The sequence below is a fragment of the Arcobacter sp. CECT 8985 genome (assembly GCF_004116495.1).
Taxonomy (GTDB): domain Bacteria; phylum Campylobacterota; class Campylobacteria; order Campylobacterales; family Arcobacteraceae; genus Malaciobacter.
Map to the genome: position 1 here is coordinate 57,672 of NZ_PDKC01000002.1, position 115,343 is coordinate 173,014.

The following is a 115,343-nucleotide window of genomic DNA, read 5'->3' on the forward strand; positions in this document are numbered from 1 at the left end:
TCCTGATTTTGAAGGAGTTGGGAATCAGTTGAAAAATGATGTTTTATATGAAGGAAGTTGTTATTTACTTTTTGAATTAGCAAATATAATAAATCATTATAAATTTGAATAATTTTTATTTATTTTTTCGTGGAACACTTTTTGCATATTAATATTTAAATTTACTAGGAAAAAACAATGAATAGTATAGAAATAAAATCAAAAGAACAAGGTCAAGGTACAATCAAAGTTGCATTTGCAACTACAGATTTAAGTAACATAGATTCTCATTTTGGTAGTGCAACACAATTTGCAGTTTATGAAATAAGTAAAGTTTCTACTGCAGTGTCTAAGATTATAAAAGTAACTCCAAAAGATACAGATGCAACAGTAAAGGCATTACTTGGTACAGATATTGTCTATTTTACAAATATTGGAGCAACTGCAGCAGCTAAGTTGATAAATAATGGAATATTTACTATTAAATATAAAGAAGTTACTTCTATTGATAGTGAAGTTGATAAATTAAAAGATATGTTAAATACAAACCCACCTCCTTTTATAAAAAGAATAGTTGAAAAAAAGGTTGCATAATGGAACTTAAGGAACTTTTTTTAAGTACATTAATTGGTCAAGTTAGAGCTTTAGATCAATTTGGTACATGGGCTAATAAATCTGATGAAGATTTATTAAATGAAAAGTATGTAAAAACTAAAGAAGAATTGAAAAATATACCAATTATTGCGGATATTGATGAAATGCAAGTTCAAGATATAAGGCTTATTTATCAAGCAATAGCTTTAGCTTTTGAAAAACTTACAAGCGTTATGTGTTCAGTTGTTATGGAGATGAGTCATGAAGGTTTTGGTAGAGTTGTAGTTTTTGCAGATGATATTGTTCTTTGTGAAAAATATTTTAAAGATGCTCATAGATTTTCTTTTAGAACTTTTGAAAAGTTAGAACAAGAGGGTGAAAAGAATCTAATTAAAGCACAAGAAAAATATAAAAAGTATAAAAGTTAAAGGATAAGAAAGATGGCAAATATTGGTATATTTTGTGCAACTGCAGGTGGTACATCTTTGAAAATTGCTGATAAATTAGCAAAAGCTTTTAATGTTGAAGAAGATAATTTGATAAATATGGAAGAAGATTTTGATGATGTTGATCAGTTATTAGATTATGATATTTTATTTATTGGAAGCTCAACTTGGGGTCAAGGTGATGTTCATCATGAATGGGTTGATCCACAACTTGACATTGATTCTGATGAAATAGATTTTTCTGGTAAAAAAGTCGCTTTTTTTGGAGCAGGAGATTGCGTAAAACACGGTGAACATTTTTGTTCAGCTTTAGGAAAACTTTATAAAACTTTTACAAAAGCGGGTGCAGATATTATAGGTTTTGTTGATGCCAGTGATTATAGTTATGAATATTCACTTTCCCAAGTAGGAGATAAATTATGTGGTTTAGCAATAGATGAACATAATGAGAAGGGAAAAACAGAAGAAAGAATAGAAAATTGGATTGAATCATTAAAAAAAGAGATATCCAAATAAAAAGGAGTAGTTATGAAAACAGTTGATGAATTTTATAAATTAACAAATACAGAAGATTACTTTAACTTTTTCAATATTGAGTATGACCAAAAGTTAATTAATGTAAAAAGATTTCATATTATGAAAGAGTACGGAAATCTTATTAAAAAAGGTTTAACTTCAATAAAAGAGGAAAATAAACTATTAGATTTTTTTAAATTCTCATTATTAAGAGTATACATGGATTTTAAAAATGGTTACTCTCCTAGTGCTGCACAAGTTTGGAATATGTTTGAAAATGGAAAATTAAGTGGATGTTCAGCATGTTCATCTGGTTCGACAGGAGGAAATTGTGGTTGCTAATGGATATGAACATAAATCAATTGTTGATGAAAAAACTACTTTATATGATGAAGTTACATCAAATAGATCAGGAAATGATGAAGATAGTGCAAAATTTAGTATAGGACAAAAAGTAAAATTATTAAAAGAGATTGTAAATGATGGAACTTATCCTTATTGTCCAATAGGTACAGTAATGATGCCTGCTGGTGCAATAGGATATATTAGAACAATTGGAGATTTCTTACAAGTAATTAGAGTATATGAAGTACATTTTTTAGAAGTTGAATCTGCATTAGTTGAAATTGTTGGATGTAGAGAACATGAATTAGAAGCAATGGAACCATATGAAGATGAAGTATCTAAAGAAATAGAGTTTTTAAAAAAACATAGAGAAAAATTTAAAAATTAATAAAGGAGAGAAAGAATGGCAAAAGTGATTTTTATGCATTTTGATAAAAAGAGTGATGGAGTATATGATGCAAAAATTGGTGAACCAATTGTTAGGTTAGCAAAAGAGAAACATGTACCAATATCTACTGATACAACAGATTATTCAAAAAGCTTAATTGAAGTAGAAAATTTAGCTGATGAAGAACCAACTAGTTATATGGAAGATGAAGAGTTAGATTTGTTAGTTGAACTTGGAGCTGTTTCTAAAGAAGAAGCATTACAATGTCAGCAATTTACAATTAGTCCAAAAATAAGAATTGCACCTATGATGTTAATCAAAGGTGATGTTTTAGTTAAACCATATAAATTATAACAAATTAAAGGAGAAAAAATGACAACAAGAGTAGAGATAATTAATGATTTTTTAGCAATTAATGTAAAGCCAGGAAGTACAATTCAAGATGTAGTAGAAGCGTCAGGTTCTGCATTACCTTTTGGCTGTAGGGATGGAGAATGTGGTACTTGTATTGTAGAAATTGAACAAGGTATGGAATTTTTATCAGAAATAAATGAAAAAGAAAAAAAAGTAATAAAAGAGGCTTGTGCTGGAACATGTACAGATAAAACTAGACTTTCTTGTCAAATGAAAATAGTTAAGCCAAATGGTGTAGTTAGAATTAAATACTAATTATTATACATTTTTTTACTCAAATTGTTTTTCAATTTGAGTAGAATATAAAATAATAGGTAAGAATATGGCACAAGTATTATCAACATCAATAGCACAAAAACAAACTCTTAGTTTATCTTTGAAGTTATGGTTACCAATGTTACAATCTTCACTTCAAGATTTAGAAAAACATTTAAAAAATATATCTTATGAAAATCCATTTTTAGAAGTTAAAAAACCAAAAGATTTTTATAATGATTTTATTTCTCAAGGAACTAGTTCGGAGTTTATAGAATCTTTGGCAATATATAAAAAATCATTAAATGATAAAATAAGTGAACAAATATGTGAACCACTTTTCCCAACTCCAAATTCACAAAAAGTAGCAACAGAAATTTTATGTGATATTAATGAAGAGGGATATTTTGAAGGAGACATAGAGAATATTGCAATTAATTGTAATGTAACTTCAACTTATGTTGAATCAATTAGACAAAGATTTTCAATGTTAGAACCAAGTGGTGTTGGCTCAATAGATTTATCAGAATCATTTTTATTTCAACTTGATGCTTCTGATAAGAAGATTGATGATGAGTTATATAAATTTATAAAAAAAATTATAAAAAATATAAAAGTTTTAGATAAATATGCAACTCATCATAGATTTGAAGATGCAAAAGAAATTATAAAACATTTTAATAATCCTCCTGCAATTGAGTATATAAATACAAATACTCAAATAATTCCAGATTTTTTCGTTGAAGTAAATGAAGATATAAATATAAAAATAAATAATGCTTATTATCCAGATATTGAAGTAAAAGATCCATTCTCTTCAAAAAAATCTGAAATAAAAGAGAAGATAAAACAAGCAAGGGATTTAGTAAATTTATTAAATCTTAGAAAATCAACTCTTTACAAAATTGTATTATTAATTGTAGAGAAACAAATATCTTTTTTTGTAGGTGGAGAATTAAAACCCTTTTCAATGCAAGAATTAGCAAATGAGTTGGGGTTTGCTGAATCGACTATAAGTAGGGCAGTTGCAAATAAATATATTGAGTGTAATTTAGGAGTTTTTTCTTTAAAACATTTTTTTACAAATGCACTTAATAATAAAGATTTGTCATCTTCTCAAATAAAAAGTTATATAAAAAGTTTAGTTGAGTATGAAAATAGAACTGAGCCATTAACTGATCAACATATTTTAGAAAAAGTATTTGAAAAGTATAACCTTAAAATGGTAAGAAGAACTGTTACTAAATATAGAAAAATTCTAGATATTCCCTCTTCAAAAGAGAGAAAAAAACTTTATAAGGTAGAAAGTTTATAAAATTATTTAAACCCAAATGAATATAAAATTTAATATAAACAAAAAAATTATTATTAAGGTTTATTTTGAACTTATCCATAAAACCCCTCTTTATCCTAATTATGTTTTCAATGTTATTAGCTTCATGTCGTGATGAGAAAGTAGAATTAAAAAAAGTACATATGATATAAAGCAATGTAATAAAAAGATTTTAAATAAATATGAATATGTAACACTAAAGATTATGTATGAAAGAGCTATTTATAAAGATATGACTAAAGGAAAATATTTAGGAAAAAAAGAAGCCTTAGAAATTGTTCCTTTTGGTTCATTTTCTTTATATAGCTTAAAAAATGATGATTTCTTAACTAAGATATATAAAGTATTAGAGATAAAAGGAGAGTTTAAAAATGGTGATGATAACTATAAAAAACTAAAAGATAATTATATTCACCACTCTTCAAAATATGCTGATTTTGTAAATAAAGCTTCTTATGAGAATAAAGACAAAAGTGATTTTTATGGAAAGAGAGTTATTTATACTGCATCAGGAGATATGTTTACAAGAGGATAAAAAGTAAATTTACTTTTTATCTAATTTTTTCAAAAAATCATTTTTATAACTTTGTGCTATAAATTCAGATTCTAAAATTTCATTTATTATTCTTTTATCACTTGGGCTATTTTTTAAGTAAACAGATAAATCATATATACTTAGATTTGAAACTCTTTTTTCTAAAATCATTTTGTCTTCTATGTTAATTGTTCCTTCTTCCAAAACTTTTACATACCAACCAGTTGCATGATTATTTACAATATATCTATTTATGTCTTTATTAAAAATTGCTCCAATTTTCCAGCAAGGATGTCTTGGTTGTGTTACTTGTATTTTTACATTACCAATTTTATAAATATCTCCAACACAAATGTCTTTTTCATCTAAATCTTCTATAATTAAATTGCAACCAATAAAAAGTTTATCAAAAGTTGGGTTTTTTATAATATGTGTATTTGAACCAATATGAATAGCTTTATCTAATCCCCCATGATATCTTTTATCTACTTGAATATCATCTGTAATCCCATCTGAATTAATTTTTGCAGAGTCTAAAAAAATATCTTTTTTATAAGCACTGTCAAAATTTTTTTCATTTTTTGAATAATTTTTTACTTTTCCGATTGCAATACTTTTAATAGTACTTTCCATTTTTCTCACTTTAATATAATATTTTTGAAATATTATAGTTAAATTCTTTGAAAAAGTAATAAATTACAATAAATTTAATAAAAAAATAGTCTGTGGAACATTAAATGCATTTACTGTTTTAGTAAACATAATCAAAGGAGATAGGATGTCAGAATTAAGACAAATAGCATTTTATGGAAAAGGTGGAATTGGTAAATCAACTACTTCTCAAAATACATTAGCAGCAATGTGTCATTATTATGGAAAGAAAATATTAATTGTTGGTTGTGACCCTAAAGCAGATTCAACAAGATTAATCTTACATGAAAAAGCACAATCAACAATTATGCAACTTGCTTCAGAAGCAGGAACTGTTGAAGATTTAGAATTAGATGATGTATGTAAACCAGGTGCAGCTGAATTTAATATTGATAATACAGATATCACAGAAGGATTTATTAATTGTACTGAATCAGGTGGACCAGAACCAGGTGTTGGATGTGCAGGGCGTGGTGTAATTACAGCAATTAATTTCTTAGAAGAAGAGGGTGCATATGATGAAGATTTAGATTTCGTATCATACGATGTTCTTGGGGATGTTGTTTGTGGTGGATTTGCAATGCCAATTAGAGAAGGTAAAGCACAAGAAATTTATATTGTAATGTCTGGTGAAATGATGGCTATGTATGCCGCTAATAATATTTCAAAAGGTATTTTAAAATATGCAAATACTGGTGGAGTAAGACTTGCAGGACTTATTTGTAATGCAAGAATGACAGATAAAGAGTATGACTTAGCTAAAAATTTAGCAACTCAAATTGGTACTCAAATGATTCACTTTGTACCAAGATCTAATCATGTACAAAGAGCAGAACTTAGAAGAATGACAGTTGTTGAATTTGCTCCAAGTTCAGAACAAGCATTAGAGTATAAAGAGTTAGCTAGAAAAATCATTGCAAATGATTTAAAAGTTATTCCAAGACCATTAGAAATGGATGATTTAGAAAATCTACTAATGGAATTTGGATTAGAAGAAGAAGTAGAAGCTGATGCTATTGGTAAAAAAGCAGAAGCATAGAAAATAAAAATAATTATAAAAGAATAAGGAGAAAAAATGTTTATTTGTGGATACCACTTTCCAGCTGATATGGGAAATGATGTAAGTTTTGATAAAGTTATTGAAAAAGTAGAAGATGGAGTTGATGCAAAAGGTAAAACTGTTACATTAACAAGTGAAACAAAAGAAGGAACTATTATTGAAGAATTAGTAGTTCCTGAAGGTACTTTTGCACATACAGCATTTGTTGATTATTTTGAAAGTTCTGAAATTGAAGGTGATACTAAAATGATTTATTACACAAATAAGTATCAAATTTCTGAAATTTCAAAAAGTGTTGATAAAGAAATAACTAAAGATCTTTGTAAAAAACTTGATGATATGAATCTTTACAGAGTAAAAGTAGCATAAAAAAAAAGAGGAAGTAACATGGGAGAAGAAACATTAGAAGCTCAGCAGAAACAAGTAATTGAAGAAGTTTTAAGTGCTTACCCTGCTAAAGCTGCAAAAAACAGAGCTAAACATATTGGGGTTGATAGTCCTGAGGGAGTAAAAGGTTCTTGTGACACAACAAAAAGTAACAAACAGTCAGTTCCTGGAGTAATGAGTGAAAGAGGATGCGCATATGCAGGTTCTAAAGGAGTTGTTTGGGGACCAATTAAAGATATGATTCATATCTCTCATGGTCCTATTGGATGTGGACAATATTCAAGAGGTGGAAGAAGAAATTATTATATAGGTACAACTGGTGTTGATACATTTGTAACTATGAACTTCTCTACTGATTTTAATGAAAAAGATATTGTATTTGGTGGAGATAAGAAATTAAAAAAAGCATTAGAAGAAATTGATGAATTATTTCCGTTAAATAATGGTATCTCAGTTCAATCTGAGTGTCCAATTGGGTTAATTGGTGATGATATTCAATCTGTTGCAAAAATTCACAAAAAAGAGACTGGACATCAAACAGTTGCAGTTTCATGTGAAGGGTTTAGGGGTGTATCTCAATCTCTTGGTCACCATATTGCAAATGATATGATTAGAGATCATGTTATGCCAGATAACTCATATAAAAAAGATTTTGAATCAACTCCATATGATGTATCAATTATTGGAGATTATAATATTGGTGGAGATGCATGGGCAACAAGAATTTTATTGGAAGAAATAGGATTAAGAGTAATTGCTCAATGGTCTGGAGATGCTTCTTATAAAGAGATGGCAATTGCACCAAAATCAAAATTAAATTTACTTCATTGTTATAGATCAATGAATTATATTTCAAGACATATGGAACAAGAGTTTGGTATTCCATGGATGGAATATAACTTTTTTGGACCTTCAAATACTACTGAAAGTTTAAGAAAAATAGCAGCTTTTTTTGATGAAAAAGTTCAAAAGAAAACTGAAGAAGTTATTGCTAAATATACAAAAATGACAGATGAGGTTATTGCTAAATATAAGCCTTTATTAGAAGGTAAAAAAGTAATGCTTTATGTTGGTGGATTAAGACCAAGACATGTTATTGGAGCATATGAAGATTTAGGAATGGAAGTAATAGGAACTGGTTATGAGTTTGCTCATGGGGATGATTATAAAAGAACAAAAGAAGATTTAAAAAGATCTACTTTAATTTATGATGATGTAAATGAGTATGAACTTGGACAATTTGTTAAAAAAATGAGACCAGATTTAGTAGCAGCAGGTGTAAAAGAAAAATATGTATTCCAAAAAATGGGATTACCTTTTAGACAAATGCACTCATGGGATTATAGTGGTCCTTATCATGGATATGATGCATTTGCTGTATTTGCAAAAGATATGGATTTAGCTATGAATTCACCTGTTTGGAATCATACTAAAGCACCATGGGAAAAAGAAGAGATAGGAGCGTAATATGCAAGACGTAGATAATATAGTAAATGGACAAAAACTTTTTTTAAAGCCAGAATATCAAGAAGTTTTAAAAAATAAAAAACAATTTGAAAGTTCTGTTGGATCAACAGATCCCCAAAAAGTACAAGAGATTGGTGAATGGACTAAATCTTGGGAATATAGAGAAAAAAACCTAAATAGAGAAGCAATTACAATTAATCCAGCTAAAGCTTGTCAACCTTTAGGTGCTGTTATGGTAGGACTTGGTTTTGAGAATACAATGCCTTATGTTCATGGTTCTCATGGGTGTGTTGCATATTTTAGAACTTATTTTACTAGACATTTTAAAGAACCAACTCCTTGTGTAAGTGATTCTATGTCTGAATCAGCTGCAGTTTTTGGTGGATTAGCAAATATGAAAGATGGTTTGAGAAACTGTAATGCTTTATACAAACCAGATATGATTGCAGTTTCTACTACTTGTATGGCAGAAGTTATTGGAGATGATTTAAATGCATTTGTATCAGGTGCAAGAGAGTACGCAGAAGGTGAATTAGATAATGTTGAAATCCCTTATGCACATACACCATCTTTTGTTGGTTCACATATTACAGGTTATGATAATATGATGAAAGCAACATTAGAACAATTAAATCCATCAAAAGAACAAAAGGTTCTAGATGAAGAAAGAATAAATATAATTCCTGGATTTGAGCCATATTTAGGTTCTTTAAAAGAGATTAAAAATATTTCTAAAATGTTCAGTGATAAGATTATTATGATTGGTGATCATGAAGAGCAGTGGGATACTGGAGCTGGCGAATATAAATTATATGCTGGTGGAACAAAAATTGAAGATGCAAAAACTGCAATTAATGCAAAAACTACAATCTCTTTACAAAAATATTCTACAGTTTCAACTGCAAAAACTATTAAAAACAAATGGAAACAAGAATATGCAACTTGTAATCCAATTGGTTTAAGTGGTACAGATGCTTTTGTTATGAAATTATCTGAATTAACTAATAAAGAAGTTCCAAATGAATTAAAAAATCAAAGAGCTAAATTAGTTGATGCAATGCAAGATTCATATCCATATATGCATGCTAAAAAGTTTGCTATTTGGGGAGATCCTGACTTCTTATTAGGTATGGTTTCTTTTTTAGTTGAAATGGGATCTATTCCAACACACATAGTTTGTCATAATGCTCCAAGAAAAGGTTGGGAAGATGAGATGAAAGCTATATTGGAAAAATCTGATAGAGCTGAAGAGTGTAATATTTGGCCTGGTAAAGATTTATGGGCATTAAGAAGTTTATTGTTTACTGAGCCAGTTGATTATATGATTGGTAATGTTTATGGAAAAGAGTTATATAGAGATACAAAAATTCCATTAATTAGAATTGGTTTCCCTATATTTGATAGACACCATTTACATAGATATTCAATAAGTGGATATGAAGGTGCACTTAACTTATTAACATGGATTACAAATTCAATTTTAGATCATTTAGATGAAGAAACTAAAAATATTGCTGAAACAGATTACTTCTTTGATTCAGTAAGATAAAACTAGAAGGTAACCTTCTAGTTTTTTAAGGTGATATTATGTTTATTAATCTTGCGATTGCTTTTATTTTAATTATTTATATAGTTTTTATTGTACTTTATACAAATTATGTATATAAAAATAAAAAACTATAAGGAACACTTTTTGCATATGAATATATAACCTTTAGATAAAAAGGATTTTTTTTAAGGAAAAAATATGTCTTATGCAACACCTCAATCAACATATAATTTTGCAAAAAAATTTTCATCTTATAAAGATTTTTATGTTAAACATAATGATTTAGTTTTTTCAAGATTAGGCTTAGGTACTTTTAATAAAGAGCCTTATAAAGAAGAAAATTATGTTTTTCATTATATAGAAGGTGTTAAAGAAGCAATAAAAAATGGAATAAATTTAATAGATACAGCAAGTAATTATAGATATGGACAAAGTGAAAAAGAAATAGCAATAGCATTAAAAGAGTTATTCAATGAAAATAAAGTAACAAGAGAAGAGTTGATTATTTGTTCAAAAGCTGGATTTATTCAACTTGACTATCCTTTCCCAAAAAATCCGTATATGTGGATTGAAGAAAATATTATAAATACTAACTTGGCAAGAAAAGAAGATATTGAATTAGATCAACACTGTATGACACCTGATTTTATAGAGTGGTCATGTAAAAAATCATTAAAAAACTTGCAAATTGATTCAATAGATATTTTCTTTTTACATAATCCAGAAATGCAATTAATGTCACTTGGTTATAAAAATTTATTAAAACAAGTAGAAAAAGTATTTAAAAGATTTGAAAAAATGGCTGATTGTGGACTTATAAAATATTATGGAGTTGCTGTTTGGAATGCTTTTATTAATAGTGAAGATTCAAAAGAGCATATAAATTTAGAAGATTTAGTTAATATTGCAATTAAAGTAGGTGGGGAAAATCATAGATTTAAATATATTCAAACGCCATTTAATTTAGCAAAAACTTCAATATATACTTTGCAATCACAAAAAGTTAAAAATGAAAAATGTACTTTACTACAAGCTGCACATAGATTAAATATTGGTTTAATTTCAAGTTCATCTTTATTACAAATGAATCTTTTTAAACGCTCTTTTAAAGCAGAAATGGGATATTTACTAGATTCACAAATGATTTTAGAAAATGATATTCAACTTGCATTACAATTTGTTCGTTCAACACCTGGAATTATTAGTTCACTATTTGCTTCAAAAGTTCCTGTACATATTAAGAAAAATTTAGAAATAACAAAAATTAAATCAGTACCAAGAAAAAAGTATGATTTAATGTATAAAGTTTAATTATGATTTATGATGTAATTATAGTAGGTGGAGGAATTTCTGGTTTAATGGCAGCTATTGAAGCTAAAACATCTTCAAACAAAGTAGCAATAATTACAAAAGGTAATATTTTTAAATCAAATTCATCAATGGCATGTGGTGGAATAAATGCTGTTTTAGATGAAAAAGATAATCAAAAAATTCAATCTCATATAGAAGATACATATAAATCTTCATTAGGTTTAGCAAATTTACAAAATATTACATATATGTGTAATCGTGCAAGTAAGATTATATCAAAATTAAAACTTTATGGGGTTGATTTTGATAAAGATGAATCAGGTAATATAATGCAAAGACCTTTTGGTGGAGGAAGACATAATAGAACATGTTATGTAAAAGATAAAACTGGAAGTGCAATTACTCAGGTTTTAATAAAACAAGCAAAAAGATTAGGTATCACTTTTTTAGTTAATACTTTTGTTTTAAATCTTTCAACACATAAAAAAAGAGTAAGTGGTGTAATTGCTTTAAGAAGGGTTGATTCAAATGTATTAGTTTATCCTGCTAAATCTGTAGTATTTGCAGGTGGTGGGTATGCAGGAATATTTAGAGGTAATTCCACAAATGCACAAGATTATACTGGAGATCTAACTGCTGTTTGTTTAAGAGCAGGATTAACTTTGAAAGATATGGAATTTATTCAATTTCATCCTACTGGAATTAAAAAGACAAATTATTTGGTAACTGAAGCGGCAAGAGCAGAAGGAGGATATTTAGTCAATGAAAATAATGAAAGATTTGTTAATGAATTAGATACAAGAGATAAAATTGCAAAAGCCATAATACAACAACAAAATAATCATAAAAAAGTATATATTGATTTAAGGCATTTAGGTTTAAACAAAATTCAACAGAAACTTCCATCTTTATATAATGCTGCATTTAATCAAGTTGGTATTGATATAAGTAAAGAGTTACTTCAAATTAAACCTGTTGCTCATTATAGTATGGGTGGAGTTGAAGTTATAAATATGGTAGAAAGCAAAATTGCAGGACTATTTATTTGTGGAGAAATGGCAAACACACAAGTTCATGGGGCAAATAGATTAGGTGGAAATTCATTATTGGAAGCGACAGTTTTTGGTGAATTAGCTGGACAAAAAGCTTTGAGTTATAGTTGTGAAAATAGTTTTGAGATAATTAATTATAACAATGTAATAAAAGATATAGAGATGATAGATTATATTTTTTCTTCTGATAGTTCAAAAAATTTTAATGCAATTAGAGTTTCACTTGGTAATTGTATGTATGAAAATGTTGGAATAATTAGAACTGAAGATAGCTTAATTAAAGCATTTGATTACATAAAATATCTAAGAACACAATCTTATACTTTGCACTGTATAAATAAAGAAAGAAGAAATAATGTTGAGCTTACTTCAATTTTAGAATTAAGAAATGCTCTTGAAATATCAGAAGCAATTATATTAAGTGCTAATTTAAGAAAAGAGAGTAGAGGATCTCATTTTAGAGAAGATTATCCTTCTTTAGATGAATATTATAACAAACATATTTTGGTTAATGAAATAAAGAAAGGTTTTTTTAAACTAGAATTTGAAGAAAATAGTTTTTTATCAAGTATTAGAAGTTTATTGATAAATAAAAATTAAGGAGAGAGTATGGCAAAAGTAATGTTAAGAGAAAAAGATGAAAAAATATACTTTTATATTGCAAAAAAAGATATGGAAGAAATAATAGAGAGTTTAGAATTTAATACACCTGATAATTGGGGTGGAGAGGTTGAATTATCAAATGGTGAAACTTGGTGGATAAAGCCAGGAGTGAAAAAATTACCCAAAGAAGAAGTTTGTAAAAAAATAAAATGAATTAATTATAATGAGTAATTAATAAACAAGAAAGGTGTTGTTTTAATATAAAAATTAATTATAATACAACTATAATATTTGATAATGAAGGACAAGAATATGGCACTTTTTGATAAAACAGCATGTATGAGTTGTCTTACATTAAAGGAATTAACAACTTTATATGATATTGCATCAGTAATATCAAATCATTACGATTTAGAGACTTCATTAGAAAAATCAATGAAGATATTAAAAAACTCTTTACACCTAACAAATTGTTCGGTTCATCTTCTAGAAGAAGACGACATACTAAATGTATTTGCATCTGTTGAACTAAGCGTGATTCAAAAAAAATTATCATGTTACAAGTTAGGTGAAGGAGTTACTGGTTTAGCAGCTGAATCAAAAGAACCTGTAGTAGTTGAAAATATACATAGTGATTCTTTATTTTTAAATAAATCGGGAAAAAGAGATTTAAATAATTTGTCATATGTAGCTGTTCCTTTAATTATAGAAGATGAAACTTTAGGTGTTTTGGGAGCTACTTTAACAAAAACAACTGAAATAGGATTTGATGACTGTGTTAGAATTTTAACTATAGTTTCATCAATTTTTGCGCAATCAATATATTCATATCTTTTAAATAAAAAAGAGAAAGAGAGATTAAAAGAGTTAAAACTCTACTATAAAATGGAATGGGATTCAAAAGTACATAATTTTGGGGATATTATTGGGGACAGCCCTAAAATGAAGCAAGTTTTTAATGCAATTCAAAGAATTGCTCAATCTGATGTGACTGTATTTGTTCGTGGAGAAACAGGTACTGGAAAAGAGCTAGTTGCTGCTGCTATTCATAAAAGAAGTAAAAGAAAAGATGAACCGTTTATCAAATTAAACTGTGCAGCAATAACAGATAGTTTATTGGAAAGTGAACTTTTTGGACATGAAAAGGGTGCTTTTACTGATGCAAAAGAGACAAGAAAAGGTAGATTTGAACTTGCAGATGGGGGAACTTTATTTTTAGATGAAATCGGAGATATTTCAGCTTCTGCACAAGTAAAATTATTAAGAGTTCTACAAGAAAGAGAGTTTGAAAGAGTTGGTGGAAATAAGACTATTAAAGTAAATGTAAGACTTATTGCTGCAACAAATAGGAATCTTGAAGAGATGGTAAAACATGGAGATTTTAGAGAAGATTTATATTATAGATTAAATGTTATTCCAATTGATTTACCTCCACTAAGACAAAGAGGAGATGATATAAAACAATTAGTAGAATTTTTTCTTGAAAAAGCAATTAGAAATCATAAAAAAAGAGTAAGTATAACACCTGAAGCAATGGATATTTTAGCAACTTATCCTTGGCCTGGTAATGTAAGAGAACTTGAAAATACAATTGAACGAATTGTTTTAATGGGAAATGAAACAGGTGTAACAAAACATGATATGCTTTTATTACTTCCTGCATTAAATGATGATAATTTAAAAAAAGAGTATAAAACTATTCAATTAAAAAATAAAACACTTGACGAATTAGAAAAAGAAGCAATTGAAAATGCTTTAATTAATAATAATTTAAATCAAGAATATGCAGCAACTGAGTTAGGGTTGACTTTTGAACAAATTAATAAAAAAATAAAAGAGTATGGAATATTACAATGATTTATAAAAATGAAAAATTTGACTTAATTGATGAGTTTATTGATATTGGTTATATGGCAGAAGATTTTGAAGTAAAAGATATAAATGATAACAGTAAAATTATCAAAAAATCAAATGAAAAAAGAGATATACAAATATTTATTTCTTTTCCTAATTATGAAGATTTTAAAGAGGAAATCACTTTTTTTGATGAATTTATAAATGGTGCAAAAGTTGATATTTATACTTATTTGATTTTTAATAAAAAAATACAATTACCTACTTTTAAAAAATTAATTCCTGTTTTTGATATTGAAGAAGATTTTGCATGTATGTATGGAACTCAAATATTAAATGGTACATTTAAAAATAAATTAACAAAAGCACTTTTTATAATTGGAAAAGATGGTGCAATATACCATATTGATATGCCAAATGATTTAGAAGATAGTTTTAATTTAGAATTAGTAAGAGTTGAATTAAATAAAGTATATCAATCTTATACAGGAGTTGGTTGTCATTAAAATCTAATTAATAAGTAAAGGAACAACTCTTGCATATAAATAAAAAACACAAGATAGGCTGCTTTATGGAAGAATTAATTAGTAAACTTAAAACTGGGCAAGTAATTCCTTTTTTGGGAATGGGTGTTTTCGAAAATACTATTACAAAAGATGGACAAATATTACCACATGATAGTGATTCGATGATTTTAGCTTTAAATAATAATAGAGCAATGAGTCCAAGACTAATGTATGAATACTCAAGAGCTGCAATGAGTTTAGAACAAAGAAAAGGAAGAGATTTTATCACTCAGATGACTAATCATATTTACTCTTCAAAACAGTATGAAATTCCTTTGGTTTATAGTTGGTTAAAAGATATTAAACCTAGATATATAATAGATACTAACTTAGATGACAGCTTACAAAAAATATATTCAGATGTAGATCATTTTTTAATAACTGGTGTTTCAAGAATTACTGCTGATTATGATAGGTTTATTATTTATAAATATGATACAAAATCAAAAAATTATAAAAGAATAAAAAAAGAAGAATTAACTTTAAATTTACCAATTTTATTTAAACCTATGGGGTCAACAAAACCAGATATGAATTTTATTATTTCTGATGCTGATTTTGTTGATTGGTTAACAGAAGCTATGGGTGGTTATGCAATGCCAACTATTTTAAAAGAGTTTAGAAAAGGTAAAGAGTACTTATTTTTAGGCGTTGACTTTTCTAGGGATACATTTAGAATGGTAGCAAATGAGATAACTATTGATTTAGATGGTGGAGTTGTTTTATTAAATAAACAACAGTTAAGTAAAAAAGAGGATAAATTTATTAAATCTCATAATTTAGAAAATATAAATATGAATATTGATGAATTTATAAATAGCTATGAATAGTACATGTGATTTTTGTGGTAAAAATATAAAAGATGTAAAGAAAATCTTTAGTAGTGAAAAAGCACATATTTGTGATGAATGTATAGATATGTGTTTTAATGTATTACAAAAAGAGTCTTTAAAAGAGTATAAACAACAATTTCAAAAGGGTCTAAATGTACCTGTTAGTATAAAAGAGCATTTGGATGATTATGTAATTGGTCAAGATGATGCAAAAAAAGTACTTGCAGTTGCTTTATATAATCATTATAAAAGAATAGATAAACCAACTATAAAAAATATAGAACTAGAAAAATCAAATATAATGTTAGTTGGTCCAACAGGTTCAGGTAAAACTTTACTTGCAAAGTCTTTAGCAAAAATAATGGATGTTCCTTTTGCAATTGCAGATGCAACAGCATTAACTGAAGCTGGATATGTGGGAGAAGATGTAGAGTCAATTTTATCAAGATTATTATCTGCAGCTGATTTTGATTTGGAAAAAGCAAAAAGAGGAATTGTTTATATTGATGAAATAGATAAAATTGCAAACAAAAGTGAAAGTGCAACTAGTGGAAGAGATGTAAGTGGAGAAGGGGTTCAACAAGGATTACTTAAAATACTTGAAGGTGCAGATGTTTATGTTCCTGTAAAAGGTAGTAGAAAAAATTCAAGTGCAGAAACAATTCTTTTTGATACTACACATGTTTTATTTATTTGTGGTGGAGCATTTGTAGGTCTTAGAAAAGAAGATGAAAAACAAAAAGAGACTGTTATGGGGTTTTTAAATGAACGTGGAATTGAGAGTAAGACACAAAAAGAGATTGAATCAAAAGAGTTGATTTCATTTGGATTGATTCCAGAGTTTATAGGTAGAATTCCAGTAGTTGCAGAGTTAAATAAACTTTCAAAAGAAGATCTTATAAGAGTTCTTAAAGAACCTAAAAATGCCATTATAAAACAGTATGAAATTCTTTTTGAACTTGATGGTGTTGAACTTATATTTGAAGATGAAGCACTTGAAGAAATAGCTCAAATTGCAGTAGAAAAAGATGTTGGAGCAAGGGGACTTAGAGGTATAATTGAAAAATATATGTTTCCTTTACAATACTTAATACCTTCTGATGATAAAGTTGAAACTTGTATTATTACAAAAGGTTATATACAAGGTACAAGTGATGTAACATTGGTTAATTCAAAACAAAAAACAAAGACTAAAAAAGAGATAAAATATAAAGATATAGAGAAATAAGGAACACTTTTTGCATCTTGTTTTTATAAATTTCATATGAAGGATTAAATATGGCAGTTAGAATTACTGATGAGTGTATTAGTTGTGAAGCATGTGCAAGTGAATGTCCTGTTGCAGCAATTTTAGAAGAAGGAAATGAAAAAAATCCAAATGAAGATTTTTTCTATGTAAAACCAGAAAGTTGTGTTGAGTGTGTTGATCATGCTGATTCTCCAAGATGTGCTGAAGCTTGTCCAACAGAAGGTGCTATTGTTTGGGATATGCCTTATACTGAAGAGTTTAATGATTATTATGCTTTAAGAAATGAAGAAGGTATATATAAAATTAGAGAACATAAGAAAAAAGGTTTAATGTTGCCAATTGTTAAATCACAAAAATTTAATGAAGCGATTTCTTTAGAGCAAAGGCAAGCAGCTGAATTTGTACAAGATTTTTAAAAGAGGCTATAAAAAGTCTCTTTTAGTGTACTAAAAATACATAAGAACATCAAAAACTTATACATCTATAACACTAATAAATTTATAATAAACAAAAACAAAGGTTTATTATGAAAAAGATATTAGTTTTTCTTATGTCATTAGTTGTGTTCGCAAATGCACACTTTTTAATGATGACTACAACTACAGATAATGTATCAAGTAAAAAACAATCAACAATAGAAATTAAGTCAATGTTTATTCACCCTTTTGAACAAAATGGAATGGAAATGGTAAAACCAGTTGGTATATATGTTAATAGTAAAAAAAATCCACTACCTTTAAAAAGTTTTACTAAATTTAATCATACAGCTTGGGAAACATCATATAAAATAAAAAGACCTGGTGTTTATAAATTTTTTACTATTCCAAAACCATATTTTGAACCAGCTGAAGCTAAGTTTATTTCTCATGTTCCTAAAATAATTGTAAGTGCATATGGATTAGAAGAGGGGTGGGATAAACCTATTGGATTAAAATATGAAATAGTACCTATGACTAAGCCTTTTGGTTTATATGCAGGAAATATTTTTACAGGAAAAGTACTTCACAATGGGAAACCAGTTTCAAATGTAGAAGTTGAAGTTGAATTATATAATGAGTTTAAGTTAAAAGCACCAACTTCAGCACACATAACACAAGTTGTAAAAACAGATGAAAATGGTAACTTTTCTTTTGTAATGAATCATAAAGGTTGGTGGGGATTTGCTGCACTAATAGAAGAAGGAACAAAAATGCATGATGGGAAAAAATATCCAATTGAAAATGGTGCATTGCTTTGGATAAAAGCTTATTAAAAAGAGGATAAAATGCATATTTCAGATGGAGTTTTAAGTGTACAAGTAGCTACAACACTTGGTGTTGTAGCAGTAGGAATGTGTGCATACTCTTTAAAAAAAATGAAAAATAAAGATATCTCATTGTGTGCAGCAATGAGTGCACTTTTTTTTATAGCTTCTTTTATACATATTCCTTTAGGACCTACCCAGATACATCTAGTCTTAGTAGGAGTTATTGGTGCATTTTTAGGTAGTATGAGTTTTTTACCAATTGCAATAGCTTTAATTTTACAAGCAACTCTTTTAGGTTATGGTGGAATAACATCTTTAGGCGCTAATATAGTTGTAATGGCTTTACCTGCATATTTGGTATATATTATTTTAAGAATGAATATTTTAAATAAATTAAATGAAAAGATAAAGTTTTTTATTATAGGATTTTTAGGAGTATTTTTTGCAACAGTATTACTTGCATTAGTTTTATTATTTGCAAAAAGTGAATATGCAATTGCATCATATGCTATAGTTTTGGCATATATTCCTGCAATGGTATTAGAAGGTATAATTACACTATTTTTATTGATGTATATAAAAAAAGCTATGCCTGGTTTATTAAAAGAGTATAAAATATGAGATTATTAATAATATTTTTTTTATTAGCAAGTTCTTTATTTGCACATAAATTAAGTCTTTTTACAGATTATGAAAAAGGAACTTTATTTATAGATGCTTATTTTGCAAATGGTAATGGATGCCAAAATTGTGAAGTTAAAGTTAAGACTTTAGATGGAAAAATCATAAAGCAGCTTAAAACGGACACAAAAGGTGAAGCAAATATTGATATAAATAAGAAAAAATTTGTTGTTATAGTAAATGCTTGGGGCGGACATATTGCAAGACAAGAAGTCTCTTTAGATGATAAGATACCAAATAATGAAAGCAAAACTATAGAACATAGTGTTCAAAAATCTGATTTGGAAAAAGAGAATGAGAAATTAAGAGCAAAAGTAAAATTATTAGAGCAACAATTGCAATATCTAAATTTTGCAAAAATTATTTTTGCTATTTTTATTATTATTGGAATTTTTTATGTTTTAAAAAGAGTTAAAAAGTGATATTTTCCCCTGCCATATCTTTGATTAGTGCATTTTTATTTTCAAGTGTAGTAAGTTTTTCTTCTTATGAAATTTACTACTTATTGCCAATACTTCTTATTTTATTTTATAATAAAAATTATATTTTAAAAATATTAAAAACTTTAGTTTTATTAAATTCATTTATTCTAGCTTTGAGTATAGTTTTATATATAGAAAATCAACCAAATGAAGCTATAAATATATTTATTAGAACTAATATGATTATTTTATTTAATATTTCTATTTTTTATAATTCTAGAGGATATGATATTGTAAGGGGATTTAATCTTTTGAAATTTCCAGATAGTTTTATTTCAACTACTTACTTTACATTAAAAATGATTGATAATTTAACTAATGATTTTAAAAGTATAAAAAATACATTAAGAGCTAGAGGTTTTCAAGCAAAAACTAATCTTTTTACATATTATACTTTTGGAAATATTCTTGGAATGCTTTTTATAAAATCAATAAGAAAATCATATAAGTTAAAAGAGTCTTTTATTCTTAGAGGTTTTAATAAAAAAATATATTTAAATGATGAATTTATAGTAACAAAAAAAGATAAGATTTTAATTTTACTAATTTTATTAGTAATAATTTTAAAGGTAACATTATGAGTTGTTCAATAACACTAAAAAATATCTCTTATAAAAATGAAAATAGACAACTTTTTTCAAATGTAAGTTTAAATGTAGGACATGAAGAAAAAGTTGCAGTTGTTGGAGCAAATGGAGCAGGGAAGAGTACCTTACTTAAAATAATAGCAGGACTTCAATACTCATATAATGGAGAATTAGAGCTCTTTCATAATAAAATATCCTCAAAAAAAGAGTATAAAGAATTTAGAAGTGATGTGGGATATTTACCTCAAGATGTAAATGATTATTTTTTATGCCCAGTTGTTATTGAAGATGTAATGTTCAATCTAAGAGCAAAGGGAATAAAAAAAGAAGAGGCTTATCATAAAGCTGTTTTAATGTTAGAAGAGTTAGGTATATCACATTTAAAAAATAGAGTTATTTATGAACTTAGTGGAGGTGAACAAAAAATTGTTGCACTTGCAGGAATATTAATTACTAAACCAAAAATATTACTTTTAGATGAACCTACAAATGCATTAGATTCAAATGCTGAAGAAAAAATTATTAATATTTTAAACTCTATAAAAAAATCAATGATTATAGTATCCCATCATAAAAGTTTTATTGAAAAATTAGCTCCAAGTGTTTATAAACTAAATGAGAATGGTTTAGAGAAAATTTAAAAAAATTTGACCTTTATTTATTTAAGTTTTATATTTATTCAAATTTATATAATAGAGTTTTAAATAAAGGTTGTCTTATGGAAATAGAAAAAATATTAAAAAGAATAGAAATCTTTGATGAACCCTCAAAGATAGAAATAAGTATAGAAAATCTAACAAAATTACAAGAATCTTATATCTTAAATGTGCCATATGAAAATCTTGATTTTGTTTTTAAAAAAGATTTTTCTGTTAATATTTTGAAAATATATGAAAAAATAGTTTGTAATAACCGTGGTGGAATATGTTATGAATCAAATACTTTATTTATGTATTTGTTGAAAAAATTAGGATTTAATGTACAAATGATATTTGCAAAAGTAGAAGATATTACTTACATTGGTGCAGATTATCCACACTTAGCACTTTTAGTTACTATTAATAGTAAAGAGTACTTAGTTGATGTAGCAAATGGTCAAAATGTTAGAGTTCCTTTATGTTTAAGTGAAGATACTATTGTAAAAAGTGAAAATATTGAATATAAAATAAAAAAATTAAATAGTGCAGAGTTTGCACTTATGTATAATCATAAATATAAAGGTTGGCAAACTAGATATATTTTTACGAAAGATGAAAAAAGTGTTAGTGATTTTTCTTCTGTTTTTGATGATACGAAGAATTATCAGCAATTCTCAAATCATGCACCATTGTTAGTTACTAAAGCCTTAGAAGATGGAAGAGTAACCTTGACTGATGAAACTATGACTTTCAAAAAAAATAAAGAAAAAAGAGTTTGGCAAATTAGTTTAGAAAATAGAGCAGAAGTATTAAGGGATTACTTTAATATTGAAATATAGATAAATTTAATATAATTTATCTAAAAAATAAAGAGAACTAATGCAAGATTTTTCAAATAAATCTATGTTTGAAATATATAATATATTATATAAGCAATTAAAAAAGAAAGAAGAAATAAGTTTTTATGCTTTAAATCCAGATATAAAAGATGGAGTTTATGCAGGAGAAAAACTTATTATTTGTGATCAAGAATTTATTTATAGAAGTTTGTATTCTTTTATAGATTTAGCTTCTCTTCTTGATTGCAAAATGTTAATGCCTGAATATATAGATGATAAACTAATCAAAATAAATTTTAAAAAATTAAATAAAAAACAATCTTTTCATAAAGATAGTAATACAGAAGAAAAATACGGAAGTATGTCTTATTTTTCAAAAATTAATAAAAATGAAGAGCCAGATTTTTTATTAAATTATATAAATTGTTTGACTAATGCTAAAATTGAAAAAAGAAAAAGAGTTTTAAATCTTGGTGTAAATAGTGGTGGGGAATTTGAAGTAATAAAAAATTTAAGTGAAAATTTTTCAAATTTAGAGCTAGTTGGAATAGATTATAGTAAAAGTGCAATAAAGTTAGCTAAAAGTAAATTTTATGAGCATAAGAATGTAAGTTTTTATTCTTGGGATATAAATAGACTTGATGAATTAGATTTAGGTCAATTTGATTTGATTGTATCAATAGGAACTTTACAAAGTACTAATTTGAATTTCAATGAGACTTTTATGAATATTGTTCAAAAATACTTAAAAAAAGACGGAGCAATGATACTTGGCTTTCCAAATTGCAGATGGTATGATGGTTCAATGGTATATGGTGCAGTTGCAAAAAACTATTCATATTCAGAGATGTCTGTTTTATATAAAGACGCAATGTTTTGTAAGAAATATCTTCAACAAAAAAAATTTAGAGTTACTTTAACTGGTAAAAACTATATATTTTTAACTGCAACTTCAATTAGAAAGTAAAACAATAAACATTTGGGTATACTTACAATAAAACATTAAAAAAATAAATCGGAGTAAAATGAAATTTAAAGATTTAGATGAACAAACTAAAGAGTATCTATACACTACACTAAATAACTATGCGAATAGTTTAGGTGGAAAGAACTTTTTTTTACAATTAATTGAAGATATGAAAAAAGAAAAAGAGAATCCACTATTAAATAAATCTTCAGCTTTTCACTATTCAAAAGGTAGAGTATCTTGGAATAAAAAAATATATAAAGATACTTTAGTTTTATTATATGAGACAATGAGATTAGAAGAAAAAGATAGTAACTTTTTTGAGAGTTTAAAACCAAAAACTAAAAAAAATACAATAAATATGATGAAAACATTGAAACCAGTTACAATTGAAATAAAACCAAAAGATGATGAGCAAACAGAAGGTTTCTCTCTTTGTATTATTGATTCAACAGATGAAGAAAATATTAAAATATCATTGCTATTTAAATCAATATTTTTTTATAATATTAATTTTGCAAAAGATGCCTTGTCTTATAAGAAAAGTGTATAAATGGATAATAAAAAAAGATTTGATATTAAGCAAGGTATGAATGTTAATATTGTATTGAAACAAGATCAAAGAAGTGGAAAATTAACAAAAGGTGTTGTAAAAGATATATTAACAAATTCAGCTTTTCATCCACATGGAATAAAAGTAAGATTGCAAGATGGTCAAGTAGGTAGAGTTCAAGAGATTTTATGATGATTTTATATATTGATGGAGATGCTTTTCCTAATTTATTAAAACCAATTATTACAAAAGCGATAAATAGAGTAAAACTTAAAACTTTAGTTGTTGCAAATAAAAAAATAAATGTTGGAAAATCTACTTTTATTGACTATCTTATAGTAGAACAAGGTGCAGATGAAGCTGATGATAAAATAGTTGAATTTTTACAAGAAGATGATTTAGTTATTACAGCTGATATTCCACTTGCAAATAGAGTTATAGAAAAAAATGCTCATGCAATTGATCATAGAGGTGAGTTATATACTGAAGATAATATCAAACAGTATTTAGCTATTAGAAATTTGATGCAAGAGTTAAGAGATAGTGGTGAAGTCACAAAAGGACCAGCACCATTTACACAAAAAGATGCACAGAGTTTTGCAAATCAACTTAACATGTTCTTGCAAAAACATAGTACAAAAATATAGAAAAGGCTTTACAATTATACTAAAAACAAAAACACTAAGAGAACAATTTGAAATCTTTTGTAAAACAAACAAACCAAAAGATATGCAAACAGCAGTGAATTACTTTGCAGTATTCGGTGGACTTGATATAAAAGTTGATACATCAAAACCATTAGGAACACTTATAACAAGGCATATTTTAAGTGATTATAGTAAATTACAGAAAAGTATTGAAGAGTTAACAAAAAATGATGGAATTTATCATAAATTATTAACAGGAATTGCTTTAGGTGATGGTAGAGTATCAACTACATTTAAAAGAGCAGATTTAGAATATGATGATGAATATGGTTCTTTGTTAGATTTAGAAGATTTAAAACTAATTAAACTTCAAGAACCAGTTGTAATTTTAGATGAGCAAAGTAATATTGGAAATAAAAATAATAAGTTTATTTTTACAACTGCTTTTTTAAGATTTTGGTTTGCTTTTGTATCACCTTTGTATAAAGGAATATCAAAGAGTAATTTTGATGAGTTTTTTGAAAAATTTAGTAATTATCAAATGCAATTTATGGATTTGATTTTTGAACAACTATGTCAAGAATATATTAAAGATTTTTATAAAGATGAGATAAAAGTCATAGGTAATTTTTGGAATGAAAGTAGTGAAGAAATTCAAATTGTTGCAAAGACAAAAGATAATAGAGTAATAGCTGCATTATGTAAATATAATAACCAAAAAATAAAAACAAAACAACTTAATAGCTTTATTGATACTTGTAAGTCATTAAATATTGAGCCAGATATAGTTGTATTATTTTCTAAAAATGGATATTCAACTGAGTTAAAAGCACAAAAATCAGAGCAATTAAAACTATTTACTGTTAAGAGTTTAAAAGCATTAATTATATAGTTATTTTATGATAGATTTTATTCCTGTAGATTATATAAATAAAAAAGATAAGGAACTTGTAGCAGAGTTTTTTTCATCTTCTACTAAAAAAAAGTTTATTCTTGGAATCAATAAATATACAAAATGTATTCAAAACTTTGTGCAAATAGATGGAATAATTGACGATTTTACAAGAGTTCAAAGTTCAAGAAAAAAATCAATTTATAAAATTGATGAGGTTCCAAAAGATGCATTAATTTTAAGTGTTTCAACTGGTAGTCCTCTTGAAGTAAAAAATACACTTGATAAAAAAGGTTTTAAAAATATAAATTATCTAAGTTTTTATAAATATAGTAAACTTGATAAAAAACTTTTGGCTAAACCACCTTTTATAACTGATTTTGAAGATGATTTTAAAAATAATAAAGCAGAATATGAAAAAGTTTATAATCTACTTTGCGATGAAAAATCAAAAGAAGTTTTTAAAAAAGTAATAAGCTTTAAAATAAGTTTTGATTTTGATTTTATGACAGGCTTTACAAATAACCATAAAGAACAATACTTTGATAAAGAATTAATACCAAATATTAAAGATATAGTTTTTCTTGATGGTGGTTCATATGTAGGTGATACTATTCCTCAAATTATAAGTAATTTTCCTGATTTTAAAAAAATATATTGTATTGAACCAAATAAGTTACATATAAACATAGCAAAAAAGAACTTTTCTAAATATGAAAATATAGAGTTTATAAATTGTGGTTTGGGAAATAAAAAAATAGAAAATATCGTAAATCAAGAACTACAAAATAACTGTGAACATGATTATCAAGCAATAAATATAAATACCATAGATAATTTAATAAATGAAAAAGTTGATTTTATAAAATTAGATATAGAAGGCGCAGAACAAGATGCCTTAATTGGTGTAACAAATACGATAAAAAAATATCAACCAATTCTTGCAATTTGTATCTATCATAAAGCACAAGATTGGTATAAAATACCTAAGATAATACTAGATATTAATCCAAATTATAAAATTTACTTAAGACATTATATGGAAGGTATTTTTGAAACTGTTATGTATTTTATACCAATTAAAAATTAGTATTTACAAAATCTTTCAATTTCACTTGCAAAATAAACAGGACACTCTATCATGGGATAGTGTCCTGCTTCCATGCACTCTATTATCTCAAAATTATTATAATACTTTTCAAACTGTTTTTTAATGATACTTTTATTAAAAGCAGGTAAATCATGATGACCTACCATTATTTTTATTGGTATCTTAATATCTTTTACTTCATCTATAAAATCAGTTGTAAGATACATATTCATATACCCAGTTCTAGCTTCTAAAGTTGAAGAAGTATATCCCATTTTGATTCGGTAATCTTTCCATGCTTGATTATATCTTTTACTTGCACTTTGTACTACTTGTTCAATTAACTCTTTATTCTCTTTCATTTTATTAATTAGGTTTGTTTGTGCTAAAGGTTTCATTTTTATGCCACTTGCTGAAATTGGTGTGATTAAAATCAATTGTTTTATTCTATTATCAATTAAAGCTACTTTTTGAGCTATTAGTGTAGACATTGAGTGAGCTAAAAGATTTACATCTTTTAGCTTAAGATTCTTTATTAAACTAACGATATCATTTGCAGCTTCATCACAAGTGTAATCACCAGTTAATTCTTTTGAAAGTCCATAACCTCTTAAATCAATAAAAAAATATGTAAATTCATCTTTATTTAAATATGGCATACAAGCTTCATAATTTCTACAATCACCCATAAGTTCATGTAAAATAAAAATTATATTATTTCCATTTCCTATTTTTTTATATTTTAGTTGAATGATTTAGCCTTTTTATCATGTTTTTTTAAAAACATTATACATAAAAATACTCCAATTGATGCCATTGCTGCACCTACTAAAGATGGATAGTTATACTCTAAACCATAAAATAAAGGTAATCCTCCAAAGAATGCTCCTAGAGAATTTGCTACATTAAATGCTGCTTGCAAAAATGCTGCACCTAACATTGCAGAGTGTTTTGCATGGTGAATCATTACCATATTAATTGGTGCTCCAATTGACATAGCAAGTGCACCACATATAAACGTAAGAATTACTGTAACAATTTGTGATGAAGAAAAGAAAAATACTAATATTAGTGAAATTACCATACATATTAATAAAAATATACAAACTTTTATAGGATTCATTTTATCTGCAAGTGAGCCACCCATAATATTACCAACGACCATCCCTGCTCCTGCAATTATCATCAAGTAAGGAACATTTCCTTCATCAAAGTTTGCTACATTAATTAAAAGTGGAGCGATATAACTAAACCATGCAAATAATCCTCCAAAACCAATTGCAACTATTGAAAGAATATGCCATGCTTTTATTGTTTTGAAAAAATCTATTTCTTCTTTAAAAGTAACAGTTCTTAAAACTTTTTGTTTTGGTAAGTTTTTATATAAAAAAATAATGGTTAAACAACCAATAATAGATACAATACCAAAAGCATAACGCCAATGAAGATGATGACCAATATAAGTTACTATTGGAACCATTGCTAAATTTGCAATTGTCAAGCCTGTAAACATAGAAGCAATTGCTTGAGCAGATTTACCCTCTTTAGCTAGTTTTGCAGCAACTACAGTGCCTACACCAAAAAAAGCTCCATGGGGTAAACCACTTAAAAATCTTGCCATCATTAATGTATTATAATCAGGTGCAATTGTTGATAAAAAATTAAAAATTGTGAATAAAAGCATAAAGGCCATTAATACATTTTTAGGTGGAAATTTTGCACTTAATGCAACTAATATGGGAGCACCAACTACCACACCAAATGCATATGCTGATATAAGGTGCCCTGCAACTGGAATACTCACACCTATATCATTTGCAACATCAGGTAATAACCCCATTATTACAAATTCTGTTGTACCAATTCCCAACCCACCAAGGGCTAAAGGAAATAATTGTTTTGTCATAAAAAGTATCTTTATTTTGATTTTGGGAATTTTAGTGTTTTATGGCTTAGTTTTTTATCAAAGTTAAAATCTATAAAAAAGTATACTTATTTGGTATACTTACTACATAATATATAAAGGGGTAGGAAATGAATCTTTCTAGTATAAAATAAAAGCTATTGATTAGTTTATTTATAAGTAATTTTTGTACTTTTGGATCATTGGATATAGGGATGCATCAGGTAATTTTGAATCTGAGTGAAAAAGAGGAATTAGCTTTAACTAAACAAACTGCAAAATTTATCAATGAGTATATTAAATCAAAGATAGATATTGTTAAATCTGTTGCAAGTATGATTGATGAAGAGATAGAAATTGTAAAAGAAGTAGTTACTAAAATCAAAAATGGAAATCTAGATGTTAAAGTAGAGAAATGCTTTTCAACAGAACCATTAAATGAGTTAAAAGATATCTTAAAAAGCAAATGCTAAAAATGTAAATAATAATATCAATATTATTTGTACTTAAAAACTACTCAAAACTTGATTTTGAAAAAATATAGATAATGCCTCTGGGGAAGTTGCAAAAGGGCTAAATGGATTATCTGATATTATATGGAATGTTGCAAGAAAACTACCAATTAGGGTTAACTTTAGAAAACAATGCGAAACAGCTTTTAGAAAATGTTGATAAATTAAATAAATCATCAGCGGATACAGCAGCTTCCTTAGAAGAGACTTCTGCTTCAATTGAAGAGATTACTTCAACTATTGTAGAAAATACTCAAAATATTTCACAAATGGCAGTTTATTCAAATAATTTACTTAAATCAATAAGTTTAGGACAAGCTTTAGCAAAACTTACAGTTGAATCAATGAATGAGCTAAATGAACAAACAAGCTTAATTGCAGAAGCAATTACAGTAATTGATCAAATATCTTTCCAAATAAATATTTTATTATTAAAGAAGCAGTAACAGCAGGAGAGGCTGGAAAAGGCTTTGCTGTAGTTGCAGCTGAAGTAAGAAGTCTAGCATCAAGAAGTGCAGAAGCTGCAAAACAGATAAAAAGTTTAGTAGAAAATGCCACAATCAAAGCAAATACTGGTAAGAAAAATGCAGATGAGATGATAAGCGGATATGAAGAATTAACTGATAATATAAATAAAACTACACAACTAATATCTCGTGTTAAAACTGCTTCAACTGAACAAAAACAAGGAATAGAACAAATCAATGATGCAGTTGCAAGTCTTGATTCACGAACTCAAGAAAATGCAAATGTTGCAAATCATGCTCATGAGATTGCTACAAATACTTTTACTATCGCTGAGAATATAATTGCGAATGTAAATAAAAAGAAATTTAGAAAATCTTAAAATAAGGCTAGTTTTTGGCCTTGTTTTTAATGCAAAAATCTCAAAATAAATATAATAGATAATTATATACACTTACTAAGCCTAAGTTAATTTTAATTTAAGTATAATCACGAACTTTTTTAGAAAACTTACATGTTTCCTAGAATGGTAGTATCGTTTCAACTTATTGTTGAAGACAAGCGAGAAGCATGAGCATTGCTTTAATTGCTCAAACCAATAAAAATAAAGGGAAAGAATGCCTACTATTAATCAGCTTATTAGAAAAGAGCGAAAAAAGGTGATAAAAAAGTCTAAATCACCAGCATTAGACAAATGTCCACAAAGAAGAGGAGTATGTACAAGAGTATATACAACAACTCCAAAAAAACCTAACTCGGCTTTAAGAAAAGTTGCAAAAGTTAGATTAACAACTGGATTTGAAGTAATTTCATATATCGGTGGTGAGGGTCACAACTTACAAGAACACTCTATCGTATTAGTTAGAGGGGGAAGAGTTAAGGATTTACCTGGTGTTAAGTATCACATCGTAAGAGGTGCTTTAGATACAGCTGGTGTTGCAAACAGAACTGTTGCAAGATCTAAATATGGTACTAAAAGACCTAAGAAATAAGTAGAAGGATAAGATTATGAGAAGAAGAAAAGCTCCAGTTAGAGAAATAATGGCTGATCCTATCTACAATAGTAAAGTGATCACAAAATTTATTAATACAATTATGTTAGATGGTAAAAAATCAGTAGCAGAAAAAATCATGTATGGTGCAATTGCAAACTTAGATGCTAGAGGTGAAGAATCTGGTATTGAATTATTTGAAAAAGCAATTGAAAATATTAAACCACTTTTAGAAGTTAAATCTAGAAGAGTTGGTGGAGCTACTTACCAAGTTCCAGTAGAAGTTAGAGCAGTTAGAAGACAAACTTTAGCTTTAAGATGGCTTGTAGACGCAGCTAGAAAAAGAAATGAAAGAACAATGGTAGAAAGATTAGCTAACGAATTATTCGAAGCAGCTAATGAAAGAGGCGCTTCTTTCAAGAAGAAAGAAGATATGCATAGAATGGCAGAAGCTAATAAAGCATTTGCTCATTATAGATGGTAGGAATTATTTATGGCTAGAAAAACACCACTTAATAAAGTTAGAAATATTGGTATTGCAGCGCATATTGACGCAGGTAAAACAACTACTACAGAAAGAATTTTATTCTATACTGGTGTATCTCATAAAATTGGTGAGGTACATGATGGTGCTGCAACTATGGACTGGATGGAACAAGAGCAAGAAAGAGGTATTACAATTACTTCTGCTGCTACAACTTGTTTCTGGCCACATCCAAAAACAAATGACAAATTACAAATAAATATTATTGACACTCCAGGTCACGTTGACTTTACAATTGAAGTTGAAAGATCTATGAGAGTTCTTGATGGTGCTGTAGCTGTATTTTGTTCAGTAGGTGGAGTTCAACCACAATCTGAAACTGTTTGGAGACAAGCAAATAAATATAAAGTACCAAGAATGATATTCGTTAATAAAATGGATAGAACTGGTGCAGATTTTTATAATGTTGAAAACCAAGTTAAAGAAAGATTAAAAGCTAATCCTGTTCCAATTCAATTACCAATTGGTGCAGAAGAAGATTTTAAAGGTGTTGTTGACTTAGTTACAATGAAAGCTATTGTATGGGATGATGATGCTGCAATGGGTTCTCATTATCATGTAGAAGAAATTCCAGCAGATATGATGGATAAAGCAGAAGAGTATAGAGAAAGAATGATCGAAGCTGCTGCTGAGTCTTCAGAAGAGTTAATGGAAAAATACTTTGAAGAAGGTGAATTATCAGAAGAAGAAATCGTTGCTGGATTAAAAGCTGGTTGTTTAGCTATGAATATAACTCCAATGACTTGTGGTACTGCATTTAAAAACAAAGGTGTTCAAACTTTACTTGACGCTGTTGCAATGTATTTACCAGCTCCAACAGAAGTTGCAGATATTAGAGGTGAAACTCAAGATGGTGAATCTGTTATCGTTCCTTCAACTGATGAAGGTGAAGTAGCAGCATTAGCATTTAAAATTATGACTGACCCATTTGTTGGACAATTAACATTTGCTAGAGTTTATAGAGGACAATTAGAGTCTGGTACATATGTAATGAACTCTACTAAAATGAAAAAAGAAAGAGTAGGTAGACTACTTAAAATGCACTCTAACAATAGAGAAGAAGTATCTGAATTATATGCTGGTGAAATCGGTGCAGTTGTTGGTCTTAAATCAACAGTTACAGGTGATACATTAGCTTCTGAAAAAGATCCAGTTATCTTAGAAAGAATGGAATTCCCAGATCCAGTTATCTCTGTTGCAGTTGAGCCAAAAACAAAAGCTGACCAAGAAAAAATGGGTATTGCATTAGGTAAACTTGCTGAAGAAGATCCATCGTTTAGAGTTGCAACTGATGAAGAATCTGGACAAACTATTATTTCAGGAATGGGTGAATTACACCTTGAAATTCTTGTAGATAGAATGAAAAGAGAATTTAAAGTTGAAGCTGAAGTTGGTGCTCCACAAGTTGCTTATAGAGAAACTATTAAAAATGGAATCAAAAATGAGTATAAATATGCTAAACAATCTGGTGGTAAAGGTCAATACGGTCACGTATATTTAGATATTAAACCATTACCAGCTGATAGCGAAGATAACTTTGTATTCAAAAATGATATTAAAGGTGGGGTTGTACCAAAAGAGTATATTCCAGCAGTTCAAAAAGGTTGTGAAGAAGCAATGGCTGGTGGTATTCTTGCTGGTTACCCAATGGTTGATATTGAAGTTACATTATATGATGGTTCTTACCATGACGTTGATTCATCTGAAATGGCGTTTAAATTAGCTGCATCAATGGGATTTAAAGAAGCTTGTAGAAAGGCAGAAGCTCAAGCTGTTATTTTAGAACCAATGATGAAAGTTGAAATCGAAACTCCTGAAGAGTATATGGGAGATGTAATCGGTGATTGTAACAAAAGAAGAGGACAAGTTCAATCTATGGATGATAGAGCTGGTGTTAAACTAGTTACTGCAATGATTCCATTATCTGAAATGTTTGGTTATTCAACTGACTTAAGATCTATGTCTCAAGGTAGAGCAACATACTCTATGCTTTTTGATTCATATGCTGAAGTACCAAAAAATGTTTCTGATGAAATCATCAAAAAAAGAAACGGATAATTAAATAGTTTAATTTAAATTAATTATTTTAATTATTTAAAGGCTCAGTCTTAAAGATTGGGCCTTTTTTTTTGTAAAAATATTACAATTTGTTAATTTAAAGCATTTTTATTATCAAATTGGATAAAATAGTGTAAATTTTAATTACTAAGGTTAAACTTTGCACAAGCCATCTAAAGAAAAAATAGAATCTATATCTAAAGTTGGGATTATACTACGACCATCAACACCAGAAATTAAAGATAAATATTTAAATATTAAAAAGTGTTTTGAAAAACATAATATAGAAGTCTTTATAGAAAAAAGTAGTGCTTCTATGATTGGAGAAAATGGTACTGATTTAGATATTCTTTGTGATAGTGTTGATTTCTTCGCATCATTAGGGGGAGATGGTACTTTAATCTCTGTTGTTAGAAGAACATTTAAATCAAATAAACCTGTACTTGGAATAAACCTAGGTAATTTAGGATTTTTAACTGATATAAAAGTTAGTGATTTAGATGGAGTTTTAACTAATATAGAAAACAATAATTATAGAATTGATAGTAGAATGATTATTAAAGCAAGTACAAACTTAAGAACTTTTTTTGCTTTTAATGATATCGTTATCTCAAGAAAATCACTATCTTCAATGATAAAAATTGATGCAAAAATTGATGGTAAACCATTTAATTCATATTTTGGTGATGGTGTAATTATTTCAACACCAAATGGCTCTACTGCATATAATTTATCTGTTGGAGGTCCATTAGTATATCCTTTGACAGATGTATTTATAGTAACACCAGTAGCTCCTCATAGCCTTACACAAAGACCTTTAGTTTTACCTGCAGATTTTGAAATAGAGTTCACTGTAAGTGATAATCAAGGTGCAGTTGTAATTGTTGATGGGCAAGATATATATGAAGTAGAACATAATCAATCAGTAAAAATTCAAATTGCCTCTAAAAAAGGTAAATTGATACATAGAAAAGAAAGAAATTATTTTGAAGTTTTAAATGAAAAATTACGATGGGGAAATTAATTTACTATGATAAATAGAATTTATATAAAAGATTTTTTATCTTTTGATGAAGTTGATTTAGAGTTTGATAAGGGATTAGTTGTTTTTACTGGGCCTAGTGGTGCAGGTAAATCAATCTTAATGGAGTCTATATTATCTTTATTTGCTATTAAAGAAGCAAAAGCAAAACTTGCAGAAGTTGTACTTAATAGTTCAATTGAAGATGAAGACTTTGATATAAAAAAAGATGATGAAATAGTAATAAAAGAGATAAAAAAAGATAAAACAAGATATCTTTTAAATAATCAAACAATTTCAAAAAAAAGGCTATTAAACTTTTCATCTTTAGTAATTAAACATTTAAGTTTGAAAGATAAAAGTGATTTTGAAAGTGAAAAACTTATTGATTCACTTGATTTATTATGTTCAAAAAATAATAAGTCATTTAATTCATTAAAAGAAAGTTTTGAAAAAGAATTCAAAAATTTATCTTTACTTAAAAAAGAACTAAAAAAATTAAATGATGATGAACAAAAAGTTGAAGAATTAAAAGAATTCGCAAAATTTGAAATAGATAAAATTGAGTCTATTGATCCCAAACTTGAAGAGTATGATGAATTAATAGAAATTAAAAGAAAACTATCAAAAAAAGATAAGATAGAAGATGCTCTTAAAAGTTTAGAGCCAATTTTTGACAATTCACATTTAGTATCTAATGCCTTAGAATTATTAGAAGTAGATAGTTCTTTTTTTGATGATGCAATAAATGAATTAAATAATCATTTTGAAAAGTTCAATGACTCTTTATATGAACTTGAAGAGTTAGATATAGAAAATGTATTAAATAGAATAGAAAAATTATCTTCACTACAAAAAAGATTTGGTTCAATTAAACAAGCATTAGAATATAAAGAAGATAAAAAAAATGAGCTAGAAAAATATGAAAATATCAGTTTTGAAAAAAGTAAATTAGAAAATGATATTAAAACTATGGAAAATATAGTAAATGAATTAGCTCAAAAAATTAGTGATAATAGAAAAAAATCAATAATAACTTTAGAAAAGAGAATAAATCATTATTTAAAATTTCTTTATTTATCAAATGCAAAGATTTTAATACAGAAAAAAGCTTTGGACTTTGCAGGTTTTGATGAAGTAACTTTTGAATTAAATGGAGTTGATTTAGACACTATTAGTAGTGGTGAATTTAATAGATTAAGACTTGCTTTACTTACTTCAATAAGTGAATTTCAAATTGTTGAAAATGGAGTACTATTTTTAGATGAAATTGATGCAAATTTAAGTGGTAAAGAGAGTTCTGCTATTGCAACTGTATTGACTGAATTATCAAAATCATATCAAATTTTTGCAATATCACATCAACCGCAACTTACTTCTACTGCAAATCAACACTTTTTAGTTGATAAAAAAGCTGGAAAGTCTACAGTTAGACTTTTAAATAAAGAACAAAGAGTAAATGAAATATCAAGAATGATAAGTGGTGAGAATATTACAAATGAAGCTTTAGAATTTGCTAAAAATCTTTTAAAATAATTAAATTATGTAAAGCTATTTTATAGCTTTACACTAAACTCTTTTACCATGTTTTCAACTAAAGTTTTCATTTTTAAGTGATCTGCAGGATTTCTTGTATTTTCAAGAAGTGGTCTTAGATTTTTATGGAATTTTTTCAAAAAGTTAAAAATATAATGTGTTTTTCTATATGGGTTATTTACATAAGAACCAGAATCAATTAATTCAACTACAAGTTCATTGTATCCCAAAAATGCTGCATAATTAATTGGTAGTACACCAAATTTATCTGGCTTATTTATTAATTTTTTGTTATATGAATATAAAAGTCTAAATACTTTCACTTTATTTTGCCACATAGCATTATGAACCATATTTCTACCTTTATTATCAACTGCATTTATATCTGCACCTGCATTAATAAGAACTTTTATTGTTTGAATATCATTATCTAAAATTGCTTTATGAAGGGTAATTCCTCCAAAGTCATCTCTAGAGTTTACATCTGCACCTAGACTAATTATATTTCTTAGCATAAGTAAGTAATGTTGTTGGTCAGCTACTCTTCTAAAAGATATATTTTTTGACATATAGTGATAAATAATATTATAGCCGTCTTTATTTTTTTGATTTATATCTGCGCCATATTTAACAAGCATTTTTACTAAGTCAATATTTCCATGCTCAACTGCATCAAAGAAATATGGATTTCCTTCTGAATTTAGCATAGTAAGATTTACTTCACCATTTAATAAAATTTCTTCAAGTACAGATTTATAATTTTCATTTTCATTTATAAACTGTCTTGCTTTCATTTTTAGTTTTTTCTTGTTTCTTAAATGAAGTTCTATTTCGATTAATTTCTCAATTATTGTTTTACCATTTTCATCACTTATATTTGGTCTTGCTCCATAATCAAGTAATAAAGATACTAAATCAATATTTGATTTACCTTTTATTGCAGCAAAAGCTAAAGCAGTCTCATTTTTATCATTTATATAATTGGGATCAACATCATAATCTAATAGTGTTTCAACTACTTTTATATGATTATTTTTTGTTGCTAGCATTAAAGCATTATCACCATTTTTATTACATAAATTATAATCTACATTTTCATCTATAAGCCAAGGTATCATACCTATTAAGTTTTTTACTTTTTCTTTTTCTGTTGGAGGTGTAGAAATGATTTCTTGGATTAATTCCATTAAAACAGTATTACCTTCATAATCTATGTGATTGATATCTGCGCCTTTTTCCAAAGCATATGTAAAAGAATCAATATTTGAAGCACCATTTTTTACTAAATAAAATAGTGGAGTTTTACCTTTATTATCTTCTGTATTTAGATCAATTGATTCTGCTAAAAATTTTATAATATCTGTATTAAGGTATGTATTTGGATAAAAAAGAATCTTTTTATTTAAATCATTCCCTTGAAGTTTAATTACATCTTTTACTAAATCGATATTTTGACTATCAATAGCATCAAAAATAATTGTATGACCATTATCATCAATGTTATCAAGATTTTTAGTAGTAGATTTTAAAAGAACATAAGAATCTTTTTTGTTGTTCTTTAATGCTTCTTGAATAGCTGTTCTACCTTGTGCGTTTACAATATTTGGGTCTGCTTTTAATTGAAGTAAAGTTCTAACTGATTGTGTACAGCCAAGTTTTGCTGCATAAATTAATGGTGTATTTTTATCACTATCTAATGCATTAATATCAACTTTTTTAGATATTAACCATTTAATAGATTCAATCAAATTTGCTTCTGCAACTATATGCAAATAAGATCTATTTTTTTCATCTTTATAATTTATATCAACATCTTTTAGCATAGCATCAGCTTTAGTGTCATTAAATGTTGAACTTTTTAATGCTTCAAGTAAGTCTTCTCTAGTATATTTTTTGAAAAGTCTATTTAACATATATCGTACCTAATTATTAATTGTTTTATAATAGCATATTTATAATTTTCATTGAATTAAAATAAAAAAATAATTTTTGTAAGCATTATAATTTTATTCAATATATTAAAAAATAAATTAATTTTAAATGAAACAAAAATAAACAAAATAAACTTTTTAAAAGAAATGACACTCATAAAGTTGACTTTTTACTATTCTTAAAGATAGAATAATCAATTATATAAAGGAGAATAGGTATGTTGGCTAGATTATCTATAAAAGTTAAACTTTTAATTTTATCATTTTTTACTATTTTTATTATTGCAGTGGTTGTTTCAACTGAATCAATTGTTTCAATAAATAAATTCTCTAATAAGAGTGTAGAAAATTATAAAAATGAAGCATATTCAAAAAAAGAAGCTGAACTAAAAAACTATGTTTCTTTAGCGATTAAAACAGTGAAATCTTATCATGAGAGAACATCAAAAGATAAGATTAAAGATGAAGTGCAAGATTATTTATTAGAACAATCAAATTTTATTTTTTCAATTATTAATGGAGAGTATAATAGATTAAAAAATAAAATGTCAAAAAGTGAGCTAAAAGCACACATAAAAAATCTAGTAAAAGATACAAGATATGGTAAAAATGGTTATTTTTGGATTAATGATACAAATGCAGTTATTGTTATGCATCCTTTAAAACCACAAATAGATGGGAAAGATTTATCTAATTTTCAAGATAAAAATGGAAAAAAGATATTTTCTGTTTTTGCTAAAATTGCAAAACAAAAAGGTGCTGGATATGTAGATTATGTTTGGCCAAAACCTGGCTTTAATAAACCACAAGATAAAGTCTCTTATATTAAGTTATTTAAGCCTTTTAATTGGGTTATTGGTACAGGTGCTTATGTTTCAGATGTAACTGAAAAAATACAAAAAGAAGCACTTACTGCTATTTCAAAAATGAGATATGGTAAAAATGGCTATTTTTTTATTAATGATTCTCATCCAAAGATGATAATGCATCCTTTTAAACCACAGTTAAATGGTAAAGATTTATCAAATATAAAAGATAAAAATAATATGTATTTGTTTAAAGAAATATCAAAAGTTGCAAATAAGAATAGTGAAGGTGGATTAGTTAAGTATTTATGGCCAAAACCTGGAGTTGATAAGCCACAAGAGAAATTTTCATATGTTCAAAAATTTGGTCCATGGGATTGGATTATTGGAACAGGTGCATATGTAAATGATATACAAAATGAAATTATTACTATGCAAAATCATACAGAACAAGAGATAAAGGAGATTATTAGAAATATCTTAATTTATTCATTGATTTCAATAGTGTTAATTTATATACTATATTCTTTTTTGATAAAAAGAACAATAATAAAACCACTTGATAATTTAGATAATGCAATAAATGAATTATCTTCTGATTCAACTAGTAAAACTATTAAAAAAGATTCTGATGATGAAATTGGAAAAGTAGTTGATAGTTTTAATGGGTATATTAATAAATTAAATGAAGATGCAAAACAAGATGAAAAAGTTATTGAAGAGGTTGAAGATGTAATTCAAAAAGTTAATAATGGATTTTATGTTTATAAAGTTCATAGTCAATCATCTAATTCATCAATTTCAAAACTTAGAGAGTCTATCAATTCAATGATTGATAAAACAAATGAGAAGCTAGAAGAGATAAATAATATTCTTGTGGAGTATGGTAATTCCAATTTTGATTATAAATTGGATAACAATAAAAAACATAATGCAAATGGTATTGTGGGATCAATTTCAACAAGTACTGCATTTATAGGAAATACTGTTTCAGAGTTTTTAGCAATGATTACTACTAGTGGAAGAAAGTTAAATTCTGATACTAAGATTTTATCAACAGAAGTTGAGAAATTGGCTAAATCAGCAAATGAGCAAGCTGCTAGCTTAGAAGAAACAGCTGCTGCAGTTGAACAAATTACTTCAATTATAAAATCTAGTACATCAAAAGTAAATGAGATGTCAGTTTTAGCAAATGATTTAAATATATCATCAACAACTGGTAAAAACTTAGCTTCACAAACTACACAAGCAATGGACGATATTGATGCTAAAGTATCTGCTATTAATGAAGCAATAACAGTAATTGATCAAATAGCATTCCAAACAAATATTTTATCTTTAAATGCAGCAGTTGAAGCTGCAACTGCAGGTGAAGCTGGCAAAGGATTTGCTGTAGTTGCGCAAGAAGTAAGAAATCTAGCAAGTAGAAGTGCCCAAGCTGCAAAAGAGATTAAGCAATTAGTTGAAACAGCAGCTTCAAAAGCAAATGAAGGAAAAGTTATATCAAATAATATGATTAGTGGATATACAGAATTAAATGAAAAAATTGATCAAACAATTAAACTTATTGATGATGTCACAACAGGAAGTAAAGAACAAGAAGATGGAATTATTCAAATTAATGATACTATAAATACATTAGATAGAGCTACACAAGTTAATGCAAATTCTGCAAGTCAAATTAGTAATTTATCAAGTGGAGTAACAAAACTTTCAGAAGATTTAAATGCAATTGCACAAAGAGCAAATTTTAATAAAGAAAAAGAAAAACAAATTTGTGATATAGATTTGGTATTTAAAATATCAAAAATAAAAAATGATCATATATCTTTTAAAGATATGAATTTTGCAAAAGTAGGGCAAAAAGATGTTAAATCTTGGAGTGTTACAAAATGTACTGAGTGTGATTTTGGTAAATGGATTGTAAGTGAAGAGTCAAAAGGTAGTATTTTTACAAAAACTGCTAATTGGACTAAAATAAAAGAGTATCACTCTTTAGTTCACAAAAAAGTACAAGAATATATTGATGAAAATGCACAAAAAGCTGAAAATAAACTACTTGCTGCTATTTCAAAAGAAGTTGATGATTGTACAACAAAACTTTTTGAGTGTTTAGACATTGTTAAATTTGAATATTGTACATCAAGTGAAAATTTAAAAAAAGATGATATTTCTAAAGAAAAAACAAAAAATTTAGAAGCTTCTAATAAGAAAATAAATTCTGATACAACTAATATGCAAAAAACAAAGTCTGAAGATAAAACAACTTTTGTTTCAAATTCAAATAATGATGATGAGTGGGAAAGCTTTTAATAGCTTTCTTACTTTTGATAACTTTCTTTTTATTTATATAAAACTTTTAACTTTTTACTAAAATCTTTTTTATAAAAACTTTTGATATAATTGCGAAAAATATATGTGCTAGGTGCACAAGGGATTAATATGATTAAAAAAGATATAGAGTTACTATCACCAGCAGGAAATTTGGAAAAACTTAAAATTGCAATTGCATATGGTGCTGATGCAGTTTATGCTGGAGTTAGTCATTTTAGCTTAAGAATTAGAGCTGGAAAAGAATTCACTTTTGAAACCTTTAAAGAAGGAATTGATTATGCTCATGCAAGAGGTAAAAAAGTATATGCAACTATAAACGGCTTCCCTTTTAATTCTCAAATTGAATTATTAAAAAAACATATTATAAAAATGGCAGAATTAAAACCAGATGCTTTAATAGTTGCTGCTCCTGGTGTTGTAAGACTATGTAGAGAATTAGCTCCGCAAATACCAATTCATTTATCTACTCAAGCTAATGTATTAAATTATCTAGATGCACAAGTTTTTTGGGACATGGGTGTAAAAAGAATTATAGCAGCGCGTGAGATATCTTTAAAAGATGTAAAAGAGATTAAAAAACATCTTCCTGATATGGAAATTGAAATTTTTGTACATGGGTCAATGTGTTTTGCTTATAGTGGAAGATGTTTAGTAAGTGCTGTTCAAATGGGAAGAGTTCCAAATAGAGGAAGTTGTGCAAATGATTGTAGATTTGATTATACACTTTATGCAGCAAATGAAGATCATAGCACATTATTTAGACTAGAAGAAGAGCCAGGTGTTGGTACTTATATTTTTAATTCTAAAGATATGAATTTAGCTTCTCATATGCAAGAAATTCTTGAATCAGGTGCAGTAGATTCAGTAAAAATTGAAGGAAGAACAAAGTCTCCTTATTATGCAGCAGTTACAACTTATGCTTATAGAGAAGCTATTAATGATTATTATGATAATAAATTTGATGCAGATAAATACCAAAAAGAACTTCATACTACAAAAAATAGAGGTTTCACTGATGCTTATTTAGTGCATAAACCATTTGACAAAAATGATACACAAAATCATAAATATGCATTAAGTAAAGGTAGTTATGAAGTAAGTGGACTTGTAACAGAAGATGAAGATCATTTTTATTGTAAATATAAAACATATCCAGGTGATGAAATAGAAATATTTACTCCAATTGGTGTACAAATTCAAGAATGTGATAATGAAATAGGTAAAATTTATAAAAAAGATGATGGTAAATATTATGTTCAGTTTAAAAAGATTTTAACAGATACAAACAAAGAGTTAGAATCAGTTCATAGTGGAAATACAAATAAGATTCAATTGCCATCAAAATTACCTTATTTAACTATGCTACGTGTTAAAAATGAAGAGGAAAGTATAAGTAACTAAAATGGTAATATTTAGAGTTACTGAAAATATAAATATTAAAACTACAGATGGTACTTTGGTTTCTTATGTGAAACTAAAGAATCCATCAAATTTGTTAAATGATACTCTTTATTTAACTACTTATGAAGACTTTAATGACTTAAAATCTGTATTTTCTCAAATTTCAGAAAAGTATCAAGCAAAAGTTATTGTTGAAAAAAGAGTAAGAGAATTAGAGTATTTTCCAAAAGAATTAGGAATTTCAAATGAAAATGAATTTTCAAATATCTCAAATATCAAAAAAAGATTAAAAACAAAAAATAAAGATTATAGTAAAAATTTAGATTATGTATCTTTGCTTTTAAAAAATAAGAATAATTTTGTTGAAGATGAAATAAAAGCTACTTTAAAACAAGATATAAAAATTGCTATACTTGGAAACTTAGGTTTTGATATAGGAGAGATGATTGCTTCATGTACTGCACTTAGAATTTTATATGAAGAGCTTAAAAAGAAGTTTAAGACTGTTAAAATAGAACTTTTTTTAAACTCTTCAGAAAATAAACAATTTTCAAGAGATAAACAAATTTTCTCAAATCAGTATTTTATATCAAATGTTGCAGCTTTATCAATTAGTGTAAAAAAATTATTTAATTATGATTATTTTATAGATACAAGCTTAGTGACAAAACAACCTTACTACAATCAATTAAATTATGTTGATGCGTGGCTTTATAAATTTGGAATAGATTTTAGAAAAATAGCAAAAGAAAGAAAATATAATACATTAGATTTAAGTAAATATAAACCTTCTAAATCAGTTGTTGAAAAATTTGAAGAGTTAAGATTGAAAGGGAAAATCCTTTTATTTCATCCATATTCTGCACATGAAAAAAGGTCTATTCCAAAAGATGTAGCACGAAAAATGCTAAAAGAGTTGTTATTTAAGTTAAAAGATTATGTTATTGTTAGTGCTTTAAGTATAGATGGCGTAGATGATGATGCCTTTGTTGATCTGTCTAGGTTTTCTAAAAATTTCTTAGATTTTGCATATATAATTTCAAACGTAGATAATATTATTACAGTTGATACTTCAACTTATCATATTAGTGATATATTTTTTATTCCAACTATTGTGTTATTTACAACGGAAAATCCTTTAAAAAGAGTATCAAATTATAACTATGTAAAAACAGTTATAATTGATGATAAATCAAAAAATTTATCACTTTTTAAATTTGATGATAATTCCCTTGTTCTCAATAGGTTTGAGAGTTGGCAAAAGTTAAAAATAGGAAAGATTATTAAACTATTAGATTAAATTAGATAAAATAATATACCAAAAAAATTATAAGGAAAATTATGAGCTTTGTTTCTATAATAATGGGAAGTAAGTCAGATTATGAAGTTATGAAAAACTGTGCAGATACATTTGAAAAATTTGATGTAAAATATGAAATGATTGTTTCATCAGCTCACAGAAGTCCAGAAAGAACAAAAAATTATGTTAAGAATGCAGAAGAAAAAGGTGCTGTAGCGTTTATTGCTGCTGCAGGGATGGCTGCTCATTTAGCTGGTGCTTTAGCTGCAACTACAACAAAACCTATTATTGGTGTTCCTATGAAAGGTGGTGCAATGGATGGAATGGATGCTATGCTTTCAACTGTTCAAATGCCATCAGGAATGCCTGTAGCAACAGTTGCATTGGGAAAAGCTGGTGCAGTTAATGCAGCATACTTAGCAATGCAAATTCTTGCAATTTCTGATAAAGAGTTAGCAATTAAATTAAAAGAAGATAGAATCGTTAAGGCTAAAAAAGTTGAAACTGATTCTAATGAAATAGAAGTTATTTTATAATAATATGAAACCTGTCGCATTATTTACAGTACCTAAGTGTAAATGGTGCGATAAGGCTAAAGCTTACTTTAAATCTAAAAATATAAGATATAATCAAATTGACGTATCAAGAAACAAACAAGCATTAAAAGATTGTCAAAAGCATGGATGTAATGGTGCTCCTGTTGTATTAATAGGAAATAGTTGGATCTGTGGTTTTGATAAAGAAAAAATAAATAAAGAATTAGGGATTAAATAGATGATTACATTTTCAAATATGTTATTAAAACTTCAACAATTCTGGGCAGAACAAGGTTGTAATATTGTTCAGCCTTATGATATTCCAGCAGGTGCTGGTACTTTTCACCCAGCCACAATATTAAGAAGTTTAGATTCAACTCCTTGGAGTACAGCATATGTTGCACCGAGCAGAAGACCAACAGATGGTAGATATGGAGAAAATCCAAATAGACTGGGTGCATATTATCAATTTCAAGCATTAATAAAGCCAAGTCCAGAAAATATTCAAGATTTATATTTACAATCTTTGGAGTATTTAGGCTTAGATATATCAAAACATGATATAAGATTTGTAGAAGACAACTGGGAATCTCCAACATTAGGTGCATGGGGTCTTGGTTGGGAAGTATGGTTGGATGGTATGGAAGTTACACAATTTACATATTTTCAACAAGTAGGTGGTCTTGCTTGTGATCCTGTTGCAGTTGAAATTACATATGGAACTGAAAGACTTGCTATGTATTTACAAGGTGTTGATTCTGTATTTGATATTGTATGGAATGAAAATGAACATGGTAAAACAACATATGCGGATGTACATAAAGAAAGTGAATATGAGTTCTCAACTTATAACTTTGAAGTAGCAAATACACAGATGTTATTTAGACATTTTGATGATGCATTTAATGAGTGTAAATCTTGTTTAGATGCGGGGCTTCCTTTACCTGCTTATGATCAATGTATGCTTGCTTCTCATGCATTTAATACACTTGATGCAAGAAAAGCAATTTCTGTAACTGAAAGACAAAATTACATTTTAAAAGTAAGAGAATTAGCACAAGGTTGTGCTGTTTTATATAAACAGCAAGAACAAGATAGATTAAAAAGAGTTGGAAGATAAATTGAAAATAATAGATATTTATAATATTTTAGATGAAATTTCTCCTTTTTATTTACAAGAAAAATGGGATAATAGTGGACTATTAGTTGGAAATAAAAATGATGAGATAGAAAAAATATATGTAAGTATTGATTTGGATGAGGAGTTTTTACATGTAGTGGATGAAAATTCACTGATTATCACTCATCATCCTTTAATCTTTTCACCTCTTAAAAAAGTTAATTTTGATAATTATTGTACAAAGTTATTAAAAATTTTAATTCAGAAAAATATTGCATTGATATCAATGCATACGAATATTGATAAAACGCACTTAAATATGTATGTTGCAAAAGAGATATTAAATCTAGATGTAATTGAAAAAAATGATGTAAATGAGTTCATTATATATGCTAATGTAAATAAGAATTTTGATGAGTTTTTGAAAGATATTACATCTAAATTAGATATTAAATCAACAAATGTTGTAAAATGTAATCAAGAAGTAAAAAAAGTAGGAATAGTAACTGGTGCTGGCATGTCTTTATTAGATGAAGTTCAAGCAGATTGTTATTTGACAGGAGATATCAAATATCATGAAGCAATGGATGCAAAATCTAGAGGAATATCATTAATTGATATAAGACATTATGAAAGTGAAAAGTATTTTAATGCCCTTTTAGTAGGGTTATTAGAAAAAAATTTGAAAAAAAATAAATTAAAAGCTATAATATCAGCTTCGAAAAATCCATTTAAGTTTTGTATACAAGGAGAAACAGTTGAATAAATATTTAGAGGAACTAGTTAAATTATCTAAATTTGATACTAAGATTAGTATGTTTGAACCTCAAATTGAGAACGAAAAAGCAAAATTAGCTACATTTGTAGAGACAGCAGAAGCAATTAAAACATCAATTAATGATATATATGTACAAATTGATGATGTTAAATCTAAAAGAACTAAAAATAATATCCATTTAGCAGAATTAAAAACTAAATTAGATGATATTTCAAAAAAACATAATGAAGTTCAAAATGAGAAAGAGTTAAAAGCTTTACAATTAGAAGAAGAGATTACTAAAGAGCAAATTTCATTTGCAAATGAAGAGATTATTAGACTTGATGAAATAACAGAAGAAAAAGAGTCTCAATTAAAAGAAGCAAAAGAGAAATTAACAGAAGAAGAGGAATCTATTAAAGAGATTCAAACTGCTGTTGATGAAAAAATAGAGCAGATAAATCAAGAAAGAAATTCTGTTTATCAAGAAAGAAGTGAATTATTAGAAAAATTTGATAATAAAATCTTAACTTTCTATGAAAAAATTAAAAGATGGGCGAAAGATACAGCTGTTGTTCCAGTAAAAAAACAAGCTTGTTATGGATGTTTTATGAAAATAAATGACAAAACTTATGCGGAAGTGATTAAATCAGAAGAGATTGTAAACTGTCCACATTGTGGAAGAATCCTTTATAAAGAAGATGAAACTGAAGAGGCTTAATTTGCGCCTCTTTTCATTTTTTTATTATATATTAGCAATTATTGTTTATATAATTGCAATGCCTCTACTTTTAATAAAATTAAAAAATAAAAAATACCAAGTAGCAATTCCTTCAAAATTTTTTTTAAAAAATAATCCAAAGTTTGATAATGAAGATAAAATATGGTTTCATAGTTGTTCAATGGGTGAGACTATTGCAATTAAGCCTTTAATAAAAGAGTTTAGCGATTGTAATATTTCAGTAATAACAAATACTGGGTATGAAGAGGCATGTAAACATAGTAAAAATGTAAGGTATTTACCTTATGAGTTATTTTTACCTTTTTGGATAAATAAACAAAAAGCATTGGTTGTAATGGAAGCAGAACTTTGGTTTATGCTTTTTTATATTGTAAAAAGAAAAGGTGGAAAAACCTTTTTAATTAATGCAAGAATATCTGATAAATCATATAACTCATATAGAAAAATGAGATGGTTTTATAAATATATATTTAAAAATATAGATAAGGTATTTGCTCAAAGTGAAACAGATAAGCAAAGACTTGAATATTTAGGTGCAAAAAATATTGATGTTATTGGAAATATTAAACTTGCACAACTTCCAAAAATAACAAAAAAGTTTGAAAAAACTAAACAGACTTTAATTACAGCTGGAAGTACCCATGAAAAAGAAGAAGAGTTGATTTTAAACTCATATGATAGAAAATTTGGAAAATTAGTAATAGTTCCAAGGCATCCTGAACGATTTGAAAAAGTAAATAACTTGATTAAAAATTATTGTAAAGAAAAAAATTTAAAATATCATAGATTTTCACAAAATGAGAGTTTTGATTCTGATATAATATTAGTTGATAAAATGGGTGAATTAAATAATATATATGCAATATCAGATGTTGTTATTTTAGGAGGTGGTTTTGAAAAAATTGGTGGACATAATCCAGTTGAACCAGCATTCTTTGGATGTAAAATTATAAGTGGTAAAGAGATATTTAATCAAAAATCACTTTTTGAATGTATTGATAACTATTATTTAGTACAAAATGATGAGTTGAGAAACTATTTAGAAAAAATAGATGAGTTAAAAATACCAAAATTAGCAAAAGCAGGCTCAGTTGAGCCAATAATAAAGGAATTAAAAAATGTATGATAAAGCGTACAAACTTTTGGCAAAACAAGAAAATATATCTAATTCAAAAGCAAAAGAGCTTATTGATAGAGGTTTAGTAAGAGCAGGCGGGAAAAAAATTGTAATCGCAAGAGGTGAAATAAAAGAAAATACAAAATTCACTGTGAAAAAACTTGCAAAAATAAATACAATATTTGAAGATGATGATATTTTAGCAATAGACAAACCAGCATATATGACTACAGATGAAATTCAAGATAAGTATAGTGACTTCTTTTTATTAAACAGACTTGATAAAGAAACAAGTGGAGTTATGCTTTTTGCAAAAAACGAAGAGTTTCAAAAAAAAGCAATTAAAGAATTTAAAGAAAATAGAGTTTATAAAGAGTATGTAGCTATAGTTGAAGGTAAAGTTATTGATGAAATTGTTATTGATAAACCAATATTAACAATTAAAAATAAAGGTGTAGCAAAATCAAAAATTGATGTTAAAAAAGGTAAGCCTGCAACTTCGACTATTTATCCAATGTTTGTAGAAGGTAATAAGTCTAAAATTAAAGTTGTAATTGATACAGGTAGAACTCATCAAATTAGAGTTCATCTAAATCATCTAGGTTATCCAATTATCGGTGATTCAATTTATGGTAAAATAAACCCAAATGTAAATAGAGTTTTATTGCACTCAAAAGTTACAAAAATATTTGATTATGAATTTGAATCTCAAGAACCAAGAGAATTTAAAGTGTTTGACTTTAACTAAAATTTAAGTTTTTAAAAAAATACGAATCCCTATAAATAGGGATTCTGAAAAGTAATAAAATTAATTTAAACTTAATTTATACCCTATTTAAACTATCTTAAAGTAAATAAACAGTAAAATCCACAAAATTTAAAATGTTTGGAGATTTATTTTGTTTGATTCAATAACTGGCTCACTAAAAAATTCAATTAATAAAATTAGACATAAAGATGATGCAGCAGCATTAAAAAAAGCAACTACAGAATTAAAAAAGTCTTTTTTAAAAGCTGATATTCACCATAAGACGACAAAAGAGTTAGTTACAGAAGTTGAATTAGAAACAAAAAAAAATGGAATAGGGCAAGATTCATTTATAAATGCTCTTAAAAGCCAACTTACAAAACTTCTTACTACTGAAGGTAATCAAGGTTTTGTATTTTCAAATACTCCTCCAACTACAATATTAATGACAGGACTTCAAGGTTCTGGTAAAACAACAACAACTGGTAAATTAGCAAACTATTTAAAAACTAGAAAGAAAAAAGTTTTAGTTGCTGCTTGTGATTTACAAAGATTAGCAGCCGTTGAGCAACTGAAACAAATTGCAGCTCAAGTTGAAGTTGATATATACTTTGATGATAATGAAACTGATTCTGTTAAAATTGCAAAAGCAGCGCAAGAAAAAGCAACAAAAGAGTTGTATGATGTATTATTAATAGATACAGCAGGTCGATTAGCTATTGATGAGGAATTAATGACTCAACTTGCTAATGTTAGAGATTCAATTAAACCTGATGAAATTTTTTATGTAGCAGATTCATTAACTGGGCATGATGCAACAAAAACAGCAACAACGTTTAAAGAAAGAATTGGAATAGATGGTGTTATTTTATCGAAATATGATGGTGATACAAAAGGTGGTGTTGCACTTTCAATTGCTCATCAAGTTGGTGTTCCTTTAAGATTTATTGGTGTTGGTGAAAAAATGCCAGACTTAGAAGTTTTTATTCCAGATAGAATTGTTTCTAGACTTTTAGGTTTAGGAGATATAGAAGGACTTGCAGAAAAAACTTCAGCAGTAATTGATGAGAAAAAAGCTAAAGAAGTTACTAAAAAGATTAAAAAAGGTGAATTTAATTTTAATGACTTTTTAGATCAACTTGCAATGATGAGTAAATTAGGTTCAATGAAATCTATTATAGGAATGATTCCCGGTCTATCTCAAATGGCAGGCCCAATGAAAGATATGGATTTTGAAAACTCTGATGAAATAAAAAGAATCAAAGCTATGATTGGATCAATGACTCAAAAAGAAAGAGAACAACCAAGTTTAATTAATCCAAGTAGAAAAAGAAGAATTGCTAGTGGTTCTGGATTATCAGAAGTTCAAGTAAATAAAATATTAAAGCAGTTTAAAAATGCTTCAAAAATGGCTAAGAAACTATCTTCAAAAGGTGGTATGAAAGGTCTTCAAAATATGATGTCTCAAATGGGACCTGGTGGAATGCCTAAAATCCCTAGATAAATATTGACTCTTATAGTGTTGAGTTGTAAACTTAAATTTTGAGTTTAGAATTCAATACTATAAATATAAAATAAACAAAGGAAAAATAAATGACAGTAATTAGATTAACAAGAATGGGTAGAAATAAAAAACCATTTTATAGAATTGTTGTAACAGATTCAAGAAAAAGAAGAGATTCAGGATGGATTGAATCAATTGGATATTATAATCCAGTATCTGAACCAAAAGTTTTAAAAATTGATGAAGAAAGATATAACTATTGGTTAAAAGTTGGAGCTAAACCTTCTGAAAAAGTTAAAAAATTAGCTTCTAAATAATTTAGCTATTACTAACATGATAGTAAATTTTATAGAAAATTATGCAAAATTAATCGTTTCTAAGCCAGAAGATGTAAGTGTATTTGAAAAGAAAATTGATGATACTTTTACTGAAATTACAATTAATGCTCATGCAGATGATATTGGTAAATTGATTGGTAAAAATGGTAATATGATTAATGCGCTTAAAGTTATGGCAAATGGTTGTAAAGCAAAAGATGGTGTATCTTACAAGATACAAGTATTATCTAATTAAAATAGCAAAATATGTCTAAAGATAAAATTTACGTAGCAAAGCTAGGGAAAACAGTAGGTCTGCAAGGTGATTTGAAAATCCATACAGATACTGATTTCCCTGATCAGTTTAAAAAAAATGCTACTTTTACTACAAATAGAAATCTACAATTAAAAGTAATATCATATAATGAATCAAGAGGTATAATCAGATTTGAATCTTATGAAGATATAGATCTTGCAAAAAAATTAACTAATCAGCAGTTATTTACAACTGAAGATTTAACGAAACAAAACTGTAATCTTAATGATGATGAATTCTTTTGGTTTGATATAATAGGGTGTGAAGTTATAGAAAATGGTATAGTATTGGGAAAAGTAGAAGATATTCATAGATATCCTATAACTGATTACTTAGAGATTATTACAAATAAAGAACTAGTAGATAATAAAGATTTACCAAAAAATTTTTTAATTCCATATTTAACTGAAACACATATTATTGAAGTTAATATAGAAAATAAAAAAATATATACTAAATCATGTTTTGAAATATTAGAAAACTCATAAAGTTTTCTAATAATTACATCTTTTATTGAACTCTTCTTTTGTTAAATCAACTAGCATTGCTTTATTAAATCCATTTTGTATAAATTTATTTAATAAATCTTTTCTTGCACTTGGCATTTCATAAGGTCCAACATATATTTCTATATTGTTTTTATTATTTCTACATAAAAGAATTTTTTTATCTATTTTTTCAATTTTTTCTAGATACTCTTTTGTTAATTCACCTTTTAATACAGAAACATTAATTAATGGTAAGAATGAGTTTACATTATTATTAAGACTATTTTCTTGAGATGGCAAAGTATTTTGTACAATATTATTGTTTGTATCATTTGTATTGATTTGAGTATTAACTTTAGACTCAACTTTATTTTCTTTTTCTTTACCTTCAACAAGTTTTTTTAATTCATCTTTCTTTTTCTCAACTTCATCTAATAAATCTTTTTTTATTTTTAATAGTTCTTCTTTTTGAGTAATTAATTCATTTTTTCTATCTTCAAGTGCTTTTTTTTGTAGCTGCAATTGTTTTTTTAAATCTTCAATCTCTTTTAGTCTTTTTTCTTCAGCTTGTGCTTTTTTCTTCTCTTCATCTTGTGCTTTTCTTTTTGCTTCTTCTTGCATTCTTTTTGTTTCTAATGTTGGATCATATTTTGTTAAATTGTTAAACTTTTTATTTAGTTCACTTGAATTTATATCTCTTGATTTAAAATCGAATTTTTTTTCTTTAATTGTTTGTTCAATTTTTGGTTTTTCAATTTTAGGTTTTTTCTTATCAAAGAAACCTGTAAAATATAATATCAATCCAATTGTCAGAATAACTAATAGTATAGCAGCAAGGGCAGTTAAAATTTTTTGAAGTTTTGTCTGTTTTTTTTGTGCTTTGTAATCTTTTAAGTCATCTTCATCTGAAGCATATTCACTAATGTCTTTTTCTTCATTTTGTTCAAATGATTCATTATCAAATTCATCTGATTCTTGAGTTGGTTTCAAACTTTCACTTAAAGGCTCTTCTTCTATTCTTATTTCATCATCTAGTGATAATGAATCATTTTTTAAATTATCATTTTCATCAAGTTTTATTTCATCAACAATTTCATTTGAGTTTTCATCAAGATTTAATTTTTCTGCCATTTTTTACTCTTTGTCTTTTAAATTTTGTTTTCTTCTTTCTCTTTGTTTTGCAAGAATTTTTTCTCTATTTTTTTTATAATACTCTTTTCTATATTGTCTTAATTGTTCTTTTTTTTCTTCTCTATACTCTTTATCGTATTCTAATCTTTCATCTTTGTGCTCTAAATAATATTCTCTTTTTTTGTCTTTATACTCTCTCATTTTAGCAATAATTCTATCTTTTCTTGTATCAACATGCTCTTTTTGTTGTTTGATAATTGATTTTATTTTTTCATTGAAGTTTAATTCATTTAACTCTTCTTCATAATCAATTATTTCTCTTTTTTTTATTTGAGTGGAGAGCTTTTTTTCTAATTTACTTTTTAAGTAATACTCTCTTTTTTTCTTTTTATGTCTTAGAAAATTCTTTTTTCTAACTTTTTTTAGTTCCTCTAAATCCATGATTAAATCATATTACCTATTATTTATCTTTTTAATTGATTAACAATATCAAGCATTTGGTCTGTTGTTGAAATTGCTTTTGAGTTAGCTTCATACGCTCTTTGTGCAGTAATTAAGTCAACCATTTCATTTACAAGTTTAACATTAGATAATTCAACTATACCTTGTCTTAAGCTACCAAAATTATCTTCACTTGGATTACCTTCAATTGGAGCACCTGATGCATCTGTCTCTTTAAATAAAGAATCACCTTGTGGTGATAAACCAGCAGGATTTACAAAAGTTGAAAGAGTTATTTGTCCAAGTTCAACTGTTGCATCATTTACATCAGTTGCCGTTACTGTTCCATCTTTTGCGATTGTTACGTCTTTAACGTTATCTGGAATTATTATTTCTGGATCAAGTCTATATCCAGCTGAATTTACAATAGCACCTTCATCATCAAGTTTAAATGCACCATTTCTAGTATATGCAGTTTGTCCATCAGGTAATGTAATTCTAAAAAAACCTTTACCTTCTATTGCCAAATCAAAAGTATCACCAGTCTCTTTTAAATCACCTTGTAAAAAGCTTTTTTGAATTCCTGATATTTTTACACCCATACCTACATCTATTCCAGTAGGATTTCTTGTTGTTTCAGAAGTCTGTCCAGCTGTATAGTTTAATCGTTCATACATTAAGTCTTGAAATTCTGCTCTATCTTTTTTAAATCCCATTGTATTAACATTTGAAATGTTATTTGAAGTTACATCAATTTGATTTTGTTGAGCATTCATACCAGTTGCAGCAGTGTATAACCCTCTAATCATATGAAATCCTTTCTATTCGTCATATTATTAAATTATATTTAAAGATTTTTTAAAGTTAGATAAAATTTTATTAAAATATTAAGTGTAAATTTAAAACAAATTAAATATAATAGTTAATAATTTTTAAAATAAATGTTTTAAAGGCTTGAATAATGAAAATTTTGATAGTTGATGATAGTTCTACAATGAGAAGAATTATCGGTAATGTTGTTATGCAATTAGGTTTTTCCAAAGATGACTTTGATGAAGCAGAAGATGGAGTTAAGGCATGGAAATTGCTTAGCGAAAGTGCATACGATATTATCTTAACTGATTGGAATATGCCAAATATGAATGGTTTAGAATTGGTTAAAAAAGTAAGATCTGAGGGTAATCACAAAAAAATACCTATTATTATGATTACAACAGAAGGTGGTAAATCAGAAGTTATAACAGCTTTAAAAGCAGGTGTTAATAACTATATCGTTAAACCATTTAGTGCAGAAATATTAAAAGAAAAACTTGATGGAGTTTTAAACTAAACTTTAGTGACTTAAATAAAAAGGTTTTAAAATGAGTATGAGTCAAGAAGAAATTGAATCGTTGATGAATGGCTTAGATTTAGATGAAAATGATAAATCAGAAGAAGTGGTAATAGAAGAAGATGACTCTTCAAATGAATCAGTTTCAAATGATGATATTGATAAGTTATTAGCAGAGAACAATGTAGAAGATAGTACGGATGATACTAAAAGCGAAGAGATTCCTACTGAAGAGCTTCATATAGATGAAACTCCTTCTGAAGAAACTAAAATAAAAGAAGAATCTTCTAGTGAAAATAATAGTAATGATTTGGATGATATATTATCAAGTATAGATGATGTTAAAGAAGATGAAGAAAAAGATTCTAAGCCTGTTTCAAGTGATGATATTGATGAGCTTTTAAAAGATATTGATAGTAGTGAAGAAAATAATGATAATTCAAATGAATTAGATAATGAAAATTCAAATGAAGAAGATGATGAAAATTTTGATGATATTTTAGCAGGTATTAGTGGTATAACTGAGAGTGAAGTTAAAAAGCCAGAACCAGAAAATAAAACTGTTAATAATAAAGAAGATTCAGCAGATGATGATGAGGAAGAACTTGTGAGTAAAATAGATAGTGGAATTTTTCCTTTACCTGCTGAACCTGATACAAAAGTTGTTAATCAATTAAGTCAAGTAGCAAATGATTCTGAGGAAAAAGCATCAAAAATATTTGATGTATTAAGTTATGTTTTAGATGACAATAATGATATTCAAAAAACTGTAAAAAATGCAGATGAATTTTTAGCTAAACAAGCTGCACTTTTAGAATCTTTAAATAAAAAATTTCCAAATATCTCTATATTTGATGAACATTTGAAAAAAACAAACGAATTTAAAGGTGAATTAAAAGGTATTAACTCAAAAATTGATGCAGAAAATATGCAAATTTTTGAAGCAATGGAGTTAATGCAGTTCCATGATATAAATAGACAAAAAATAGAAAGAGTAATGGCAGTAATTAGAAAACTTTCAATCTATTTAAATAATCTATTTGAAGATGGAGGTGAACATCAAGAAGTTGTTGTTGCAAAACATATTCATGGTGATAACACAGCAGATGTTTTAGATGATGATGATTTAGAATCACTAATAGCTGAATTTGGTAATTAATAGGAGTTAATATGAATCAAGGTACATATCCTTTAGCAGCAGCAATGGTTAATCAACTAAATAGAGTTGATATGATTTCAAATAACTTAGCAAATGCAAATACAGTTGGTTTTAAACAAGAAGGAATGACTGAAGGTTCTTTTAACAATTATTTATCAAGAGCTGAAAAAGAGGGGTTTACCCCTACAAAAATTAATACAATTACAAATACAGTTCCAAAATTAGATGGAAAATATATAAATCAAGAAGTTGGTCCTATAGTTGAGACTGGAGATAAACTTGATTTTTCTTTAAAACATCCAAACTCATTTTTTAAAGTAATGAATAAAAATGGTCAAGTTGAATATACAAGGGATGGATCTTTTAAAATAATGGATAATTTTTTAGTTGATTCAAGTGGTAATAATGTACTTGATAACAATAATCAACCAATTCTTGCAGAAGATGATTTTATAAATCAGATTTCAGTTTCGAGAATTGATTTTAAAGATTTAGAAAAAGTTGGTTATAACAACTATAAAACAAAACCTAATGCACAAGTTGAGCCACTAGAATTAAATGAAGGTGAAATAGTTCAAGGAACATTAGAAAAGTCAAATATTAACACTGTATCAACTATGGTATCATTAATTGACGCAAATAGAAGATTCCAACAGACTCAAAAAGGTATAACGACTATTGATGAATTAAATTCAAAAGTGATAGATAAAATAGGAAATAATACTCAATGAAACCAAGTAGCATAACTCAAACATTATTTAATCAGTTAAATTTTAGAGGTGATAGACAAAAAGTAATATCAAGTAATATTGCAAATATTAATACTCCTGGCTATAAAACAAAAGATTTAGTTTTTGAAAAACAGCTAGAAGAAGCTGATAAAAGTAGACTAAAATTGTATACAACAAATGAAAAGCACCTTTCGTCTTTTTCTAATGATCTTGATCCAACAAAAAGAGATATTATTAATGTAAAGGGATTAGAAGAGCAAAATGATGGGAATAATGTTAATTTAGATGCCCAAATGAGTGAAATGGCAAAAAATAAAGTTATGTTTGATGCAATTCAAGCATCAATAAGAAAAGATTCTAGTCTATTTAAATCTGTTATAGAAGCTTCGTCAAAAAATTAATTAGGATATATTATATATGGATCAACTTTTTAAGTTTGTAAATAATTTAAATGCTGCACAAAGAGCAGTTATAATAGGAGGTTTTTCTATACTCTTTGTGTTATTAGTAGGATTACTAGTATACTCAAACATAAAAGCTGAAGATAAAAAATTTAATTATACAATTGCCTCAAATCTTACAAAAAATCAAGTTATGTTAGCAAGTAGTGAACTTGAAAGTTCAGGTGTTCCATTTTCTGTAATTGGGACAGGAAATGACTTAACTTTGAAAACTTCAAAAGAATTTATTAATATTGCAAAAATTAAACTTGTTACAAGTGAAGCTTCAACAAGTAAACATGTTGGTTGGGAAATATTTGAAAAATCATCTTTAGGTTCTACAAATTTTGAAAACAAAGTTAAATATTTAAGAGCATTAGAAGGTGAATTGTCCCGTTCTTTAGAGTCTTTATCTGGCATATTAAGAGCAAGTGTAAAGATTGCAATACCTAAAAGAACAATTTTTACAGAAAGAAAAACTGAACCAACAGCATCTGCTGTACTTACATTAAAACCTGGGGTATATTTAACTCAAAAACAAATTGATGGAATTAGAAATTTTATTGCTTCTGCTGTTTCAGATTTGGATAGTGAAAACATTAAATTGATTGATCAAGATGGTTCACTTTTGGAGCATTCAAAAGATGAAGTTGATAATGTAAAGTCAATGACTCAAAATAAGTATAAAAGTAAATTAGAAACAGGTTTTGAAAAAAAAATTGTATCTTTGTTAGAGCCAATTGTAGGGCCTAATAGAGTTGTAGCAAGAGTTACAGTTGATTTAGATTTTATAAAAAAACATGTTCAACAAGAAATTTATGATCCAGAAGGAACAATTAGAAGTCAAGAATCAACAGAAAAAACATCAAACTCTCAAGGTGGAACTGGAGCTGGAGCTGTTGCAGGAGTTGATAGTAACATTGAAGAACCTCAAGGTGGAGGTAATAATCAAAGTATTAGATCAAATAATGAGTCAACAAAAACACTTACAAATTATGAAATATCAAAAAAAGTAATTGATCAAAAAGATAATAACTATTCAATTATTAAAAAAGTTAGTGCAGCAGTTACTTTTGATTCAACAGTATTAAAAGATGTAGAGAATAAAGATGAGTTTATAGCTTCTATTGAAGCTATAGTTCAAGATTCTATTGGATATGATAAAAAAAGAGGTGATCAAGTTAGTGTTAGAAGTTTTAAATTTGTTGGCTTTAACTCTAATACAGCTGGAAATGTAGAAAAAGTTGATGCAAATGGTAATGTTGTTTCTCAACCTGATACTTTTGGTATGGTTAAATCAGCAATAAAAGAATTTAGTGAATATATTCAATATCTAATTGCAGGTATATTATTATTTATTTTCTATAGAAAATTTATTGTTAATCATGAAGTTGTTATTTTAGGAGATAAAAAAGCAACAAAAAAAGATGAAAATGATGATGAAGGTCTTTTAGATGATATGCTTACTGGGTTTGAAGATGAATTTGACATGCAAAGTGCAAAAGGTAGATTAAAAGCAAAAGTTAAAAGCCAAATTATGAATAATTTATCTGGTTTAGATGAAGAGGGTGCTGCAAAATATGAAGTGTTAATTGAGGAATTAGACAAAGAAATTAATACAAATCCTTCTGAAATGGCAACTATGTTAGAATTACTGTTATCTGAAGGTGATTCTAAGTTTACAAAAAAAGAGGGTAAAAGATAATGGAAGAGGTAGAAAGAGAACTGTTAAAAGGAATGTCAATGCTTGAAAAAGTTGCACATTTCTGTGTCCTTATCGGTGAAGATGCTACTGTTAAAATTTTTCAACATCTACCTAAAAATGTTGTTGAAGATATTTCAACAGCAATTACAAGAATAAATTCAATTGATAAAGATGTTTCTTTAGCTATATTGGATGAATTTCACCTATTTACACGATCAAAAGGTTTTATAAGTTCAGGTGGTTTTGATTATGCAAGAGATATATTATATAAATCATTAGGAAAAGGTGAAGCTGATGATGTTTTAGCAAAACTTTCAAGAATGAAACTTGCAGCACAGTCTTTTTCATATTTAGATGCAATTAATCCAAAACAATTATCTGATTTTATTAAGGATGAATCTCCTCAAACAATTGCTGTTATTTTATCTCATATGGAGCCACCAAGAGCAGCAGAAGTTCTTATGTCACTAGAAGAAGATGTTAGAGTAAAAGTAACAATGCAAATGGCTACAATTAAAGATGTTTCCCCTGACGTTGTAAGAACAATTTCAGTTATTTTAGAGAAAAAATTAGAATCGCTATTATCTTCAATTGTGGATGTTGGTGGTGTTAAAGTTGTTGCTGATATGTTAAATAGAGTTGGTCCTAAATCACAAGATATTCTTAAAAATATAAATGGTGTTGATACTTCATTAGCAACTAAGATAAAAGAGAATATGTTTGTATTTGAAGATTTATTAAATTTAGATACAGAATATGTAATGAAAATTTTGCAAAATGTTGATACAGCAGATGTTGCAGTAGCTATGAAAAATGGTACAGATGAAGATTTAGAAAAAGTAACAAGTGCAATGTCTCAAAGAGCAAGTGATAGATTTAAAGAAGAGTATGAAATGTTAAATAAAGTAAAAATTAAAGATATTGAAGCTGCACAAAGAAAAATGCTAGATGTTGCCCAAAAAATGATTGAAGATGGCATAATTGACAGAGATATGGATGAAGAATAATGGCTAGTGGTAATGTATATTCAACTGCGAAAGTAATTAGTTCTGAAGAGGAAGTTCAAGATTATAAATTAGGTACATTCTTACATAAAAAACTAGATACTACTGCTCAAAATGAACAAATGGAGAGTGTTGCAACTTTAAGTGAAAGAGAAATACCTTTAAGTGTAGATCCTTTAGTTGAACAAATGAAAGCAATAGCTGGTCAAATTACATCATTATCTCAAAAAGTTGATGTACTAGAACAAGGTGGAGTTGCTTCAAGAGATATTGATAGACAAGTAGTAGAAGCAATTAAAGATCTTAAACATTATGCAACTTTTTTTGAACAAGCTACTTTTCAAATGGAGACAAAACTATTAAAAACTGCAGTATCAATTGCACAAAAAATTATTGCAATAGAAGTTGGTGAAAATTCAACAAAAATTGCAAAAGAAACAATTAATCACCTTTTATCAAAAATAAAAACAGCTTCAAGAATAAAAATCCATCTTAATCCAAGAGATTATGAAATATTAAAACATGAATTGAATCTAGAATCATTTATTGAATTACAAGAAGATATAAATGTAGCTCCTGGTGGAGTTGTAATTGCAAGTGATTTAGGAAATTTTGATGGAAATATAGAAGCAAAAGTTGCATCTATGTTAGAAACTTTGGATACAGTTATATAATTAAATAAAAAAAATAGACTCATCTTAACTCAATATATAAAACTTTGTGTTATAATATAAGCAAAATCATAAAAAAGTGATGTAATGGTTGAAATTAGTGAAAGAGACTATGATTTATTAGTAGATACTGAAATTGTTGTTGATGTAATTTTAGGGAATGCTAGTATTACAATAAAAGAGTTTTTAGACTTAGCAGAAGGTGATATCTTGTCTTTGGATAAGTTAGCTGGAACTGGCGGAGATATTTATGTAAACTCAAGAATCATAGGAACAGGAGATATTATTGTTATTGATGAAAAACTTGCAGTAAGAGTACAAGATGCAATGGATTCTGATAACGTAGTTAGATATTTCTTTGAAGAAAACTTATTATAAGGATTTAATATGTCAATGGATAGTACAACTACAAAAGGTGGAATGTATACTGGTTCTTATACTAGTAAAACTGGTTTTGATGAAACAAAGTATAATAACATAAAAAAAAGAGATGCAAATGGTTACTCTACATCAGATATAGAAACAAATACTGCAAAAGATGCATATGGCAATTCTTATACAAGTTCAGTGAGTAATGATCAATTAAGTACAAGCGATTTTCTTGCTCTTATGCTTCAAGAGTTAAAACTTCAAGATCCAACAAAACCAATGGACTCTCAAAGTATGATGGATACTCAAATGCAAATGTCTTCTATGCAAACAAATATGACTCTTTCAAATTCAATGCAAGAATTAGTTTCAACTTTTAACCAATCTGCATTGTCAAATGCATCTACACTGATTGGACGAAATATTGAAACTAATCAAGTTGATGAAGATGGAGTAACAAAAGCATATACTGTAACTTCAGTTGAAACGCAAGGAGGAGATTTGGTTCTTAAAGGAAGACAGATTCTTTACCTGCAAGATATTGTGAAAGATGAAGATGGCAATGTTTTACAATATGACAAAGATGGATATATTTATGGTTCAGATGGTGAAAAAACTGGAGAAAAAATAGTACTTGAAAGTAAGGGTAATATTGCTCTTGATGAAAATAATAAACCTATTATTTTAGATGCAGATAATAATACAGTTGAAGATAATCCATATACATATACAGGTCAAAATGCAAAAGTTTATTCAGATGAGATTAGCTCAATTCCAATGGGAAATGTTGCTCAAATATTTTCATAACATAAAGGAAAAATTATGATTAGTGGAATGTGGAATGGAATATCAGGACTTAATGCTTTTCAAAAAGCTTTAGGTGTAGAATCAAATAATATTGCAAATGTTAATACAATTGGGCATAAATCAGATACTATCTCTTTTCAAGATTTGATGTATCAAAAGGGGTATGGGAAAGGTACTAATATTCAAAGTGTTGAGAAAGACTTTACTCAAGGTAATCTTAAATTAACGGGTAATACATTTGATGTTGCAATTAGTGGAAAAGGGATGTTTTTAGTTAAGGATTTAAATACAAATGATATTTATTACACAAGAGCAGGTAATTTTAAAATGGGATCTGACGGTACACTTCAAACTACAGATGGATTAAAAGTTCAAGGTATTCAAAGTCAAGCATCAACTATATTTGCAACTGATCCAGTTGATACAAAATTTACTAGTAATTTTTCTAAGTTTTTAGGAAGTGATACAATAACTACAGGTGATTTAGTGCAAACTATAAATGCAAGAAGTACAAATTTTAATCAAACAGCAACAGATAGTGGAGTATCAGGGCAAGGTTATAAAACTGCAACTTCAAAAATTAGTGATATTCAAGCATTAATAGCAAACTATAAAGCTAGTTTAGGTTTATATAGTTCAAATCCTACTGCTCAACCTGCACAAGCCACTTCCGCTGTATCTCAAGTGCAATTTGGATCTTTACAAAATGAATTAAAAGATGAAAATGATTTATTAAAAATCACTGTAAATAATATTACGATAAAACAAAAATTTGATACAGATGTACAAATAACTATGAATAAGTTTGCAGACAAAATTTCACAAGTTCAAGGTGTTACTGCTAGTGTTAATGATACAGGACTTCTTACTGTTACTTCTTTAATTCCAGGTAAAGAGATGAAACTAACAAATGCAGCAGTTAACAATGATGCTCCTTCAATTACAAAAGTTACAGAAGCATCTCAAGGTGCAGGAATTGGTATTGTGAATAGTGCAAGGGATGCTCTTAAAACTGCAATTGAAAGTGCTGGTGGGAAATTTATAGAAATTACAACAAATTTAGATTTATCAAATCAAGCAGCATTAAATACGACTGATTTGCAACTTAAACTCGATAATCTTAATTTATCTGATAATGGATTAGGTGATTTAGAAATTGAAAATGGAAAAATATTTGTAAAAGATGGCGATAACAAATTTATAATTGGTACTATTTCAACTGCATATTTTGATGATGAATTGAGTCTAAACCCAGAAGGTGATAATTTATATTCGCAAACAAAAAATTCAGGTGAGCCAAAAGATGCAAGTAGATACAACTCTTTGGAAGGAAAAATGTTAGAATTAAGTAATTCTAGTTTAAGTTCTGATTTGACAAATTTACTTGTTTTTCAAAGAGCATTTGAGGCAAATTCAAAATCTGTTACTACTTCTGATGAGTTTTTACGAACTGCAATAGAGTTAAAAAAATAACTCTATTGTCAAATGAAGTGTTTAAATATAAGTACTTTTTTAAGTATTTGTATTTGAACATTTAAAAATTAAATGTTTATGATGTATATTAAAAGGATAAATCATGATTGGAGCACTTTGGACTGGTATTTCAGGGTTATCGTCACAACAAACAGCGTTAGATAATGAGTCTAATAATATAGCCAACGTAAATACAATTGGGTACAAATCATCAAGAATCTCTTTTGCAGATCAAATGTATCAAGATAGAATTGGTAAAGGTTCTAAAATTTTAGATGCAGAAAAATTATATGTACAGGGTAACTTAAAACTTACTGGTGTTAATTATGATATGGCACTTAGTGGAGATGGTTTCTTTACTGTAAAAAATACTACACAAGGTGGTAGTGCAGAATCATTTTATACTAGAGCAGGTAACTTTAGAATGGGTGATAATGGTACATTGCAAGATACAGCAGGAAATGAAGTACAAGGATGGGCTATGAGTCCTCTTACTAATGAAGATGTCATCTCTACAAATCCAAATGCCACAATGTTTACAAATGATTATTCTGAATTATTGGGAACAAGAATAATTAGACATGATACTTATGTTGAGACTATTACAGGTAAATCTACAGATTATCAAGCTACAGTAGTGGCTGATGCATCTGATGTATTTACTGGAACAGGATTAAAAAGTAAAGCAGCAAAATTAAATGATATTGAAGCACTTAAGAAAGATTATATTCAAAAACTTCAAGATTTAAAAAATAATCCAGATGGTCCATCTGCAACATCAATTGCTCAAACAAGTCAAATATCTTTTAAAGGTGACACTATGAAAGGAGAAAATGACCAAATTTCTGTAACAATTGATGGAACTACTGTATCACAATTATTTGTAAGCACAACTGCAGATACTGCTTTTAAAAATGAGCTAGATTCTGATCCTACAGTTGATACAACAACAGGCGGTAGTGGTGCTGGTGGAGTATGGACGCAAGATGATTATAATTTAGCAGCTAGTAAAATAAAAACATATCAAGCATTAGCAGATAAAATTTCATCAACTGTTCCAGGACTTAAAGCATATAATGTTATTGATGATAATGGCCAATTTGAAGATAGTGATGTTTTTGATAAAACTACGACTAATGCAGATATTTTACAAGGAATGATTGAGATAAAATCAATGATTCCTGGAAAAGATTTTGTAATTAATTCAACTCAAGAGAGTAGTAATAGTGTTGTAGTAAGTGGTGAAATAAATGAAACATTAAGTCAAACAAAAGCACAAGCAGGTACTGGAATTGGTGCAGTACAAAGTGTTCAGGATGCACTTTCAAGAGCATTAAGTGGGACACAAAGAAATGTATATACTCCAAGTGATTTAGATTTTGCACAAACACATACTTTAGGCTTTTCTATTTATGATAAAGAGTTAAAGAAAAATATTGAGGTTCCTGATATTGTAGCAGGTACAAGTGCAATTAGTATGCCTAATACTGGTATTGATGATTCTGTAACTGCATTAAATGCAGATACAACTTTTTCAAAATATCTTAAAGCTGAAAATATTAATGGTAATTTGGTTATTTCTACAAAAAGTTCATATTATGATGTAGGATTCAGTACAACTATAACTGAAACAAGTGGACCTAAAACTGGTGAAATTATTGATAAAAATGCAGATTATAGTGGTAGAGAAGGTGCTGGTGCAGAATTTTTACAAATTACAAATACAATTGAGCAAACATCAACGCAAGATTCACTTCAATTAAAATTGGATGCATTAAATTTAAGTGATTCTGCCTTTGGTGAATTTAGTGTAGATAACTCTGGGCTTATTACGATGAAGCAAGGTGGTGTTGATTTTGCAATTGGTCAAGTTTCTATTGCACTTTTTAATAATAACAGAGGATTATTACCATCAGGTGATAATTTACTTGCAAAAACAACTGAATCTGGTGATCCAATATATAATGTTAATAATGAAAAAACTGCAAAAATAGAGTCTAAAACATTAGAATTAAGTACAGCTGATTTAAGTGAAAGTTTAGTTAACTTAATGGTATTTCAAAGAGCATTTGAAGCAAATGCCAAATCAATCACTACTGCTGATGAGTTATTAAATACATTAATTAACTTAAAAAGATAGATAATAAAATAGGATTATTCCTATTTTATTTATGAAAAGGTAAAAATTGGAAAATTTTTTATTATTAGTTTTAGCAGGAGTTTTATTATTGTACTTTTTTTCTAGTATGAATGTTTATAAATCTTTATATAGAAAAGTTAATGAAGAAAAAAACTTGATGGAAGAAGAGTATAAAAAACTTGAAAAAATAATTGAAAGATATGAAAAACAATTAAAAGTAAGTACATTAACACTTAAAAATAATCAAGATACATTACAAGTTGCAAGAAATGATTTGCAAGAAGTAAAACTAGAAAATACTGAACTAAAACATAAAATTGATATTTTGGAAAATAGAGCTGAAGAATTATATGCTCAAGTTAATACAATGGTATAAAATGGAGATTGCATTTTGAAAAAAAAATATTTGTATCTTTTTTTTATACTTTTTTTTTATACTACTTTAAATGCTCAAAAAGAGCAATTGGAATCACAACCAGAAATTATTTTTAATTACGACAAAATAAAAGAAAAGCAAAATAGTTTTTCATTACAGTTTGATTTTAATAAAGCTGTATTAATGATGGAAAAAAAAGAGTATAAAAAAGCAATAGAACTTTTTAAACAAACTGCAACAGCTATTAAAATCCCTTCTTTTTTAAATATTGCAATTGCTTATTATAAATTAGGTGAAATTGAAAATGCAAAACTTTATTTAAATAATATTTATAACTACAAAAAAGCAATATATAAAAATACGTTTTCTTATATGTCTGCATGTTATTATTTGTATCAAATATCAAAGGATACTAGATATTTAGATATTATTATTGATATTGCAAAAAAACACAAAAATCTTACAGAACATTCAAAAAGAATGTTAGCTGATACATTGATTATATTAAAAGATTATAAAACAGCATTGAAAATTTTAAATAGCATGAAATATCCATTGGATTTAAAAAAAGCAATACTACATTTAAAACTAAAACACTATACCGAGGCTGATAAGTTTTTAAAATTAGCAAAAGAAAAAGCGGTTAATGAAGATAGAATAAATAAAATTATTTGGATAATGACTTATAGAGATTTAAAAGCAAATGAGTTAGAAAAACTTCATGATAATATTGATTTATTAAATAAAAGAAAAAATAAGTTTAAAGCAAATATTGAATTACCATTAAAAATATATTTTAATAAAAATAAATATGATGCAAAAGAGTATTTGAATTTTATCACAAACTTTTCAACAAAAAGAAAAATAGATTATATTTTTTATTTTGCACCATTTATTTTTTCTGATAATCAAGAGATAATTTATGATATGTCAAAAGGATTTATTTTTAAATCAAAGCAGAATATTAAAAGCCTTGAAAGAATGGTAGAATATAATGCAAAATTTATTGATATTATAAAAAAAGATCCAATAATTAGAGTTGATAGACTTAAAAAATTAATAACAAATGATACAAAATCATATGTTTATTATAATTTAGCTCTGTCATATGCACAAATTTATGATTTTAATAATGCATATAGATATTTTAGAAAAGCATATAAATTAAATCCTGGTAATAAATTATACTCTATTATGACAATACTTAGTGCAAAAAGAGTTAATAGAAAAATTCCAGATATTGAGTATATTAAATCAAATCTTCAATCTCCTAATGGTCTTTATAAATATTTTGGATTTAGTTTGTATAAACTATTTTTAGATAATAAATTAAAAGTTAGACAAAAACCTTCTTATTATAAAGAGACTATTTTTTATAAAGCTATTAAACATTTAAACAACAAAATTGAAGGTGAAGATACAATAAATGATGAACTTTTTGTAGATCATATTAAAGATCCTTTTGTTTATTTGATGTATTTAGTTAAAAGACAAAAAAGTGAGAATAATTTTGAATATTTTTCTAGATTACAAAATAGTGTACCTTTATATTTAAATGATAACTTTTTAGAAGGACCATTAATTGTAACAGAGTACTATTTTGATATATTAAGAGCAATTGGATTATTTAAAAAAGCAAATCTTACTATTCCAAAAAACAATACACCTTCATATTTAAGAACAAAAGCAGTTGTTCAATTATATAAAGGTGATTCAAATAAAAGTTTAGAAATATTAAATAAACTTCAAAATAAGTATAAATTGGAAGACAAATATACAATGTATTTACAAGTTGCTGCATTGCTTGATCAAAAAAAGTATAATGAAGCATCTGTTCAATTATCTTTGATAAAAGCTTTATTAAATGACGATGATGCTGATTTTTTAACTGGTATTCAACTTTTACAAGAGTTGAAATTTTCAAGTGTTAAACAGTATTTTAGAACAAAATATATTGATAATAAAATAGATTTTAAACTTGAAGGTTTAAATGATTTTTTAGAATCATTATAAAAGAGTTAAAATTTATTTTTTTTTTGATATAATCTAAGCATATATAAATTTCTAGGAGGGTAACCATGGAACTAGGAAGAGTAGCAGATATTGATAATGCTAAAGTAAATCATATAGAAAAATCTCAAAAAGTTGCAGAAGTTGACAATAAAGAAAAAATTGTTGCTGATGATAAATATAAAAATGCTCAAAATAAGAATGTTTCTGATAAACAAGAAGTTATATTAGATAACGTTAGATTCGGTTATAATAGAAATTCAAAAGATTTCTTTGTAAAAGTTACTAGAGGTGAAACAGAATATAAGTATCCAACAGAAGATATGATGAGAATAAAAGCTCAATTGCTTCATCAACTAGAACAACAAATACAAGAATCTAAATAAAGGTAATTTTAATTGGCATCAGATTTATCAAATATATTAAAAGAAGAGTTAAGTAACACATTAGAGCAATTATTATCAAAAAGTTCTTCAATTGATAATATCTCTTTATTATCTGGGGAATTACCAGAGCAAACTCAATGCATAGAAGTAGATGTAAAATTTGAATTTAGTGCAGGAACTACTAATTGGAGTTTTTTTATTCCCACTATTTCTGCAACTAAATTTGAATACTTCATGTTAGGTGGAATGGGTGATTTAAAAGAGCATATTGATGATGAAATAGCAGATGCAGTAAATGAGATAATCTCAAATGTATGTGGAAGTTTTACAACTTCAGTAAATGCGCAAAATTTTGCAGATATAGGTTCTATAAAATTTGAATTAGAAAACTCTTCAATTGTAGAATCATCTTCTATTGCTTCAAAAGAGAATTCATATGAATTTGCATTGTCAATGGATTCAGAAAAATTACCAGTTATTATTAGTTTTGATAATATTATTTTACCATATATTAGTTCCATTACTGGAGTAGAGGAAAATGAAAATGAAGGTGTTACTTTAGCTCCAAGTAAACCAGTGAAAAATGAACAAAAAAATACAGATGTACCTAAAGATGAATTAAGTATTAGTTCTTTGCTTTCTGAAAATTCTGCTCACAATTTACAATTATTATTTAATATTAAATTAAAATTGAGTGTAAGACTAGGAACAAAAAACTTTTTATTAAAAGATATACTTAGATGGGATATAGGTGAAATTATTGAGCTAGATCAAATGGTAAATGAACCTTTGGAAATTTTAGTTAATGGAATAAAAATAGGTGAAGGTGAAGCTGTAATAGTTGAAGGAAAATTTGGATTAAAAGTAAAAAGTATTGGCAATGAGTCTTTGCGACTTAACCAGTTAGGATTAGAGTAAATGGATAAAAGTACAATTGGTGGATTAGTAGCAGGTTGGTCATTTGTTTGTTTAGCCATTGCATTAGGTGGAGCTGGGTTTGGTGCTTATATTGATATACCATCTGTTATTATTGTATTAGGTGGTACTTTAGCTGTAACTGCTGGTCAGTTTGAAATTTCTGAGTTAAAAAGAATTACACCAGCAATGAAAATTGCTTTTAATGAAGTAAAAACTGAACCTCTTCCTGAATTAGTTGAAAAGATTACTTTTTATGCTACTGAAGTAAAAAAACATGGTGTAATGCAAATAGAACAAAAAGTTTTAGCAGAAAACAATCCTTTTTTTAAAGAGGCTTTTCAATTAATTGTTGATGGTACAAAACCAGAAGTATTGGAGCCTTTGTTAGAATTAAAGCAAGAGCATATAGATAAAAGACATAGTACAATAATTAGTATGTTTGGAAATATTGGTGGGACTGCTGGTTCAATGGGTATGATAGGTACTTTGGTTGGTCTTGTTGCAATGCTTGCAAATTTATCAGATCCTTCTGCTGTTGGTCCTGCAATGGCTGTTGCTTTAATTACTACACTTTATGGTGCATTAATAGGTACTTTGTTTGCTGGTATTATGGAAAATAAACTTTCAAGAAAACATCAAATAGAAATGACTGCATGTGAAGTTATAATTTCAGGAGCATCAATGATAGCAGCTGAAGAATCAATAGGTAATATTAAAATGAAACTAAATGCAATTTTAGTTGAACTTCCAGAGTAGAAAATTATGGCTAAAAAAAAGTGTCCAGAATGTCCTAAATGTTTGCCAGGTTGGCTTGTACAATTTGGGGATTTAATGTCTTTGTTATTGACTTTTTTTATTCTACTTTTATCTATGGCTGTAATGGATAAGAAAAAAGTTGAAGAGTATTTTGATATTATGAAAAAGGCAATGGGCTTTTTAGATCAAAGTTCTGATGTTAGAGAACAAACTGATGAATATTCTGACAGTAAAAGTAATAATGATAGTGATGATAATATGACTTCTGCAGAAGAAGGAGTTCAGCAAGCTAGTGAGCAAATACAAGAACTTGTTCAAAGTCAAAATGATTCAGCAGCAGACCAAACTCAAGTTATGCAAATAACTAAAGGTAAAAATGAATTTACATTAGATATACCATCAACAATTATGTTTAAGCCTGGTGAGTATAAGATTTCTGAGGCTGCTTCTAAGAGATTTATTGCTAAAATAGCAAGAGTAATTAGATCAATGCCTCAAACTTTTTCTATAGAAGTTATAGGTTATACAGATAATAGGGCATATAAAAGTAAACAAATACCAAGAGATGATTGGGATCTTTCAGCACTGCGATCGATTGAGGTTGTAAAAGAGTTGATTAAAAATAGAATTGAACCTGCACAGTTAAAAGTATCTGCATATGGTTCATATCATCCAAAGAGTGAAGTTGCTTCTGATAACAGAAGGGTTGAAATTAGATTTTTCTCTGATAATGATCAATCTGATATTCTAAATCAAGACAATTTTTTTGATAGGTTGGAATAATGATAGAATTAAGCAAACCCATAGTTACTTATAATAAATATGATGATAATAAAATAAAAAATATTGACGTTGATAAGTTGCAAGATGAGAACTTAAAAAAAGTGTGTGATGATTTTGAATCTTTTTTTGCCCAACAGTTAATGGATATATCACTGAAAAATACAAATGTAGCAGGAGAAGGTACAGGTTCTGATATTATTAAAGGTATGTATACAGAAACTTTATCAAAGAATACTGAAGGTACTTTAGGTATTAGTAATATGTTATATGAATTTTTAAGTAAAAAGTAAGTGGGAAAATAAGATGAATATAGAACAAATTATTGATAAAATGTTGCAGCTTACTAAATTAATGCAAGAGTTGCTTCTTCTTGATATAGAAGATATAAAAAATGCAAAGCATGAAAAATTATTAGATAGAAATGATAAAAAAGAAGAAACTATTGTAGAAATTACAGACCTTAAGTCTGAATTGAATGAAAAATTTATTGAATTGATGCAAAATGATGGTGATGTTAATAAATATAAACAACAAGTTGATTATTTAGAAGAAGAGTTAAGAAATTTATATAAATTAAATAAACAATTGGCTTCAATTGTTTTGCCAGTTCAACAAATGTATAAAGAGATTGTTGATGAGATAGCTAAAGAAAATGGAGGAAATATACTTGATCTTAAGGCTTAGTTTAATAACTCTTTTATTTGTATTAAATGTGAATGCAATAGAATTAATCATTACAAAAAAAGCTATAAATTATAAAGCTAAATTAAATGTAAAAGATTTGATGATAAGAAATGTTGATAGCTTTAAAAAAGGTTATTGTACTCCACTTAAGCTTTCTGATTTAAGTGGAACAGTATATGAAACAACTCATTATATAAAAAAAGGTTCTGTTCTTTGTACTAAAGATATTAAAGAGTTCAAAAAAAAAGCAGTTGTATTTAAATTTGGAGCATTAGAAATAGAGACAGATGGAGAGATTATTTATCAAAATGACAAATATATCAGAATTAAAAAAAGAGATGGTAAAGTTGAAAAAATTTATAAAGATGGGCGTGTAGAATGAATATGCTCTCATTTCTTGGTGAAACGCCAACTGTAGCATTAAAAAAAGCTCAAGAAGAGTGTGGTGAAGAAGCAATTGTAATCTCTACAAAAAAAATATCTAGTGCAAAAGATGGAAATAAGGATATGTATGAAGTAGTAGTTGCTTTAGAAGATGATAATGCTCCTACACAGAAAAAAAATTATACTAAAAAAATTATAACAAAAGATCCAAAAAAAGATGAAAAATTTCAAGCTTCAGTTTATGATTTTAGAGCTGAAATTTTAAAAATGCAAGATGCAATTGGGCAAGTACAAAAAACTTTATGGGATCCCAAAAGTCAACTTTATGATTTGACTATTCCACCAGAATTTGCAGATATGTATAATCTTTTTGAACAAAATGAATTTGATCAAGAAATGACATATACTATAATGAAAAAAACAATAAGACAATTGCCTGTTTCATTAAAAGCAAATCCTAAAAAAGTAAATGATTTTTTTAAATTGATTCTTAGACGAATCATTCCAGTGAAACATGAAATCCCTTTAAGAAAACATCAACGTAAAATTACTATGATGGTTGGGCCAACTGGTGTTGGTAAAACTACAACAATTGCAAAGTTAGCAGCTAGATATGCTTATAAATTAGGACAAAACTATAAAGTTGGCATTGTTACATTAGATTCTTTTAGAGTTGGCGCAATAGAACAACTACAAGCATATACAAATATAATGAGACTTCCCCTTGAAGTAGTGAAAAACCCAGAAGATTTAATTGAAGCACTATTAAGATTAAAAGATTGTAATTATATATTTATAGATACAGCTGGTTCAAGTCAATATGATGTTGATAAAATTGAGCTAATAAATGAATATCAAAATAGAGTAGAGGATTTACCAATTGAAAAAATTCTTGTTTTACCAGCAAATGTAAAACAAAGTGATTTAACAGATATATATGCAAACTACTCAAGATTAAATATTGATTATTTGACTTTTACAAAGTTAGATGAAACAAAAAGTTTTGGAAATTTAATTTCATTTGCCCATAAAACTAAAAAATCTATAACATATTTTTCAGTAGGACAAAATGTTCCTGATGATTTAATTGTATCTGATGCTTCTTTTTTGATTGATTGTTTTATGAATAACTCTTGTCCAAGGAGATAAGAGTGTTTAATTCTATATCAAATCAAGCTAGCAAGCTTATTAAACTAACAAAAAATAGCACTCAAAAATCAAAAACTAAACTTATTACAGTTACTTCAGGAAAAGGTGGAGTAGGTAAATCTACATTTGTTGGAAATATTGCATATTTATTATCATCTAGGGGTTTTAAAGTAGCTGTAGTTGATGCAGATATTGGCTTGGCAAATATGCAAGTACTCTTTGATATAAAGCCTAAATTTACACTTTTTGATTATATTGATGGTAAAGTTACAATAGAAGAAGTTTTATCTAAAACAGCTTATAAAGATGTCTCTTTAGTTGCTGGTAAAAGTGGATATAGATACTCTAATTATTCAAACTCTTTTGTTTTTGCAAGAATTGTTCAAGATATAATAAATCTTAATAAATTTGATATTGTGCTTGTTGATACAGGTGCAGGATTAAATGATTATGTAAAAGAGTTTTTATCAATTTCTAATAATATACTTGCTGTTACAACAACCGATCCTAGTGCACTTACTGACCTTTATGCATTGATGAAAATGTTATCCAAAGATAAAGAACAGCTTATGCTATGTTTTAATCATACTAAAAATCATCAAATAGGCGATACAATTTCAAATTCTTTAATAAATTTAGCAAAAAAAAATAGATTAAATGAAAAATTTATGGTAAAATATATAGGTAATGTATCGACATCCGCAAATATTTCTACAACTGGCCGGTTAAGAAAATTATTTAGTTTTGAGTTTAAAGATGATGACTCAACTAGACAACTGCAATTAATAATAGATGCATTACTAAGAAATATTAAATAATAAGGTAGTTAGAGTGTCTGTTACTTACAGAAATAGAGTATGTTTTATTATTGTTTTAAATAAAGAGCTATAGATACTATGATAGTAGAAAAGTTCTCGCAAAACGTAATAAATAGCGGAATCTTTAGGCTATATATTGCCACGGGATTTTTTGCAACATTAATATTTTTTGTAGTAAATGCAGAATTATTTACTCCATTAGAGATGGTATTTGGAATAGTTGGAGTGACAGTTGTTTTAAAAGGCGTCTCTAATATGATGCTTTCTTTAATAATTTTATTGTTTAATTTAGATAATAAAAGAACAGAGTTAGATTTTAAATATAACTCTGAAAAGATCGATGCAATGTTGGCAGAATTAAGTATAAAAGATGCAGCTTCTGCTGGTGAAAAAAAAGAGTGAGGTAAAAGATGAATATTTCTTCAATAAAAGATTCAATTAGTTCTTTAGGTTTAACAAAAAATGGTGTTGATAAACAAGATGATAATAAAAATTCTTTTTCTGATTTATTAAAAAATGCAGTTGAAGATGTTAATGATAGACAAATTGATGGTTATAATGCTATGCAAGATATTGCAACTGGAAAAGTTACAAATCTTCAAGAAGCTGCTGAAAAAATTGAAGTAGCTGATTTATCTTTAAGATTAGGTTTAGAAGTTAAAAATAAGGCAATTGCTGCATATAAAGAAATTTCTAGAATGCAAGCTTAATAGGGAGTAGTTATGGGTTTTTTTGATGGTTATAATATTGCAACTTCAGGAATGAGTGCACAAAGAACAAGAATCAATATAGTAAGTGCTAATATTGCAAATGCACAAACTACTCACACAAAAGATGGTGGTCCATATAAAAAACAAGATGTTGTTTTTCAAGATGTTTTAATGGATAAATCAAAAAAAAGTGCTGATTCTTTTGATGAAAACAGTGATAATAATGTGTCTGAGGCAAGATTATTAAGAGGAGTAGGTGTTAAATCTATTGTTCAAGATGATGCAGATCCAATTATGAGATATGAACCTGCACATCCAGATGCAAATGAAGATGGATATGTTGCTTATCCAAATATTAATCCTGTAATTGAAATGGTTAATTTAATAGAGGCTCAAAGATCTTATGAAGCAAATATTGCTTCTTTTAATACACATAAAAGTATTGATACAAAAACATTGGATATTATAAAAGGCTAAATTATGGCACAAGTTGATTTATTATCTACATCAAAAACAAAATCTGATGTTAGCTCAAATACAAAAGAGTCTAGTTCTACAAAAAAAGAAGGAATATCTTTATTTGATTCTTTATTAGAAAAAAGCTCTAAAAAAGTTGAAACTAAAAGTGAAGAAAAAAGTACAGATACAAAATCACAAAATAATATTGATAATTCAAACTTAAAAAATGAAAATGAAACTGTAGATACAAAAGATAATAAAGAAATTGATGTTGATAGCAAAAATAAATCAAAAGATGACAAAAATTTAGACCAAACACAAAAAACTACTAATGAATCTATTGAAAAAAATAAAAATGAAAAACCATTATCAATGTTAGATAGAATGGTTTTAGAAGCTAAAAAAAATATAGAAAAATCAAAAGAGAATTCAATAGAAAAAAGTGATACTACAAAAGTATCTGGTGAAAATATTGAAGATAAAATTATAAAAAATGACACTACAAAAAATATAGATAATAGTAATCAAGTTATTAATTCCAAAAATGAAAAAGAACAAAGTGGTGATAAATCTACTAATAATGATTCTACTAAAGAAAAAGATTCAAATGATAAAACTTCAAGTGAAAAAAAAGTATTAAACAGTAAAGATGATTTAATACAATCAAAACAAAAAGAAGAGATAAAAACAAAAAATGAAGATGAAAATGGTGAAATCTTAAAAAAAGCTATAAAAAATAGTACTGATACTTCTTCTTTAGTAGAAAATGAAAATAAAAAAGATTTAACTTCTGAAATAGAAGTAAAACAAGATGATAATAAGACAAACGATGAAAATTCTTTGAAAAAAGATACAGAATTAAAAAATGTTAATAAAAACATCGTTGATACAAAGAACTCTTCAGAATTAATTTCAAATATCAAACAAAATGAAAAAGTTGGTAGTAATGTTAAAAATGAAGTTGAGAAAGAAACTAATGTTATAAATAAACAAGCTAATGTATCTAATAATAAAAATATTGTAGATAATATTAATAATAAAGAAAATGTGATAAATAGTGAAGATAAAATAAATAAAAAAGATAATAGTACTTTAACTACAGAAACTGACACTAAACAAAATAAAAATAGTGATGCAAAAGTAGATTTAGTAAATAATAATAAAACTGTTCAAAGTGTAGATTCAAAAGTAAATATACAAGAAAGTGAAATTGCACCAAAAAAAGATATTGAATCAACAAAACAACAAAATTTAAATAGTGCAAAAACTGTTGATACAAATGTAACAAAATCAGATCAAACATTGACGAATACTGTTTTAACAGATAATTCAAAAACAAAAATAATTGATGATAAAGTTAATAGTAATATCACTTCAGATAATAATGAAAAACCAAATAATAATTCAACTAAAGACTTTGATAAAAAAAATTTAGAAAATAGTAATCAAAATTTGAATAAAGATATATCTAAAGTTAATAAAAAACTAGAACAATCAACTGAATCTTCAACATTAAATAATACTAATACTAAAAATGAAAAAGTTGCAACTGAATTATCTAAACTAGGTGCAAATATAGAAGAAAAAGTTGATTTAACAAATAAAAATAGTGAAAAATCAATATCTTCAATAAATGATAAAAATCTTAATGTAAAAATGAAAGATGAAAATAAATCTTTAATTGACAAACTTGTAGAAGATAGTATAGTTGATGATAAAAAAGTTAAAATAGAAAAAACAGTTTTAGATCAACAAACACAAATTCAAGATAAAACAACACTTAAGAATAATCTATTAACTAATATTTATTTAAGTTCACAAAAAAGTAGTATTGAAAATAATTCTTTGTTCGTTAAACAAGAAGGAATAAAAATAGCAAAAAATGGTTCTAATATTTCTGATATTAAAAAATCTGCAGAAAAACTTGATTTAAATCTTACAGAAGCAAAAGTTGAAGTTTTAGAAAAAAATATAATAAAAGAGTTTAATCAAGACAAGTTTATTGAGAAAATGACATTAAATAAAGATTTAATGGATGATTTAACAAAAAGTAAATTAACTACACAAGCTATTGAGAATGCAAAAAATACTCAAAATCAACAACAAGTTGCAGCACAACAACAAGCACAAACAATTTCACCTGATGTTAATGTTAATGTTCCTTCTGCTTTAGCAATGAGTATTCAAAGTAGGATAATTGGAGCACACCAACAAATGTCATCTATGATGTCAGATATTGCAAGAAGAATGTATGAAAATTACAAACCACCAGTTACAGCATTTAGAATAAATCTTGTTCCTGCTCAATTGGGTCATATTGCAATTATGATGAAAAAAGGTGATAGAGAGAACAACAGTTTAAATATTAGTTTAAATATTTCAAATTCTGCAACTCTTGATGCTTTTACAAATAATGAGTCTGGATTAAGAAATGCATTGCAAAAAACATTTGATTCTGATACTGAATTTAATTTAGATTTTAATTCAGATGATGGTAGCAATGGAAATAGCAACAATCAACAACAAGAGCAAAATTCTCAAAGACAAGGTTCTTCTTCAAGTGATATTTTAAATTCACTTGCAAATATGAATAAAAATTCTACTACAAATGAAGATGACATCTCAAATTATATGTAATGGAAGCATTTTTATCCCTATTAAATCAAGATGTACTTTTTAAATTTTCACTTCTTTTTGCAAGAATTTTAGCATTTGTTGCATTTATGCCTGTGTATGGTCATACATCAGTAAGCCCTAGAGTTAGAGTAACTTTTGCTTTTTTTATTACAACATTTCTTTTTCCTATCGTCGATGTTGAAAATAAAATTACAGAGAATATGTTTGTTTTATCTTTAATTACAGAAATAACACTTGGCTTAGTAGCATCATTTTTTGTGCAAATGATTTTTTCAGCTGTTAGAATTATTGGGGAGTTAATTGAGTATTCAACTGCATTATCAATGGCGAATATGTTTGATCCTTCAACTGGTTCTCAACAAGGGATTGTAAATAGATTTTTATATATGGTAGCTTTAGTTTTATTTTTTGAGACAGGAATGTATGAAATGACTTTTACTATTTTAGTTAAAAGTTTTTCAATGATTCATTTAGGAGAGTTTAATATTTTTTCATATGATGGAGTTAAAATAGTTATAGATGAAATAAATAGACTTTTTGCTTTTGCTTTTTCATTTGCATTGCCACTATTTTTCATATCTTTTATTCTTGATATTTATTATGGGTATGGCACTAGATCTATGCCTGCTTTTTCTCCATTTGTAATTACATTTCAACTTAAATTTGGAATTATATTTTTATTTTTGATGTTTGGTATGCAAATATTTGCAGATTCATTTACTAACTTTTTTATTGATAAGTTTCAGTAGGAGTATTTTATGGCAGATGATGACGACAAAACAGAAGAACCCACGCCCAAGAAAATAGAAGATGCCAAAAAGGAAGGTAATGTCAACAAATCTATGGAGGTTACCGGAGCTGCAATTCTTTTTTTTGGAACTATATATTTGATATTTTTTTCTGGTCATTTTTGGCTAGAAATTGAAAAAATGATGCGTTATATATATGGTTTCATTGGTCAAGATTTAAGTGGGAAAGTTTTTTATTCAATTACATATACCGTAGTTTTAACAGTTATTAAGGCTTTAGCTCCACTTTTTGCTTTGGTTTTATTATTAACATTAATTACAAACTGGACTCAATTTGGTTTTGTTTCAACTCCTTTAAAATTTGATTTACAAAAACTTGATCCAATTAAAGGTTTTGGTAATATGTTTGGAGTTAAAAAAGCAGTTGAGTCTTTAAAATTAGCTTTGAAACTTATAATTATTATGTCTGTTATGACAATAGTTATGCTTTTTACAGGTGAAGATTTTCTGCGTATGATGAATATGACTCTTCATGCTGCACTAAGTAATATGATAAATTTAATTATTTATTATTTAGGTGCAATACTATTAATTATAATAATTTTTGCTATAATTGATTTTTATTTTACAAGATTTTATTATATGAAATCTTTAAGAATGAGTAAGCAAGATATAAAAGATGAATTTAAGAATATGGATGGAGATCCTCAAGTAAAAGCAAGAATTCGTAAAATTCAGATGCAAATGTCAATGAAGAGAATGATGGCAGATGTACCTGATGCAGATGTTGTAATCACAAATCCCACTCATTATGCAGTTGCTTTGAAATACGATAATAAGGTTGATCAAGCACCTAAAATGATTGCAAAGGGTGTTGATTTTATTGCATTAAGAATTAAGGATATTGCAAAAGATAATGATATTCCTATTATAGAAAATCCTGCATTAGCAAGGTCTTTACATGATCAAATAGAAATTTCGCAAGAAATTCCAGGTGAATTTTATAAAGCAATTGCTGAAATATTTGCATATGTATTTGAATTAAAAAAGAATAAAAGGTAAAAGTTGAAAGTTATTGTTTTATTATGTTTTTTTACTATTTTTTCCTTTGCAAAAAAAGATTTTTATTATAGTTTTATAAACTCAGCAAATGAGCAGATTTCACAAGAGAAAAAGCAAGAAATAACAAATGGTTTTGAAATAATTAATAATGTTAAAAAACTTGCAAGAGAAGGAAAGATAGATGAAGCTTATAAAGAAATTACAGATTTTAAAAATAAAAACAAAGTTAAACTTTTAGAATCAGATATTTATATATTATATGCAGAATTATCTTTAAAAAGAAAATCAAAAAGATCTATTTTAGAAGCTACAAAAGAGTTAGAAGATGCTATTAATAGCTCAAAAATAAGAGAAGACCAATTAGCAAAAGCTTATATGTTTTTGGTTGATTTAAAATTAAGATCAAATAAGATTAATGAAGCAAAATATTTTGCAGATATTATTATTAATAACTTTAATGATAAAGTAACTAAAGCATATGGTAAAATTCATCTTGCAAAAGTTTATAAATATGAATATAAGTATGCAAAAGCAGAGAGAATTTTATATGAAGTACTTACTAAAACAACTGATATTTTAGTGGCAACAATAGTTGCAAATGAACTTTTTGATGTTTATATCTCAGATAATAAATATGATAGAGCATATGAATTAATTAAAAAAGTTTTAGATAAAAATATTGATTATTATGCTACAGATTCTTATTTGGCTTTAGAACAAGTTGATAAATTAATAAAAGCTAAGATGCCAGAATTTGCAGTTAAAATTTTAACTGAATTAATAAAAAGAACTAAAGATAAAGATGCAGTAGAGAGTTTTATTTATAAATTAGCAAATACGTATATGCTAATGTATGAAGGTACTCCAAAATATTTATTAAAAGCAAAAAGGCTATATGAGGAGTTGTTAGCTAAATATCCTGATGGAATGTATATAGATAAAGCAAAAATGTATATTGATGAAATATTTATGAGAGAAGGAAAAATTAAACCTAGTATTATTTCAAATAAATATATAGATTCAGAATCAATGCAACAAAAAGTTCTATTGCAAGAACTTTTAAATGAAAAAAGAAATAAAGATTATGAAACAATACTAAAAAAGAAAAGAGTTTATTCTAAAATATCAACTAAAATAGCAAGACGATTTGGTTTTGATAGTATGAATGATATTTTTGATGTAGTAAGTATTGAAATGATTAAGAATTTTTTGAATAAGGGTGAGTGCTCTAGATTAAAAGAGACATTAAAAACATCAAGAAGAGAGACTTTACAAAAATTAATTGAAGATGAAGATACAAAAGATAAATTTTTTAAATGTATGATTCAAGAACCATATGAAAGAGCATATTTATTGGCAAAAGAGGCATTTAATTCAAGTAGAAATGCACAGCTATATCTGTATTTAGAACGAATGGCTTATAAATTAAATAAATTAAAAGAGGCAATTACATTTTCAGCAAAAGTTGAAATGGTAAATAATAAAGAAGTATTAAAAAAAGAGTTTTTAGATAGATTTTTAATTTTAAATGCATTAAATGAACCTCATTCAATTGAACGATTTTATAAATATGCACAAAAACATAAAGATTATATAAAAGCAAATGAAGATAATCCTGTAATTATAGATTTTTATTATCAATTCTATATATATTTATTAGGACAAAATAAAAATAAAGAAGCATTTGAAATTTTAAATAAATTATATAAAAAGCAAAAAGATTTTAAGGCTAGAGTTTATTCTCCTTTTGTAGAAGAAGAGTTAGCAAAAGATGCAAAAAATAATAATAAACCTCAAAAAGCTATTGATTATTTGCTTGAAGGGCTAAATTTGAATAGAAAAATAAAGCCAAACGATTTAGCAAGAACATATTACGAATTAATAAAATCTTACGAGTCTTTGGGAAATAAACAAAAACAAGATGAATATATTAAAAAATGTAAAGATGTACAGGGTGCAACTGGCAGTTTATATAAAAAAATGTGTGATGCAATGTGATGATAGATATAGATGCATTTTTAAATAATATAGATAGCAGTAGCTTATCAATTCCATTTGGTCGAATAAAACATATAAGCAGTACAACTATTGTTGCAATAGGAATTGAAGTTGCTGTTGGTGATATAGTAAAGATAGAATCAACTCAAAGTCTATCTACAGTTTTAGGTATGGTAGCTTCAATTGATAAAAACGATTTTACAATTGTTCCTTTTTCATTTATTGAAGGATTTAGAATAAATGATAAGGTCTATTTACAAAAAGAGGGTCTTAGTGTTAAAACAGGGTATGGACTTGTTGGAAGAGTTGTAAATGCCCTTGGTGAACCAATAGATGAAAAAGGTAAAATAAAAGATATTAATGAAAGTTCAGCTATTAATAAAATATCAATGCCTGCACTTCAAAGAACAATAATTAATCAAAGATTTTCAACAGGAGTTAAGGCTATTGATTCTATGCTTACTTCAGGAAAAGGTCAAAAAGTTGGTATTTTTGCAGGAAGTGGAGTGGGAAAATCAACTTTAATGGGAATGATTGTAAAAGGGTGCGAAGCTCAAATTAAAGTTATTGCCTTAATTGGGGAAAGAGGAAGAGAAATCCCTGAATTTATTCACTTTAATTTAGGCAATAATTTAGATAATACAATTATTGTTGCAGCAACTTCAGATGAATCTGCATTAATGCGTAAGTATGGTGCTTTTACTGCAATGGCAATTGCTGAATTTTTTAGAGACAAAGGTCATGATGTTCTTTTAATGATGGATTCTGTTACAAGATTTGCAATGGCACAAAGGGAAATTGGATTAAGTACTGGGGAACCGCCAGTTAGTAGAGGTTATCCACCCTCAGTGTTTGCATTATTGCCACAACTAATGGAGCGAGCAGGTAGTAATTCAAAAGGGTCAATTACTGCATTTTTTACTGTATTAGTTGATGGTGATGATATGAATGATCCAATTGCTGATCAAAGTAGGTCAATTTTAGATGGACATATTGTTCTTACTAGAGATTTAACAGAACAAGGATTTTATCCTCCAATTGATCTTTTAAAATCAGCTTCAAGGGTAATGGATAAAGTTGTTAATGATCAACATTATAATTACTTTTTAAAGTTAAAAAGGGTATTATCTCTTATAAAAGAGAATGAAGTATTGGTTAGAGTAGGTGCATATAAAGCGGGGATGGATCCAGAGCTTGATGCAGCATTGGCTAAAAAAGAGAAAATTCGTGAATTTTTAACTCAAGGCACTAAAGAACAGTACTCATTTGAAGAGATTGTTCAAAAACTTAAGGAGGTGCTACAATGATTAATACATTAAGTGAGTCTATGTATAGACTAGATTTATTAAATGAAAAGCAAGAAAAGCTAACATATCAATCAAGTACTAGAAAAAAGATTGATGATGGAAGTGATGACTCTTTAACTTTTACAAGACAAATTTATTTAGAAAATAAAGTAAGTACATTTGAAAATTTGAAATCTCAAATTGAAATTACTACTGCACAAAATGATACAGCAGATACAGCAGTTGGTTCAATAAAAGATAAAATAGAAATTGCAAAAAATGAGATTTTAAGAGCTTTAAATGGCACTGAGCAAGAAACTTCAAGAAGTACTATTGCAATTAATGTAAGTGGTCTTAAAAAAAGTATAATGCTTTTTGCAAATGAAAAAACAAATGGAGAGTATCTTTTTGCTGGTACAAATGGATCTCAAGCACCTTTTGAACAAGACCCTATTTCAGGCAAAGTTTCGTATACAGGTAATGGATATTTAAAAAGAGTTGCAGTAGAAGAAGGTTCTTATAGAGAAAGAGGAGTTACAGGCTTTGATTTGATGATGAATACAACAGACAAAGCAAACTTTGGTCAAAAGTTGACAGTTTCAGCTAATGAAAGAGTTATTGATAATGAAGGTAATGAGTGGGTATTAAATGATGCCGTTCCAGAACTTGTTAAACATAATGTAAATGGTGCAACAAATGAAACAATGCCTTTAACAGAGGTTCTACCTGCAACAACACCAAAAACATATGAAACAACAAATGCTATATCAACACAAGGACGTTCATTAGAGTCTAAAGAAAATATTTTTGATGTTTTAGATAAAGTAATTAATGCATTAAACCAAGTAGATGAAACTGGTGCACCTATTACAAAAGATCAAGCGGATAGTATATTAAAAGAGGGATTGGAAAAAATGAATACATCTTTTGATACAGTAAACAAAGCCCATTCTGATTTAGGTGTTAGAAATAAAATTTTTGAAGTTTCATATGAAAAATTATCTTCAAAACTTACACACTTTAATGTTTTATATGAAAATACATCAGGTGCAGATTTAGCAAAAGTAGCAATGGAATCAAAAGCATTAGAATTAACATTTACTTCACTGTATTCGACAATTAATAAAATGAATCAATTGTCTTTAGTTAATTTTATTAAATAGTTTTAGGTTTAAATGAACATAAAAAAGATACTATCAAAAGATTTAGTTGTTGTAGCACTTTTTGTTGCAATATTGATGATTATTATTGTTCCTTTACCAAAAGGAATTTTAGATTTTTTCTTGGTAGTATCTTTATCTTTGGCACTTCTTATTTTATTAATTTCTTTATATATTCAAAGACCTTCAGATTTAACTACCTTTCCTACAATAATACTTATTCTTGCACTGTTTAGATTATCCTTAAATATTGCAACAACAAGATCTATTTTGAGTGAAGGTCACAATGGACCAGAAGCAGTAAGCTCCATTATTGCAGCCTTTGGAGAATTTGTTGTAGGTGGTAATATGGTAATTGGTGTTATTGTATTTATTATATTAGTACTTATTAACTTCATGGTTGTAACAAAAGGTGCAACTAGGGTTGCTGAGGTTACTGCAAGGTTTACTCTTGATTCTATGCCTGGTAAACAAATGGCAATTGATGCTGATTTAAATGCAGGTTTCATTGATGATAAAGAAGCACAAATAAGAAGAAAAGAGCTTATCTCTGATGCAAACTTTTATGGAGCAATGGATGGTTCTTCTAAGTTTGTAAAAGGTGATGCTGTTGCTGGTATTATTATTACTTTAGTTAATTTAATTGGTGGATTATTAATTGGTCTTTTTCAACATGATATGACTGTTTCTGAAAGTGGTCAAATTTATACAATATTAACAATTGGTGATGGTCTTGTTGCTCAAATTCCTGCACTTATTTTATCAACTGCAACGGCAATTATTATTACTCGTTCTAATATGGATGAAGACAAATTTGCAAATCAATCTGTGCTTCAACTTGTAAAAGATAGTAAATCATTAATTCTAGTTGGTATTGGAATGATTTTATTTGCTTTTGTTCCCGGTTTTCCAAGTGGAATCTTAGTGTTAATGGGTCTTTTAATGATGTTTGTTGGATATACTATTTATATGATTGAAGATAAACAAGATAATGTAGTTACAAGATTTTTCAAAACCGAAGAGAAAAAAGTTGCAAAAACATCAAAATCTATAGATGAACTCAAAGAGATGAAAAAACAAAAAGCTCCTGATGAAAGTCAAGCTATTGAAAATATTATGAAGCTTGAAGTTCTTGAGTTGAAATTAGGTTTTAGACTTTTACAACTTGTTCAAGGAGATTCTGAATTATTAGATAAAATTAAAGGTATTAGAAAAACAATTGCTTCAGATTTAGGTTTTATTATTCCTCAAATTAGAATTTCAGATGATGGAAGTCTAATGCAAAATGAATATCAACTTTATTTAAAAAGAATTCCTTTAGTAAAAGGTAAAGTTGAAACTGAAAAATTACTTGCAATGGGTGGAATTGGAAATGACAAATTAAAAGGCTTACATGTAAAAGAGCCTGTATTTGGTCTTGATGCAACTTGGATTAATAAAGATTTAAAAGAAGATGCACTAATGAAAGGTTATACTGTAGTTGATGCACCTACAATTATCTCAACTCATATTTCTGAAGTTATTAAAAAACATGCAGAAGATATAATTACAAGACAGGATATTGTTGATATAATTGATGGATTGAAAAAAGATTTCCCTATTGTTGTAGAAGAGGCAATGAAAGTTACTTCATATGGTTCTTTATTAAAAGTTTGTAGAGATTTATTGCACGAAAAAATTCCAATTGTTGATATGTTAACAATTGTTGAGTCAATTGCAGATATTGCAGAGTTTACAAAAGCTCCTGATGTCCTTTTAGAACATGTAAGAAGCAAACTTTATAGATTAATTACACAAAGATTTAAAGATAATGATGGAGTTCTTCATATCGTCACAATTAAACCTGAAATAGAGCAACAATTCATAGGGAAACTTCAAGAGCAGCATGGTGTCTCTCAATTGATGTTATCAATTTCAGAGATAAATAACTTAGTTACTAAAACAAAAGAGCTACTTGATCAAGTGGAAGCTAAAGGCTTTGGAAAAGTTGCAATGGTTGTTGATCCATTACTTAGAAAAAGAGTTGCTGAAATATATGAAAAATTTGGTTTACAAATTGCTGTATTATCCCATGCAGAACTTGACTCAAGAGCAAACTTCTCAATAGAAGGAACTGTAGAATTTTAAAATGAAACTATATAGAGCATTATTAATTATATTTATTTTTATAAATACACTTTTAGCTGATGTATCAATTAATGCACCAACTACTTATTTTCAAAATGAGGCATATGTTTTTACAATTAAAGCAACTGGTTCAGATGTTGTTTTTCCCAAAATCGATAAGATATCTAATCAAAAAGTACAAACTATATCAACATCAAAATCTATTCAAATAGTAAACTCTTCAATGAAAAAATCAATTATTAGAAAGTATAGATTTTTTCCAAAAAATGATTTTGTTCTTCCAAGTTTTACTATAAAAATTGATGGTAAAGATGAAAAAACAAAACAAATTAAAGTAAAAAAAACACAAGTAAAAAAATCAAACTTTAAATATGCAAATTTAGAAGTAAGTACTTCAAAAACTGATCTTTATGTAGGAGAAGCATTTAAATTAAAATTAAAATTTAAATATTTATCTTCTTTAAATATTTCAAATTTAAGTGTATCAAATGTTGATCTTAAAGATATTTGGTTTAAACAATTAAAAGGTGAAAAACATTATAAAGAAGGTGATTTTGATGTTCATGAATTGACTTATTTAATGTTTGCTCAAAAAAGTGGTCATTTAAAGATTGAACCTTTTAGAGTAAATATGAGTTTAGTAGCTCAAAATTCAGATCCTTTTTTTGGGTTTGTACAACAAAATGCTAATATAAAAAGAGTTTATTCAAATTCTATAAATATTAATGTAAAAAAACTTCCTGATAATTTAAATTTAATTGGTCATTTTGATATTAAAACATCTGTTGATAAAACTACAATAAATCAAGGTGATTCAATCACTTATAAGGTTAAAATTTCAGGAATTGGAAATATTGATGATATAAAAGATATAAAATTAAATATTAAAAATGCACAAGTTTTTGAAAATAAACCTAAAATCAGTACAAATATAAAAGATTCTAAATATTATGGAGAATATGAAAAAGTATTTTCTATTATTCCTTTAAAAAATATAAATATTGATTCTATAAAATTAAGATATTTAGATGAAAAAACTAAAAAAGTTGTAGTAAAATCAAGTGATTCTTTTTCAATTAAAGTTAAAAAAATAAAAAAACAAGAACATAAACTTTATGTTCCTACTAAAAAAAATGATGACAAAACAAAAGTTGTAGTAAAAGAAGTGCAAGTGTCATCTGTAAAACAGAATATAATATATTTTCTTTTAGGTTCTATTTTTACATTTTTGATTATTTTCTTGGTGAAATATTTTGAAAAGAAAAGAAAAAATAGCAAAAAAGATAGTACAATTATACAAAAAATTAAAAAATCTAAAACAAAAGATAATTTAATTAAAATCCTTGCTGTTTATATAAAAAAAGATGAGCAATTAGATAAAATGATTTATAAACTTCAAGATGAAAATGAAGATTTTAAATCATTAAAAAAACAGATAGTTGATTTAATTAAACAGTTAGAAAAAGGCAAAAAGTGAAATATATAATATTATTATTGATTTCAATTAATTTTATGTTTGCTTCTGTATTTTATTCAAAATTAGAGCCAGTAAATAGTTATAAAATTAAAGCAGCTGTTAGTGGAAAAGTTATTTTTTCAAATGAGAGTGTTGAAGGTAAAAGAGCTAATAATTCTTTGATTATTAAGTTGGATTCATATGTTGATGAAGTTGATTTAAAACAGACTCAAAACAAGTTAAATGCAATACAATCAATGATTGATATTGAAAATAATAATTATAAAAGAATGAAAAAAGTATCTTCAAAATCAGATTTTGAAAAAGATACACAAAAATTAAAAGTTATAAATTTAAAAACTTCAAAAGCTGATGCTTTAATTAAAATTGCAAATTTGAAAGATAGTATAAAAAATAAGAAATTAATGGAAAAAGATAATTATATTTATAATATTAATGTAAAAAAAGGAGATTATGTAACTCCTGGTACTTTGCTATATGAATCAAAAGATTTAAGTCAAGGAAAACTTACAATATTTGTTCCAATTGCAGATATAAATAGTATAAAAAATAAAAAAATATATCTTGATGATAAAAAAAGTAATTTAAAAATAACAAAGATTTATGATGTAGCAGATAGTGAACATATATCATCTTATAAAGTAGAGATTTATGTTCCAAAAGTTAAAAAATTTTCAAGGTTAGTAAAAATTGAGTTCAAATAAAACAGTAGCATGCCCTTTAGACTGTTATGATGCTTGTGAAGCAGTAGTTGTAAATGGTAAAATTAGAGGAAGTAAACAACACTTTCCTACAAATGGTAATTTATGTGCAAATTTTATATCTTGTACAAAAGAAGAGTATTTAAACACGGCATATTTCAATAATGAAAAAATATCTTTAGATAGTGCTTTAGATATATTAGTTTCTAAATTAGAAAATAATAAATCAAATGAATCACTTTTTTATAAAGGTAGTGGAAATATTGGAGTTATGCAAAAAAGTTTGAAAAGTTTTTTTGCAAAATATGGTTCAATATTAACAGAAGGTAGCCTTTGTGATGGTGGTGGAAGTGTTGGAATTGAAAGAAATAGAAAACAGACAGTAAATCCTCCAATTGAACAACTACTTAAAGCAGATGTTATTATTGTTTGGGGAAGAAATTTTTCTGTAACATCATCACATATGTATGAATTAGTAAAAGATAAAACATTTATTACAATTGATCCAGTTAAAACACATATTGCTAAAAATTCAGATTTACACCTTGCATTAAATCCTAAAACAGATTATGAATTAGCACTTTTATTGACTAGGTTTGCACATATGCAAGATATGGAAGATGAAGAATTTTGTGAAAAATTTAATACAAGTGAAGATTTTTTTGATTTGGCAAAAAGTAGACCTGTTATTTCATATGAAGAAGCAACGGGAGTTAGTTTAGAAGATATAAATAGATTTTTTGAAATTATAGAAAATAAAAAAGTTGCAATGGTTTTAGGCCTTGGAGTACAAAAATATTATGAAGGTGCAAATATTACAAGATGTATAGACTCTTTTGCTGCTTTTTTAGGTCTTCATAATAATAAAAAACATTGTGGTGTTTGGTATTTGAGTAACTCTCATTATGGGTATGAACAACAATTTATTACTAAAAGTGAACATAAAAAAGAAAAAGTAACTGAAGTAGATTTCTCAAAATATAAATTAGTATTTATTCAAGGTGGAAATCCTGTTGTAAGTGCTCCTAATACAAAAAGAGTTATAGATGGATTAAAAAATACTTTTGTTGTTTTTATGGGTACAACTTATAATGATACTTGTGAATATGCAGACTTGATAATTCCTTCATGCTCTTTTTTACAAAAACAAGATGTTAGGTTATCTTATGGTCATCAATATAAAGCAGTTTCACAAAAAATTCAAGAAGTAAATGAAAACTCAATAAGTGAATACGATTTAACTAAGTATTTATTTGATAAATTTAATTTTGATGGATTAAAAGATGAAAATGAAATTATTGATTATTATAAAAACAAAGAAGTAAAACCATTTGAATTTGATAATTTTGAATTTATTGATGAGCTTGATATTGAGCATCTTTATGAACAAAAGTTAGATAATGAATTTTATTTTATTACTGCAAAAAAGAAAAAGAGTTTAAACTCTTCTTTTAAAATAGATAATAGTTTATATTTAAATCCAAAGTGTGGATTTGATAATGGACAAGAGGTTATATTAAAATCAAAATATGGCAAAGCAAAGTTTTTAGTTAAATTAACTGATGATGTAAAAGATAATTGTGTTTTATGTTATGCAGGAAACAAAAATGCAAACTATATAACTCCATATTATAGTGATGAATCTTCATCTAGTGCTATGTATCAAGAGGTTTTAGTATCTATTGAATTACCGTAAACTTTTTAAAGAGCATAAAGTAATAAGAGATTTATCTCTTGTTCAATTCATTTCATATTTTGGTGCATGGTTTTCAAATGTTGCAATTTATACAATGCTTGTAAAATTTGGAAGTAGTCCTTTTGCAATAGCAATTGTTACAGCCATGCATTTTCTTCCAGCAATAATTATTGCTCCTTTTGCAGGGGCAATAATTGATAGATTTAAGATAAAAAAGTTGATGATGACTCTTCTTTTTACTGAATTTGTTATGACTTTATGTTTTTTATTTATAGATAATAAAGAACAAATTTGGCTTTTACTTATTTTTATTTTTATTCGTATGAGTAGTGCTTCTATGTTCTTTTCAACAGAGATGTCTTTATTAGCTAAACTTGTAAAAGGTAAAGCTTTACAAAAAGCAAATGAAATACATTCAATTATTTGGTCGTTTTGTTACTCTTTTGGAATGGCAGTAAGTGGTTTTGTAGTAAGTTCTGTTGGTATTAAAACCGCTTTTATTATAGATGCTTCCTTTTTCTTAGTTGCTATAGTGGTATTTTTTAAAATAAATTTTGTTGTAAAAGACTCAGAAATAACTGATAAGTTTTTCAAAATTATTAAAGATGGATTTTTTTATATAAAAAATCATAAAATATTATTTCATTTGATTATTTTACATGCAAGTGTTGGTTTAACATCATTTGATACATTAATTACTTTACTTGCCAAAAATGAATATAAATTTGTAATTGCAACTGCACTATCTATTGGTATATCAAATGCTGTAAGAGCTCTTGCATTGATGATAGGACCATATTTTATAGGTAGATTTGCAAATGATAAAAGTTTTTTTTATATTTTAATTCTTCAAGGAATTAGTATTTGGATATGGGGACTTTTACAATTTAATTTTTATTATGCTTTATTAGGTCTATTTATTACAGGTTTTTTTACTACTACAATTTGGTCTTATACATATGCATTAATTCAAGAAAATTGTGAACATAAATATTTAGGAAGAGTAATTGCTTATAATGATATGATTTTTATGCTATCAAATATTATTACTACGCTTTTTATAGGTTTAATGACAAGTTTAATTTCTCTTGATATAATTACATATTGTCTTGGCTTTGGATTTATCCTATTTGCTTTTTATTTTAAAAAAGTTTTACAATGGTTATAATTCTTTTATATGTGGAGTTTAAATGTTTCATGAAAAATATTTATCAAAATTAATAATATTTACTCCAATAATACTAATTATATTAGTTACTACATTAGTTACCTTTACTCAAATAAAAAAACTTGAAAGTAAATTTATAGAAGATAGTACTAAATTAAAAGCAAAATTGATAAAAGAAGAAAAAAATAAACTTTCTCAAAAAATAAATACTCTTGATGAATATATAACTTACCAAAAATCAACAACAAAAAAACTTCTAAATACTGAAATAAAACAAAGAGTAGATTTAATATATGAGATTATATTAAATAAATATAATGAAAATACTGGAATTGAAAAAGAAAAAAAAATTAAAAAAGATTTGATTGATATTATAAAAGTAATGGAATTTAAGGATAATGGATATTTCTTTTTGATAGAAAAAAAGAATAATAAACTAATTCCTATTATATATCCTGCTTATAGAGAGTATGAAAATAAAGATATTCTAAAAATAGAAAATAAAGAACAAATGGAATTTGTTAAACAAATAAAAAATATGACTAAAGATAAATATATTACATATAATTTAAAAACAGCTATTTCAAATATTGATAGTTATAAAAAAATATCATTTATTAAAATATTTAAACCTTATAATTGGTTAATAGGTCATGGTAATTATTTTGAGATAATTGATACTATATTAAAACAAAAAGTTTTAAACAGAATTGATTCTTTTGACCCCAAAAGTGATCAAAAAATATTTGTAATAGATAAAAATAACGTAATACTTAATACAAATTATAAAAAAATAACTGATAATAGTGATAATGAATTCATAAAAAAAATTAATAAAACAAGAAAAGAGAAAAACTATAATAAAACATACTATTTTTGGACAAAAAGTTATAAAAATTTAATTGCATATAAATATGTAAAAGATTGGGATTGGGTATTAGTTGATAAAATTGATTTAAAAAGTTTAGAAAAAACAATTATTGATATTATTGGGAATAAGAAGCAAGATGAAAAAAACTTAATTCAATTTAGTATAAAAATTGCATTATTTGTTATCTTATTTGGAAGTTTACTTACTTTTTTTATATCAAAAAGAATAGAACTTATTTTTAAATCTTATAAAAATAATATTGAAAGCCAAAAAAATGTATTGAAAAATATAAATGCTACACTTGAATCAAAAGTAAAATATAAAACAAAAGAGTTAGAAAAGTTAAATGAACAATTAAAAGATGAAGTTAAAAAAGAAGTATTAAAAAATAGAAAAAAAGATCAAATGTTATTCAATCAATCAAAAATGGCATCAATGGGTGAAATGATTGGTAATATTGCACATCAATGGAGGCAACCTTTAAGTACTATTAGTACAGCAGCAAGTGGAATTGCAATAAAATATGATTATGGTATGTTAAGTAAAGAAGAGGTAAAAAAAGATTTAAAAGCAATAGTAAATACTACTCAATATCTTTCTCAAACTATAGAAGATTTTAGAAATTTCTTTAAAGAAAATAAAGAAAAAGAAGGCTTTTTATTGGATGATTGTATAGATGATTCTTTGAAAATTTTAGATGCAGCATTTAAAAATAATTATATTGAAGTTATAAGAGAAAAAAATAATATAAAAGTATATTCAATAAAAAGTGAATTAACTCAAGCAATATTAAATATTTTAACTAATGCAAAAGATATTTTGACTCAAGATGCAAAAATAGAAGATGATAAACGTTTTATAAAAATTAGTATAACAAATGATGAAAAATTCGCATATATTGTCATTTGTGATAGTGGTGGAGGAATAAAAAAAGATATTATAAATAAAGTATTTGAGCCTTACTTTACAACAAAGCATCAAAGCCAAGGAACTGGAATTGGTCTTTATATGACTCGTGAAATTATTATAAAGCATTTAAATGGAAATATTTTAGTAGAAAATAAAGAGTTTGAGCACCAAAATAACTCTTATTTTGGTGCAAGTTTTAAAATCATAATTCCTGTAGATAGTTTATCTTAGGAAAATAATCTTTTAAAAATGGTAAGGATACATCTTCAAAAGTATCTTTATCTTGATATAAATTAATATAAAAATCAAATTTTATATCTCTATTTTTTAAAGCTTCAATACTTAATAAAGTATCATTTATACAGCCTAATTTACTTGGTGTAATTAAAATAGCTTCACAATCAAATTTTTTTATTAAATCTATTATGAACATATTTTTTTGTATAGGAACCATAAGTCCTCCAGCACCTTCAATAATTAATACATCACATTTTTTTTGAAGTTTCTTCTTTTGATTTAATAAAAATTCAAAATCAAGTTTTGTATCTTTTTTTGCAACATATGGAGCTGCTGGAAGTTTAAATTGATAGGGAACAACTTCATTTATATCAAAATCAAATTGTGGATTTAACTGTTTTATTAAATCTAACATATATGATCCATCAATAGGTTTATCAATAACTCCTGTTTCAAAAGGTTTAAAATAACCAACTTTTAATCCTAAATTTGTAAGTGCAATTGCAAATTTCTCACATCCATAAGTTTTGCCTACATCGGTATTTGTTGCACTTATAAATAAGCTTTTGTTTAAATAGTAATTTTTTTCTTTTATCATTGTAATTTCTTTTTTGGTATAATATTTTATATTGAGTATTTTATCGAAAAAAGGTTTGAAGTGGCTAATGAATTTGAAGTAGAATTAGATAATGATATAAAACTAGAAGAACCAAAAAAATATAAAGTGTTCTTACTAAATGATGATTATTCTACAATGGATTTTGTAATAGAGGTTTTAGTTAATATATTTAGAAAAAAACAAGATGATGCTGCACAGATTATGTTGAACATCCATAATAAAGGCAAGGAAGTTTGTGGTGTTTATACACATGAAATTGCAGCTACAAAAGTTGCCCAAGTGACAACATTAGCAAGGGAAAGAGGTTTTCCTTTGAAAGCAATAATGGAAGAAGAGTAAGATTATGATTAGCAATGAATTAAGAGGTATTTTCGCGCAAGCAGTAAGTTATGCAAAATCATGCAAGCATGAATATTTGACATTAGAGCATATATTTTTGATGACTTTACATGATGAAGTTATAGAGAGTTTGCTTACTAATTTAGGTTTAAATGGTGATGAACTATTTGAAAAGACAAAAAACTATATAGACCAAAATACTCCTATTTTGCCAGAGAATATAGAAGATGAGCCAATTGAAAGCATATCTTTAACAAGAACTATTGAACAGATGGTTGCCCACACTCAAGCAAGTGGAAAAAGAGATGCAAATGTTGAGGATATGTTTGTTGCTATAATAAAAGATGAAAATTCATATGGTTCTTATCTTTTAAAATCAAATGGAATACAAAAAGTTGATATTTTAGAAGAGATTTCTCATAACATAAATGATGAATTAGAAGATGAAGATGCAATGAAGTCTGATAGTAAATCAAGTGTATTAGAGAAAAATACACTAGAACTTGTATCTTTAGCACAAAAAGGCGAGATTGATCCTGTAATAGGAAGAGAAGCTGAAATTGCAAGAGTTATTCAAGTATTAAGTAGAAGAAAAAAGAATAATCCAATTTTAGTTGGTGAACCAGGAGTGGGTAAAACAGCAATTGCTGAAGGCTTAGCTCTTGAAATATCAAAAGATAATATTCCAGATACTTTAAAAAATGCAAAAATTTTCTCATTAGATTTAGGCTCTTTATTAGCTGGAACAAAATATAGAGGTGATTTTGAAAAGAAATTAAAAGCACTATTAAAAGAGATTGGAGAAATAGAAAACTCTATTTTGTTTATAGATGAAATTCATACAATTGTTGGTGCAGGAAGTGTTGGTGGAAGTGCAATGGATGCTTCAAATATTTTAAAACCAATGCTTTCAAATGGAAAACTAAGATGTATTGGTGCTACAACATTTGCTGAGTTTAGAAATGATTTTTCTAAAGATAAAGCATTAAGTAGAAGATTTGCAAAAGTTGATATCAATGAACCTTCAATTGAAGATACTGTAAGTATTTTAGAAGGATTAAAATCAAAATATGAAGATTTTCATAATGTAAAATATAGTAAAACTTCAATTGAATTAGCTGTAGAATTAAGTAAAAAATACATAAATGATAGATTTTTACCAGATAGTGCAATTGATGTTATTGATGAGGTTGGTTCATTAAAGAAAATTGAGAAAAATCTAGCTAAAAAAGCTGCAAATATTACAAAAGAAGATATAGAAAATGTAGTTGCAAAAATGGCACATATTCCTCCAAAATCTGCTACTAAATCAGATATTGGACTGTTGAAAACACTTGAAAAAAATATGCAAAAAAGAGTATTTGGACAAGATGATGCAATTGGAACTATTGTGAAATCCATTAAAAGAAATAAAGCTGGACTTGGTCTTGATAAAAAACCAATTGGAAGTTTTTTATTTACAGGACCAACAGGTGTTGGTAAAACTGAAGTAGCAAAAGAGCTATCAACTCAACTTGGAATTCATTTTGAAAGATTTGATATGAGTGAATATATGGAAGCTCATACAATTTCAAGACTTATAGGAGCACCTGCAGGGTATGTTGGTTTTGAAAATGGTGGATTATTAACTGAAGCTATTAGAAAACACCCACATTGTGTACTTTTATTAGATGAGATAGAAAAAGCACATCCAGATTTAATGTCTGTATTACTTCAAGTTATGGATAATGCACAATTGACAGATAATAGTGGAAATAAAGCAGATTTTCAAAATGTAGTTTTAATAATGACTTCAAATCTTGGAGCAACTGAAGCAAATGTTATGGGATTTGCAAAAGATGAGAATTTAAATGAAAATAAAGCCATTAATAAATTCTTTGCGCCAGAATTTAGAAATAGACTTGATTCAACAGTTAATTTTAACCCATTAAGTATTGATGTTGTTACTCAAGTAGTTGCTAAATTTATTGAAGATTTAGAAAAACAACTAGAAAGTAAAAAAGTTAAAATTAGTATTACTTTAAAAGCTAAGAAAGAACTTGCATCTTTAGGATATGATAAGGCTATGGGAGCAAGACCACTTTCAAGAGTTATCAGTGATAAAATCAAAGATGAATTAACAGATGAGATACTATTTGGTAAGCTTAAAAAAGGTGGAAAAGTAAAAATTGATTTTGTTCAAGGTGAATTTACTTTTAAATATGAGGCTTTAAGTTAATATTTAGAAATGGAGTTTAATGTTAGTTTAATCCTATTATAGGATAATATATTTATAATTTATGATGAGGTTATTTTATGAAAAAAATTTTAGTTAGTTCATTTGTTGCAATTTTATTATTAAGTGGTTGTGGTGAAGAAAAAACAACACAAAAAGTTGATGATAAAAGTGTAAGTGTAAATACAACTGATACAAACGCAGAAGTTAAAAAAGATGATGAGCTTGTAAATAGACTTAGTGATTCAAGTGAAAAAATATCAAAAAAAGTTCAAGAAGCTTCTAAGCAAATAGGAGAAATCGTATCTACAACTTCAAAAGAAGTAGGTGTTGAGGCATCTAAAGTAGTTGATGATTTATCAAAAAAAAGTAGTGAAATAACAGAAAAAGTAAAAGAAGAAGTAAAATCATCAAGTCAAAAAATTCAAGATAGTATGAACAATATAATATCAAGTAGTAAATCAACACAAGTAGGTAAACAACTATTTTTAAAATGTTCTGGATGTCATGGGTTAAATGGTGAAAAACAAGCTTTAGGAAAATCTCAAATTATTAAAGGTTGGGATAAACAAAAAGTAATTGATGCATTAAATGGATATAAAAATGGAACATACGGTTCTGCTATGAAAGGTGTGATGAAAAGCCAAGTACTATCTTTAAGTGATGATGAAATTAGTCAATTAGGAGAGTATATCTCTTCTTTATAATATAAATAGTAACTTACATAGGAGTTTATTATGACTTTATTTACTAATACCGCTGCATTAATAGCGTATGAAAATTATAGTTATAATAATAGACTTCTCTCTCGTTCTTTATTAAGATTATCAAGTGGACTTAGAATTAATAGTGCAAGTGATGATCCTTCTGGACTTGCAATTGCAGATAAACTTAGAACTCAAGCAAGTAGCATATCCCAAAGTATTGAAAATGCAAATTCTGCAATCGCTTTGACACAAATTGCAGATAAAGCAATAAGTGAACAATCTAATATAATTGATACAGTAAAAACAAAATTAATACAAGCTAGTAGTGATACGACAAGTGATGATGGAAGAGAAGCAATAAGAAAAGATATTGTTAAACTTCTTCAACAACTTGATAATATAGCTTCTCAAACAAATTATAATGGAAATACACTTTTACAAAATAATCAAAATGATACATCAAACTCAAGTATAAAAGATTTTTTTATTGGTGAAAAATCAAGTGATATAATAAAATTATCCTCTGTTCAATCAAATACAGTTGGCTTAGGATTGGATACTTTAAAAGCATTAACTAAAGACACATTGACACCAATCTTAGCAAGTGATTCTTTTAGTGTATTAGATATAGCATTAAATAAGTTAAATAACTTTAGATCAGAGTTTGGTTCTACTCAAAATCAATTAGAATCTTCTGTAAGATATATGCTTACAATGAAAACAAATCTAAAAGCTAGTGAATCTGTTATTAGAGATGTAGATTATGCAAAAGAGAGTGCAAATTTAAGTAAATACAAATTATTAGCACAAGCAGGAATGTTTGCTATGGTTCAAGCTAATAAAATACAAGAACTTATATTAAGATATCTATTTAGATAAGATTGTTATAATCACGCAAAAATAAAGGATTATTTTGCAAATACCCCCTTTAACTGACGATGTTTATACTTTTCCAAATCCTAGATATGCATGTGATGAAGGAATATTAGCCTATGGAGGTGATTTAACACCAGCAAGATTAATATCAGCATATGCTAATGGAATATTTCCTTGGTACAATGAAGATGAACCGATATTATGGTGGAGTCCAAATCCAAGATTAATTATGGAATTAGATGAATTTAAAGTATCAAAAAATCTTGCAAAAACAATAAGAAAAAATAAATTTGAAGTAAAATTTGATACAAACTTTACTCAAGTAATGATAGAGTGTAAAAATATATATAGACCAGATCAAGATGGAACATGGTTGCAAGATGAACTAATTGAAGCTTATACAAATTTACATAATTTAGGATATGCACACTCTTTTGAATCATACCATGATGGAGAACTAGTTGGTGGAGGTTATGGCCTAGTAATTGGTGATATGTTTTGTGGAGAATCAATGTTTGCAAAAAAAAGTGATGCATCAAAAGTAGCTTTATATCATCTTGTACAAAGATTGAAACAAAATAATTTTAGCTTACTTGACTGCCAAACTCCTACAAATCACTTACAATCACTTGGTGCAAAGTGTATAAGTAGAGATGAATTTTTGGATAGATTATCAAAAGCAATTGAGAATTTTCCTAAGTTTTAAAATATGTTAAAAAAGAGTCACTTTTAATAGATTATAAATATACTTGCAGTACAATTGTTATATTACAATTTTATTGGAGAGTATATGAAATACTTTGAACTAAAATGCACGGCATATATAAAGAAAAATATTGAACTAAATAATAGTTTTGATATCTTATCAAGTTATATAAATTTCTCTTTTACAAAAGATGAAAACTTAAAAAAGTTACATGAAAAAAAAGACTTTAAAAACTATTGTTTTGGAAACTTTTACCCAATAGAAAAAGACAAAATTTATAAATCAGGTAATACTTATGAGTTTGTGATACGTTCCTTAGATGAAGAGTTTATTTATAAACTACAAAGAGTTTTGAGAGAAAATATAAACAATAGTTACCTTCAAGTTTTGCAAGCAACAAAAAAAGTGGTAAAACAATTTTTTGTAAGTGAACTATATACAATAACCCCAACCATCACAACAGTAAAAGATGAAAATGACAAATCAATATTTTGGACTTTACATAAAGATGGAGAAATCTTAAAACTGCAAGAACAACTTCAAAAAAATCTTTTAAAAAAATACGAAAACTTTTATAATGAAAAACTAGAACCAACACAAAACTTTATCCAACTGCTAGAAATCAAAAATCAAAAACCACAATCAATATATTTTATGAAAAAGATAAATGATGATAAAAGTATAAGAGTAAGACTCTTTGGAAATAAGTTTAAAATAGTACCAAATGAAGATGAAATAAGTCAGAAGTTAGCTTTTGTTGCTTTAGCTTGTGGGCTGGGTGAAAAACAAAGTTATGGTGGAGGGTTTGTTCTTGGGAAGGGATTTAAATAAGAGATAATTCATCTCCTAGGTTCATCACTGTAAATAAATTTACAGGAGAGGATTTACCTAGGAACTACGGCTATATTATATATAAAAAGTGAAAAAAAATCAAGGAGGGGAAAATAGTGAATGATGAATTTTATAAAAATCTAGAAAAATCTGTATCTACTGAAAGATTAAGTCATTATGTTACTATTTTTCAAACAAAAGATAAAAAAACAATTATTATAAAATATCTATTAAATATTGAACTATCTAAATCATTTTATTTGCCATTGCAAAAACTTGAAACAACTCTTAGAAATAATATACATACTACACTATCAAATCAATTAGAAAATGATAATTGGTTTGAAATATCTGATTTTTTAACAAATGATTCATATAAAAAAATAAGTGAAGCAAAAAATAATATAAATAAAGAATTGACTCCTGGAAGAATAATCTCAGAACTAAATTTTGGATTTTGGTGTGCACTTTTTAGTAAACCTTATGACCAAAAAGTATGGAATAAGTATACTAAATTGATATTCCCCAATATTCCAAGAAAATATGCAACTAGAAAAGTATTAATGAAAAAAATAAATTTAATAAGAAAATTTAGAAATAAGATTTTTCATTTTGATACGATTATTAATATAAAAAATCTATTTGAAATTCATAAAGAGATATCGGAAATTATTTATTGGCTAAATAAAGATGTTTATAAATTGACTATAGCCTTTGATGAATTTGAATATATATACAACAATGAAGAGAAGATAATAAAAGAAAAACTAGATGAATTAAGTAAGGATAATCAATGATTTATGATGTTTTAGAAGTATTCGAAAAATTATATAAAGAGAAAAATGATGATTTGATTTTAGGTTCATATAATTTAAAAGATGGATTGTACGTTAAAATAAAAAAAGACGAGACTTTAGAACTCTTTGAATCAAAAACTGTAAAAAGAGAAAAGATTTTTACTGATTTAAATGGCATACAGAATAGTAGTATTTGTGATGATTTTAAAAAGTGGGATTATTATAGCTCTTATATAAATTCAAATAAGGCTTTATTTGATAAAAAAATTCATAATATTAATTATTTATCTTATTTTTTCAAAATTGAAAATAGTGAATATGCAAAAGAAAAAATAGATGAGCACTTTAATGTTCTAGTTGATTTTTCAAAATATAAAGATAAAAAAGACAAAGAAATAATAGCAGTTTTTCAAGATAGGTTAAAAAATGAGAATAGAAAAGAGGATATTCTAAAAAAATGTTTAATTTTGAAAAATAGTTTTGACAAAATAATTCAAGTAGCAAAAGAAAAAGAGATAAAAAACTACATAAAAATATTTTTTGAGGAAGATTTAGAAAATTATAAAAAAGAGAGTGAAATCTATCTATCTTTAAAAATATTTAATGATAGTAAATATAATCAAAAGATTGATGATGTAATTTATGGTTTATCAAATTCAAATATGGGATTAAACTCTAAAAAACCTTTTTTAGAAAATAAAAATAGAAAACTTACTATCCCTTTTATGATAAAAAATAAAGATGCTTTGATGTTAAAGAAATTTTTTGATTGGTTGAAACTTCAACCTTATAATCAAGATAGAACTTTAGATGAACATTTTTTTATACAAAAACATTTAAGCAATGATGAAGCTGAAATTACAGAGTTTGATTATATTCCTATAAAAGCAGATGATATAAATAAATCATTTAATCCAATATATGTAAAAAATATTTTAGAACTAGAAAAAGATAAAAAATTAATATCTGATTATGAGATAAAAGAGTTATGGCAATTAGAAGATAAGATTGATACACTTTTTTATAATGGGCAATTAAAGTTTAATTACTATAGAGATAGTAAAGATATAAAAGTATCTGATTTTTTATCAAAAGAATTACAATCAATACTTTTTATAACTAAATTTACAATGATTAATTGTTTTAAAAAATATGATGATAGAGGATTTTTAAATATTATAAAAAAATATGGGACACAATTTGTTATAAATCATTATATGAATGAAAGAGAGTTTAAAGCAAAAGAAGCAATGAATTTAAAATTAGCATTACAAAAAGGAGAAGATATGGATATAAAACAAGAGTTGCAACATTTGAAAAATATATTAGAGGATGAAGAGTATAAATCATTATCAAAAGATGAATATCTTTTTTTAGCAGGTCAATGGGCAGCTTATTTGTTATCGTTAAGTAAAGCAAGTAATAAAAATAAAACTTTAGCTTTAGCAGAACAATATTTTAAAGCTAAATATATATCTAAAATACAAAGTATTTTAAATAATGATTTAGAAAAATTTAAACATGAAATAAGACTTAATAATGCTTGGGCATTAAAAGCTAGTTCTCTTTTGAAAGCTTATGAAGATGATAGTAAATTAAGCAATAAAGAAAAAGATAGATTCTTAGTAGGTTTTATGTCTAAAAATACATTTTATGAAAAAAGAAAAAAAGAAGAAAACAAAGAAAATGAGGAGAATGTATAATGAAAAGAGTTTATGGAATAGTAGGAATAAAAGCAAAAATGGCAAACTGGAATGCTGATTTTACAGGTCGTCCAAAATCTACAAGTAATGGTGACATCTTTGGTAGTGATAAAGCTTTAAAATATCCAATGAAAAAAATGTGGGAAAATGAAGATAAAAAAGTGATGTATATCAAAAGCTTAAAAGAGGAAAAAGGAAGTGTTATTCCAAATAAGTTAGGTGAACGATATGCAAATCTTTTTTCAACTATAGATAAAAAGAATACTACTACAAATGAAGTTTTGATAAATCTTTTTAAGTGTATTGATGTTAAAAACTTTGGAGCTACTTTTGCAGAAGAGGGACAAAATATTTCAATAACTGGTGCTGTACAATTTGGACAAGGCTTTAATAAGTTTGATGATACAAATATAGAGGTTCAAGATATATTATCTCCTTTTGCTGATTCTACAAAAGAAGATGCAAAGCAATCAACTTTGGGTACTAAAGTGACTGTTGATGAAGCACACTATTTTTATGGTTTTTCAATAAATCCAAAAGTATATGATAATTATAAGAAAATATTAAATAATTTTGAAGGTTATACTGAAAATGATTTTGAAGAGTTTAAAAAAGTAGCGCTTACAAGTGCAACAGCATTTAATACAAATTCAAAATTTGGTTGTGAAAATGAGTTTGCTTTATTTGTTAAATGTAGTGATGAAAATACTTATTTACCCGACTTGAGTGATTATATTGTTTTTGATAGTGATAAAAGAGCCATTGATTTATTAAAAGTGGAAGAACTTATCAAAGGTAAATATGAAAATGTAGAGGTGTATTTTAACCCTTATAAACTAAAAGTAAATACAACATTAGATAAGTTTAATATCTTTACACAAGAAAAGTTATAAGATGAAGGCTTTAAGCTTTGAGATAAGTGGTAAAAGTGCCATTTTTAAAAAGCCTGATGTAAATTCTTATACATATTTTACATATAACAATATTCATAAACCTGCACTTTTAGGGATACTTGGTGCAATTATTGGACTTGATGGATATATAAAACTTTATGATGAAAATATCGAAAATAAGAGAAATAAAAAACCTTTAAATGATGGTTTCCCTGAGTATTATGAAAAATTAAAAGATTTAAAGATAAGTATAATTCCAAAAAATGGTAAAGAACCAAATACAGGATATTTTACAAAAAAAATCCAAACTTTTAATAACTCTGTAGGATATGCAAGTAAAGAATTGGGTGGAAATTTAATCGTGAGAGAGCAATGGCTTGAAAATCCAAAATGGCAAATATTTATTCTAGATAATGAAACTGAAATATATGAAAAAATAAAAGAAGATTTATTAAATAAAAAGACTGTATTTATTCCATATTTAGGTAAAAATGATCATCCTGCCAATATAGATTTTGTAGAAGAGATAAATTTAGAAAGTTCAAAAAATTTTGAAAAAATTGATTCATTATTTGTAGATGATTATTTTGAAATCAAAGATAGCGCAGGAAGAAGAGTATTGCCTTTTATTTTTAAAGAGGTTTCTCCTGTATCTTTACAAAAAGATTTTCATTTTTATGAATATAAAAATTTGATTTTTACAAATCAAAAGTTAAGTTTAAAAAGTGAATATAAAAATATATATTCTTTTGAAGATAAGAATTATTTCTTTTTTTAGAAAGGTTATTTTATGTATATTTATTTAGATGAGCAAAAATATGAAAATTATTTTGCTCATACTTGTGGAAATAAGCCTAAAGAGAAATTAATTGATCATTGTAATCTAACAAAGTTTTATCTTGAAAAAATCATAAAAGAAAAAAACTTATCCTCTTTAATTGATAAAATGATTATTGATTTAGATAAAGATAATTTTATTTTAATAAAGAAACTTTTTTATAATGCTATTTTTTTGCATGACTTAGGTAAAACAAATAATTCTTTTCAAGCAAATAAGATGGATAATGAATTATTTGAAAAAACTACATTATCTTCTGAACATTCAAGTTACTCAGCTAAAGAGTTTGTATCTTTATTTATAGAAGAAATTGATAAGATAGAAGATGATGAAATTTTTTATAAAATTAATTATATTTTAAATACATTCTCTTATTTGATTATGAAACATCATGGTAAGCTTGATAGTATTGAAGATTATAATATAGAAGAAGATGGTTCTTATGAACTTGTGAAAAAAAAGAGTGAAAAGTATATAAATAATCCCTTTGAGTTTTATATATTAAATAAACTTCTTTTTTCTCTTTTAGTTTCAAGTGATTATTATGCAACAACACATTATATGGCTGATTTACCAACCACTAATTTTGGTACTATAAAAGATAAGCAAAAAATCATAAACAAATTTGAAGAGTATAAAATTATCAGAAATATTAGAAGTAATGAAAATATAAAAGGGATAAATAAACTTCGTTCAAAAATGTTTTTAGAAGCAGAAGAGAATCTTCTTAAAAATTTAGATAAAAACATATTTTATCTTGAAGCACCAACAGGCAGTGGTAAAACGCTGACTTCTATAAATCTTGCAATGAATCTGATAAAACAAGAAGATATTAATAAAATATTTTATGTATTTCCTTTCAATACTTTAGTTGAACAAACAAAAAAACAACTTGATGATATATTTGATGAAGATTTAAATATTGAAGTGATTAACTCTATTACTCCTATAAAAGAGATAACTGATCAAGAACAAGAAGATGAAGAGAGTAAATATCAAAAGTCATATATGAGTAGACTTTTTTTTCATAATGAGTTGATTCTTATGACACATATTGCATTTTTTAATATACTTTTTGGAACAACAAAAGAAGATAACTTTCCACTTTGGCAACTTGCAAATAGTGTGATAATACTTGATGAAATACAAAGTTATGATAATAAACTTTGGTCATATATGATTAAGTTTTTTTCTATTTATGCAAAAGCATTAAATATGAAGATTATTATTATGTCTGCAACCCTACCAAAACTTGATAATTTAATAGATAGTGAAGAAAATAAAGATATTTTTGTAGAACTTATCAAAAACAAAAATGACTATTTTCAAAGTAAATATTTTAAAAATAGAGTAGAAATCGATTTTTCATTATTAGAGCTATATAAAGAGATTGAATATGATATTTTGATAGAGAAATTAAATATAGAAAAAGAAAACTATTCAAAGATAGTATTTGAGTTTATAAAAAAAGATAGTGCAAGAGAATTTTTTGAGAGAATTGAAGAAGATATAAGATTTAGAGATTTTGAGATTTTTGAATTGAGTGGTGATGATAATAAAGCTACTAGGGAACATATAATACAAAAAATAAAAGATAAAAAAGAATTGAAAATCATATTAGTTGCAACACAAGTTATAGAAGCTGGTGTTGATATAGATATGGATTTGGGTTTTAAAGATATTTCAACTATAGATAGTGAAGAACAATTTTTAGGTCGGATAAATAGGTCTTGCTTAAAAGTTGAAAATAGATATAAACCAAAAGTGTATTTTTTTAATAAAGATGAAGAGAATAAGATTTATAAAGAGGACAATCGTATAGAAGATAACTTGCGAAAAGATGAATTTAGACAAGTTTTATTAGATAAAAATTTCGAGAATTTTTATAAAAATGTATTTAGAAGAATAAAAAGTAATGATTCAAAAATAAAAGATGGAATACTTGGAAATTTTGAAAAGTTTAATGAAAAAGTTCAAAAATTAAACTATAAAGAGATACAAGAAAAAATGAGACTTATTAATTCACAAAGTTTTAGATTATACTTCCCTTTTAAGTTTGATATTTCAAAATATAAAATTGATGAGTTTAAAGATAAAAAAATAATAGCAAAATATTTAGATGAAGATGAGAATTTGGATGGATTACTTATTTGGAAAGAGTTTGAAAAATTAAATGATATAAAGAACTATGCTCAAAAAGAAGTAAAAAGAAGTGAATTAAACTCTTTAATGCAGTTTTTTACCTTTAATATAACAAAGTATACAGATAAGCAATCATTACCATATTTTGATTATATATGTGGTTCTTATCATTTTATTTCTAATTATGATGATTTTATAAAAAATGGTAAGTTTAATAGAAAAGTATATCAAGATAAAAGTAAGGATATATTTTGGTAAATGGCACACTCATAAACTATTATTTTCATTGCAAAAGGCAGTGTTATCTTCACGCCAATCGCATAAACCTAGAAGATAATAGCGAAGATGTACGAATCGGTAAAATCTTGCATGAGATAAGTGAGGAAAAGTCAAAAAAGAGTGAGATAAGTATTGATAATATCAAGATTGATAAACTTACTCGTGATTATTTAGTGGAGATAAAAAAGAGTGATAGTGACCCCGTAGCTGTAAAATGGCAAGTTTTACTTTATCTTTATAAATTAAAACAAAAAGGTGTTGAGAAAAAAGGGAAGATTGAGTTTATAGAAAAAAATAAACAAAATAAAAAGATACATTATATTGACTTAGATGAGGTAAATGCAAAAGAGCTTTTAAAAATATGTGATGAGATAGAAACTCTTATAAATGCACCAGTACCACCAACAGCAAAATTTGAAAACAAGTGTAAAAAGTGTGCTTATTATGAGTATTGTTTTATATAAGGATTAAAATGGCAAAGAATCATACTAGATATATATTTTCAATGGGTGAGTTAAAAAGAAAAGATAACTCCATAGCTTTTAGAAACGAAAAAGGGAATTTTTATATTCCTATACAAGATACTAGGGAACTATATTGTATGAATGAAGTGAGTTTCAATACCAAGTTTTTGGATTTTATCTCAAAGGCTGGAATTACACTTCATCTTTTTAATTATCATGGAAATTATAGCGGAAGCTTTTATCCTAAAGAGCAACTTGTAAGTGGGGATTTGACTATAAAACAATCTATGTGTTTTATTGAGAGAAGATTAGTTATAGCAAAAGCGATAGTTGAATCAATAGCTGCTAATATTCATGAAACTTTGTATCACTATTTTAGACATGGAAAAAAGAGTTAAAGCAAACACTTGATTGGTTGAAAGATGATGTAAAAAAGTTTTTAAGTAAAGACTTAACTATAGAACAGATACTTTTTATAGAAGGGCAGATTTGGAGTAGATTTTACGATAGTTTTAAATATTTCTTGCCAGAAGATTTTATCATGAACAAAAGGGTAAAAAGACCACCAGATAATCCTATAAATGCTCTTGTGAGTTTTGGAAATACTTTGCTTTATACAAAAACAATATCAAGTATATATGAAACACATCTAAATCAAACTATAAGTTTCTTACACTCTCCAAGAGAGGGAAGGTTCTCTTTAAGTCTTGATATAAGTGAAGCTTTCAAACCTATTATTGTATTTAAAACTATTTTTGATTTAGTAGGTAAAAAAAGAATTCAAGTTGCAAAGCACTTCGACAAAAGTTTAAATTATGCGCTTTTAAATGAAGAGGGCAAAAAGATATTTATAGATGCCTTTGAAACAAGAATAAATGAAACTTTTATGCACAAAAAACTAAAAAGAAAAACAAGCTTTAAAAACTGCATCAAACTAGATGGATATAAACTTATAAAATATATAGTAGAAGGTAAAGATTTCAAACAATTTTTACTAAAAGAGAAGGTCTAAGATGGCAAAAAAACAAACTTTTAATTACAACTATATATTTTTGTTTTATGACATAGCAGATGAGTTTAGCGATATAGGTAAATATAGAGTTGCGAAAGTTTTTAAAATCTGTAAACAATACCTAAAACATCATCAAAAATCAATTTTCAGAGGTAATATAACTCCTTCTGATCAAATAATGTTAGAAACAAAACTAAAAAAAGTAATAGATAAAGACTTGGATTTTATCTCTATCATAAAGGTACAAAACTCAGGAAGCTTTGCAGAAGTATCAATAGGAAATGATAAAAAAGAATCAGAATCCATCTTTATATAATTTTCCAACCTACTTAAAAACAATATCATCTAAAAACAGCTATAATAAGGCACTTTTAAAAAGTTCTTTCACAACTTATTGTTTTAAAATAATCGTTTGGAAAAACTTCTTTAAAGAACCAATTAAAGGGAAAGTGTATTTTAGAAATGCCTAAATCATCTTCCTTGAACCAAAACATATAATGTATTGAAATACAGACACTATTCTGAACACAAGATTATTCACAACTTCTTGAACCAAAACATATAATGTATTGAAATCAAGTTAATCAAATTGGAGAAATTAACACATTAACTTGAACCAAAACATATAATGTATTGAAATATTAGTTATTTCTATACTATTCCTTCCTTTTTTTCCTCTCTTGAACCAAAACATATAATGTATTGAAATCAAGAGCCTACTTATAATCCTCAAATTGAGGATTACTTGAACCAAAACATATAATGTATTGAAATAATATAATTGAAACAATAAATGCTTTTGTAGAAACTTGAACCAAAACATATAATGTATTGAAATTTTACTTATTTTAACGCCGATTAACATTTTTTCTCTTGAACCAAAACATATAATGTATTGAAATAGAGAATTTTTAAAAGAAGAAGATTCACAAATTTCTTGAACCAAAACATATAATGTATTGAAATAAGTGAAGCAGTTCACTTTGTCAACAAGTCGGTAGCTCTTGAACCAAAACATATAATGTATTGAAATAAAGATAAAAGATTTGGTAGACCTAAATTAGATATCTTGAACCAAAACATATAATGTATTGAAATCGAAGAAGAATTTGACGGAACAATAGACATTAAACTTGAACCAAAACATATAATGTATTGAAATTAGAATGAGCATGAAGCACACCAAAACTTATTAACTTGAACCAAAACATATAATGTATTGAAATTGTCATAAACTAAGTTATCTTCATAAGTAAACCTATCCTTGAACCAAAACATATAATGTATTGAAATATTATCTACAACTATGTTTTAGAAAATAAGCTACACTTGAACCAAAACATATAATGTATTGAAATATTAAAGTAGATTTTGCAATAGATGACAACGACAACTTGAACCAAAACATATAATGTATTGAAATACTCCTAAAGCTCCTGAGTCAAATAGTGACTATTGGGCTTGAACCAAAACATATAATGTATTGAAATGACATTGTAAACAGAGGATTTCCATATCGAAGATATGCTTGAACCAAAACATATAATGTATTGAAATTTAGTTATTTCTATACTATTCCTTCCTTTTTTTCCTCCTTGAACCAAAACATATAATGTATTGAAATTTCAATGTTGTTGTAAGTTCCACACACAAAACAAGGACTTGAACCAAAACATATAATGTATTGAAATAATATTATTTGTAATGGTGGTACGCACATTCAAACAAATCTTGAACCAAAACATATAATGTATTGAAATACAGTTGAGTATCAAAATAATATTCCAGAAATTGACTTGAACCAAAACATATAATGTATTGAAATAAAGGTGCTTTAACTACTTTAGATGACAAAGAGTATCTTGAACCAAAACATATAATGTATTGAAATAGGAGATACAAAAATAGTAAATGGCTATGAAGATGACTTGAACCAAAACATATAATGTATTGAAATGATGAAAAGTCTGCACTTGATTTTTCTTTAATTTCTTGAACCAAAACATATAATGTATTGAAATCCTATAAAAAGTTTTTTTTATAGAGTCTTTTTTTGTCTTGAACCAAAACATATAATGTATTGAAATTGACTAAAGAAGTTGAAAAAGAACTTAAAAAGCTATTCTTGAACCAAAACATATAATGTATTGAAATCAAAGAAAAAATAAGGATCACTTCGAAAACTTAACTTGAACCAAAACATATAATGTATTGAAATCCTGCATTTGCATAACAAGCATAAGAACTATTTGAGCTTGAACCAAAACATATAATGTATTGAAATCTTCAAAAAGATTTTGATAATCTAAAAAAAGCCATTCTTGAACCAAAACATATAATGTATTGAAATACCTCTTGATACCTTTTATCGCCCTTTGATTTGATGCTTGAACCAAAACATATAATGTATTGAAATATAGATCAAAGTCTTATGGTGTAGCAGAAGACATTCTTGAACCAAAACATATAATGTATTGAAATTTTTCTATATTTGCTCTTGTAAAAAGAAATGTTTGCTTGAACCAAAACATATAATGTATTGAAATATAATAGAATCAAAATATAAGCAAGGAATGTATGCCTTGAACCAAAACATATAATGTATTGAAATTGTGTATAAACCCAAACATTTAAAGGTTTAACTTCTCTTGAACCAAAACATATAATGTATTGAAATTAGTATCACTACCTTCCCACTTATGCCCACCACTTTCCTTGAACCAAAACATATAATGTATTGAAATTTTGTCAAATGGAATATATGCATCTGCTGCATTGGTCCATCTTGAACCAAAACATATAATGTATTGAAATGAAATAAATATTTTTCCGCTATGTCTCATGTATTCCTTGAACCAAAACATATAATGTATTGAAATCTGTAAAGGCTTTGTGATGTGCTTGTTTTGTAAGCTTGAACCAAAACATATAATGTATTGAAATAAAACAAAACAGCAGCTATGGAGAGAGTTAAAGTTTCTTGAACCAAAACATATAATGTATTGAAATAAGCTTTTTTGGTTCTTAAGCCTTGCATCACATTCTTGAACCCAAACATATAATGTATTGAAATTTATAGGGTACCCCTCGAAACTAGTTTGTGTAAAACTTGAACCAAAACATATAATGTATTGAAATAATAGAAGAAGATATACAAGAAATACGCAAAAAGCTTGAACCAAAACATATGATGTATTGAAATGGATTAAAATCTCCTGTGTCAGTATCTTCAATATACTTGAACCAAAACATATGATGTATTGAAATGATGTTAAAAAAAGAATATGAAATAGATTTTAATTACTTGAACCAAAACATATGATGTATTGAAATACAGAAGTTTTAAATGATTTAGGCTATGAAATAGCTTGAACCAAAACATATGATGTATTGAAATTTTGAAAAATAGGCATTTGAATATTTTTTTCCATCTTCTTAAACCAAAACATATGATGTATTGAAATTAGTGTTCAAATACAACTTTATCTAGTGTTAGATTTTCCTTGAACCAAAACATATGATGTATTGAAATAGGTGTTTTTATTAAAGTTACTCTATCACTTCCTTGAACCAAAACATATAATGTATTGAAATTTTATTTTTAGTTTTTTTGATGAGTTTATTTATATACTTTAAATAAAAAGTAAATTAAGAAAAACTTATAATTAAATACTTCAAATAAATTAAACAAAACTTGTTTATAATACGATAAAAAGTATTGTTTAAGGGTAATTATGATTAAAAAAATTGATATGAATTCTGAAGAATTTGAAACAGAATTTGAACTTACAAAAAAATATACTGAAGATGTTTTAGATAAATATGGTTTTGTTTTTAATCCAAATGAAGAGATAAATGAATCAATTCAGCAAGGTCTGACAAGAAATCAGATGATTTATGGTACAAGATTTTGTCCATGTTTTATGGTTATTGGAAACACTTTAGAAGAACAAAGAAAAAATGAAGAAAATAGACTTTGTCCATGTACTCCTGCATTGGAAAATGAGATTCCAAATACAGGTTCATGTCACTGTGGTATTTATTGTACTAAAGAATATGCCAATAAATTAAAAAAAGATGAAGAGTTAAAAGAAGTATCTCACTCTCACTCAAGAGGTTTATCAAAGCAAGAGTGTGAAGAGTTATTAAAAAAAGAGCTTATTGATTCAGATGAGCTTGAATCGCTGCTTGAAGCAAGAGAATTAGGATATGTAGATTTTAATCTTGTTGATAACAGAGAATGGATGGAGTGGGTAGGTCAAAGAATTAAAGGTGTTGATTATTTAGTTCCTACAACTTCATTTTATCAAAGTTTAGAACAAATAGAAAATCAAAAAGATAAACCTACTATTGTTTATTGTCTTAGTGGAAGTAGAAGTGCATATTGTAAAAAAATCATGCAAGATATGGGATTTAAATCAGTAACAAATTTAAATAGTGGGGTGATGGGATATAAAGGAGAGATGCTATCTGGAGAATAGATAGCTTTAAAATTTACATATCCAAAGCTTGATAAATTATATATCCGCTTGCATATAAATCATTGTTTTCATAAAGTGGGTATATAATATTATTGAATTTTATCTCTTGGTTATCAGCAGTGATAAAACTCTCTTCAAACTCAATTGGTTCTTTATTTTTTAAAGATTCAAGCATTTTCTTTTGAATATTTGAAGCATTATTTGTTAAGCTATGTATTTGTTTACCTCTTAAATCTTCAGTTTTGTATTTATAAATATTTTTAAATTGATTAGAAATATCTGTGATAATTCCTAAATTATCAAGTTTTATACACGGTATAAAATGTTCAGAAAGAAACATATAAAATTCTAATTTTCTTTTATTAAAATCAAATTCTTCTTTTAATTGATCATAATCTTTCTTTGTTGTAATCATCTCATTTGCTAAGGCTTTTGTTGTTTTATAAAGATTCTTATTTTCTCTATATTTTTTTACAGAAGTTAAGATTGAGTTAGTTAAATCTTTTATTTTTACAGGTTTTGTTATATAGCTATCAACATTTAAAGAGATTGCTTTTAATAAACTCTCTTCATCTGTATATGCAGTAGTAAAGATAATAGGAATAGTTTTTGATACTTTATGAATCTCTTCTGCCATTTTTAATCCATTCATTTTGGGCATATTTAAATCCGTTACAATAATATCAAGTTCATCTTTGTATTCATTGAATAAATTAAGACCTTCTTCACCATTAGTTGCAATTAAAGTTTGTTTAAAAACTTTTTCAAAAATATTTAAAGTTTGTGTCCTTAAAATATCATCATCTTCTACATATAGTAAAGTTATTGTTTTTAACTCTTTTAAATCGATATTCATTAATCTCCCACTTTTAATTATTTTTTTATATTATATCGGAACTATACTTTTTTAAAAGTTGAACAATTGATATAAAAAATGTTACCATTGCTGGACCAATAATCATTCCCCAAAATCCAAAAGTCGAAAGTCCTGCTACTATTGAGAAAAATATTAATAATTCATTTATTTTTGTTGGTGTTTTTACTATTCTTTGATTTATATATTTTATAATAATTGGCTTAATAAATGTATCTGCAATAATTGAAATTACAATAATTGAATAACTAATTATTACAAGAGCATCATATAAATTACCTTTTATGATTTCATAAATACCCAATGGCAACCACATAAGTAAACCTCCAACAACAGGAACTAAAGAAGCAAAGCCATATAAAACTCCTAATAAAAAGCCATTATATCCATATAGAGATATAAAAAATCCAAATAACATACCTTCTAATATAGCTGTTATTAATATTGAGTATAAAACTATACTCATTACATTTGTTGATTCATAAAAAAGTGTATTTGCATCTTCTTTTTTTAAAGGAAGAATATCTTTTACATAATGAGAAATATTTGTTCCATATAATGTAAAGAAAAAATAAAATACTAATATTAATATCATATCCATCATAAATGAAGCTGAATTTTTTCCTAAATATGCACCAATAGAAAGCATATCTTTAATACTCTCTGCTATGTCAAATTTATCAAGTAATAAACTTAATTGCTGTTTTATAAAGTCATATTTATTTGGAATATTCATTATCCAGTTTTCAATTTCTTTATAGTTTTTTATTATAGCTTGTTGATCTAGTTGATTAAGATAGTTTGCAAAAGAAAATATACAATACATCACTGGAACAAAAAATATTACAGCCAATAAAATAGTCATTATTATTGAGCTTAATGTTTCACTTTTTAGTTTGTTTGTAAGTGAAATATCCAATGTATTTGTAGCTACAGTTAATAATAATGCAACAAAAATTGCTTTTAGAAAAGGATTAAATAGTTGTATTAAGAAAAATAAAACTGCAATTCCTATTGCAATTAAAAAATGTTGTGGTTTCAAAATAATGTTCCTTTTGTAGCATCATCATCAGTTGGGTATGATAATCTAAACATTTCATATGTTTTTATACTTGCAACTCTTCCTCTTGCTGTTCTTTCAATAAATCCATTTGCTAATAAGTATGGTTCAATTGCATCTTCAATTGTTCCTTCATCTTCACTAAGTGCAGCAGCAATAGTTGATAATCCCATTGGCTTACCTTTATTTGAAACTAGAAGTTCTAGAAGATTAATATCCATTTCATCAAAACCACTATCATTTACTCCAAGTTCATCTAATGCATATTTACATCTACTTCTTATAATTGTTTGCTCATTTTCTACTTCTGCAAAGTCTCTTACTCTTCTTAGTAATCTTAAAGCTACCCTTGGAGTTCCTCTACTTCTTCTTGAAATCTCTAATGCAGCATCATCTTCACAAGTTTTATTTAGTTTTTCTGCTGCAATTTTTATAATTTTTGCTAACTCTTCATTTGTATAAAACTGCATTCTAAAGTGCATACCAAATCTTTCTCTTAAAGGATTTGATAACATACCAGCTCTTGTAGTTGCACCAATTAGTGTAAACCTTGGCAAATCAATTTTTACAGTTTGAGCTGCTGGCCCTGAACCTATTATAATATCAAGTCTATAATCTTCCATTGCAGGATATAAAATCTCTTCAACTGCTGGGCTTAATCTATGAATTTCATCAATAAATAAAATATCACCTTCTTCAAGATTAGTTAAAATTGCAGCCAAGTCTCCACTTTTTTCTATCATTGGTCCAGCAGTGATTTTTATATTTGAATTCATCTCATTTGAAATAAGGTAAGATAGGGTAGTTTTACCTAATCCAGGAGGTCCATAAAAAAGAATATGATCTAAAGCTTCTTCTCTTTTTCTTGAAGCTTCAATAAATACTTTTAGGTTCTTTTTTATTTTTTCTTGTCCAATATAATCATCCCAAGAAGAGGGTCTTAAATTTACTTCGCTTTTGTCCTCTTCAAAAGATACTTGTTCTACTTCGACTAATCTTTCCATTTTTTAATACTCTTCCTCTTTACTTGGAAAAGATGCATTTTGAACATCATTTCTATATTGATTTACTGCTTGTTTTACTAAGTTTGCACCATCTAAGTATCGTCTTACAAATTTTGGTTTAAACTCATCAAAGAAACCTAACATATCAGACCAAACTAGAACTTGGCCATCTGTTACATTTCCTGCACCAATTCCAATAACTGGAACATCTACGCATTTAGTTATTTTTTGTGCTACATTACTTAATACACCTTCAACAACAATACAAAATGCACCTGCATTTTCAATGGCAATTGCATCTTTTATTAGTTGTTCTTCATCCTCTTTTGTTTTTCCTCTTACTTTATATCCACCTTCACTTCTTACATATTGAGGCATTAAACCAATATGTCCAACTACTGCAATTGAGTTAGATGTTAGGTGTTTAACTATATGTGCTTTATCTTCTCCACCTTCAACTTTAACTGCTGAAGCGTTAGTTTGTTGATAAATTTTTATTGCATTTTCTAAAGCTTGTTCTTTTGTATTATAAGTTCCAAAAGGCATGTCTGTAATTACAAATGCTTGTGGTGCACCAGTACAAACTGCATTTGTATGATAAATCATTTGTTCTAGTGTTGCAGATAAAGTATCATTTTTTCCTGCAAAACTCATATTTAGACTATCTCCTACTAATATAAAATCAGCTATATCTTTAAACAGATTTGAAAATAGTGCATCATATGCCGTTATCATCGTAAGTTTCTTACTATTTTTTGATTTTTTGATTTTTGTTATTGTCATTTTTTCAAAGTCATTTTTTATTATACTCATAAAATATCTTCCTTAAAATAAACTATTTTTTAATTTTTATTAATCTGTTATCTTGTTATTTTATGTTACTATTATAACTAAAATAGTTAAATATAGGATTTTATTTTGAAAAAACTTGTAGGTTATATAACAGCTAGTTACCCTGAAAATAGCTTTACAGTCGATTTAGCATTAAGCATGAAAGAAGCTGGAGTTGATACATTAGAATTAGGAATTCCATTTTCAGATCCAGTTGCTGATGGACCAGTTATTGAAAAAGCGAATTTGCTAGCATTGAAAAATGGCTTTTCTTTAGAAGATTTATTTGATGTATCTTCTAAAATTGCACCACAAATGGATACATTGTGGATGGGATATTTAAACCCATTTTTTCACTATGGAATGGAAAAATTTTTTAAAAAAGCAAAAGAGTTTAATATCCAAGGTGAAATAATTCCTGATTTACCATTTGGTGAAGCTCAAAAGTATAAAGAGTTAGCAAAAAAATATGAACAATCTATTATAAGTTTTGTTGCTCCAACTCACTCAAAAGAAAGAATTGAAAAAGTTGTAAAAGATTCTGAAAAATTTATTTATATGGTTGCTTATGCTGGGATAACAGGAAGTGGTAAAAATGAAGATTTATCAAATATTATAAAAACTGTAAAACAGTATTCAAATACACCTTTATATATTGGCTTTGGAGTTGATGAAAAAAGTTGTAAAGAAAAAGCCGTTGGAGTTGATGGAGTTATAGTAGGAAGTGCTTTTGTTAAGCATATAATTGATGATTCGTTATCTAATAATGAAAAAATTGATAAAATAACTAAAATAGCAAAAGAAATAAAAGAGAAAATCAACGAGTAATTATGCATATATTAAATGAAGATTTAGAGTTTGTAGAAGAGAATAGACAGTGCTCATATTTTGATGATGAAATATCAGATATGAGATATAGATATATGAACCACTGCAGTGTAGAAGAGTATCAAAATATGCTTGAACATGGGTGGAGAAGATTTGGGAAAATGCATTTTGTTCCAGAGTGTGCAAATTGTACAAAATGTATAAGTATGAGAATTGATGCTAAAAATTATAAATTTTCAAAATCTGAAAAAAGAGTAATTAGTAAAAATAAAGATACAAAATTATATATACAAACTCCAAGTATTACAAAAGATCATTTAAATTTATATGATAAATATCATAAATATATGCATGATAAAAAGCAGTGGCCTTATCAACCAATAACACCTGATGATTATGTAAGATCATATGTTCAAGGAAAAGATAAGTTCACAAAAGAGTTTTTATATTTTAGAGATGAAAAACTAATAGCAGT

123 protein-coding genes and 1 CRISPR repeat array (2 of these 124 cut by a window edge) are annotated in these 115,343 nt (G+C 26.6%); of the genes, 111 read left to right on the forward strand and 12 right to left on the reverse strand.

Annotated elements, in window-relative coordinates; all coding sequences use genetic code 11:
- The 10 genes from nifN to CRU93_RS01615 all read left to right on the forward strand — a co-directional run.
- Positions 1 to 112, forward strand: partial view of a nitrogenase iron-molybdenum cofactor biosynthesis protein NifN gene (gene nifN / locus CRU93_RS01570; RefSeq protein ID WP_129102429.1) — the end only. The gene continues 1,169 nt to the left of window position 1, outside the view; 112 of the gene's 1,281 nt are visible here — the last part of the coding sequence; its start codon lies off the left edge, out of view; it ends in the stop codon at positions 110 to 112.
- Between the two features lie 65 nt (positions 113 to 177).
- Positions 178 to 573 (forward strand): NifB/NifX family molybdenum-iron cluster-binding protein, encoded by a 396-nt coding sequence (locus tag CRU93_RS01575; RefSeq protein WP_129102430.1) that lies wholly within the window; start codon positions 178 to 180, stop codon positions 571 to 573.
- Positions 573 to 1,001, forward strand: coding sequence for a NifX-associated nitrogen fixation protein (locus CRU93_RS01580; protein WP_129102431.1), 429 nt, complete (start codon positions 573 to 575; stop codon positions 999 to 1,001). Before CRU93_RS01575 ends, CRU93_RS01580 begins: the two co-directional genes overlap by 1 nt.
- A gap of 12 nt (positions 1,002 to 1,013) precedes the next feature.
- Positions 1,014 to 1,535, forward strand: coding sequence for a flavodoxin domain-containing protein (locus tag CRU93_RS01585; RefSeq protein WP_129102432.1), 522 nt, complete (start codon positions 1,014 to 1,016; stop codon positions 1,533 to 1,535).
- 12 nt (positions 1,536 to 1,547) lie between these two features.
- Complete coding sequence (locus CRU93_RS01590) at positions 1,548 to 1,877, forward strand: nitrogenase-stabilizing/protective protein NifW (protein WP_129102433.1); 330 nt, start codon at positions 1,548 to 1,550, stop codon at positions 1,875 to 1,877.
- A complete protein-coding gene (locus CRU93_RS01595; protein WP_258238790.1) occupies positions 1,867 to 2,268 on the forward strand; it encodes a nitrogen fixation protein NifZ in 402 nt (133 codons plus the stop codon). The genes CRU93_RS01590 and CRU93_RS01595 overlap by 11 nt, the downstream gene beginning before the upstream one ends.
- A 15-nt stretch (positions 2,269 to 2,283) precedes the next feature.
- Complete coding sequence (locus tag CRU93_RS01600; protein WP_129102434.1) at positions 2,284 to 2,622, forward strand: hypothetical protein; 339 nt, start codon at positions 2,284 to 2,286, stop codon at positions 2,620 to 2,622.
- Between the two features lie 18 nt (positions 2,623 to 2,640).
- Entirely contained in the window at positions 2,641 to 2,937 is a 297-nt protein-coding gene (locus CRU93_RS01605; protein ID WP_128990674.1) for a 2Fe-2S iron-sulfur cluster-binding protein, read from the forward strand.
- Positions 2,938 to 3,004: 67 nt separating this feature from the next.
- Positions 3,005 to 4,252 carry an RNA polymerase factor sigma-54 gene (locus tag CRU93_RS01610; RefSeq protein WP_129102435.1) on the forward strand — a complete coding sequence of 416 codons (1,248 nt, stop codon included), beginning with the start codon at positions 3,005 to 3,007 and terminating at the stop codon, positions 4,250 to 4,252.
- Between the two features lie 250 nt (positions 4,253 to 4,502).
- The gene (locus CRU93_RS01615) at positions 4,503 to 4,805 is read left to right on the forward strand and encodes a hypothetical protein (protein ID WP_129102436.1); all 303 of its coding nucleotides are present in this window, start codon (positions 4,503 to 4,505) and stop codon (positions 4,803 to 4,805) included.
- 9 nt (positions 4,806 to 4,814) lie between these two features.
- On the opposite strand, the gene CRU93_RS01620 is transcribed toward CRU93_RS01615, so the two are convergent.
- Positions 4,815 to 5,438, reverse strand: a complete 624-nt coding sequence (locus CRU93_RS01620; protein ID WP_129102437.1) for an MOSC domain-containing protein — start codon at positions 5,436 to 5,438, stop codon at positions 4,815 to 4,817.
- A gap of 145 nt (positions 5,439 to 5,583) precedes the next feature.
- On the opposite strand from CRU93_RS01620, the gene nifH reads away from it, so the two are divergent.
- The 24 genes from nifH to CRU93_RS01740 all read left to right on the forward strand — a co-directional run bounded on the left by nifH (position 5,584) and on the right by CRU93_RS01740 (position 26,009).
- Positions 5,584 to 6,495, forward strand: a complete 912-nt coding sequence (gene nifH / locus CRU93_RS01625; RefSeq protein WP_129102438.1) for a nitrogenase iron protein — start codon at positions 5,584 to 5,586, stop codon at positions 6,493 to 6,495.
- A gap of 36 nt (positions 6,496 to 6,531) precedes the next feature.
- On the forward strand, positions 6,532 to 6,885 hold the full coding sequence (locus CRU93_RS01630) for a hypothetical protein (RefSeq protein ID WP_129102439.1): 354 nt from the start codon (positions 6,532 to 6,534) through the stop codon (positions 6,883 to 6,885).
- Between the two features lie 18 nt (positions 6,886 to 6,903).
- Positions 6,904 to 8,370 carry a nitrogenase molybdenum-iron protein alpha chain gene (gene nifD, locus CRU93_RS01635; protein ID WP_129102440.1) on the forward strand — a complete coding sequence of 489 codons (1,467 nt, stop codon included), beginning with the start codon at positions 6,904 to 6,906 and terminating at the stop codon, positions 8,368 to 8,370.
- Between the two features lies 1 nt (position 8,371).
- Positions 8,372 to 9,919, forward strand: coding sequence for a nitrogenase molybdenum-iron protein subunit beta (gene nifK, locus CRU93_RS01640; protein WP_129102441.1), 1,548 nt, complete (start codon positions 8,372 to 8,374; stop codon positions 9,917 to 9,919).
- 198 nt (positions 9,920 to 10,117) lie between these two features.
- On the forward strand, positions 10,118 to 11,230 hold the full coding sequence (locus tag CRU93_RS01645) for an aldo/keto reductase (protein WP_129102442.1): 1,113 nt from the start codon (positions 10,118 to 10,120) through the stop codon (positions 11,228 to 11,230).
- 2 nt (positions 11,231 to 11,232) lie between these two features.
- Positions 11,233 to 12,882 (forward strand): FAD-dependent oxidoreductase, encoded by a 1,650-nt coding sequence (locus CRU93_RS01650; protein ID WP_129102443.1) that lies wholly within the window; start codon positions 11,233 to 11,235, stop codon positions 12,880 to 12,882.
- Between the two features lie 9 nt (positions 12,883 to 12,891).
- Positions 12,892 to 13,098 carry a putative nitrogen fixation protein NifT gene (gene nifT, locus CRU93_RS01655; RefSeq protein WP_129102444.1) on the forward strand — a complete coding sequence of 69 codons (207 nt, stop codon included), beginning with the start codon at positions 12,892 to 12,894 and terminating at the stop codon, positions 13,096 to 13,098.
- Positions 13,099 to 13,197: 99 nt separating this feature from the next.
- Entirely contained in the window at positions 13,198 to 14,742 is a 1,545-nt protein-coding gene (locus tag CRU93_RS01660) for a sigma 54-interacting transcriptional regulator (protein ID WP_129102445.1), read from the forward strand.
- Complete coding sequence (locus CRU93_RS01665; RefSeq protein ID WP_129102446.1) at positions 14,739 to 15,245, forward strand: hypothetical protein; 507 nt, start codon at positions 14,739 to 14,741, stop codon at positions 15,243 to 15,245. Before CRU93_RS01660 ends, CRU93_RS01665 begins: the two co-directional genes overlap by 4 nt.
- A gap of 65 nt (positions 15,246 to 15,310) precedes the next feature.
- A complete protein-coding gene (locus tag CRU93_RS01670; protein ID WP_129102447.1) occupies positions 15,311 to 16,135 on the forward strand; it encodes an SIR2 family protein in 825 nt (274 codons plus the stop codon).
- The gene (clpX, locus tag CRU93_RS01675; RefSeq protein ID WP_129102448.1) at positions 16,128 to 17,366 is read left to right on the forward strand and encodes an ATP-dependent Clp protease ATP-binding subunit ClpX; all 1,239 of its coding nucleotides are present in this window, start codon (positions 16,128 to 16,130) and stop codon (positions 17,364 to 17,366) included. The genes CRU93_RS01670 and clpX overlap by 8 nt, the downstream gene beginning before the upstream one ends.
- 50 nt (positions 17,367 to 17,416) lie before the next feature.
- Complete coding sequence (locus CRU93_RS01680) at positions 17,417 to 17,803, forward strand: 4Fe-4S dicluster domain-containing protein (RefSeq protein ID WP_129102449.1); 387 nt, start codon at positions 17,417 to 17,419, stop codon at positions 17,801 to 17,803.
- 110 nt (positions 17,804 to 17,913) lie between these two features.
- Positions 17,914 to 18,639 carry a DUF4198 domain-containing protein gene (locus CRU93_RS01685; RefSeq protein WP_129102450.1) on the forward strand — a complete coding sequence of 242 codons (726 nt, stop codon included), beginning with the start codon at positions 17,914 to 17,916 and terminating at the stop codon, positions 18,637 to 18,639.
- Positions 18,640 to 18,651: 12 nt separating this feature from the next.
- Positions 18,652 to 19,254: a cobalt transporter CbiM gene (gene cbiM / locus CRU93_RS01690; RefSeq protein ID WP_129102451.1), complete on the forward strand. Its 603-nt coding sequence runs from the start codon at positions 18,652 to 18,654 to the stop codon at positions 19,252 to 19,254.
- Complete coding sequence (locus tag CRU93_RS01695; protein WP_129102452.1) at positions 19,251 to 19,736, forward strand: hypothetical protein; 486 nt, start codon at positions 19,251 to 19,253, stop codon at positions 19,734 to 19,736. The genes cbiM and CRU93_RS01695 overlap by 4 nt, the downstream gene beginning before the upstream one ends.
- Positions 19,733 to 20,377 carry an energy-coupling factor transporter transmembrane component T gene (locus CRU93_RS01700; protein ID WP_129102453.1) on the forward strand — a complete coding sequence of 215 codons (645 nt, stop codon included), beginning with the start codon at positions 19,733 to 19,735 and terminating at the stop codon, positions 20,375 to 20,377. Before CRU93_RS01695 ends, CRU93_RS01700 begins: the two co-directional genes overlap by 4 nt.
- Positions 20,374 to 21,024, forward strand: a complete 651-nt coding sequence (locus CRU93_RS01705; RefSeq protein WP_129102454.1) for an energy-coupling factor ABC transporter ATP-binding protein — start codon at positions 20,374 to 20,376, stop codon at positions 21,022 to 21,024. Before CRU93_RS01700 ends, CRU93_RS01705 begins: the two co-directional genes overlap by 4 nt.
- A gap of 77 nt (positions 21,025 to 21,101) precedes the next feature.
- Entirely contained in the window at positions 21,102 to 21,860 is a 759-nt protein-coding gene (locus tag CRU93_RS01710) for an arylamine N-acetyltransferase (protein WP_129102455.1), read from the forward strand.
- Positions 21,861 to 21,900: 40 nt separating this feature from the next.
- On the forward strand, positions 21,901 to 22,827 hold the full coding sequence (locus tag CRU93_RS01715) for a bifunctional 2-polyprenyl-6-hydroxyphenol methylase/3-demethylubiquinol 3-O-methyltransferase UbiG (RefSeq protein ID WP_129102456.1): 927 nt from the start codon (positions 21,901 to 21,903) through the stop codon (positions 22,825 to 22,827).
- Between the two features lie 58 nt (positions 22,828 to 22,885).
- Positions 22,886 to 23,380 carry a hypothetical protein gene (locus CRU93_RS01720; RefSeq protein WP_129102457.1) on the forward strand — a complete coding sequence of 165 codons (495 nt, stop codon included), beginning with the start codon at positions 22,886 to 22,888 and terminating at the stop codon, positions 23,378 to 23,380.
- Positions 23,381 to 23,572: a YwbE family protein gene (locus CRU93_RS01725; RefSeq protein ID WP_129102458.1), complete on the forward strand. Its 192-nt coding sequence runs from the start codon at positions 23,381 to 23,383 to the stop codon at positions 23,570 to 23,572.
- Positions 23,572 to 24,027, forward strand: coding sequence for a YaiI/YqxD family protein (locus tag CRU93_RS01730; protein ID WP_258238805.1), 456 nt, complete (start codon positions 23,572 to 23,574; stop codon positions 24,025 to 24,027). Before CRU93_RS01725 ends, CRU93_RS01730 begins: the two co-directional genes overlap by 1 nt.
- Positions 23,978 to 24,919 (forward strand): DUF234 domain-containing protein, encoded by a 942-nt coding sequence (locus CRU93_RS01735; RefSeq protein ID WP_258238791.1) that lies wholly within the window; start codon positions 23,978 to 23,980, stop codon positions 24,917 to 24,919. Before CRU93_RS01730 ends, CRU93_RS01735 begins: the two co-directional genes overlap by 50 nt.
- Positions 24,920 to 24,926: 7 nt before the next feature.
- Positions 24,927 to 26,009, forward strand: coding sequence for an FkbM family methyltransferase (locus CRU93_RS01740; RefSeq protein ID WP_129102460.1), 1,083 nt, complete (start codon positions 24,927 to 24,929; stop codon positions 26,007 to 26,009).
- On the opposite strand, the gene CRU93_RS01745 is transcribed toward CRU93_RS01740, so the two are convergent.
- Together CRU93_RS01745 and CRU93_RS01750 are read right to left on the reverse strand one after the other, a co-directional pair.
- On the reverse strand, positions 26,006 to 26,764 hold the full coding sequence (locus tag CRU93_RS01745; RefSeq protein ID WP_129102461.1) for an alpha/beta fold hydrolase: 759 nt from the start codon (positions 26,762 to 26,764) through the stop codon (positions 26,006 to 26,008). The genes CRU93_RS01740 and CRU93_RS01745 overlap by 4 nt on opposite strands.
- Positions 26,752 to 27,915 carry an MFS transporter gene (locus tag CRU93_RS01750; protein WP_129102462.1) on the reverse strand — a complete coding sequence of 388 codons (1,164 nt, stop codon included), beginning with the start codon at positions 27,913 to 27,915 and terminating at the stop codon, positions 26,752 to 26,754. Before CRU93_RS01750 ends, CRU93_RS01745 begins: the two co-directional genes overlap by 13 nt.
- Before the next feature lie 212 nt (positions 27,916 to 28,127).
- Here CRU93_RS01750 and CRU93_RS01755 point away from each other — a divergent pair, with 212 nt between their 5' ends.
- The 8 genes from CRU93_RS01755 (at position 28,128) to CRU93_RS01785 (ending at position 35,040) form a co-directional block, all read left to right on the forward strand.
- A complete protein-coding gene (locus tag CRU93_RS01755; protein ID WP_129102463.1) occupies positions 28,128 to 28,385 on the forward strand; it encodes a hypothetical protein in 258 nt (85 codons plus the stop codon).
- Positions 28,386 to 28,489: 104 nt separating this feature from the next.
- Positions 28,490 to 28,870: a hypothetical protein gene (locus CRU93_RS14285; protein WP_258238792.1), complete on the forward strand. Its 381-nt coding sequence runs from the start codon at positions 28,490 to 28,492 to the stop codon at positions 28,868 to 28,870.
- On the forward strand, positions 28,855 to 29,271 hold the full coding sequence (locus CRU93_RS14290; protein WP_258238806.1) for a methyl-accepting chemotaxis protein: 417 nt from the start codon (positions 28,855 to 28,857) through the stop codon (positions 29,269 to 29,271). The genes CRU93_RS14285 and CRU93_RS14290 overlap by 16 nt, the downstream gene beginning before the upstream one ends.
- 235 nt (positions 29,272 to 29,506) lie before the next feature.
- Positions 29,507 to 29,881, forward strand: a complete 375-nt coding sequence (gene rpsL / locus CRU93_RS01765; RefSeq protein WP_099342069.1) for a 30S ribosomal protein S12 — start codon at positions 29,507 to 29,509, stop codon at positions 29,879 to 29,881.
- 16 nt (positions 29,882 to 29,897) lie between these two features.
- A complete protein-coding gene (gene rpsG / locus CRU93_RS01770) occupies positions 29,898 to 30,365 on the forward strand; it encodes a 30S ribosomal protein S7 (protein WP_129102464.1) in 468 nt (155 codons plus the stop codon).
- Between the two features lie 9 nt (positions 30,366 to 30,374).
- On the forward strand, positions 30,375 to 32,483 hold the full coding sequence (gene fusA / locus CRU93_RS01775; RefSeq protein ID WP_129102465.1) for an elongation factor G: 2,109 nt from the start codon (positions 30,375 to 30,377) through the stop codon (positions 32,481 to 32,483).
- 160 nt (positions 32,484 to 32,643) lie between these two features.
- Positions 32,644 to 33,507 carry an NAD(+)/NADH kinase gene (locus CRU93_RS01780; protein WP_129102466.1) on the forward strand — a complete coding sequence of 288 codons (864 nt, stop codon included), beginning with the start codon at positions 32,644 to 32,646 and terminating at the stop codon, positions 33,505 to 33,507.
- Positions 33,508 to 33,513: 6 nt separating this feature from the next.
- Positions 33,514 to 35,040, forward strand: coding sequence for an AAA family ATPase (locus CRU93_RS01785; RefSeq protein ID WP_129102467.1), 1,527 nt, complete (start codon positions 33,514 to 33,516; stop codon positions 35,038 to 35,040).
- A 20-nt stretch (positions 35,041 to 35,060) separates the two neighbouring features.
- On the opposite strand, the gene CRU93_RS01790 is transcribed toward CRU93_RS01785, so the two are convergent.
- On the reverse strand, positions 35,061 to 36,953 hold the full coding sequence (locus CRU93_RS01790) for an ankyrin repeat domain-containing protein (RefSeq protein WP_129102468.1): 1,893 nt from the start codon (positions 36,951 to 36,953) through the stop codon (positions 35,061 to 35,063).
- Between the two features lie 236 nt (positions 36,954 to 37,189).
- On the opposite strand from CRU93_RS01790, the gene CRU93_RS01795 reads away from it, so the two are divergent.
- The 14 genes from CRU93_RS01795 to rimM all read left to right on the forward strand — a co-directional run bounded on the left by CRU93_RS01795 (position 37,190) and on the right by rimM (position 50,457).
- A complete protein-coding gene (locus tag CRU93_RS01795) occupies positions 37,190 to 40,090 on the forward strand; it encodes a cache domain-containing protein (protein WP_129102469.1) in 2,901 nt (966 codons plus the stop codon).
- A 129-nt stretch (positions 40,091 to 40,219) separates the two neighbouring features.
- Positions 40,220 to 41,512: a peptidase U32 family protein gene (locus CRU93_RS01800; RefSeq protein WP_129102470.1), complete on the forward strand. Its 1,293-nt coding sequence runs from the start codon at positions 40,220 to 40,222 to the stop codon at positions 41,510 to 41,512.
- Position 41,513: 1 nt separating this feature from the next.
- Entirely contained in the window at positions 41,514 to 42,812 is a 1,299-nt protein-coding gene (locus tag CRU93_RS01805) for a hypothetical protein (RefSeq protein WP_129102471.1), read from the forward strand.
- Between the two features lie 41 nt (positions 42,813 to 42,853).
- On the forward strand, positions 42,854 to 43,348 hold the full coding sequence (purE, locus tag CRU93_RS01810) for a 5-(carboxyamino)imidazole ribonucleotide mutase (RefSeq protein WP_129102472.1): 495 nt from the start codon (positions 42,854 to 42,856) through the stop codon (positions 43,346 to 43,348).
- 4 nt (positions 43,349 to 43,352) lie between these two features.
- Positions 43,353 to 43,586, forward strand: coding sequence for a glutaredoxin domain-containing protein (locus CRU93_RS01815; protein ID WP_129102473.1), 234 nt, complete (start codon positions 43,353 to 43,355; stop codon positions 43,584 to 43,586).
- Complete coding sequence (gene glyQ, locus CRU93_RS01820) at positions 43,587 to 44,468, forward strand: glycine--tRNA ligase subunit alpha (protein WP_129102474.1); 882 nt, start codon at positions 43,587 to 43,589, stop codon at positions 44,466 to 44,468.
- A 1-nt stretch (position 44,469) separates the two neighbouring features.
- On the forward strand, positions 44,470 to 45,234 hold the full coding sequence (locus CRU93_RS01825) for a Nif3-like dinuclear metal center hexameric protein (RefSeq protein WP_129102475.1): 765 nt from the start codon (positions 44,470 to 44,472) through the stop codon (positions 45,232 to 45,234).
- Entirely contained in the window at positions 45,227 to 45,946 is a 720-nt protein-coding gene (locus CRU93_RS01830; protein WP_129102476.1) for a zinc ribbon domain-containing protein, read from the forward strand. Before CRU93_RS01825 ends, CRU93_RS01830 begins: the two co-directional genes overlap by 8 nt.
- Before the next feature lie 58 nt (positions 45,947 to 46,004).
- Positions 46,005 to 47,093, forward strand: a complete 1,089-nt coding sequence (waaA, locus tag CRU93_RS01835) for a lipid IV(A) 3-deoxy-D-manno-octulosonic acid transferase (RefSeq protein ID WP_258238793.1) — start codon at positions 46,005 to 46,007, stop codon at positions 47,091 to 47,093.
- Positions 47,086 to 47,832 carry an RNA pseudouridine synthase gene (locus tag CRU93_RS01840; RefSeq protein ID WP_129102478.1) on the forward strand — a complete coding sequence of 249 codons (747 nt, stop codon included), beginning with the start codon at positions 47,086 to 47,088 and terminating at the stop codon, positions 47,830 to 47,832. The genes waaA and CRU93_RS01840 overlap by 8 nt, the downstream gene beginning before the upstream one ends.
- Positions 47,833 to 47,983: 151 nt before the next feature.
- Positions 47,984 to 49,336, forward strand: a complete 1,353-nt coding sequence (gene ffh, locus CRU93_RS01845; protein WP_129102479.1) for a signal recognition particle protein — start codon at positions 47,984 to 47,986, stop codon at positions 49,334 to 49,336.
- Between the two features lie 89 nt (positions 49,337 to 49,425).
- On the forward strand, positions 49,426 to 49,653 hold the full coding sequence (gene rpsP / locus CRU93_RS01850; protein WP_129102480.1) for a 30S ribosomal protein S16: 228 nt from the start codon (positions 49,426 to 49,428) through the stop codon (positions 49,651 to 49,653).
- Between the two features lie 16 nt (positions 49,654 to 49,669).
- Entirely contained in the window at positions 49,670 to 49,909 is a 240-nt protein-coding gene (locus CRU93_RS01855; RefSeq protein WP_129102481.1) for a KH domain-containing protein, read from the forward strand.
- 11 nt (positions 49,910 to 49,920) lie between these two features.
- On the forward strand, positions 49,921 to 50,457 hold the full coding sequence (rimM, locus tag CRU93_RS01860; protein ID WP_129102482.1) for a ribosome maturation factor RimM: 537 nt from the start codon (positions 49,921 to 49,923) through the stop codon (positions 50,455 to 50,457).
- A gap of 6 nt (positions 50,458 to 50,463) precedes the next feature.
- On the opposite strand, the gene CRU93_RS01865 is transcribed toward rimM, so the two are convergent.
- From CRU93_RS01865 to flgG, 3 genes are read right to left on the reverse strand one after another with little or no spacing between them, the layout of a single operon-like run.
- Positions 50,464 to 51,588, reverse strand: coding sequence for a hypothetical protein (locus tag CRU93_RS01865; protein ID WP_129102483.1), 1,125 nt, complete (start codon positions 51,586 to 51,588; stop codon positions 50,464 to 50,466).
- A gap of 3 nt (positions 51,589 to 51,591) precedes the next feature.
- Positions 51,592 to 52,029, reverse strand: coding sequence for a hypothetical protein (locus tag CRU93_RS01870; RefSeq protein ID WP_129102484.1), 438 nt, complete (start codon positions 52,027 to 52,029; stop codon positions 51,592 to 51,594).
- Between the two features lie 23 nt (positions 52,030 to 52,052).
- Complete coding sequence (gene flgG / locus CRU93_RS01875) at positions 52,053 to 52,838, reverse strand: flagellar basal-body rod protein FlgG (protein ID WP_129102485.1); 786 nt, start codon at positions 52,836 to 52,838, stop codon at positions 52,053 to 52,055.
- A gap of 152 nt (positions 52,839 to 52,990) precedes the next feature.
- Here flgG and CRU93_RS01880 point away from each other — a divergent pair, with 152 nt between their 5' ends.
- The 37 genes from CRU93_RS01880 (at position 52,991) to CRU93_RS02060 (ending at position 91,363) form a co-directional block, all read left to right on the forward strand.
- Positions 52,991 to 53,359: a response regulator gene (locus tag CRU93_RS01880; RefSeq protein WP_129102486.1), complete on the forward strand. Its 369-nt coding sequence runs from the start codon at positions 52,991 to 52,993 to the stop codon at positions 53,357 to 53,359.
- A 31-nt stretch (positions 53,360 to 53,390) separates the two neighbouring features.
- A complete protein-coding gene (locus CRU93_RS01885) occupies positions 53,391 to 54,518 on the forward strand; it encodes a hypothetical protein (protein ID WP_129102487.1) in 1,128 nt (375 codons plus the stop codon).
- An 11-nt stretch (positions 54,519 to 54,529) separates the two neighbouring features.
- The gene (locus CRU93_RS01890) at positions 54,530 to 55,249 is read left to right on the forward strand and encodes a flagellar hook-basal body protein (RefSeq protein WP_129102488.1); all 720 of its coding nucleotides are present in this window, start codon (positions 54,530 to 54,532) and stop codon (positions 55,247 to 55,249) included.
- The gene (gene flgB / locus CRU93_RS01895) at positions 55,246 to 55,650 is read left to right on the forward strand and encodes a flagellar basal body rod protein FlgB (RefSeq protein ID WP_129102489.1); all 405 of its coding nucleotides are present in this window, start codon (positions 55,246 to 55,248) and stop codon (positions 55,648 to 55,650) included. Before CRU93_RS01890 ends, flgB begins: the two co-directional genes overlap by 4 nt.
- A gap of 16 nt (positions 55,651 to 55,666) precedes the next feature.
- Complete coding sequence (gene fliF / locus CRU93_RS01900) at positions 55,667 to 57,394, forward strand: flagellar basal-body MS-ring/collar protein FliF (RefSeq protein ID WP_129102490.1); 1,728 nt, start codon at positions 55,667 to 55,669, stop codon at positions 57,392 to 57,394.
- A complete protein-coding gene (gene fliG / locus CRU93_RS01905; RefSeq protein WP_129102491.1) occupies positions 57,394 to 58,401 on the forward strand; it encodes a flagellar motor switch protein FliG in 1,008 nt (335 codons plus the stop codon). Before fliF ends, fliG begins: the two co-directional genes overlap by 1 nt.
- A complete protein-coding gene (locus CRU93_RS01910) occupies positions 58,401 to 59,072 on the forward strand; it encodes a FliH/SctL family protein (RefSeq protein WP_129102492.1) in 672 nt (223 codons plus the stop codon). Before fliG ends, CRU93_RS01910 begins: the two co-directional genes overlap by 1 nt.
- An 84-nt stretch (positions 59,073 to 59,156) precedes the next feature.
- Complete coding sequence (locus CRU93_RS01915; protein WP_129102493.1) at positions 59,157 to 59,447, forward strand: FliM/FliN family flagellar motor switch protein; 291 nt, start codon at positions 59,157 to 59,159, stop codon at positions 59,445 to 59,447.
- Between the two features lie 9 nt (positions 59,448 to 59,456).
- Entirely contained in the window at positions 59,457 to 60,245 is a 789-nt protein-coding gene (locus tag CRU93_RS01920; RefSeq protein ID WP_258238795.1) for a flagellar hook assembly protein FlgD, read from the forward strand.
- A gap of 15 nt (positions 60,246 to 60,260) precedes the next feature.
- Positions 60,261 to 61,718: a flagellar hook-basal body complex protein gene (locus CRU93_RS01925; RefSeq protein WP_129102494.1), complete on the forward strand. Its 1,458-nt coding sequence runs from the start codon at positions 60,261 to 60,263 to the stop codon at positions 61,716 to 61,718.
- Between the two features lie 103 nt (positions 61,719 to 61,821).
- The gene (locus tag CRU93_RS01930) at positions 61,822 to 63,858 is read left to right on the forward strand and encodes a flagellar hook-basal body complex protein (RefSeq protein WP_129102495.1); all 2,037 of its coding nucleotides are present in this window, start codon (positions 61,822 to 61,824) and stop codon (positions 63,856 to 63,858) included.
- Between the two features lie 46 nt (positions 63,859 to 63,904).
- Complete coding sequence (locus CRU93_RS01935) at positions 63,905 to 64,234, forward strand: hypothetical protein (RefSeq protein ID WP_258238796.1); 330 nt, start codon at positions 63,905 to 63,907, stop codon at positions 64,232 to 64,234.
- 15 nt (positions 64,235 to 64,249) lie between these two features.
- On the forward strand, positions 64,250 to 66,247 hold the full coding sequence (locus CRU93_RS01940) for a hypothetical protein (RefSeq protein ID WP_258238797.1): 1,998 nt from the start codon (positions 64,250 to 64,252) through the stop codon (positions 66,245 to 66,247).
- Between the two features lie 65 nt (positions 66,248 to 66,312).
- On the forward strand, positions 66,313 to 66,630 hold the full coding sequence (locus tag CRU93_RS01945) for a flagellin (protein ID WP_129102496.1): 318 nt from the start codon (positions 66,313 to 66,315) through the stop codon (positions 66,628 to 66,630).
- A 12-nt stretch (positions 66,631 to 66,642) separates the two neighbouring features.
- The gene (locus tag CRU93_RS01950; protein ID WP_129102497.1) at positions 66,643 to 67,548 is read left to right on the forward strand and encodes a FliM/FliN family flagellar motor switch protein; all 906 of its coding nucleotides are present in this window, start codon (positions 66,643 to 66,645) and stop codon (positions 67,546 to 67,548) included.
- A complete protein-coding gene (locus tag CRU93_RS01955) occupies positions 67,549 to 68,304 on the forward strand; it encodes a motility protein A (protein WP_129102498.1) in 756 nt (251 codons plus the stop codon).
- Between the two features lie 6 nt (positions 68,305 to 68,310).
- Entirely contained in the window at positions 68,311 to 69,087 is a 777-nt protein-coding gene (locus CRU93_RS01960; protein WP_129102499.1) for a flagellar motor protein MotB, read from the forward strand.
- Positions 69,087 to 69,377 carry a hypothetical protein gene (locus CRU93_RS01965; RefSeq protein WP_258238798.1) on the forward strand — a complete coding sequence of 97 codons (291 nt, stop codon included), beginning with the start codon at positions 69,087 to 69,089 and terminating at the stop codon, positions 69,375 to 69,377. The genes CRU93_RS01960 and CRU93_RS01965 overlap by 1 nt, the downstream gene beginning before the upstream one ends.
- A gap of 13 nt (positions 69,378 to 69,390) precedes the next feature.
- The gene (locus CRU93_RS01970) at positions 69,391 to 69,771 is read left to right on the forward strand and encodes a hypothetical protein (protein ID WP_129102500.1); all 381 of its coding nucleotides are present in this window, start codon (positions 69,391 to 69,393) and stop codon (positions 69,769 to 69,771) included.
- A 28-nt stretch (positions 69,772 to 69,799) separates the two neighbouring features.
- Entirely contained in the window at positions 69,800 to 70,153 is a 354-nt protein-coding gene (locus CRU93_RS01975) for a hypothetical protein (protein ID WP_164967602.1), read from the forward strand.
- Complete coding sequence (gene flhF / locus CRU93_RS01980; RefSeq protein ID WP_129102502.1) at positions 70,150 to 71,304, forward strand: flagellar biosynthesis protein FlhF; 1,155 nt, start codon at positions 70,150 to 70,152, stop codon at positions 71,302 to 71,304. Before CRU93_RS01975 ends, flhF begins: the two co-directional genes overlap by 4 nt.
- A 2-nt stretch (positions 71,305 to 71,306) precedes the next feature.
- Positions 71,307 to 72,122: an AAA family ATPase gene (locus CRU93_RS01985; RefSeq protein ID WP_129102503.1), complete on the forward strand. Its 816-nt coding sequence runs from the start codon at positions 71,307 to 71,309 to the stop codon at positions 72,120 to 72,122.
- Positions 72,123 to 72,200: 78 nt separating this feature from the next.
- Positions 72,201 to 72,524, forward strand: a complete 324-nt coding sequence (locus tag CRU93_RS01990; RefSeq protein WP_129102504.1) for a hypothetical protein — start codon at positions 72,201 to 72,203, stop codon at positions 72,522 to 72,524.
- A gap of 8 nt (positions 72,525 to 72,532) precedes the next feature.
- The gene (gene fliE, locus CRU93_RS01995; RefSeq protein WP_129102505.1) at positions 72,533 to 72,832 is read left to right on the forward strand and encodes a flagellar hook-basal body complex protein FliE; all 300 of its coding nucleotides are present in this window, start codon (positions 72,533 to 72,535) and stop codon (positions 72,830 to 72,832) included.
- 12 nt (positions 72,833 to 72,844) lie between these two features.
- Positions 72,845 to 73,309 (forward strand): flagellar basal body rod protein FlgC, encoded by a 465-nt coding sequence (gene flgC, locus CRU93_RS02000; protein WP_129102506.1) that lies wholly within the window; start codon positions 72,845 to 72,847, stop codon positions 73,307 to 73,309.
- A 3-nt stretch (positions 73,310 to 73,312) separates the two neighbouring features.
- On the forward strand, positions 73,313 to 75,928 hold the full coding sequence (locus tag CRU93_RS02005; protein ID WP_129102507.1) for a flagellar hook-length control protein FliK: 2,616 nt from the start codon (positions 73,313 to 73,315) through the stop codon (positions 75,926 to 75,928).
- On the forward strand, positions 75,928 to 76,677 hold the full coding sequence (locus CRU93_RS02010) for a flagellar biosynthetic protein FliR (protein WP_129102508.1): 750 nt from the start codon (positions 75,928 to 75,930) through the stop codon (positions 76,675 to 76,677). The genes CRU93_RS02005 and CRU93_RS02010 overlap by 1 nt, the downstream gene beginning before the upstream one ends.
- A gap of 9 nt (positions 76,678 to 76,686) precedes the next feature.
- Positions 76,687 to 77,739, forward strand: coding sequence for a flagellar biosynthesis protein FlhB (flhB, locus tag CRU93_RS02015; protein WP_129102509.1), 1,053 nt, complete (start codon positions 76,687 to 76,689; stop codon positions 77,737 to 77,739).
- Between the two features lie 3 nt (positions 77,740 to 77,742).
- Entirely contained in the window at positions 77,743 to 79,737 is a 1,995-nt protein-coding gene (locus CRU93_RS02020; protein ID WP_129102510.1) for a lipopolysaccharide assembly protein LapB, read from the forward strand.
- Positions 79,737 to 81,044, forward strand: coding sequence for a flagellar protein export ATPase FliI (fliI, locus tag CRU93_RS02025; protein ID WP_129102511.1), 1,308 nt, complete (start codon positions 79,737 to 79,739; stop codon positions 81,042 to 81,044). The genes CRU93_RS02020 and fliI overlap by 1 nt, the downstream gene beginning before the upstream one ends.
- Positions 81,041 to 82,186 carry a flagellar hook-associated protein FlgL gene (gene flgL / locus CRU93_RS02030; protein WP_129102512.1) on the forward strand — a complete coding sequence of 382 codons (1,146 nt, stop codon included), beginning with the start codon at positions 81,041 to 81,043 and terminating at the stop codon, positions 82,184 to 82,186. Before fliI ends, flgL begins: the two co-directional genes overlap by 4 nt.
- A 12-nt stretch (positions 82,187 to 82,198) precedes the next feature.
- Positions 82,199 to 84,310, forward strand: coding sequence for a flagellar biosynthesis protein FlhA (gene flhA / locus CRU93_RS02035; RefSeq protein WP_129102513.1), 2,112 nt, complete (start codon positions 82,199 to 82,201; stop codon positions 84,308 to 84,310).
- Between the two features lies 1 nt (position 84,311).
- Entirely contained in the window at positions 84,312 to 85,787 is a 1,476-nt protein-coding gene (locus tag CRU93_RS02040; protein WP_129102514.1) for a BatD family protein, read from the forward strand.
- Positions 85,784 to 86,491 (forward strand): HlyD family secretion protein, encoded by a 708-nt coding sequence (locus CRU93_RS02045; protein ID WP_129102515.1) that lies wholly within the window; start codon positions 85,784 to 85,786, stop codon positions 86,489 to 86,491. The genes CRU93_RS02040 and CRU93_RS02045 overlap by 4 nt, the downstream gene beginning before the upstream one ends.
- On the forward strand, positions 86,478 to 88,184 hold the full coding sequence (locus tag CRU93_RS02050) for a molybdopterin-dependent oxidoreductase (protein WP_129102516.1): 1,707 nt from the start codon (positions 86,478 to 86,480) through the stop codon (positions 88,182 to 88,184). The genes CRU93_RS02045 and CRU93_RS02050 overlap by 14 nt, the downstream gene beginning before the upstream one ends.
- Entirely contained in the window at positions 88,171 to 89,352 is a 1,182-nt protein-coding gene (locus CRU93_RS02055; protein ID WP_129102517.1) for an MFS transporter, read from the forward strand. Before CRU93_RS02050 ends, CRU93_RS02055 begins: the two co-directional genes overlap by 14 nt.
- Before the next feature lie 22 nt (positions 89,353 to 89,374).
- Positions 89,375 to 91,363, forward strand: a complete 1,989-nt coding sequence (locus CRU93_RS02060) for a cache domain-containing protein (protein ID WP_129102518.1) — start codon at positions 89,375 to 89,377, stop codon at positions 91,361 to 91,363.
- On the opposite strand, the gene bioD is transcribed toward CRU93_RS02060, so the two are convergent.
- Complete coding sequence (gene bioD / locus CRU93_RS02065) at positions 91,335 to 91,967, reverse strand: dethiobiotin synthase (RefSeq protein WP_129102519.1); 633 nt, start codon at positions 91,965 to 91,967, stop codon at positions 91,335 to 91,337. The two genes, CRU93_RS02060 and bioD, sit on opposite strands and share 29 nt — an antisense overlap.
- Before the next feature lie 60 nt (positions 91,968 to 92,027).
- On the opposite strand from bioD, the gene clpS reads away from it, so the two are divergent.
- The 16 genes from clpS (at position 92,028) to CRU93_RS02140 (ending at position 110,271) form a co-directional block, all read left to right on the forward strand.
- Positions 92,028 to 92,327, forward strand: a complete 300-nt coding sequence (gene clpS, locus CRU93_RS02070) for an ATP-dependent Clp protease adapter ClpS (RefSeq protein WP_129102520.1) — start codon at positions 92,028 to 92,030, stop codon at positions 92,325 to 92,327.
- A 4-nt stretch (positions 92,328 to 92,331) separates the two neighbouring features.
- Positions 92,332 to 94,545: an ATP-dependent Clp protease ATP-binding subunit ClpA gene (gene clpA / locus CRU93_RS02075; RefSeq protein WP_129102521.1), complete on the forward strand. Its 2,214-nt coding sequence runs from the start codon at positions 92,332 to 92,334 to the stop codon at positions 94,543 to 94,545.
- Between the two features lie 77 nt (positions 94,546 to 94,622).
- Positions 94,623 to 95,249 (forward strand): c-type cytochrome, encoded by a 627-nt coding sequence (locus CRU93_RS14295; RefSeq protein WP_258238799.1) that lies wholly within the window; start codon positions 94,623 to 94,625, stop codon positions 95,247 to 95,249.
- Positions 95,250 to 95,279: 30 nt separating this feature from the next.
- Positions 95,280 to 96,128: a flagellin gene (locus tag CRU93_RS02085; RefSeq protein ID WP_129102522.1), complete on the forward strand. Its 849-nt coding sequence runs from the start codon at positions 95,280 to 95,282 to the stop codon at positions 96,126 to 96,128.
- Positions 96,129 to 96,162: 34 nt separating this feature from the next.
- The gene (aat, locus tag CRU93_RS02090) at positions 96,163 to 96,831 is read left to right on the forward strand and encodes a leucyl/phenylalanyl-tRNA--protein transferase (protein ID WP_309109272.1); all 669 of its coding nucleotides are present in this window, start codon (positions 96,163 to 96,165) and stop codon (positions 96,829 to 96,831) included.
- Between the two features lie 84 nt (positions 96,832 to 96,915).
- On the forward strand, positions 96,916 to 97,662 hold the full coding sequence (gene cas6 / locus CRU93_RS02095) for a CRISPR-associated endoribonuclease Cas6 (protein WP_129102524.1): 747 nt from the start codon (positions 96,916 to 96,918) through the stop codon (positions 97,660 to 97,662).
- Between the two features lie 116 nt (positions 97,663 to 97,778).
- Positions 97,779 to 98,459 carry a hypothetical protein gene (locus tag CRU93_RS02100; RefSeq protein ID WP_129102525.1) on the forward strand — a complete coding sequence of 227 codons (681 nt, stop codon included), beginning with the start codon at positions 97,779 to 97,781 and terminating at the stop codon, positions 98,457 to 98,459.
- Complete coding sequence (locus CRU93_RS02105; protein ID WP_129102526.1) at positions 98,456 to 100,162, forward strand: hypothetical protein; 1,707 nt, start codon at positions 98,456 to 98,458, stop codon at positions 100,160 to 100,162. The genes CRU93_RS02100 and CRU93_RS02105 overlap by 4 nt, the downstream gene beginning before the upstream one ends.
- Positions 100,162 to 101,055 carry a type I CRISPR-associated protein Cas7 gene (locus tag CRU93_RS02110; protein ID WP_258238800.1) on the forward strand — a complete coding sequence of 298 codons (894 nt, stop codon included), beginning with the start codon at positions 100,162 to 100,164 and terminating at the stop codon, positions 101,053 to 101,055. The genes CRU93_RS02105 and CRU93_RS02110 overlap by 1 nt, the downstream gene beginning before the upstream one ends.
- Before the next feature lies 1 nt (position 101,056).
- The gene (gene cas5b / locus CRU93_RS02115; RefSeq protein WP_129102528.1) at positions 101,057 to 101,833 is read left to right on the forward strand and encodes a type I-B CRISPR-associated protein Cas5b; all 777 of its coding nucleotides are present in this window, start codon (positions 101,057 to 101,059) and stop codon (positions 101,831 to 101,833) included.
- 12 nt (positions 101,834 to 101,845) lie between these two features.
- Positions 101,846 to 104,293, forward strand: a complete 2,448-nt coding sequence (gene cas3 / locus CRU93_RS02120; protein ID WP_129102529.1) for a CRISPR-associated helicase Cas3' — start codon at positions 101,846 to 101,848, stop codon at positions 104,291 to 104,293.
- Positions 104,287 to 104,778 (forward strand): CRISPR-associated protein Cas4, encoded by a 492-nt coding sequence (locus CRU93_RS02125; protein WP_309109273.1) that lies wholly within the window; start codon positions 104,287 to 104,289, stop codon positions 104,776 to 104,778. The genes cas3 and CRU93_RS02125 overlap by 7 nt, the downstream gene beginning before the upstream one ends.
- Before the next feature lie 8 nt (positions 104,779 to 104,786).
- Complete coding sequence (locus CRU93_RS14300; protein ID WP_258238801.1) at positions 104,787 to 105,176, forward strand: CRISPR-associated endonuclease Cas1; 390 nt, start codon at positions 104,787 to 104,789, stop codon at positions 105,174 to 105,176.
- 17 nt (positions 105,177 to 105,193) lie between these two features.
- Positions 105,194 to 105,790, forward strand: a complete 597-nt coding sequence (cas1, locus tag CRU93_RS14305; RefSeq protein ID WP_258238802.1) for a CRISPR-associated endonuclease Cas1 — start codon at positions 105,194 to 105,196, stop codon at positions 105,788 to 105,790.
- 1 nt (position 105,791) lies between these two features.
- Entirely contained in the window at positions 105,792 to 106,106 is a 315-nt protein-coding gene (gene cas2 / locus CRU93_RS02135) for a CRISPR-associated endonuclease Cas2 (protein WP_129102531.1), read from the forward strand.
- 163 nt (positions 106,107 to 106,269) lie between these two features.
- Positions 106,270 to 109,384: direct repeats of the CRISPR family, unit length 30 nt; unit sequence CTTGAACCAAAACATATAATGTATTGAAAT.
- Between the two features lie 140 nt (positions 109,385 to 109,524).
- A complete protein-coding gene (locus CRU93_RS02140; protein WP_129102532.1) occupies positions 109,525 to 110,271 on the forward strand; it encodes a ferredoxin-thioredoxin reductase catalytic domain-containing protein in 747 nt (248 codons plus the stop codon).
- Positions 110,272 to 110,284: 13 nt separating this feature from the next.
- On the opposite strand, the gene CRU93_RS02145 is transcribed toward CRU93_RS02140, so the two are convergent.
- Genes CRU93_RS02145 through panB form a run of 4 tightly spaced genes read right to left on the reverse strand, consistent with a single transcriptional unit; the run spans position 110,285 to position 114,022 of the window.
- Positions 110,285 to 111,127: a response regulator gene (locus tag CRU93_RS02145; protein WP_129102533.1), complete on the reverse strand. Its 843-nt coding sequence runs from the start codon at positions 111,125 to 111,127 to the stop codon at positions 110,285 to 110,287.
- A gap of 25 nt (positions 111,128 to 111,152) precedes the next feature.
- Positions 111,153 to 112,187: an AI-2E family transporter gene (locus CRU93_RS02150; RefSeq protein ID WP_129102534.1), complete on the reverse strand. Its 1,035-nt coding sequence runs from the start codon at positions 112,185 to 112,187 to the stop codon at positions 111,153 to 111,155.
- Positions 112,184 to 113,209 carry a Holliday junction branch migration DNA helicase RuvB gene (ruvB, locus tag CRU93_RS02155; protein ID WP_129102535.1) on the reverse strand — a complete coding sequence of 342 codons (1,026 nt, stop codon included), beginning with the start codon at positions 113,207 to 113,209 and terminating at the stop codon, positions 112,184 to 112,186. Before ruvB ends, CRU93_RS02150 begins: the two co-directional genes overlap by 4 nt.
- A gap of 3 nt (positions 113,210 to 113,212) precedes the next feature.
- Entirely contained in the window at positions 113,213 to 114,022 is an 810-nt protein-coding gene (gene panB / locus CRU93_RS02160; RefSeq protein ID WP_129102536.1) for a 3-methyl-2-oxobutanoate hydroxymethyltransferase, read from the reverse strand.
- Between the two features lie 105 nt (positions 114,023 to 114,127).
- On the opposite strand from panB, the gene trpA reads away from it, so the two are divergent.
- Entirely contained in the window at positions 114,128 to 114,868 is a 741-nt protein-coding gene (gene trpA, locus CRU93_RS02165) for a tryptophan synthase subunit alpha (protein ID WP_129102537.1), read from the forward strand.
- A gap of 2 nt (positions 114,869 to 114,870) precedes the next feature.
- Positions 114,871 to 115,343: the 5' portion of an arginyltransferase gene (locus CRU93_RS02170; RefSeq protein ID WP_129102538.1), read on the forward strand. Its footprint extends 265 nt past the window's final position; only the first 473 of its 738 coding nucleotides appear in the window; it begins with the start codon at positions 114,871 to 114,873; the stop codon falls past the right edge of the window.

Bases quoted from the DNA above. Each gene is read 5' to 3' on its own strand.
- CRU93_RS01715 (WP_129102456.1), top strand. From the start codon at position 21,901: ATGCAAGATTTTTCAAATAAATCTATGTTTGAAATATATAATATATTA.
- CRU93_RS02005 (WP_129102507.1), top strand. From the start codon at position 73,313: ATGGCACAAGTTGATTTATTATCTACATCAAAAACAAAATCTGATGTT.
- CRU93_RS01815 (WP_129102473.1), top strand. From the start codon at position 43,353: ATGAAACCTGTCGCATTATTTACAGTACCTAAGTGTAAATGGTGCGAT.
- CRU93_RS14285 (WP_258238792.1), top strand. From the start codon at position 28,490: ATGGATTATCTGATATTATATGGAATGTTGCAAGAAAACTACCAATTA.
- flgL (WP_129102512.1), top strand. From the start codon at position 81,041: ATGATTAATACATTAAGTGAGTCTATGTATAGACTAGATTTATTAAAT.
- CRU93_RS01695 (WP_129102452.1), top strand. From the start codon at position 19,251: ATGAGATTATTAATAATATTTTTTTTATTAGCAAGTTCTTTATTTGCA.
- CRU93_RS01885 (WP_129102487.1), top strand. From the start codon at position 53,391: ATGAGTATGAGTCAAGAAGAAATTGAATCGTTGATGAATGGCTTAGAT.
- CRU93_RS01945 (WP_129102496.1), top strand. From the start codon at position 66,313: ATGGAACTAGGAAGAGTAGCAGATATTGATAATGCTAAAGTAAATCAT.
- CRU93_RS14295 (WP_258238799.1), top strand. From the start codon at position 94,623: ATGAAAAAAATTTTAGTTAGTTCATTTGTTGCAATTTTATTATTAAGT.
- bioD (WP_129102519.1), bottom strand. From the start codon at position 91,967: ATGATAAAAGAAAAAAATTACTATTTAAACAAAAGCTTATTTATAAGT.
- nifD (WP_129102440.1), top strand. From the start codon at position 6,904: ATGGGAGAAGAAACATTAGAAGCTCAGCAGAAACAAGTAATTGAAGAA.
- CRU93_RS01610 (WP_129102435.1), top strand. From the start codon at position 3,005: ATGGCACAAGTATTATCAACATCAATAGCACAAAAACAAACTCTTAGT.
- panB (WP_129102536.1), bottom strand. From the start codon at position 114,022: ATGAGTATAATAAAAAATGACTTTGAAAAAATGACAATAACAAAAATC.
- rimM (WP_129102482.1), top strand. From the start codon at position 49,921: ATGTCTAAAGATAAAATTTACGTAGCAAAGCTAGGGAAAACAGTAGGT.
- CRU93_RS02105 (WP_129102526.1), top strand. From the start codon at position 98,456: ATGATTTATGATGTTTTAGAAGTATTCGAAAAATTATATAAAGAGAAA.
- CRU93_RS02110 (WP_258238800.1), top strand. From the start codon at position 100,162: ATGAAAAGAGTTTATGGAATAGTAGGAATAAAAGCAAAAATGGCAAAC.
- CRU93_RS01805 (WP_129102471.1), top strand. From the start codon at position 41,514: ATGGTAATATTTAGAGTTACTGAAAATATAAATATTAAAACTACAGAT.
- cas2 (WP_129102531.1), top strand. From the start codon at position 105,792: ATGGCAAAAAAACAAACTTTTAATTACAACTATATATTTTTGTTTTAT.
- CRU93_RS02085 (WP_129102522.1), top strand. From the start codon at position 95,280: ATGACTTTATTTACTAATACCGCTGCATTAATAGCGTATGAAAATTAT.
- CRU93_RS01915 (WP_129102493.1), top strand. From the start codon at position 59,157: ATGGTTGAAATTAGTGAAAGAGACTATGATTTATTAGTAGATACTGAA.
- CRU93_RS01710 (WP_129102455.1), top strand. From the start codon at position 21,102: ATGGAAATAGAAAAAATATTAAAAAGAATAGAAATCTTTGATGAACCC.
- CRU93_RS01800 (WP_129102470.1), top strand. From the start codon at position 40,220: ATGATTAAAAAAGATATAGAGTTACTATCACCAGCAGGAAATTTGGAA.
- CRU93_RS01660 (WP_129102445.1), top strand. From the start codon at position 13,198: ATGGCACTTTTTGATAAAACAGCATGTATGAGTTGTCTTACATTAAAG.
- CRU93_RS01990 (WP_129102504.1), top strand. From the start codon at position 72,201: ATGATAGTAGAAAAGTTCTCGCAAAACGTAATAAATAGCGGAATCTTT.
- CRU93_RS01880 (WP_129102486.1), top strand. From the start codon at position 52,991: ATGAAAATTTTGATAGTTGATGATAGTTCTACAATGAGAAGAATTATC.
- fliG (WP_129102491.1), top strand. From the start codon at position 57,394: ATGGAAGAGGTAGAAAGAGAACTGTTAAAAGGAATGTCAATGCTTGAA.
- cas6 (WP_129102524.1), top strand. From the start codon at position 96,916: ATGAAATACTTTGAACTAAAATGCACGGCATATATAAAGAAAAATATT.
- CRU93_RS01685 (WP_129102450.1), top strand. From the start codon at position 17,914: ATGAAAAAGATATTAGTTTTTCTTATGTCATTAGTTGTGTTCGCAAAT.
- CRU93_RS01925 (WP_129102494.1), top strand. From the start codon at position 60,261: ATGATTAGTGGAATGTGGAATGGAATATCAGGACTTAATGCTTTTCAA.
- CRU93_RS02010 (WP_129102508.1), top strand. From the start codon at position 75,928: ATGGAAGCATTTTTATCCCTATTAAATCAAGATGTACTTTTTAAATTT.
- waaA (WP_258238793.1), top strand. From the start codon at position 46,005: ATGCCTCTACTTTTAATAAAATTAAAAAATAAAAAATACCAAGTAGCA.
- CRU93_RS01870 (WP_129102484.1), bottom strand. From the start codon at position 52,029: ATGGATTTAGAGGAACTAAAAAAAGTTAGAAAAAAGAATTTTCTAAGA.
- CRU93_RS01680 (WP_129102449.1), top strand. From the start codon at position 17,417: ATGGCAGTTAGAATTACTGATGAGTGTATTAGTTGTGAAGCATGTGCA.
- CRU93_RS01670 (WP_129102447.1), top strand. From the start codon at position 15,311: ATGGAAGAATTAATTAGTAAACTTAAAACTGGGCAAGTAATTCCTTTT.
- nifK (WP_129102441.1), top strand. From the start codon at position 8,372: ATGCAAGACGTAGATAATATAGTAAATGGACAAAAACTTTTTTTAAAG.
- purE (WP_129102472.1), top strand. From the start codon at position 42,854: ATGAGCTTTGTTTCTATAATAATGGGAAGTAAGTCAGATTATGAAGTT.
- cas5b (WP_129102528.1), top strand. From the start codon at position 101,057: ATGAAGGCTTTAAGCTTTGAGATAAGTGGTAAAAGTGCCATTTTTAAA.
- fliE (WP_129102505.1), top strand. From the start codon at position 72,533: ATGAATATTTCTTCAATAAAAGATTCAATTAGTTCTTTAGGTTTAACA.
- CRU93_RS01855 (WP_129102481.1), top strand. From the start codon at position 49,670: ATGATAGTAAATTTTATAGAAAATTATGCAAAATTAATCGTTTCTAAG.
- nifH (WP_129102438.1), top strand. From the start codon at position 5,584: ATGTCAGAATTAAGACAAATAGCATTTTATGGAAAAGGTGGAATTGGT.
- CRU93_RS01620 (WP_129102437.1), bottom strand. From the start codon at position 5,438: ATGGAAAGTACTATTAAAAGTATTGCAATCGGAAAAGTAAAAAATTAT.
- CRU93_RS02145 (WP_129102533.1), bottom strand. From the start codon at position 111,127: ATGAATATCGATTTAAAAGAGTTAAAAACAATAACTTTACTATATGTA.
- CRU93_RS01720 (WP_129102457.1), top strand. From the start codon at position 22,886: ATGAAATTTAAAGATTTAGATGAACAAACTAAAGAGTATCTATACACT.
- flhB (WP_129102509.1), top strand. From the start codon at position 76,687: ATGGCAGATGATGACGACAAAACAGAAGAACCCACGCCCAAGAAAATA.
- fliI (WP_129102511.1), top strand. From the start codon at position 79,737: ATGATAGATATAGATGCATTTTTAAATAATATAGATAGCAGTAGCTTA.
- cbiM (WP_129102451.1), top strand. From the start codon at position 18,652: ATGCATATTTCAGATGGAGTTTTAAGTGTACAAGTAGCTACAACACTT.
- CRU93_RS01650 (WP_129102443.1), top strand. From the start codon at position 11,233: ATGATTTATGATGTAATTATAGTAGGTGGAGGAATTTCTGGTTTAATG.
- CRU93_RS01665 (WP_129102446.1), top strand. From the start codon at position 14,739: ATGATTTATAAAAATGAAAAATTTGACTTAATTGATGAGTTTATTGAT.
- CRU93_RS01960 (WP_129102499.1), top strand. From the start codon at position 68,311: ATGGCTAAAAAAAAGTGTCCAGAATGTCCTAAATGTTTGCCAGGTTGG.
- ruvB (WP_129102535.1), bottom strand. From the start codon at position 113,209: ATGGAAAGATTAGTCGAAGTAGAACAAGTATCTTTTGAAGAGGACAAA.
- CRU93_RS01600 (WP_129102434.1), top strand. From the start codon at position 2,284: ATGGCAAAAGTGATTTTTATGCATTTTGATAAAAAGAGTGATGGAGTA.
- flgB (WP_129102489.1), top strand. From the start codon at position 55,246: ATGAAACCAAGTAGCATAACTCAAACATTATTTAATCAGTTAAATTTT.
- CRU93_RS01965 (WP_258238798.1), top strand. From the start codon at position 69,087: ATGATAGAATTAAGCAAACCCATAGTTACTTATAATAAATATGATGAT.
- rpsL (WP_099342069.1), top strand. From the start codon at position 29,507: ATGCCTACTATTAATCAGCTTATTAGAAAAGAGCGAAAAAAGGTGATA.
- clpX (WP_129102448.1), top strand. From the start codon at position 16,128: ATGAATAGTACATGTGATTTTTGTGGTAAAAATATAAAAGATGTAAAG.
- CRU93_RS01890 (WP_129102488.1), top strand. From the start codon at position 54,530: ATGAATCAAGGTACATATCCTTTAGCAGCAGCAATGGTTAATCAACTA.
- CRU93_RS01730 (WP_258238805.1), top strand. From the start codon at position 23,572: ATGATTTTATATATTGATGGAGATGCTTTTCCTAATTTATTAAAACCA.
- CRU93_RS01575 (WP_129102430.1), top strand. From the start codon at position 178: ATGAATAGTATAGAAATAAAATCAAAAGAACAAGGTCAAGGTACAATC.
- CRU93_RS01750 (WP_129102462.1), bottom strand. From the start codon at position 27,915: ATGACAAAACAATTATTTCCTTTAGCCCTTGGTGGGTTGGGAATTGGT.
- CRU93_RS02140 (WP_129102532.1), top strand. From the start codon at position 109,525: ATGATTAAAAAAATTGATATGAATTCTGAAGAATTTGAAACAGAATTT.
- CRU93_RS01970 (WP_129102500.1), top strand. From the start codon at position 69,391: ATGAATATAGAACAAATTATTGATAAAATGTTGCAGCTTACTAAATTA.
- CRU93_RS01740 (WP_129102460.1), top strand. From the start codon at position 24,927: ATGATAGATTTTATTCCTGTAGATTATATAAATAAAAAAGATAAGGAA.
- CRU93_RS01725 (WP_129102458.1), top strand. From the start codon at position 23,381: ATGGATAATAAAAAAAGATTTGATATTAAGCAAGGTATGAATGTTAAT.
- glyQ (WP_129102474.1), top strand. From the start codon at position 43,587: ATGATTACATTTTCAAATATGTTATTAAAACTTCAACAATTCTGGGCA.
- flhF (WP_129102502.1), top strand. From the start codon at position 70,150: ATGAATATGCTCTCATTTCTTGGTGAAACGCCAACTGTAGCATTAAAA.
- flhA (WP_129102513.1), top strand. From the start codon at position 82,199: ATGAACATAAAAAAGATACTATCAAAAGATTTAGTTGTTGTAGCACTT.
- CRU93_RS01585 (WP_129102432.1), top strand. From the start codon at position 1,014: ATGGCAAATATTGGTATATTTTGTGCAACTGCAGGTGGTACATCTTTG.
- CRU93_RS14300 (WP_258238801.1), top strand. From the start codon at position 104,787: ATGGCAAAGAATCATACTAGATATATATTTTCAATGGGTGAGTTAAAA.
- CRU93_RS01580 (WP_129102431.1), top strand. From the start codon at position 573: ATGGAACTTAAGGAACTTTTTTTAAGTACATTAATTGGTCAAGTTAGA.
- CRU93_RS01955 (WP_129102498.1), top strand. From the start codon at position 67,549: ATGGATAAAAGTACAATTGGTGGATTAGTAGCAGGTTGGTCATTTGTT.
- nifT (WP_129102444.1), top strand. From the start codon at position 12,892: ATGGCAAAAGTAATGTTAAGAGAAAAAGATGAAAAAATATACTTTTAT.
- cas3 (WP_129102529.1), top strand. From the start codon at position 101,846: ATGTATATTTATTTAGATGAGCAAAAATATGAAAATTATTTTGCTCAT.
- CRU93_RS02060 (WP_129102518.1), top strand. From the start codon at position 89,375: ATGTTTCATGAAAAATATTTATCAAAATTAATAATATTTACTCCAATA.
- fusA (WP_129102465.1), top strand. From the start codon at position 30,375: ATGGCTAGAAAAACACCACTTAATAAAGTTAGAAATATTGGTATTGCA.
- CRU93_RS01630 (WP_129102439.1), top strand. From the start codon at position 6,532: ATGTTTATTTGTGGATACCACTTTCCAGCTGATATGGGAAATGATGTA.
- rpsP (WP_129102480.1), top strand. From the start codon at position 49,426: ATGACAGTAATTAGATTAACAAGAATGGGTAGAAATAAAAAACCATTT.
- CRU93_RS01930 (WP_129102495.1), top strand. From the start codon at position 61,822: ATGATTGGAGCACTTTGGACTGGTATTTCAGGGTTATCGTCACAACAA.
- CRU93_RS01840 (WP_129102478.1), top strand. From the start codon at position 47,086: ATGTATGATAAAGCGTACAAACTTTTGGCAAAACAAGAAAATATATCT.
- CRU93_RS01645 (WP_129102442.1), top strand. From the start codon at position 10,118: ATGTCTTATGCAACACCTCAATCAACATATAATTTTGCAAAAAAATTT.
- CRU93_RS01590 (WP_129102433.1), top strand. From the start codon at position 1,548: ATGAAAACAGTTGATGAATTTTATAAATTAACAAATACAGAAGATTAC.
- flgC (WP_129102506.1), top strand. From the start codon at position 72,845: ATGGGTTTTTTTGATGGTTATAATATTGCAACTTCAGGAATGAGTGCA.
- CRU93_RS01615 (WP_129102436.1), top strand. From the start codon at position 4,503: ATGACTAAAGGAAAATATTTAGGAAAAAAAGAAGCCTTAGAAATTGTT.
- fliF (WP_129102490.1), top strand. From the start codon at position 55,667: ATGGATCAACTTTTTAAGTTTGTAAATAATTTAAATGCTGCACAAAGA.
- CRU93_RS01705 (WP_129102454.1), top strand. From the start codon at position 20,374: ATGAGTTGTTCAATAACACTAAAAAATATCTCTTATAAAAATGAAAAT.
- rpsG (WP_129102464.1), top strand. From the start codon at position 29,898: ATGAGAAGAAGAAAAGCTCCAGTTAGAGAAATAATGGCTGATCCTATC.
- CRU93_RS02040 (WP_129102514.1), top strand. From the start codon at position 84,312: ATGAAACTATATAGAGCATTATTAATTATATTTATTTTTATAAATACA.
- CRU93_RS01605 (WP_128990674.1), top strand. From the start codon at position 2,641: ATGACAACAAGAGTAGAGATAATTAATGATTTTTTAGCAATTAATGTA.
- flgG (WP_129102485.1), bottom strand. From the start codon at position 52,838: ATGATTAGAGGGTTATACACTGCTGCAACTGGTATGAATGCTCAACAA.
- CRU93_RS01785 (WP_129102467.1), top strand. From the start codon at position 33,514: ATGATAAATAGAATTTATATAAAAGATTTTTTATCTTTTGATGAAGTT.
- CRU93_RS01790 (WP_129102468.1), bottom strand. From the start codon at position 36,953: ATGTTAAATAGACTTTTCAAAAAATATACTAGAGAAGACTTACTTGAA.
- CRU93_RS01865 (WP_129102483.1), bottom strand. From the start codon at position 51,588: ATGGCAGAAAAATTAAATCTTGATGAAAACTCAAATGAAATTGTTGAT.
- clpA (WP_129102521.1), top strand. From the start codon at position 92,332: ATGATTAGCAATGAATTAAGAGGTATTTTCGCGCAAGCAGTAAGTTAT.
- CRU93_RS01910 (WP_129102492.1), top strand. From the start codon at position 58,401: ATGGCTAGTGGTAATGTATATTCAACTGCGAAAGTAATTAGTTCTGAA.
- CRU93_RS01920 (WP_258238795.1), top strand. From the start codon at position 59,457: ATGTCAATGGATAGTACAACTACAAAAGGTGGAATGTATACTGGTTCT.
- CRU93_RS01795 (WP_129102469.1), top strand. From the start codon at position 37,190: ATGTTGGCTAGATTATCTATAAAAGTTAAACTTTTAATTTTATCATTT.
- CRU93_RS01755 (WP_129102463.1), top strand. From the start codon at position 28,128: ATGCATCAGGTAATTTTGAATCTGAGTGAAAAAGAGGAATTAGCTTTA.